The 97,439-nt window shown below is 55.1% G+C and carries 101 protein-coding genes, 2 tRNA genes and 3 pseudogenes; 54 read left to right on the top strand and 52 right to left on the bottom strand.

Translation table 11 applies throughout. From position 1 onward, the window contains the following. From ACYX34_RS08710 to ACYX34_RS08695, 4 genes are all read right to left on the bottom strand, one after another. Positions 1–1,696, bottom strand: a 1,696-nt coding sequence (locus tag ACYX34_RS08710) for a glutamine--tRNA ligase/YqeY domain fusion protein (RefSeq protein WP_462076160.1), incomplete at its 3' end; no start/stop codon positions are given. Positions 1,697–1,783: 87 nt separating this feature from the next. Then, positions 1,784–2,209, bottom strand: coding sequence for a DUF6941 family protein (locus ACYX34_RS08705; protein WP_462076159.1), 426 nt, complete (start codon positions 2,207–2,209; stop codon positions 1,784–1,786). A 145-nt stretch (positions 2,210–2,354) separates the two neighbouring features. Then, the gene (locus tag ACYX34_RS08700; protein ID WP_462076158.1) at positions 2,355–2,873 is read right to left on the bottom strand and encodes a hypothetical protein; all 519 of its coding nucleotides are present in this window, start codon (positions 2,871–2,873) and stop codon (positions 2,355–2,357) included. Between the two features lie 429 nt (positions 2,874–3,302). Further along, positions 3,303–3,509 (bottom strand): hypothetical protein, encoded by a 207-nt coding sequence (locus tag ACYX34_RS08695; RefSeq protein WP_462076157.1) that lies wholly within the window; start codon positions 3,507–3,509, stop codon positions 3,303–3,305. Positions 3,510–3,904: 395 nt separating this feature from the next. On the opposite strand from ACYX34_RS08695, the gene ACYX34_RS08690 reads away from it, so the two are divergent. Beyond that, positions 3,905–3,982, top strand: a tRNA-Glu gene (locus ACYX34_RS08690). A gap of 99 nt (positions 3,983–4,081) precedes the next feature. Further along, entirely contained in the window at positions 4,082–4,312 is a 231-nt protein-coding gene (locus ACYX34_RS08685; protein WP_462076156.1) for a hypothetical protein, read from the top strand. On the opposite strand, the pseudogene ACYX34_RS08680 reads toward ACYX34_RS08685, so the two are convergent. Beyond that, positions 4,253–4,603, bottom strand: a pseudogene (locus ACYX34_RS08680) (tyrosine-type recombinase/integrase); the annotation flags it as partial. The gene ACYX34_RS08685 and the pseudogene ACYX34_RS08680 overlap by 60 nt on opposite strands. Here ACYX34_RS08680 and ACYX34_RS08675 point away from each other — a divergent pair. Next, positions 4,589–4,885 (top strand): hypothetical protein, encoded by a 297-nt coding sequence (locus tag ACYX34_RS08675; protein ID WP_462076155.1) that lies wholly within the window; start codon positions 4,589–4,591, stop codon positions 4,883–4,885. The pseudogene ACYX34_RS08680 and the gene ACYX34_RS08675 sit on opposite strands and share 15 nt — an antisense overlap. A gap of 291 nt (positions 4,886–5,176) precedes the next feature. Here the strand turns inward: ACYX34_RS08675 and ACYX34_RS08670 are convergent, their stop codons facing one another. From ACYX34_RS08670 to ACYX34_RS08635, 8 genes are all read right to left on the bottom strand, one after another. After that, positions 5,177–5,464, bottom strand: coding sequence for a helix-turn-helix transcriptional regulator (locus tag ACYX34_RS08670; protein WP_462076154.1), 288 nt, complete (start codon positions 5,462–5,464; stop codon positions 5,177–5,179). 238 nt (positions 5,465–5,702) lie between these two features. Then, positions 5,703–6,911 (bottom strand): AAA family ATPase, encoded by a 1,209-nt coding sequence (locus tag ACYX34_RS08665; protein WP_462076153.1) that lies wholly within the window; start codon positions 6,909–6,911, stop codon positions 5,703–5,705. Then, positions 6,911–7,237 carry a hypothetical protein gene (locus tag ACYX34_RS08660; protein ID WP_462076152.1) on the bottom strand — a complete coding sequence of 109 codons (327 nt, stop codon included), beginning with the start codon at positions 7,235–7,237 and terminating at the stop codon, positions 6,911–6,913. Before ACYX34_RS08660 ends, ACYX34_RS08665 begins: the two co-directional genes overlap by 1 nt. Positions 7,238–7,293: 56 nt before the next feature. After that, positions 7,294–7,557 (bottom strand): helix-turn-helix transcriptional regulator, encoded by a 264-nt coding sequence (locus ACYX34_RS08655; RefSeq protein WP_462076151.1) that lies wholly within the window; start codon positions 7,555–7,557, stop codon positions 7,294–7,296. Positions 7,558–8,396: 839 nt separating this feature from the next. Beyond that, positions 8,397–9,104: a recombinase family protein gene (locus ACYX34_RS08650; protein ID WP_462076150.1), complete on the bottom strand. Its 708-nt coding sequence runs from the start codon at positions 9,102–9,104 to the stop codon at positions 8,397–8,399. A gap of 57 nt (positions 9,105–9,161) precedes the next feature. Then, positions 9,162–10,949: a tyrosine-type recombinase/integrase gene (locus tag ACYX34_RS08645; protein WP_462076149.1), complete on the bottom strand. Its 1,788-nt coding sequence runs from the start codon at positions 10,947–10,949 to the stop codon at positions 9,162–9,164. 9 nt (positions 10,950–10,958) lie between these two features. Further along, positions 10,959–11,378, bottom strand: a complete 420-nt coding sequence (locus ACYX34_RS08640) for a hypothetical protein (RefSeq protein WP_462076148.1) — start codon at positions 11,376–11,378, stop codon at positions 10,959–10,961. Positions 11,379–11,401: 23 nt separating this feature from the next. After that, a complete protein-coding gene (locus ACYX34_RS08635) occupies positions 11,402–11,539 on the bottom strand; it encodes a hypothetical protein (protein ID WP_462076147.1) in 138 nt (45 codons plus the stop codon). Between the two features lie 131 nt (positions 11,540–11,670). Between ACYX34_RS08635 and ACYX34_RS08630 the strand changes: the two genes are divergently transcribed. Next, on the top strand, positions 11,671–11,868 hold the full coding sequence (locus ACYX34_RS08630; RefSeq protein WP_462076146.1) for a hypothetical protein: 198 nt from the start codon (positions 11,671–11,673) through the stop codon (positions 11,866–11,868). A 470-nt stretch (positions 11,869–12,338) separates the two neighbouring features. On the opposite strand, the gene ACYX34_RS08625 is transcribed toward ACYX34_RS08630, so the two are convergent. The 5 genes from ACYX34_RS08625 to ACYX34_RS08605 are packed head-to-tail and all read right to left on the bottom strand — an operon-like array spanning position 12,339 to position 14,785. Beyond that, entirely contained in the window at positions 12,339–12,914 is a 576-nt protein-coding gene (locus tag ACYX34_RS08625) for a hypothetical protein (protein ID WP_462076145.1), read from the bottom strand. Continuing rightward, positions 12,895–13,320 carry a hypothetical protein gene (locus ACYX34_RS08620; RefSeq protein WP_462076144.1) on the bottom strand — a complete coding sequence of 142 codons (426 nt, stop codon included), beginning with the start codon at positions 13,318–13,320 and terminating at the stop codon, positions 12,895–12,897. Before ACYX34_RS08620 ends, ACYX34_RS08625 begins: the two co-directional genes overlap by 20 nt. Beyond that, a complete protein-coding gene (locus ACYX34_RS08615; RefSeq protein ID WP_462076143.1) occupies positions 13,290–13,604 on the bottom strand; it encodes a hypothetical protein in 315 nt (104 codons plus the stop codon). The genes ACYX34_RS08620 and ACYX34_RS08615 overlap by 31 nt, the downstream gene beginning before the upstream one ends. Positions 13,605–13,606: 2 nt before the next feature. Beyond that, entirely contained in the window at positions 13,607–14,311 is a 705-nt protein-coding gene (locus ACYX34_RS08610; protein ID WP_462076142.1) for a terminase small subunit, read from the bottom strand. A gap of 18 nt (positions 14,312–14,329) precedes the next feature. Beyond that, on the bottom strand, positions 14,330–14,785 hold the full coding sequence (locus ACYX34_RS08605) for a hypothetical protein (RefSeq protein WP_462076141.1): 456 nt from the start codon (positions 14,783–14,785) through the stop codon (positions 14,330–14,332). Between the two features lie 127 nt (positions 14,786–14,912). On the opposite strand from ACYX34_RS08605, the gene ACYX34_RS08600 reads away from it, so the two are divergent. From ACYX34_RS08600 to ACYX34_RS08555, 10 genes are all read left to right on the top strand, one after another. Then, positions 14,913–15,041: transfer RNA gene (locus tag ACYX34_RS08600), tRNA-Gln, on the top strand. Between the two features lie 148 nt (positions 15,042–15,189). After that, positions 15,190–15,750 (top strand): hypothetical protein, encoded by a 561-nt coding sequence (locus tag ACYX34_RS08595; RefSeq protein ID WP_462076140.1) that lies wholly within the window; start codon positions 15,190–15,192, stop codon positions 15,748–15,750. Between the two features lie 337 nt (positions 15,751–16,087). Then, on the top strand, positions 16,088–16,777 hold the full coding sequence (locus tag ACYX34_RS08590; protein ID WP_462076139.1) for a hypothetical protein: 690 nt from the start codon (positions 16,088–16,090) through the stop codon (positions 16,775–16,777). A 361-nt stretch (positions 16,778–17,138) separates the two neighbouring features. After that, the gene (locus tag ACYX34_RS08585; RefSeq protein WP_462076138.1) at positions 17,139–18,245 is read left to right on the top strand and encodes a deoxyhypusine synthase family protein; all 1,107 of its coding nucleotides are present in this window, start codon (positions 17,139–17,141) and stop codon (positions 18,243–18,245) included. After that, positions 18,242–18,883: a DsbA family protein gene (locus tag ACYX34_RS08580; protein WP_462076137.1), complete on the top strand. Its 642-nt coding sequence runs from the start codon at positions 18,242–18,244 to the stop codon at positions 18,881–18,883. Before ACYX34_RS08585 ends, ACYX34_RS08580 begins: the two co-directional genes overlap by 4 nt. A gap of 110 nt (positions 18,884–18,993) precedes the next feature. After that, on the top strand, positions 18,994–19,266 hold the full coding sequence (locus tag ACYX34_RS08575) for a hypothetical protein (RefSeq protein WP_462076136.1): 273 nt from the start codon (positions 18,994–18,996) through the stop codon (positions 19,264–19,266). Positions 19,267–19,305: 39 nt separating this feature from the next. Continuing rightward, positions 19,306–20,760 carry an aldehyde dehydrogenase family protein gene (locus tag ACYX34_RS08570; protein ID WP_462076135.1) on the top strand — a complete coding sequence of 485 codons (1,455 nt, stop codon included), beginning with the start codon at positions 19,306–19,308 and terminating at the stop codon, positions 20,758–20,760. 149 nt (positions 20,761–20,909) lie between these two features. Next, entirely contained in the window at positions 20,910–21,482 is a 573-nt protein-coding gene (locus ACYX34_RS08565) for a pyruvoyl-dependent arginine decarboxylase (protein ID WP_176697809.1), read from the top strand. A 65-nt stretch (positions 21,483–21,547) separates the two neighbouring features. Beyond that, positions 21,548–22,480 (top strand): agmatinase, encoded by a 933-nt coding sequence (speB, locus tag ACYX34_RS08560; protein WP_462076134.1) that lies wholly within the window; start codon positions 21,548–21,550, stop codon positions 22,478–22,480. 45 nt (positions 22,481–22,525) lie between these two features. Then, positions 22,526–23,221, top strand: coding sequence for a pseudouridine synthase (locus tag ACYX34_RS08555; RefSeq protein ID WP_462076164.1), 696 nt, complete (start codon positions 22,526–22,528; stop codon positions 23,219–23,221). A gap of 40 nt (positions 23,222–23,261) precedes the next feature. Here the strand turns inward: ACYX34_RS08555 and nhaR are convergent, their stop codons facing one another. Continuing rightward, the gene (gene nhaR, locus ACYX34_RS08550) at positions 23,262–24,161 is read right to left on the bottom strand and encodes a transcriptional activator NhaR (RefSeq protein WP_462076133.1); all 900 of its coding nucleotides are present in this window, start codon (positions 24,159–24,161) and stop codon (positions 23,262–23,264) included. A 151-nt stretch (positions 24,162–24,312) separates the two neighbouring features. Between nhaR and ACYX34_RS08545 the strand changes: the two genes are divergently transcribed. The 8 genes from ACYX34_RS08545 (at position 24,313) to ACYX34_RS08510 (ending at position 36,488) form a co-directional block, all read left to right on the top strand. Beyond that, the gene (locus tag ACYX34_RS08545; protein WP_462076132.1) at positions 24,313–25,866 is read left to right on the top strand and encodes a TolC family protein; all 1,554 of its coding nucleotides are present in this window, start codon (positions 24,313–24,315) and stop codon (positions 25,864–25,866) included. A gap of 23 nt (positions 25,867–25,889) precedes the next feature. Continuing rightward, positions 25,890–27,437 carry a TolC family protein gene (locus ACYX34_RS08540; RefSeq protein WP_462076131.1) on the top strand — a complete coding sequence of 516 codons (1,548 nt, stop codon included), beginning with the start codon at positions 25,890–25,892 and terminating at the stop codon, positions 27,435–27,437. Positions 27,438–27,462: 25 nt separating this feature from the next. Then, positions 27,463–29,049 carry a TolC family protein gene (locus tag ACYX34_RS08535; protein ID WP_462076130.1) on the top strand — a complete coding sequence of 529 codons (1,587 nt, stop codon included), beginning with the start codon at positions 27,463–27,465 and terminating at the stop codon, positions 29,047–29,049. A gap of 140 nt (positions 29,050–29,189) precedes the next feature. Beyond that, the gene (locus ACYX34_RS08530; RefSeq protein ID WP_462076129.1) at positions 29,190–30,866 is read left to right on the top strand and encodes an ATP-binding cassette domain-containing protein; all 1,677 of its coding nucleotides are present in this window, start codon (positions 29,190–29,192) and stop codon (positions 30,864–30,866) included. A 48-nt stretch (positions 30,867–30,914) separates the two neighbouring features. Continuing rightward, positions 30,915–32,360 carry an HlyD family secretion protein gene (locus ACYX34_RS08525; protein ID WP_462076128.1) on the top strand — a complete coding sequence of 482 codons (1,446 nt, stop codon included), beginning with the start codon at positions 30,915–30,917 and terminating at the stop codon, positions 32,358–32,360. Between the two features lie 317 nt (positions 32,361–32,677). After that, positions 32,678–33,268 carry a 5-(carboxyamino)imidazole ribonucleotide mutase gene (gene purE / locus ACYX34_RS08520; protein ID WP_462076127.1) on the top strand — a complete coding sequence of 197 codons (591 nt, stop codon included), beginning with the start codon at positions 32,678–32,680 and terminating at the stop codon, positions 33,266–33,268. Beyond that, a complete protein-coding gene (locus tag ACYX34_RS08515) occupies positions 33,268–34,452 on the top strand; it encodes a 5-(carboxyamino)imidazole ribonucleotide synthase (RefSeq protein ID WP_462076163.1) in 1,185 nt (394 codons plus the stop codon). The genes purE and ACYX34_RS08515 overlap by 1 nt, the downstream gene beginning before the upstream one ends. 188 nt (positions 34,453–34,640) lie before the next feature. Then, positions 34,641–36,488 carry an ATP-binding protein gene (locus ACYX34_RS08510; RefSeq protein ID WP_462076126.1) on the top strand — a complete coding sequence of 616 codons (1,848 nt, stop codon included), beginning with the start codon at positions 34,641–34,643 and terminating at the stop codon, positions 36,486–36,488. Between the two features lie 18 nt (positions 36,489–36,506). Here ACYX34_RS08510 and ACYX34_RS08505 read toward each other — a convergent pair whose 3' ends face one another. The 4 genes from ACYX34_RS08505 to ACYX34_RS08490 form a co-directional block, all read right to left on the bottom strand. After that, positions 36,507–37,166 carry a rhomboid family intramembrane serine protease gene (locus ACYX34_RS08505; protein WP_462076125.1) on the bottom strand — a complete coding sequence of 220 codons (660 nt, stop codon included), beginning with the start codon at positions 37,164–37,166 and terminating at the stop codon, positions 36,507–36,509. Between the two features lie 59 nt (positions 37,167–37,225). Then, a complete protein-coding gene (locus tag ACYX34_RS08500; protein WP_462076124.1) occupies positions 37,226–38,098 on the bottom strand; it encodes a phosphoesterase in 873 nt (290 codons plus the stop codon). A 68-nt stretch (positions 38,099–38,166) separates the two neighbouring features. Next, positions 38,167–39,222 (bottom strand): LOG family protein, encoded by a 1,056-nt coding sequence (locus ACYX34_RS08495; protein ID WP_462076123.1) that lies wholly within the window; start codon positions 39,220–39,222, stop codon positions 38,167–38,169. A gap of 80 nt (positions 39,223–39,302) precedes the next feature. Further along, positions 39,303–40,079 carry a CBS domain-containing protein gene (locus tag ACYX34_RS08490; RefSeq protein WP_462076122.1) on the bottom strand — a complete coding sequence of 259 codons (777 nt, stop codon included), beginning with the start codon at positions 40,077–40,079 and terminating at the stop codon, positions 39,303–39,305. 165 nt (positions 40,080–40,244) lie between these two features. On the opposite strand from ACYX34_RS08490, the gene ACYX34_RS08485 reads away from it, so the two are divergent. From ACYX34_RS08485 to ACYX34_RS08445, 9 genes are all read left to right on the top strand, one after another. Beyond that, on the top strand, positions 40,245–41,732 hold the full coding sequence (locus tag ACYX34_RS08485; protein WP_462076121.1) for a multinuclear nonheme iron-dependent oxidase: 1,488 nt from the start codon (positions 40,245–40,247) through the stop codon (positions 41,730–41,732). A 1-nt stretch (position 41,733) separates the two neighbouring features. Continuing rightward, on the top strand, positions 41,734–42,909 hold the full coding sequence (locus ACYX34_RS08480; protein WP_462076120.1) for a tRNA dihydrouridine synthase: 1,176 nt from the start codon (positions 41,734–41,736) through the stop codon (positions 42,907–42,909). Further along, positions 42,900–43,532: a Maf family protein gene (locus ACYX34_RS08475; protein ID WP_462076119.1), complete on the top strand. Its 633-nt coding sequence runs from the start codon at positions 42,900–42,902 to the stop codon at positions 43,530–43,532. The genes ACYX34_RS08480 and ACYX34_RS08475 overlap by 10 nt, the downstream gene beginning before the upstream one ends. Positions 43,533–43,626: 94 nt before the next feature. Next, positions 43,627–44,274, top strand: coding sequence for a hypothetical protein (locus ACYX34_RS08470; RefSeq protein WP_462076118.1), 648 nt, complete (start codon positions 43,627–43,629; stop codon positions 44,272–44,274). A gap of 312 nt (positions 44,275–44,586) precedes the next feature. Then, a complete protein-coding gene (locus ACYX34_RS08465) occupies positions 44,587–45,987 on the top strand; it encodes a DcaP family trimeric outer membrane transporter (protein WP_462076117.1) in 1,401 nt (466 codons plus the stop codon). 353 nt (positions 45,988–46,340) lie between these two features. Continuing rightward, positions 46,341–47,333: a zinc-binding alcohol dehydrogenase family protein gene (locus tag ACYX34_RS08460; RefSeq protein ID WP_462076116.1), complete on the top strand. Its 993-nt coding sequence runs from the start codon at positions 46,341–46,343 to the stop codon at positions 47,331–47,333. 207 nt (positions 47,334–47,540) lie between these two features. Beyond that, positions 47,541–48,800, top strand: a complete 1,260-nt coding sequence (soxC, locus tag ACYX34_RS08455; RefSeq protein WP_462076115.1) for a sulfite dehydrogenase — start codon at positions 47,541–47,543, stop codon at positions 48,798–48,800. Then, entirely contained in the window at positions 48,793–49,347 is a 555-nt protein-coding gene (locus tag ACYX34_RS08450; RefSeq protein WP_462076114.1) for a c-type cytochrome, read from the top strand. The genes soxC and ACYX34_RS08450 overlap by 8 nt, the downstream gene beginning before the upstream one ends. 35 nt (positions 49,348–49,382) lie before the next feature. Then, positions 49,383–50,102: an SDR family NAD(P)-dependent oxidoreductase gene (locus tag ACYX34_RS08445; RefSeq protein ID WP_462076113.1), complete on the top strand. Its 720-nt coding sequence runs from the start codon at positions 49,383–49,385 to the stop codon at positions 50,100–50,102. 128 nt (positions 50,103–50,230) lie between these two features. Here the strand turns inward: ACYX34_RS08445 and ACYX34_RS08440 are convergent, their stop codons facing one another. From ACYX34_RS08440 to ACYX34_RS08430, 3 genes are all read right to left on the bottom strand, one after another. Beyond that, positions 50,231–50,425, bottom strand: a complete 195-nt coding sequence (locus ACYX34_RS08440) for a hypothetical protein (protein ID WP_462076112.1) — start codon at positions 50,423–50,425, stop codon at positions 50,231–50,233. Between the two features lie 17 nt (positions 50,426–50,442). Next, positions 50,443–50,940 (bottom strand): phosphate-starvation-inducible PsiE family protein, encoded by a 498-nt coding sequence (locus ACYX34_RS08435; protein ID WP_462076111.1) that lies wholly within the window; start codon positions 50,938–50,940, stop codon positions 50,443–50,445. A gap of 205 nt (positions 50,941–51,145) precedes the next feature. Continuing rightward, a complete protein-coding gene (locus tag ACYX34_RS08430; RefSeq protein ID WP_462076110.1) occupies positions 51,146–51,508 on the bottom strand; it encodes a CBS domain-containing protein in 363 nt (120 codons plus the stop codon). A gap of 1,389 nt (positions 51,509–52,897) precedes the next feature. Between ACYX34_RS08430 and ppk1 the strand changes: the two genes are divergently transcribed. Beyond that, entirely contained in the window at positions 52,898–55,036 is a 2,139-nt protein-coding gene (ppk1, locus tag ACYX34_RS08425) for a polyphosphate kinase 1 (protein WP_462076109.1), read from the top strand. 22 nt (positions 55,037–55,058) lie between these two features. On the opposite strand, the gene ACYX34_RS08420 is transcribed toward ppk1, so the two are convergent. After that, positions 55,059–55,337: a response regulator gene (locus ACYX34_RS08420; protein ID WP_462076108.1), complete on the bottom strand. Its 279-nt coding sequence runs from the start codon at positions 55,335–55,337 to the stop codon at positions 55,059–55,061. Between the two features lie 136 nt (positions 55,338–55,473). Here ACYX34_RS08420 and ACYX34_RS08415 point away from each other — a divergent pair, with 136 nt between their 5' ends. Next, the gene (locus ACYX34_RS08415; protein ID WP_462076107.1) at positions 55,474–55,626 is read left to right on the top strand and encodes a hypothetical protein; all 153 of its coding nucleotides are present in this window, start codon (positions 55,474–55,476) and stop codon (positions 55,624–55,626) included. A gap of 95 nt (positions 55,627–55,721) precedes the next feature. On the opposite strand, the gene ACYX34_RS08410 is transcribed toward ACYX34_RS08415, so the two are convergent. The 4 genes and pseudogenes from ACYX34_RS08410 to ACYX34_RS08395 all read right to left on the bottom strand — a co-directional run. Continuing rightward, on the bottom strand, positions 55,722–56,360 hold the full coding sequence (locus ACYX34_RS08410) for a hypothetical protein (protein WP_462076106.1): 639 nt from the start codon (positions 56,358–56,360) through the stop codon (positions 55,722–55,724). An 80-nt stretch (positions 56,361–56,440) separates the two neighbouring features. Continuing rightward, on the bottom strand, positions 56,441–58,168 hold the full coding sequence (locus ACYX34_RS08405; protein WP_462076105.1) for an ABC transporter ATP-binding protein: 1,728 nt from the start codon (positions 58,166–58,168) through the stop codon (positions 56,441–56,443). 97 nt (positions 58,169–58,265) lie between these two features. Beyond that, positions 58,266–58,490: a DUF6812 domain-containing protein gene (locus ACYX34_RS08400; protein WP_462076104.1), complete on the bottom strand. Its 225-nt coding sequence runs from the start codon at positions 58,488–58,490 to the stop codon at positions 58,266–58,268. Positions 58,491–58,558: 68 nt separating this feature from the next. Continuing rightward, positions 58,559–58,616: pseudogene (locus tag ACYX34_RS08395) on the bottom strand (AURKAIP1/COX24 domain-containing protein); the annotation flags it as partial. A 288-nt stretch (positions 58,617–58,904) separates the two neighbouring features. Between ACYX34_RS08395 and ACYX34_RS08390 the strand changes: the two are divergent. Both ACYX34_RS08390 and nadB read left to right on the top strand, forming a co-directional pair. Next, complete coding sequence (locus tag ACYX34_RS08390) at positions 58,905–59,216, top strand: hypothetical protein (protein WP_462076103.1); 312 nt, start codon at positions 58,905–58,907, stop codon at positions 59,214–59,216. A 3-nt stretch (positions 59,217–59,219) separates the two neighbouring features. Next, complete coding sequence (gene nadB, locus ACYX34_RS08385) at positions 59,220–60,854, top strand: L-aspartate oxidase (RefSeq protein WP_462076102.1); 1,635 nt, start codon at positions 59,220–59,222, stop codon at positions 60,852–60,854. Here the strand turns inward: nadB and ACYX34_RS08380 are convergent. The 3 genes from ACYX34_RS08380 to ACYX34_RS08370 all read right to left on the bottom strand — a co-directional run bounded on the left by ACYX34_RS08380 (position 60,787) and on the right by ACYX34_RS08370 (position 63,930). Beyond that, positions 60,787–61,485, bottom strand: a complete 699-nt coding sequence (locus tag ACYX34_RS08380) for a lytic transglycosylase domain-containing protein (RefSeq protein ID WP_462076162.1) — start codon at positions 61,483–61,485, stop codon at positions 60,787–60,789. The two genes, nadB and ACYX34_RS08380, sit on opposite strands and share 68 nt — an antisense overlap. Before the next feature lie 86 nt (positions 61,486–61,571). Beyond that, the gene (locus tag ACYX34_RS08375; RefSeq protein ID WP_462076101.1) at positions 61,572–62,459 is read right to left on the bottom strand and encodes an aminotransferase class IV; all 888 of its coding nucleotides are present in this window, start codon (positions 62,457–62,459) and stop codon (positions 61,572–61,574) included. A 4-nt stretch (positions 62,460–62,463) separates the two neighbouring features. Further along, a complete protein-coding gene (locus ACYX34_RS08370) occupies positions 62,464–63,930 on the bottom strand; it encodes an anthranilate synthase component I family protein (RefSeq protein ID WP_462076100.1) in 1,467 nt (488 codons plus the stop codon). A gap of 170 nt (positions 63,931–64,100) precedes the next feature. Here ACYX34_RS08370 and ACYX34_RS08365 point away from each other — a divergent pair, with 170 nt between their 5' ends. The 4 genes from ACYX34_RS08365 to atpF all read left to right on the top strand — a co-directional run bounded on the left by ACYX34_RS08365 (position 64,101) and on the right by atpF (position 65,993). Beyond that, positions 64,101–64,322 (top strand): AtpZ/AtpI family protein, encoded by a 222-nt coding sequence (locus ACYX34_RS08365; protein WP_462076099.1) that lies wholly within the window; start codon positions 64,101–64,103, stop codon positions 64,320–64,322. 57 nt (positions 64,323–64,379) lie between these two features. Further along, positions 64,380–65,129 carry a F0F1 ATP synthase subunit A gene (locus ACYX34_RS08360; RefSeq protein ID WP_462076098.1) on the top strand — a complete coding sequence of 250 codons (750 nt, stop codon included), beginning with the start codon at positions 64,380–64,382 and terminating at the stop codon, positions 65,127–65,129. 36 nt (positions 65,130–65,165) lie between these two features. Further along, the gene (atpE, locus tag ACYX34_RS08355; protein WP_086424598.1) at positions 65,166–65,396 is read left to right on the top strand and encodes an ATP synthase F0 subunit C; all 231 of its coding nucleotides are present in this window, start codon (positions 65,166–65,168) and stop codon (positions 65,394–65,396) included. 90 nt (positions 65,397–65,486) lie between these two features. Then, entirely contained in the window at positions 65,487–65,993 is a 507-nt protein-coding gene (gene atpF, locus ACYX34_RS08350) for a F0F1 ATP synthase subunit B (protein ID WP_462076097.1), read from the top strand. Positions 65,994–66,023: 30 nt separating this feature from the next. On the opposite strand, the gene larE is transcribed toward atpF, so the two are convergent. The 4 genes from larE to rlmN form a co-directional block, all read right to left on the bottom strand. After that, on the bottom strand, positions 66,024–66,833 hold the full coding sequence (gene larE, locus ACYX34_RS08345) for an ATP-dependent sacrificial sulfur transferase LarE (protein ID WP_462076096.1): 810 nt from the start codon (positions 66,831–66,833) through the stop codon (positions 66,024–66,026). 21 nt (positions 66,834–66,854) lie between these two features. Further along, on the bottom strand, positions 66,855–68,144 hold the full coding sequence (locus tag ACYX34_RS08340; RefSeq protein ID WP_462076095.1) for a M16 family metallopeptidase: 1,290 nt from the start codon (positions 68,142–68,144) through the stop codon (positions 66,855–66,857). A gap of 105 nt (positions 68,145–68,249) precedes the next feature. After that, entirely contained in the window at positions 68,250–69,548 is a 1,299-nt protein-coding gene (locus ACYX34_RS08335; RefSeq protein ID WP_462076094.1) for a M16 family metallopeptidase, read from the bottom strand. A 103-nt stretch (positions 69,549–69,651) separates the two neighbouring features. Further along, a complete protein-coding gene (gene rlmN / locus ACYX34_RS08330) occupies positions 69,652–70,752 on the bottom strand; it encodes a dual-specificity RNA methyltransferase RlmN (protein WP_462076093.1) in 1,101 nt (366 codons plus the stop codon). Positions 70,753–70,891: 139 nt separating this feature from the next. On the opposite strand from rlmN, the gene ACYX34_RS08325 reads away from it, so the two are divergent. The 3 genes from ACYX34_RS08325 (at position 70,892) to ACYX34_RS08315 (ending at position 73,784) form a co-directional block, all read left to right on the top strand. Further along, positions 70,892–73,174 (top strand): transglycosylase SLT domain-containing protein, encoded by a 2,283-nt coding sequence (locus tag ACYX34_RS08325; protein WP_462076092.1) that lies wholly within the window; start codon positions 70,892–70,894, stop codon positions 73,172–73,174. Positions 73,175–73,240: 66 nt separating this feature from the next. After that, positions 73,241–73,495 carry a hypothetical protein gene (locus tag ACYX34_RS08320; protein WP_462076091.1) on the top strand — a complete coding sequence of 85 codons (255 nt, stop codon included), beginning with the start codon at positions 73,241–73,243 and terminating at the stop codon, positions 73,493–73,495. After that, on the top strand, positions 73,488–73,784 hold the full coding sequence (locus tag ACYX34_RS08315) for a cell division protein ZapA (protein ID WP_462076090.1): 297 nt from the start codon (positions 73,488–73,490) through the stop codon (positions 73,782–73,784). Before ACYX34_RS08320 ends, ACYX34_RS08315 begins: the two co-directional genes overlap by 8 nt. A gap of 233 nt (positions 73,785–74,017) precedes the next feature. On the opposite strand, the gene ACYX34_RS08310 is transcribed toward ACYX34_RS08315, so the two are convergent. Next, positions 74,018–74,224: a hypothetical protein gene (locus ACYX34_RS08310; protein ID WP_462076089.1), complete on the bottom strand. Its 207-nt coding sequence runs from the start codon at positions 74,222–74,224 to the stop codon at positions 74,018–74,020. Between the two features lie 103 nt (positions 74,225–74,327). Between ACYX34_RS08310 and rny the strand changes: the two genes are divergently transcribed. The 6 genes from rny to ACYX34_RS08280 all read left to right on the top strand — a co-directional run bounded on the left by rny (position 74,328) and on the right by ACYX34_RS08280 (position 80,442). Then, a complete protein-coding gene (gene rny, locus ACYX34_RS08305) occupies positions 74,328–75,899 on the top strand; it encodes a ribonuclease Y (RefSeq protein ID WP_462076161.1) in 1,572 nt (523 codons plus the stop codon). Next, positions 75,896–76,675 carry a TIGR00282 family metallophosphoesterase gene (locus tag ACYX34_RS08300; protein WP_462076088.1) on the top strand — a complete coding sequence of 260 codons (780 nt, stop codon included), beginning with the start codon at positions 75,896–75,898 and terminating at the stop codon, positions 76,673–76,675. Before rny ends, ACYX34_RS08300 begins: the two co-directional genes overlap by 4 nt. A gap of 139 nt (positions 76,676–76,814) precedes the next feature. After that, a complete protein-coding gene (gene xseA / locus ACYX34_RS08295) occupies positions 76,815–78,143 on the top strand; it encodes an exodeoxyribonuclease VII large subunit (protein ID WP_462076087.1) in 1,329 nt (442 codons plus the stop codon). A 49-nt stretch (positions 78,144–78,192) separates the two neighbouring features. After that, complete coding sequence (xseB, locus tag ACYX34_RS08290) at positions 78,193–78,450, top strand: exodeoxyribonuclease VII small subunit (protein ID WP_413935619.1); 258 nt, start codon at positions 78,193–78,195, stop codon at positions 78,448–78,450. Between the two features lie 258 nt (positions 78,451–78,708). Then, on the top strand, positions 78,709–79,479 hold the full coding sequence (locus tag ACYX34_RS08285; RefSeq protein WP_462076086.1) for a TlyA family RNA methyltransferase: 771 nt from the start codon (positions 78,709–78,711) through the stop codon (positions 79,477–79,479). Between the two features lie 39 nt (positions 79,480–79,518). Continuing rightward, positions 79,519–80,442 carry an SDR family oxidoreductase gene (locus tag ACYX34_RS08280; RefSeq protein ID WP_462076085.1) on the top strand — a complete coding sequence of 308 codons (924 nt, stop codon included), beginning with the start codon at positions 79,519–79,521 and terminating at the stop codon, positions 80,440–80,442. Positions 80,443–80,543: 101 nt separating this feature from the next. On the opposite strand, the gene ACYX34_RS08275 is transcribed toward ACYX34_RS08280, so the two are convergent. From ACYX34_RS08275 to ACYX34_RS08260, 4 genes are all read right to left on the bottom strand, one after another. Further along, the gene (locus ACYX34_RS08275) at positions 80,544–80,864 is read right to left on the bottom strand and encodes a rhodanese-like domain-containing protein (RefSeq protein WP_462076084.1); all 321 of its coding nucleotides are present in this window, start codon (positions 80,862–80,864) and stop codon (positions 80,544–80,546) included. A 53-nt stretch (positions 80,865–80,917) separates the two neighbouring features. Continuing rightward, positions 80,918–81,115 (bottom strand): hypothetical protein, encoded by a 198-nt coding sequence (locus ACYX34_RS08270; protein WP_462076083.1) that lies wholly within the window; start codon positions 81,113–81,115, stop codon positions 80,918–80,920. Between the two features lie 16 nt (positions 81,116–81,131). Beyond that, positions 81,132–81,851 carry a leucyl/phenylalanyl-tRNA--protein transferase gene (gene aat, locus ACYX34_RS08265; RefSeq protein ID WP_462076082.1) on the bottom strand — a complete coding sequence of 240 codons (720 nt, stop codon included), beginning with the start codon at positions 81,849–81,851 and terminating at the stop codon, positions 81,132–81,134. Between the two features lie 436 nt (positions 81,852–82,287). Continuing rightward, positions 82,288–82,416 (bottom strand): hypothetical protein, encoded by a 129-nt coding sequence (locus ACYX34_RS08260; protein WP_462076081.1) that lies wholly within the window; start codon positions 82,414–82,416, stop codon positions 82,288–82,290. Positions 82,417–83,836: 1,420 nt separating this feature from the next. On the opposite strand from ACYX34_RS08260, the pseudogene ACYX34_RS08255 reads away from it, so the two are divergent. Next, positions 83,837–84,116, top strand: a pseudogene (locus tag ACYX34_RS08255) (antibiotic biosynthesis monooxygenase). A 126-nt stretch (positions 84,117–84,242) separates the two neighbouring features. On the opposite strand, the gene ACYX34_RS08250 reads toward ACYX34_RS08255, so the two are convergent. The 4 genes from ACYX34_RS08250 to ACYX34_RS08235 form a co-directional block, all read right to left on the bottom strand. Beyond that, the gene (locus ACYX34_RS08250; protein ID WP_462076080.1) at positions 84,243–85,949 is read right to left on the bottom strand and encodes a hypothetical protein; all 1,707 of its coding nucleotides are present in this window, start codon (positions 85,947–85,949) and stop codon (positions 84,243–84,245) included. 29 nt (positions 85,950–85,978) lie between these two features. Then, a complete protein-coding gene (locus ACYX34_RS08245; RefSeq protein ID WP_462076079.1) occupies positions 85,979–86,284 on the bottom strand; it encodes an anti-sigma factor family protein in 306 nt (101 codons plus the stop codon). A 22-nt stretch (positions 86,285–86,306) separates the two neighbouring features. After that, positions 86,307–86,930 carry an RNA polymerase sigma factor gene (locus ACYX34_RS08240; RefSeq protein WP_462076078.1) on the bottom strand — a complete coding sequence of 208 codons (624 nt, stop codon included), beginning with the start codon at positions 86,928–86,930 and terminating at the stop codon, positions 86,307–86,309. 75 nt (positions 86,931–87,005) lie between these two features. Beyond that, positions 87,006–88,214 carry a hypothetical protein gene (locus tag ACYX34_RS08235; RefSeq protein WP_462076077.1) on the bottom strand — a complete coding sequence of 403 codons (1,209 nt, stop codon included), beginning with the start codon at positions 88,212–88,214 and terminating at the stop codon, positions 87,006–87,008. A 138-nt stretch (positions 88,215–88,352) separates the two neighbouring features. Here ACYX34_RS08235 and ACYX34_RS08230 point away from each other — a divergent pair, with 138 nt between their 5' ends. Next, positions 88,353–88,511, top strand: a complete 159-nt coding sequence (locus tag ACYX34_RS08230) for a hypothetical protein (RefSeq protein ID WP_462076076.1) — start codon at positions 88,353–88,355, stop codon at positions 88,509–88,511. A 123-nt stretch (positions 88,512–88,634) separates the two neighbouring features. Beyond that, positions 88,635–89,360 (top strand): FAD-binding oxidoreductase, encoded by a 726-nt coding sequence (locus ACYX34_RS08225; RefSeq protein ID WP_462076075.1) that lies wholly within the window; start codon positions 88,635–88,637, stop codon positions 89,358–89,360. A 113-nt stretch (positions 89,361–89,473) separates the two neighbouring features. Here the strand turns inward: ACYX34_RS08225 and ACYX34_RS08220 are convergent, their stop codons facing one another. From ACYX34_RS08220 to der, 4 genes are all read right to left on the bottom strand, one after another. Further along, the gene (locus ACYX34_RS08220) at positions 89,474–90,082 is read right to left on the bottom strand and encodes a hypothetical protein (RefSeq protein WP_462076074.1); all 609 of its coding nucleotides are present in this window, start codon (positions 90,080–90,082) and stop codon (positions 89,474–89,476) included. A gap of 255 nt (positions 90,083–90,337) precedes the next feature. Further along, positions 90,338–90,454 carry a hypothetical protein gene (locus ACYX34_RS08215; protein WP_462076073.1) on the bottom strand — a complete coding sequence of 39 codons (117 nt, stop codon included), beginning with the start codon at positions 90,452–90,454 and terminating at the stop codon, positions 90,338–90,340. Then, positions 90,441–90,635, bottom strand: a complete 195-nt coding sequence (locus ACYX34_RS08210) for a hypothetical protein (protein WP_462076072.1) — start codon at positions 90,633–90,635, stop codon at positions 90,441–90,443. The genes ACYX34_RS08215 and ACYX34_RS08210 overlap by 14 nt, the downstream gene beginning before the upstream one ends. Positions 90,636–90,837: 202 nt before the next feature. Continuing rightward, positions 90,838–92,220 carry a ribosome biogenesis GTPase Der gene (der, locus tag ACYX34_RS08205; protein WP_462076071.1) on the bottom strand — a complete coding sequence of 461 codons (1,383 nt, stop codon included), beginning with the start codon at positions 92,218–92,220 and terminating at the stop codon, positions 90,838–90,840. A gap of 282 nt (positions 92,221–92,502) precedes the next feature. Between der and ACYX34_RS08200 the strand changes: the two genes are divergently transcribed. Next, entirely contained in the window at positions 92,503–93,855 is a 1,353-nt protein-coding gene (locus ACYX34_RS08200; RefSeq protein WP_462076070.1) for a hypothetical protein, read from the top strand. A gap of 102 nt (positions 93,856–93,957) precedes the next feature. After that, positions 93,958–94,656 (top strand): HAD family hydrolase, encoded by a 699-nt coding sequence (locus ACYX34_RS08195; RefSeq protein WP_462076069.1) that lies wholly within the window; start codon positions 93,958–93,960, stop codon positions 94,654–94,656. Here the strand turns inward: ACYX34_RS08195 and ACYX34_RS08190 are convergent. Continuing rightward, a complete protein-coding gene (locus ACYX34_RS08190) occupies positions 94,653–95,276 on the bottom strand; it encodes a class I SAM-dependent methyltransferase (RefSeq protein ID WP_462076068.1) in 624 nt (207 codons plus the stop codon). The two genes, ACYX34_RS08195 and ACYX34_RS08190, sit on opposite strands and share 4 nt — an antisense overlap. 104 nt (positions 95,277–95,380) lie before the next feature. On the opposite strand from ACYX34_RS08190, the gene leuS reads away from it, so the two are divergent. After that, positions 95,381–97,439: leucine--tRNA ligase (gene leuS, locus ACYX34_RS08185; protein ID WP_462076067.1), on the top strand; the 2,059-nt coding region annotated here is incomplete at its 3' end.

Genomic DNA, 97,439 nt, shown 5'->3' with positions numbered 1-97,439 from the left:
GAGCTTGCTGAGCCTTTTCAACCTTGGCCCATGCATCTTTGAGCGACACGGTCCGATTGAAGATGAGGGTGCCGGATGATGAGTCCGGGTCAACACAGAAGTACCCTTGGCGCTCGAACTGGAATCGGGAGGCGGGTTCGGCGGAACGAAGGCTTGGCTCAACCCAGCAGTTGGTCAGCAGTTCAAGAGACTGTGGGTTCAAGGAATGTGTCCAGTCTTGATCGGTTGCAGGCTGTGTTTGGTTGGTGAGCAATAACGGCTGATAGAGACGGATGGTCGCTTGAACGGCATGCGACGCCGAGACCCAGTGAATGGTAGCCTTCACCTTACGCTGCTCCTGCGCGGATCCGCTTTTGGTGTCAGGATCGTAGGTGCAATGGAGTTCGGTGATCGCACCGGTTTGCGGGTCCTTCGTTACACCGACGCACTTGATTATGTACCCATAGCGTAGCCGGACCTCACGACCTGGAGCCAGGCGATAAAACTGTTTCGGCGGATCTTCCTTGAAATCATCCTGCTCGATGTACAGGATTTGTGAGAAGGGCACCTTCCTGGTTCCGGCGGATGCGTCTTCAGGATTGTTTACGGCCTCAAGCTCTTCGACGAGACCGTCCGGATAGTTATCGAGCACGACTTTCAACGGGCGGAGCACCCCCATCACACGCGGGGATCGTTTGTTGAGGTCCTCCCTGATGAAGTGTTCAAAGAGCTGCATCTCGACGATCGCGTCGCGCTTGGCGACGCCGATGTGTTCGCAAAAGGCCCGAATCGCCTCAGGAGTCACGCCTCGCCGACGCAGACCTTTCAAAGTTGGAAGACGAGGATCATCCCACCCGGTAACCAGTTTCTTCTCAACCAGTTCGAGCAGTTTTCGCTTGCTCATGACGGTCGAGGTGAGGTTCAGTCTGGCAAATTCGATCTGCTGTGGGAGATGGGGCGTATCGGCTTCAGCGACCACCCAATCGTACAGCGGGCGGTGATCTTCAAACTCCAGGGTACAGATGGAGTGCGTAATGCCTTCGATTGCATCGGACAGCGGGTGGGCAAAATCATACGAAGGGTAGATGCACCAGGTGGAGCCGGTCCGATAATGGGTCGCATGGCGGATTCGGTAGAGAATTGGGTCGCGGAGGTTGATGTTGGGAGAACCCATATCAATCTTGGCGCGTAATACCTGGGCTCCATCGGGAAACTCTCCGGCTCGCATGCGTGTAAACAGACTCAGATTCTCCTCGATGGATCGGGCTCGGTATGGACTGTCACGGCCCGGTTCGGTGAGCGTCCCACGGTGCTCTCGAATTTGATCGGGCGTTAGGCTGTCCACGTAGGCGTTGCCTTTCTGTATCAGGACAACCGCGAAGGCATAGAGTTGCTCGAAATAGTCGGAGGCATAAAACATCTTACCGTGCCAATCAAATCCCAACCATCGGACATCGTCCTGGATCGCCCGCACATACTCGGGATCCTCGGTCGTGGGGTTTGTATCGTCGAATCGGAGATGACAGATCCCACCGGATATCTCACTGGCCAACCCAAAATTCAGGGCCATGGATTTGGCATGACCGATGTGGAGATAGCCATTGGGCTCGGGAGGAAATCTGGTGACAACCCGGCCTCCGTGCTTGCCTGCCGCATGGTCAGCGACCACGAGATCGCGAATGAAATTCGAAGCGGATGAAGACTCTGGTGTCGTCATGGCGTCTTGTCGACCCCGGTTGTGTGGAGGCGGCGTTCAGGGAGGAGTTCTATCACAGACGGGGTGAAGAGAGGAATGGGGGAGCCGCTAGGCGGCAGGTTCAGTTGCAGTGGGATCCGGTGCCAACATGACGTTGAAATCCTTTTGAGCAAGGAGATGGCCCTCCATCAGGAGGCGGAATTCATAGCGACCGGGTGCCGGAAGGATGAGGAGCGGGATGTTAATACCGAAATCAGAGATTTGGAGACGGTCGCCGATTTCGATATTGGGAAGGGTGGCTCGACAGACTAGTTGTTCCGAGTTGAGATAGATCAGGTCGATATCAAAGTGATAGAGACCTTCAGCGTCGGTGAGGCAGAAGTAGAGCCCCATATGTTGATGGTGGAAAGGGAATGAGACAGTCTGAAGATGAGTGAAGATTCCGATCAGACTCTTCTTTTTGGTGAGGCTATCCTCAATGACTTGGTCGCAGACGAGAAATGCTTGCACGGACGGTTTGTGGATATCAGTCATGGGCCTATTGTAGAGAAGTACAGAGGCGAGGGCAAAACGGTTTTTGATTGTCTGCGACAATGAGCTGGCCAACAGGAAATTCTCAAGGAAGGGGAGAGAGAAGGACGCACCTGAGCAGGTGAGGGATTTGCGACGATCAATTCAATTAGCCGAGGATGGCCGGGCCGCCTCGCATTTCCAGGACCTCTCCAAATAGCGTCGTGTGAGCGCCGATTCGACAATAGTGCGGCGTGATTTCAACCGGTATGCCCTTATGCGAGAACAGTTTTCCGCTGACGAGGTCCACTCTGTACACGGACACCATGTGAGCCTCAAGCACCGGATGCCCGGACTGCAGATCTGACAACTGAACAGCCGGCAGGGTTTGACCGTGAGACGTCTCTACAGCAAATCGCCCGTGTTCATTGAATGTAAGACCGTTTCGGCGCAGGTGCCCAATACGAATACCCTGCTCGTTGTAGAGATCAAGAGTGATGAGGAGTTGACCGAGCTCCGGCTTGAGTTCAACGACGAGTTGCTCTTTTCCGTGAATCGTGACGACGCCGTTGGTGTTCCGGAAAATATTAGATCCGATCCGAAGTTCGAGCCGCGGCTTCGGCAACACTCCCATCGCCGGCGAACGAGAGAAGGGATCGGTCCCGTGAAACGGCACCGACTCACCCATTTAGCAACCTCGAACCGCAACGACCTCGGGTCGTGTGAAGCAGGTATAACGCATAGGAAGTGTCGTGAAAACACTTATCAGGCTAGGCGTTCTGCCTTCTTCTGTCAAGTTTGTCCGATGTAGAAATGCCAGGTATTATGGCCCCATGCAAAAGGCCCATGGCGAAGATCCCAAAGGGCTCCGTTCAAGAGGAGTGTCCGTCCGTGCCGGCCTCTTGCCATGTGCTGATTCTCCCATTCCCAACAGGGGATACTGAATCCAGAGTGTGCATGGCCGTCCACACTCCTAACCTGTCTCAGCGAGCAAGGCGCAGAACGGAGTTGCAGTCCGCCCTCCTGATGAAGGCTGTTGGAGCTGAACTTCCCTGTCATCTATATCTGATTTTCGTCAGAGCGACGTATTTCGGCAGAATAAAACGAATGGAGTGACTTAAGGAGTCGACGCGCTTTCATTTCCGTTGCTATCCGTCGCCGTCACGCAGATTTTCACGGATTGTTCCTTGCCAGCCTTTATTGGGACAGTAATGGTCTCGGAAATTTCTCCGCCGCCGGACGGGTGCGTCGCTGGCACGTCCTTCGCGAGGGATCGTCCGTTACCAAAATCGTAGTAAATGCTTGTCTTGGCTAGGGTTGTCAACGAGCCTTCTTTCGCGGTAAGGGATGGCTCTCTATAGGAGACATGAACTGTTGGTTTTGTCGCACTAACGTTCGCTTGGACTGTGTTAGGGCACGGGAAGGTGCTTGGGCGGATTGCTGCGCAGCCGCAGATACTTATTCCGAAGCAGAGAAGAAAAGCAAAGGCGAATCGAATGGGTGTCCGTTGACACTCGATCCTACTGGCGCGGGCTGGGGCGAACACAAAGATTCTCCTCACAACCGGATCCCTTTGTGATAGTCACCTTGTGACACGCGTGGGTGAAGACTGCAACTACTTGTAAGCTAAGTGTGGGGGATGTCGCAAGCTATGCCCAGGTGATTCGTTGCAAAGGGAAAACTGCTTGTGCTACGGTCCTCCTTTCAGAAGGTACGGCTGGTCCCATCGTCTAGCCTGGCCTAGGACGGAGCCCTCTCAAGGCTTAAACACGGGTTCGAATCCCGTTGGGACCACCACACATTCTCCTTCCGTTCCAATGAGTTAGCAACCTTTACCTGTTCCGGTGCTTCTTCAATCCGACCTCCATAGGACAAGCCATAGGACAAAAGGGCGTTGTGAAGCAGGGAAACGGCGGCTCGGAGCTGCTGATTCCAGCCGTATCCGCCATGCGAATAGGCGGCGGTCATGGATTCACCTCCAAGTTGATCGTGTCCCATTCCTCGGAGCCGATGCCCCAGCAAGGCGGCTCGGACCTCAAGCGGAACACCGAGATTCTGCAGCCAGGTGGCAAAGGTATGGCGGAGATCATGGAAGTGGAGGTCGGCCACCTTCGCTTCCACCACTAAACGCTTCCAGAAGATGCTAAAGGCGGCTGGAGTCCATCGCCTGAAGATTCTCCCGTCCACATGGGCGATCGCCCCGCGTAGGGCCGCGTAGGCGGCAGGATTGAGGGGGATTTCACGAGGTGTCTGCTTCAATCGGCTCCGAGCTGGTGGGAGGATCAACCACCAGCCGTCATCTCGCTTCCGCATCCAGGTTCGATCGATCTCTAAGATTTTGGCTTCTCGGAGTCCGGTATTGAGGGCAACCGTGACAATCCGCCAGAGTTCCGCCGGGTCGTATTGGTTCGCCTGCATCACCTTGGCTCGGCGTTCATCCGCTTTCAACTTGATCGCCTTGAGCTCTTCCGTTGTGGCCACTCGCTCACGGGTCGCCACATCGGGGAGTTCGACTCGCTTGAGCCGGTTCTTGTCCAGTTTGTCGAAGTTGACGGCCAGGTTGAGGATCCGCATCAGCACGTTCCACTCACGCCGAATCGTCCAGTGTGCCGCCTTCGCTGCAAGCCGGGCCGTGATGTAGGTGAGGCCGTCCTCAGCCCTCAGGGAGTCCAAGGGACGCTCACCGAAGCGTGGAAGTAAGTGGGTCTCGATGATCGATTCCGGTCGGGCTAGATCAAACCGCCTCTTCACACGCATCGTTTGCCAGTACAAGGGGAGGAAGTCTTTGAGGGTGGGGGAGACATGCCGGGGAGTCACCTGCTGCTCGTCCCGCTGAATTTTGCCGATCATCGCAATCGCCGCTTCCTCGGCCTGCTCCTTGGTCAAGTTGTACCCGAGCAGGGGGCGATAGCGTTGTCCCTTCCAGCGAACGTACAGATCGAATGCCACACCCTTCTGAGTTCGCCGTGTTTTGATGGTGTACGCCATGTGCTACCGATATCGGGCGTTGCGATGGTAAACACGTCCTACCTGAATGTCCATGACCTCAGGACGGCCTTCAGTGTGAGATTGAACCATCTGAGGCTCTGGGACTAGGGCACCTTCGTCTATGCTTCCTCCCATACGCCCTTGCTTCAGCCATGCTTCCAGCTCCTCCTGATCAAACAGCATCACGCGAGAGCCAGGCCTGCGGTACCGAGGAATGTCTTTCCGCTGATAGAGACTCGAGCGGGACATCCGGAGAAACTGGGCTGCCTCTGCAAGCGTAAGGGGTTTCATTCTCCGATTCCTTTTTACGGTACCGTCGTCTTTTCCCTATTCTCCGCCACACCGTAACAACGTCCCCCCTTATAAGGGGGGGACTGTTACGTTACGCTGCAAAATATAAGTGTTACGCATACTGTTACGCTTCGCTAAACCATTGAATCTAGAGAGAAGCCCGTTCATTTCGTCAGCTCTGTTACGGGCGTTACGATCTGTTACGCTACGAAGATTGTTACGCAAGACTGTTACGCTCCTATTTCGAGCTAATGACAGACCATTTGCCGTCAGACAACTTGGACCACTTCCGGCGATCGTGCCGGTTGAGAGTGACACGTACAGTTGTATGATCTTCACTTAATTCCGTCGCAATCTCTTTAGCGGTTCTCGGCATCCCGTCTTCTAATAAATTCCTGATCCGTGATGGTATCGGCAGAGATGCGTCCTCATGGCCCTCGGCCTCTGCTTGTGGATCGAACATGCTCACGCGGCAGGCATTGCCGCTGAAATCAAACGCCAAGCCTTTGGGCTGTTGAAGGGCCCCGAAGTTGATCTTTCGATGGATCAGCGTGATGCGCTTCTGCTCGTCGGTCTCATCCATCAACTCTACCTCGTATTGATTTCGGCAGAGATTCTGAAAGAATACGTTGCCATAGGCCGTCTTGGCGTCCGTGTTCTTTGCCACATGGGATAGCACGATCGACGAGCAACCCATTGTCCTTAAGGCCCGTTGCAGTTGCTTTGGGGCTTGGGTGCTGTTGAGGTCGTCGCCACAGGCCATGATCGCGCTGTCGATAATAACTAACTTGATCCCCTTCTCATGAATCTCGCCAGTGATGAATTCCACCTCCTCGTGGAGGGGTTGGTTGCAAGCACGATAGTAAGGTGCAAAGACGCTCAGCTCTGGATGCCCTTTATAGAGACGCGTAAGGCGTGTCCCAATCGTCTCAGCATCTAATTCCCAATCCAGGTATAGCACCGGGCAGGATACTGCTCGGAGGCCGTTCTGATTTGCCCCATGGCAGGCGAGGAGGGCGAGATAGAGCGCTAGATACGATTTACAGGACCCCCCCGGCGCGTAGATCAATGTTTGATGTTTCTGATAGACAACTGGATTCAAGAGGAACGGAACATTTGGCTGATCGTGGGGCTGCAGTACGATGACCGGCTCGCCTCTCCTGAGCTCGCTCAAGCCCAATACACACACGGTCTCAAGAACGGTCTCCCAGCTGAGAGCTACAAGCTGATGTTTCCGGTCGAGCTCTTTAGCGAGTTGTGACCGGCTTCGTCCGGACAGCAAATTGATTGATTGTTGAGTGAGAATGCCCTTGCCATTAACCGCGACAACTTCCGCTTTCGTCTCCCCGCTAGTCTCTCGGATACGGGAAAGGCTGAGCGTGATTGAGTGGCTCGGCCAATCGAAGGAAATGGTGTTGTTGTGCCGAGTCAGCGCAGGCTCTGTCATTACCGCATCACCACCGGTTCAAACGCCGCTGGATTGTGCTTCAGGCGTTGAGGCTCACGAGTAATGTTAGGCGCTGTTGTTCGAGAAATTCTGTGGAGTTGTTCGTTCTGCGACCGTAGTTCTGCATTCTCTCGCTCCAGTTCCTCGAGCCGTCGAACTAAAGGATCGGGAGGAAGGAATCTCGGCAGATATTGAGAAATCGCCCGTTCCACGAGAACAAAGCAGGCCTCACAAACACACCCAACATTGTGGCCAATGGATCGAAGTCGATGGTACGGCGGAAGGTCAGATTGTGTCAGGTGCTCGAAGGTGATATTGTTTCGCATCGCTGATTTCCTTTCCTGGTTCTGCCGTGCCTTGAGTTCGCACCTCGGGCACGGCGTTATTTTGTGAGCTCATGTCTCGCCGGTCGGGTGCCTGCGGCTATCATCTGGGTCACATCCCGCTTAAAGACCCTGACCGCCTTTGCTCCAAACTTCACGCTGGCCACTTTCTTCAAGTAAACCCATTGCCGCCAGGTAGAAGTCTTAAACCCCGTTAAGGCCGCTGCCTGTTTCAACGTTAAGAGCTGATCGTGATCATTTACCGATGTATCACGGCAAAGCGTTCGAGAACTGTCTTGATGGAAACTTGTGATCGATTGCATGGTTTCCTCCCGGCTGGTAGCTGTTCAACTATACAAATAGCATCATTTAATGAATGGAAAAGTGAGTCCATCGTGGCAGGGAGGACTCATAGAATTAGCTGAAATTGGAGAAGAGGGTTGCGGATGGAGCTTGGCTGTTAGGAGGTTAGGCTCTCGCGTAGCGCCTTGGCTTCAGGTCCATAGTACAGCTGCCGGAGGTAGCCCAGGGTAGTACCGTGATAGTGTGCAACAATGGCATCGGCTAGATCTGTGGCGCTTGAACAGAAAGTCAACTCTGCTAGTTCATCATCCCCAACTTGTACGCGTTTAGGACAAGACCCGTTACATCCGTTCAATGCGAGTTGACGAAGTATCTCCGGTAAGTGCTGACGCAGCCAAGTTTGCTTTATTGGCCTACTCGACATAAATGGATACTGAGCGCAAAGGTTGTGGGCGCTATCAGCCTGCTTAAGGACGCAGAGTAGTGAGTGTGTGTCTCGTAAACTCTTCAAGCAAGAATCCCAATATTTTCCGAAAAGCTTTTCGAGTAACTCGGTGGCCTCCTGCTGTTCCTCAAAAGACGAAGGATGAGGCGGTGAACCCGTTCCGAGGCTTCTTTCGATGAGAACAAGTAAAAGATCTGCGCGTCCCATTTTGTGTGTTGATCGTGTGCGGGACGCTAGTGCTCGAATCGCTGCGCGCACCATCCAAAATGGTACGGGTGGTTTATCTGCGGCAGGTACAAAGCCCGGTGTCTCCTGGGAGGGAAGAAACGGTTTTCTTTTTCGCCCCATAGTTCCCGCCTAGGTGGATAAAAATAGCGGCTTCAGTCACTTATGTCTGGTAAGGGTTCAATCATGTCATGCAGCAACATGGCAGGCAACGGCCTTCGATAACCCTGTCCGGCGGAGTATCCTCCCCACTGCTTGCGGACTCCAGGTGGCACCGGTCTTCGTTTGTATTCCCTCGGCAGTAAGGAGCGCGGCAATTCGCCGCCGACCGAGGCCACTCGCTCTCAGTCGTTCGATCAGCTTAAGGCCATCCTGTTCCTGCTGGTTCGGTATCAGCGAAGTCCCATCTTCAGCCAGATCGTAGCCGTATGGAATCCTGCCGATTCGCTTTCCTTGTTGGCGCATGTGCGCCAGGGCCCCTTTGGTCCTCTCAGCGATCTGATCCCGTTCAAACTCAGCCAGGACCGCCAACATGCGGAAGACCATCTTTCCGGCTGCTGTAGTGGTATCGATTCGTTCTGAGAGACTGACGAGATCTGCCCCACTCTTGGCGAGGCGCTCACTGATGGCGATGGCGTCTTTTGTGGAACGAGCAAGCCGACTGAGGCTGTAGACGACTAAGGCGGCTCTGTGCTTACAAGCTTCGGTAATCGATGCTTGAAGCGCTGGACGATTGTCGGCTCGACATCCAGACAAGCCCGCATCGACGTGGAGGCCTGCCAAGGTGTACCCGTTAGCTTCACACCACGCCCTAATTCTGGCTTGCTGTGCTTCGAGACTGACTCCATCCTCGGCTTGGCCTTCTGTACTGACCCGGGTATAACCAATAGCCTTCATGAGTCCTCCTTCTCATGGTCGGGCGTACAACAACCGCTCGGTTGTTGCCCATCAGCCCTATTCCAGTAGCACGAGCTCTCGTTCTGGGATACGGTCTCCCTCCCCAGGAGCCATCAGACTACAGAACCGGTCAGCTTGTGCTTGTAGCGCCCGATCGACCGCCTTGGTATTGAGTCGGGCATAGATGGCGGTCGGGGTGAGACTGCGATGATTCAAGACATTCTGAATGGTGGGGAGGTTCTCTCCCGAGATCGCGAGATAACTGGCGGCGGTCCGTCGTAAGTCATGGATGCGAACATCGCCGAGGTTCCACCGTTGCCGCTTGTGCAACCAGATCTTGCTGATACTGGCGCTCGACCAATGCTTCCCATTCGTTCCAGCAAACACCCATTCTGCCTGCCGAGGCAGGCATGACAGCGCCTCCATTACTTGATGAGGTAGCGGGATCACGTGACTACTGCCGTTTTTCGTCTTGCCTTTCCGCCAGAGTCGGCTGGTCGAATCAACATCTGCCCAGCGCATCCTGAGCGCTTCGCCCATCCGGCAGCCGGTGAGCAGTAAGAGCAGCAAGAAGGCCTGTGGTTTGGCCGGAAGCTGGGACAGCCCATCCATAAACCGCTGGACTTCCTGGGCATCCATAAACCGTTCTCGAGGAGGTTGCGGGTACCTCTTCAGTCTGAGCGCCGGATTGGCACAGGTGAGGAGCTCCATGTCAACGCCCCAGTTGAAGACGGCCCGCAGGCAGGCAGCTCCCTTATTAGCCCGGCTCGGGGCCTGCTCCATCGTGAAGTACCAGAGGCGAATTTCCTTCCTCGTGATCGTGGCTGGCAGACGATCGGCCCAGGCTAGCCAATGCTGGCGGTAGATGGATTCGAAGTCTCGTCGGGCAGGCCGGGCTTTCAGGTGATGAGAGGCATAGAGGTGACAGAGTTCACCGAAGGTCAGCGGCGCGGTGGTGGCATCTCGCCCTATGAGTTCATGCAGCTTTTCAACCGGCAGCTCATCAAATACGAGTGTGGCTGACTTGGCCCGTTCCTTCTTGATGTAGGCTTCTCCCGGCTGATGAGCGCGGTAATAATAGACTTGTCGAACTTCGCGCTGACGGAGAAAGGCCGCCACCTCTCGTACCGGAACGCCCGCCTTTGCCAGCCGGACCCCGCAGGTATGCCGAAGATCTTTCCAGGAGATCCGAGGAATTCCAGCCCGCCGAACGGCGCTTTCCCATCGGCCCACATAGAAGGCGTGGACGTTGGCCGGTCTATGCGGATTGTGAAGGTCGGGGAAAACCCACAGGGACGGCGGATGCAGATGATGAAGCTGCCGCAGAATCTCGACCGCATCTGGCGGTAAGCTCAGTGCCACTACGGCGCGGGTCTGCGGATGGGGCAGATGCAAGGTCGCTTTCGGCAAGTCCACGGCACGCCACAGCAGGCTGAATTGTTCCGACTGCTTCAGGCCGGTCAGAATCGCGAACTTCACCCATAGCGCATACGGCTGCCCCAGTTCGCGGCACAACTTCACCTCTTCTTCTTCCGTCAGTACACGGAGGGTGGGGGGCTTATCTTTGGGAAGGGGGATAGTCTTGCAAGGGTCGACCCGCAGGTAGGCCATGAGCTGCCCCCACCGGCAGACCCGGCGGAGAAAGCGGAAATAGTGGTTACTCGTCCAGACGCTCCGGCCACACTTGGCGGAGGCGAGGAGCTGCCGCTTGATGAGATCGCTCGACAACTCCTCCACTAAGAACCCGCCGATCCGGTCACTCCACCAGGCCGCATGGCGCTCATCCTCCTGTCGCGGGGAGCGCTCCGACTGGCGATGGGCGTTGATGAGGTCTCGGATCGTCATGATGCCTCCTTATGCCTCACAGGGGACAGGCGCTACTGATTGATCCGGCGTCTCGTGCTCTGCGCGGCTTTCTGCTGGCAAGGCTTCGGCCTGCTGAAAGAACTTTTCCATCGATTGGACGTACCAGCCGAGATCGCCCGTGTCGTTCAACTCATCCTCAATTTCGTCAAGGACACGCTGTACCAGGCTTACCGATATGTCCTCCCGTTCCTCAGCCGCGAGGGCGAGAAGCTGAAGCAATTCACGTGTCCGAAAGAGCCCTCTCACCGCCTTGTGCCCTCCATCTTGGAGATAGGCCAACCCGCGCGCCGTTCGGTGTGTCTCATGTGTTTCATCGCGTACGACACCGGTCTCATCTCGATGGAAGACGCGGACTTGAAGCAGGGTCCGTGGTTCGACATCCTCTTGAAACTGCGTACTGTTCTGCATGGGTCCTCCTGTGGTTGTGGTGGCTATTGGGTGGACTGTTGAAAGTGCTTCTCTAGCAGGTGCCGAATCAGCCCGGCTGCTGTGGTGCCGCGCTGGCGGAGCGCGTCAAGCTTTGTTTTAAGTGGTGCGGGAAGTTGGACGTTGAGCCTGATCATCTTCATGGGTAGCGCCTCCTACGATGAGATACAATTACATCATATGATGTAATGTAGTCAATAGCGTCGTTGAATGGAGGAAGGCCGTTTGCTACAGTGCGGGTAAGTTCAGTTGAACAATGTAAAACGGTGGCACCATGCCGAAACAGAAGGTCAGTGAGATGGAGGAGGCGGGAGTATGGAACTTTCGTGAAGTTCCGAGGGATGTGATCGTGAAAGCCAAGATCGAAGCGGCTCTTGAGAATAAGTCAGTTAAGGCTCTCTTGATGGGCTTGGTAGAAGCCCACTGGCAGGAACTCGATCGAAAGGGACTTCTGCCCAAGACAACGAGATGAGACGGTGGGTCTTGCCGTAACCACAATGGCTATCGGTAGCAGATAAATGGGTAAAGGATAGGACGGGGAAGAGGGGTTGCTATGCGCGGAAGGCTGCTACTCTCTATTGTCCTGTTTTTTTCGTGTGTGCCGACATCGCACACATTGGCCAGAGAATCAACCGTTGCCGATTGGCTCGACACAACCGACGACTTCAGGGCTGGCTTTGTTGTTGGTCTCATAATGGGACTTCACGTCTTCGCCGTCGATGACCCTGACACCGCAGCAAAGGCCATACAATTCTCGTACGACGTTGACAACTGCCTTCGAAGGAAGGGCTTAACTCCACAATCCGTCAAGTCGATTATCGAAGGACATTTTCGCAATAACTCCCAAGGAAAAAACGCTGAGCTGATACCAGCGCTTCTTTCATCACTGGCAAAGATTTGCAGACCATGATGACACGGTCTACGAATGACATCTCATCTTGTTCACCGAATCGGCAGAAATCCCAACTGCTTCGCAAGCTTCAAGTTGACCTCCATCTGGGCCTGCCGTTTCGCGGCGTGCGTCTGCACTTCCTTCATGACTTCCCGTTGCTGCGCAAATGGGGACGCGACCCGCTCCCCCAACTTCATCCCTAATTCAGGGTTGGCACCATAGAGCCACCCGAGCCATCCCGGCATTTCCGCCCCCTGCACGCCCTCATAGCCAGGAAGGTACTTCGCTTGCCCGAGGAGCTGCATGGTTTGCTGCTCCTCAATCGCTTTGCGCCGTGCGTATTCTGCGTCCTGCATGGCGGAGAACCTATTGGCTCCAGCGAGCATGGAATCCCACACATTGAAATCGGTCTTCCGTGAGTTGAGGTCTGGCCTAACCGGCTGCTGCGGCATGTGCTGCCCATATAGGTCTTGCTGCCGCAAGCCTTCCAGGTATTGACGACTCTCCATCGTGCGCTGCTTCGACTGCTCTAGATCCTGGTAGTGATTCTGGCGCAGCCATGCCCCGAGCGCGTTGTATGGGGAGGATTGGGACTCTGAGTCAGACTCATTCATTGGATAAGTCATGATCGCCTCGTTTCATGTTTGGTTCTTTTGACAATGCCTGGGTGCTGGTCTGACCGTCGTCCTGATCAGAATGAAGGGCTTCGTATTCTTCACGGCTGAGAGTGAAATAGCGAAAAGCCCAATAGTCATGCAGTGGGTCTTGCGTCTCGCTAGCAGGAGCCGGCGGCTCTCCCTCCACAGGATTACCCCAGACTTCTTCGAGGGTGCCGTGAGGCCGTTGCCCAGCGGGCCATTGGGTCCGGTCTATTGGCCAGAAGGTTCCGGAACCGTCCTTGTAGCCAACCAGTGTCCCACCGAAGGCGTGATCCAGATCGCAGAGTACAATCAGGAGTTCGCGCTCCGAGTCATTCCCTATCATGGCCGTCACCGTCTTTTCTAGCTGTCTGATGCGTTGTGCGACTCGCATAGGGGCCTCCTGAGTTCGGAGTTTGTCTTGAAGTTGGGACGATCAGAAGCCTCGTCGTCACTCCACACTTGTTGAATGACCAGTTTCTTTCCTTCAGGGACATGCGGCCATCGGCTCCGGTCCAGCGGCAAGAGCTCCCCTTCGCCAGCCCTGTAGCCGATCAACTTGGCATCAGGGGCAGGGGAAAGCTTCCGTAAGATGATCACGTTCCCTCGTCTGGAGGCATTGGCCGTCATCCTGGAGACATGCTTTTCGATCTTTCCCAGTCGTTGAGTAAGCCCCATGGTCACTTTCCTTTCTGCTGGGCCAGGAGTTGCTCTAACTTTGTCTCAAGGGCTGCCATCCGGTCTTTCATCTCGTCATATTCCTTGACCTTCAGCTGTAATTCCCTGGAGCGGATCAAGGCAGTAAGCTCGTCTGGGCTTATGCTTCCTTGAGCAAACGCGTGCTCCATCTGCTTCTGTGCGGTGGCGGGATCGTCAGCAAGCTCCAGCGGCTTTCCCCAGGCCGGACCCTTCACGGCCTTCAGTACCTTGCCCATGTACTCATGCCGGACCTTGAAGGAGGTCATCTTGTAGTCTTGGGTGTAGCCGGTCGGGACAGCCTCTTGTTCGCCACTCGCTTTCTTGACCTTCGTATACTCCTCGGTGAACTTGAACCCCTCAATCAGCGTGATCTCATCATCTCCGAGCTCGGTGATTGGAACGGGATTGCCGAACTGATCAAACAGCTTCCTCGGATCGGCCCGGTAGAGCTTCAGGCCGTCTTCAACCCATTGCGCAAGCGTCAGTTGGATCTTCTCCACGACGGGTTTCAGCAGCTCTTGGATTCTTCGGGTAATCTCAGGGTCTTTCATGAGCTTTGAGGCTTCTGTGTCAATTGCGGCCCGGCTCATGCGCTTGACGTTGAATGCAGCGCAATACGCCTTCATCTGCGTCGCCTTGGGCTTGATCATCTCCTGGCAAAACTTCTCGCGCTTCGCTGTCAGCATCCGACTACTCGCCCTTCCTTAGCTTGGCCGTCTTCCCACACACATGTGGTGCAGTTCCCATCCAGGGTGCTCCTGAGCATACGACTGAAGCGCCACCGAGAGACGAAAGACGGTGCGGCAAGAGACTCTCGCGTCCGCCGCCACGCGTTCTACATGGTCCCCGACTTCTTGAAGATACGGCAGCGAAGCCAGGGCGGCGTCCACCTCGCGTGAGGTACCTTGACCCTTCGCCCGGTCATCGCCGTTAAGGCTGTCGGAATAGGCCTCAGCTTGCTCCTCAGTCATCGATTCGGCCTTCTCCAGTGCTGCGGAGAAGAGGAGGCCTTCAGCTTGCGCGATGATACCCGCCTTGCGTACCTCGTAGATGGTCCGCAGGGGCCAGGGATACCCGGCCCGGTAGAGCTTCAGGGCCTGCTCTCGGGGCAGGCCCGTTGTTTTGAGGAGATGCTGCACCAGCGGTGTGGTTGGGCTCATGAGACTCCTTTCGTGTTTCTAAACTCGCAGTGAGTGGACTTGGCATAGGTAGCCGGATACCGGCCCGCAGGGGACGGAGCGAAGTACTGCGCAAAGAGAAAAACGAGGTTGTCCTATATAGGACACGGGTCTTGTAAATCGTTGTAAAACCATGCTATTCATTGGACGGTTCTGAAGCGTCATCTTGTTGATTTTCTTGAGTTTGCTCGGTCCTCTCAAGGCTTAAACACGGGTTCGAATCCCGTTGGGACCACCACTTGTTCCTTCCACTGGAGGCCTGGCAAGTTCAAGCTTCCGTCAAACGAAAGCTGAAAATATTGCGGAAGGGCGGTGTTGATTAGCCGCGACCGAGTACGTTCCTGAAGGTTTCAAGCAAAGCGACTCTTAGTGACGGGGTGTGAGTTATGAACCTCGTAACCTTTCGCTTCCGCCAGTCCCAGGCCGTGGACTTTTATTGGAACCTCGAATTGGCCAAGCGTGGATCCCTGCGCGAATTCAAGGTCCATCCCAACATCGCCATCTATGAGTCGGCTTTTGACCTCCTGAACCCGATTCAAGTAGGGCATGCCTTGTCCCTAGCCAAGGCCTTGGTGCTCGACAAGCGAGCCGAGGTCTTCTCGGGGAATACGTCCTTAAGCATGGTGACCGTCCGAGATGTGTTGCAGTGCTATCAGCACTCGATGCAGGTCGACGACCACCATGCCCATTGTTGGTTTAAGATCCGGCTTACCCTTGATCTGACCGTGACACGATTTGAGGTGGAGTCGGACGATTCGGCGAAGTCATTCGTGTTTCCGTGTCGACGTGCAGCTTCTCATGCGTACGGAATTCACTATGACCACCCGGGGACGGTCTACGACCAACTGGTCTCGGCTTTGTGGCGTGCCGGCACACGGTGGTGTCCGCGGCTCGCGGATCTCTCGGAAATAAAACTCGTCAACGTGGAGTTGCAGACTAAACGATGAAGGACTGAAGGCGATCGCCGGTCTGGCGTACCCGAAGCCTGGTGACCCTGTTATTGTTTTTTCGGATATAGTGGCCGGAGAGAAAATCTTCCCGTTCGTTCTTTTTCTAGATCGTACGTTGTGAGTGCCTAGTCTCTTCAATAACCTGGCTTCTTTATAGTTCCACTCCCGGCGCACATGTGCTATTCCCCCTCTGCTGAGGGACTAGGATAAGCACCCCCTGCTCTGACTCTTGCTCATCGACGGATGATCTCAACTAGAAAAGACTCTTGGCGACAGGATACACTTCCCCAGCATTGTGGGTTCAAAAATTACACGCCAGTATTGATGGGTCGACATGATGGCAAAATGGCGAATGAAGTGGGGTGTCGTTGGCTTCTTCCTTCTGCTGACTGGCCTACCGGTTGTGTGGGCGGGGTCGAACGAGAGCGTTGACCCGGAAGGGCCGTCGCTGGAAGAGACAATGGCGTTTATCAAAGATACGTGGGAAGCCTGCGCCACCATGCGCAGCGGATTGCAACGGATGGCTCCGAAGGATGGAGCGCCTTGGCAGATGGATCGAACGGCAAAAGTCGATGTGGTGGTTCGGCCTCCCTCCGGCCTTCAATTCACTACACGGCTCAATGAACGGATGCGATTCGGCGGTGCTCTTGATCTCCAAGCGCCGGTTGAAAAAATTCAGGAGTTTAACTTGAACGCCATGTCTCCCAATGTCAGCTCTGAACGGGAGGGAGAGGGAACGAACCTCTATGGGATTCGGCTGCGTTGCACGCGGGCGGCCTGTGTGACCGAATGGGTTGCGACGCTCTCGATGTCGGGGAAGCCCATCCATGATCTCAAAACGGGTCGCTTTGTCGTCACGAACTTGGAGGAGTTGGTGTACGAGGATCGTGCGCCAAAGGACAAACCGGGGGAGAAGAAGGGAGAACTCTCTCTTCCGGTCTGCGATGCAGCTGTTGCCGAGAGTCTTTCCAAAGCCCTCAATCACGCCATCAGCAAGGCCGGTGGGAAGAAGCCGTTATTTTAGAGCGAGGCTGAATTGCACTCGTGGGGTACAGCCACGTTCGGTGTGCCTGCCGGCACTCAGTGAGGTGTATCGTCGGCAGTGCGAGTGGAGTTCGTTCCCTTACCGGTTGCTTCCTTGTTATTCGGCCCGTGCGCGTTTGCGCCGAAGGTTGCCGGAGAAGATGCGTGCGCGGGATGCTTGCAGGGTGTAGATGTGGCGAGGTTTATTTAGAGGAAGGTATCTCTTCGCTTGCTGGATCGTTCTTTCCGAGCAGTCAATTGATGAACGACATCCTGCAACATTCATTGACGCCTCTATTCGGGGTTGTGTATAAACAAATCCACATCAGTGAACGGTTCAGAGGGTTGTAGAGGTTGTCTATATGTATGCACGCGAGTTTCGTGATGGAGCAAAAGACGGGTTAGAAGCGCTTGAGCCGCTGGATCCCGACAGGATTTCTTCGTTCGGCGAACTGCTGGAGGCGATGGGAAAGACAGCTTTCGGTGGGCGGCACGTGGGGAAAGCGTTCGAGGTGCTCTGGGAGATGATTGCAGACCCGGAGTGTAAGGTTGTGATGACGTTGTCCGGCGCGATGACCATTGCCAAGATGGGGAAGATCATCACGAAGATGATCGATGAGGGAATGGTGCAGTGCATCATCTCAACCGGCGCGCTCATGGCGCATGGCCTTAGTGAATCAGTCGGAAAGACACATTATCGACATGATCCTTCGATGAGCGACGAGGAACTGTTTAAGAAGGGATACAACCGTGTCTACGACACGCTCGAGATGGAAGCCAATTTGAATTATGTGGAGCACATCGTGACCCAGACGGTGAAACGTCTGAGTCAGGATCGACCACTCTGTTCCGAGATGTTGACGCGTGAGCTAGGCAAAACATTGGCGGAGGAAGTTCAGGGCGAAGGCATTTTGAAGAGCGCCTACCTGAAAAACGTACCGATCTATATCCCAGCCTTTACTGATTCTGAAGTGGGGCTTGATATGGGCACATGGGCAATGGCACGGGAGGTGACTCAAGCACGAGCGCAGGTCGGTCACAACGGAGACCTCTCGGTCCTCAAGAGCATTCTCCAGTCACAGCCCTCGTTCAATCCCTATCTCGATCTCAATAGTTATGCCGATCATGTGCTCTCGGCGAAGCGGCTGGGAATTTTCACGATCGGTGGCGGGGTGCCGAGGAATTGGGCACAGCAGGTAGGTCCCTACATCGAGATCAGTAACCTTCGCTTGGGCCTCAGTGTGAAGCCTCCACGTTTTCACTACGGTGTGAGGATTTGTCCGGAACCGGATTACTGGGGAGGACTCAGCGGCTGTACCTATCAAGAAGGACTCTCCTGGGGAAAGTTTGTGACGCCGAAAGATGGTGGACGGTTTGCCGAAGTACTGAGCGATGCCACTGTCGTGTGGCCACTGTTGATGATGGGATTGATGGAGAGAAAAAAAGCAGGAGTCGTACGCGGTTCATGAAGCGTATGACTGATCAATGGGCCTGTCGAGTCGTCATAGTTGGCGTTCTCTTGTGGTCTGCTCCGGTGTCCGCAGGAGATTCCAGCGAGACCGATATCCGGGTGAGGGGGCAAGCCAATGCCCCAGTCACGTTGATTGAGTACTCGGATTTTACCTGCGGGTTTTGCTTGAAGTTCTTCAAGCGGACATGGCCACGCATTCAGGAGCGCTACGTCGATACCGGGAAGGTACGATTCATGTACAGAGATTTCCCGAGGGGAGATCAAGGGGCGGGACTCGATGCGGCGACGGCGGCACGATGTGCTGGTGCGCAAGGCCAGTATTGGGGGATGCATGACCGATTGTTTTCCGAAGGGGGACAGCTGGACAAGCAAGTGTATCGGCGCCATGCGGCGACGTTGAGGCTAGATCAAGCAGCCTTTGAGCGGTGTATGAGCGATGGGCGGTATACAAAGGCGATTTTCGAGGATCGCCAGGAAGCCAATCAGTGGGGGTTTCATGGAACCCCCGGGTTCATCCTTGTTCGGACCGCGACGGAGCCGACGGAAAAGGAACCGGCCGTGGCCATTCCGGGCGCGTTTCCGTTTGAGATGTTCGCGGAAGAGATCGATCGGTTGTTAGCAAGCGGCACAAAGTAGAGGAAGTGAGTGGCTGAGCAATGTGGAACGAAGGTGAGTCTGTGCCGTAGGGTTGACATCGGCACTCAGGTGCGATAGTCCTCTGTATCATACAAGGGAGAGGTATCCCTATGGTTTCGATGCAATCGTTCTGGCCGGTCTCTCATCGCGATGACGACTTCTGGGTGTGCATGTCATGCCTCACGGAAGTCTTTTATCGAAAAGTTCCGATGCCGGATTGTCCGTCCTGTCATGGCGTCTCGACCTACGAGGGATTTACCTTGGAGGCGATTCGTGATTGGGGGACGGATGAGCTGATTGCCAAAGCCATGGCGGCACAGGAGGCTGCCGTGGTTGTCCAACCGGCAGCCGAATCGGCTGCGCCGGTGGAAGCGGCAGACTAATACCAACCTCAACTATAAAACACTCCAGCGAATCTTCCCGTGCAGGAATCCCGTCAATTTCTCGTTCATGGCCAGTGGAAGCAGAGTCCGGTTGCGACTCCGGTCGTCGATCCGTTCACCGGGAAATTCGTGGCTCAGGTCGCTCAAGCCACCGAGTCTGATGTCGAAGACGCCATCCTATCGACGTCGAGCTCAGCGACGGTAATGGGGCAGCTGCCTGGACATACTCGGTACAACATCCTCCAACAGATTGCGGCGTTGCTCTACCGACGGCGAGACGAGTGTGCGCAGACCATCACGGCCGAGGCGGGGAAGCCGATCACTGATGCCAAGCGGGAAGTCAGTCGAGCCATCCAAACCTTTACCGTGGCGGCCGAGGAGTCACGTCGGATTGCAGGTGAGGTGGTACCGCTCGATTGGACACCCGGCTTTGACACTCATCTCGGGGTCCTTCGCCGATTCCCGATCGGTCCGATTCTCGGCATCACCCCTTTCAACTTTCCGCTGAATCTGGTGGCTCACAAGGTGGCGCCGGCGCTTGCGGCGGGAAATCCGATTCTGATCAAGCCGGCCCCGCAAACGCCGTTGACGGCGCTGCTGCTCGGCGAGATTGCGCTCGAAGCGGGTGTCCCTCCAGGTGGTTTGAATGTCGTGCCTTGCGAGAATGCCCTTGCCGAACGGATGGTGGTCGATCCTCGATTTAAGCTGCTGAGTTTCACCGGCAGTGTGTCGGTGGGATGGATGTTGAAGGCCAAATGTGGAAAGAAAAAAGTCACGCTCGAGCTTGGTGGCAATGCGGGCGTGGTGATCGAGCCGGATGCCGATCTTGACCTGGCGGCGCAGCGCTGTGCCGCAGGCGGGTTCGGATATGCCGGCCAGACCTGTATTTCGGTACAGCGGGTCTTCGTGCACCAGACGGTCGTCGATGCATTTACGACAAAACTCCTCATGCATGTGGCTCGGCTCAAACTAGGCGATCCCGCCGATGAGTCGACGACCATCGGTCCTCTCATCGATCAAACGGCTGCTCAACGGGTGGAGAGCTGGATTGGCGAAGCGGTGGCGGACGGGGCACGCGTGCTTTTGGGTGGGAAACGGAAGGGGTCGTTGGTGGAAGCCACGGTGTTGGGGAATGTGAGGCCTGAGATGAAAGTCTCATGTCGAGAGGTATTTGGACCGGTCGTGACAGTGACACCCTATCGGCAGCTCAGCGAAGCTGTGGTGATGCTCAATCAGTCCGATTTTGGGTTACAGGCCGGTCTTTTTACTCAGGACATCAATAAGATCTTTTACGCCTTTCGGCATCTTGAAGTGGGAGCCGTCTTGGCGAATGAAATTCCGACGTTCCGGGCGGATCATATGCCGTACGGCGGCGTGAAGGATTCGGGGTTGGGGCGCGAAGGTGTCCGCGCTGCAATCGAAGACATGACCGAACCTCGGATGCTTGTCATGAACCTCAAGGAGCCATCCAATCCATCCGAAAAAAGTGTCTAGAAGATATTGCGAAGCCGGTTCAATCTTGCTACAACAAACGCCCAATACCGTTGGTACGGAGCAGTGTGTTTGCAGGCTGACCGCTTGAACGCACGTCACGCAACAATTTCCGAACAACCAGAAAGGCGGATAGCCGGACGAAAGGGGAGATGATGGTACCTACGCATATGTTTCTCACGAGAGGGGTGGGAGTCCACAAGGAAAAACTGGCCTCCTTCGAAGAGGCGTTGCGCAGCGCCGGTGTGGCGTACTGCAACCTAGTCAGCGTGTCCTCCATCCTTCCGCCGCACTGTAAGATCATCCCCCGGAAGCGCGGTGAACAGCTGCTGAAGCCCGGTGAAATCACGTTTTGCGTCATGGCCCGTTCCGAAACCAATGAACGGAACCAGCTCGTGTCGGCATCCGTGGGGCTTGCCAAGCCGACTGATCGAGGGACCTACGGGTATCTCTCCGAGCACCATGCCCATGGCGAGACGGATGAAGAGACGGGCGAGTACACGGAAGACTTGGCGGCGCAGATGCTGGCGACGACGTTAGGCGTTGAGTTCGACCCCAATGTTGCCTGGAAAGAGCGGGAACAGGTATTCAAGATGGGCGGAAAGATCGTGCAGACGCTGAATATCACTCAGTCAGCCGTTGGGAAGAAGGGCAAGTGGACGACCGTCATTGCGTTGGCAGTATTTATCCCACCGGAAAACGTACCCTCTCGTCCTCGCCGATAGGGACCAGTCATGCCGGTTGAGAGGAGCAAGTCTCAATCGCCCTGGTGGCGAGGGGAAGGATCAGCATGACACTTCCTGCTGGCTGGGAAGGTCCAGACCAGAATTTCCTGGGAATAGACGAACCCTGGTGCCATCCGGACCAGGCTGGCGTCTATGTTTTGCCGGCCCCCTATGAGCATACCTCGAGTTACATTCGTGGCTCGGATCGGGGCCCGTCAGCCATCCTTGAAGCCTCCGGGCAGGTGGAATTCTACGACGAGCAGCTGCGGTGCGAGCCCTATCGAGAATGGGGCGGGGTGGCCACAGCTTCCCCCTTGGAACTGAACGGGAAGGTTAACCTGGATGCCGTCGACGCCATTGAAGCGTTCGTGTCACGGCACGTCGGATCCGGACGGTTTTTAGTCACACTGACGGGGGAACACACCGGTGCGTTGGGTGCGATTCGTGCCCATGCCAAACGCTACTCGCAGCTGACGGTTGTTCAAATTGATGCCCATGGCGATTTGCGCGAGGCCTATCAAGGCAATCCGTTTAGCCATGCCAGCGTGATGGCACGGGTCGTGAGTGATGGATTACCGCTTGTGCAGGTGGGGATCCGATCGATCAGCCCTGAGGAGATTGTACGGATCGACACAACGGACAGCATCAAGACGTTCTTTGCCGCGACGCTTATCGATCCATCCGGTCCGTACGAAGGGAAGGCGGTGAAATGGATTCCTGACATCATCGCGGTCTGCCGAACGCCGGTGTATCTGACCTTCGATTGCGATGGGCTGGATGCGTCGATTATTCCGGCCTTGGGGACTCCAGAGCCTGGGGGGCTTGGCTGGTACGACACCCTCAATCTCATCACAGCCCTTGCCGACGGGCCAGGTATCGTGGGGATGGATATCAGCGAGATCGCCCCCATTGAAGGATTTGTCGCCCCGCAATTTTCCATTGCGCGGTTGATCTATCGCATACTCGGTCGCATCAGGGCCGGTCGCCGCGTCCATTAACCTCCGTGTCACCGAGAAGAGTTCTGTCCTCCCGTGGCTCAGACGATCCGCATCAATAAGTTTTTCACTGAACAGGGGATCTGCTCTCGGCGTGAAGCCGACCGATTGGTCGAGTCCGGAGTGATCACGATCAACGGCCGTGTGGCTACGCTTGGGGATCAGGTCGAGCCATCCGACGTCATCGCCCGTGAAGGCCACATCCTCCCCTGGAGGAACGCCCCCCTCTATATCAAGTATCATAAGCCGGTCGGTGTCACGACCACGAGCGAATCGCATGTCCCACGAAATATCATTGCTGAGATTGGACATCCTGAACGGATTTTTCCGATCGGGCGGCTCGATAAGGATTCGTCCGGACTCATCTTACTGACGAACGATGGCAATATTGTGAATGAGGTCCTCCGTACCGAATTTGGACACGAGCGGGAGTACCTCGTTCGAGTGGATCATCCGTTCGATCAGGCCTTTCTGGATCATATGGAGAAGGGCGTCGTCATTCTCGGCAGCCGAACGAAGCCTTGTCGAATGAGTCGAGTCGGGTGGGATCGGTTCCTTATTGTCTTGACCGAGGGGCGGAATCGACAGATCCGAAGGATGTGCCAAACGCTCGGCTATCGGGTGATCATGCTGCATCGAACCAGGATCATGCACATCACGGTCAACGGACTGGGCATCGGCGAGTGGGAAGAGCTTACGAGTCAGGAACGAGAGCACCTACTGAAAGCTGTCGGGCGCCGTTAGTCCTGATCGAGTATGCCTGGTGGCGAGGGGCTGTGCTTTGCTAACTGAGCAATTCGCGCCGGGCTGTGCGGACAAGCGCAAGAACGGCCGGATGCTTCAGCCGTCGTTCGACGGTGATTGCATAGAAGTGTTGGATGAGTCCAGCTAACCGTCCCACCACTTGCACCTGGTATTGGCGGCAGATCTCTTTCTCGATTACGGTGGCGCCAGGGAAGATTCCATGGCCGTCCTGACCGAAGGCTTTGAGGGTCGCACTGTCATCGAATTCGCCGACCACGTTGGGATGGATGCCATGGTTCACCATCCATTGATCCATCAATCGACGAAGCACGGCGGTGGACGTGGGTAGGAGGAGCGGCGCGTTACGGAGTGAGTGGGGAAAGTCCCGCCGATGCTGGGCCGCCAGCGTCGCTGTCGCAAACAGAGTGACCCCCGATTCACCCAAGGGGTGGTTGTACGTATGTTCTTTCACGCCCGGAGGGGCGGGAGTGTCGGCGATCACCAAGTCCGACCGATGGGCAGACAGATCAGTCAGCAGTTGACGCAGTTTATCCTCCTGGCAGATCAGGCGCGTCGGCCGATACATCTTTATGGCTGACGTGAGGAGCTGGGTTGCCAATGGTTTGGGCACGGCATCTGCAATTCCCACGACCAGACGTGTCGGCTGTCCGTCGGTTTTTCCTTTGACGGTATTGAGGAGTTCTTGCCCGGTCGCGAAGATGTCGTCGGCGTACTTGAACACGAGCTGGCCCATCTCCGTCAGCACAAGGCGCCGGCCTGTTCGAATGAATAGCTTTTCTCCAAAAGTATTTTCTAAGAGATGAATCTGGCCGCTGAGGGTGGGCTGCGCCAAGCGAAGTTCTTCGGAGGCTTTGGTCACGGTTCCATGTTTAGCGACGGACCAGAAATATAGGAGATGATGGTAGTTCAACCACTCCATACGGCCTCCTCGGTCACAATGGGGGCATTACTATACATCGGATTTCACGATAGATCCAATCTGTTTTATCTATTTTGAAAAATGAAGGGGAGATTGCTAGTGTGGGCGCCGTCCGCTACCTGACATGACGTGACTGGAAGGGAGTTCCTCGATGGTCGCTCTGTTGTTGGCTGTGTTGATTATGCTGCCGGTGACGACGATGGCCGAACCGGTGGTCGACTCGAGTGGCATGCAGGCGCAGTCGACGCGCACCGCGCCCCTGACCATCGGAGAAGTGTTGGCTCGTATCGAATTGACGCATCCGCTGCTTCAAGCCATGGGCGCTGAGCGGACGAAGGCCCGGGCGAAAATCCTGAAAGCGCTGGGGGCCTGGGAACCGCAGATCAAGAACTATACACAGACCGAACGGTATAATACGTGGAATCTCACGACGGCGTTCGATATTCCAAGTCAACATACGGCGGGGTATGCCGACAGCACGATCCAGGTCGGGCATCCCTGGGGTTTCACAGTCGAAGGCGGGCTCCGTAGCGGCTTCGGCGATGCCGGTAATAACAACCGTATCGCCTATCCTCCTGATCTACTGGCTACCTATCATACCCAGCATTTCTACTACGGTGGGTCGTTTCACTTGCTGCGTGGGCTCATGGTCAACGAAGAAAACGCCGAGTTCCAGAAGGCTGAGCTCGCGGGGCCGAAAGCGGAGATCAAGGTGGCGCAGAAGCGACAAGATCTCTACCTGGCTGGTGCCGTGCAGTACTGGGATTGGCAGGTCGCCGTGAAGCAAGCCGAGGTGGTGAAGCGAGCCTTGGCCGTTGCCGAAGAGCGCTTGGTTCAGGTTGAAGGATTGGCCAAGGGCGGGCGGGTCGCGCCGCTCGATGTTGTCGAGGCGAGTCAAGAGGTGCAGCGGCGGAAACAGGCGGCGATCGTTGCGCAGCGGAAGGTGGAGTATGAGCAATATAAGCTCTCTCTCTATCTCTGGGAGAACGGCGAGCCGGTGACGCCGAGACCGGAATGGGCGCCGGAATTCCAGGGCGAAACACCGCTTCCGACCAACGAGGAAGTTGCAGGCTACAAGGTAGAGGCGAAAGAATCACGTCCGGAGGTGCGCGATCTCTACATGGAAGCCAAGATCAACAATATCGATATCAAGCTGGCGAAGAACAAACTGCTTCCAACGTTGGATCTTGAGGGGGGGCCCACTAAGGGTGTCTCGGACTGGATTGTGGGAATCGGCTACCGGGTCGGTCTGCACTCCGAGATGCCGCTGTTTCAGCGAGAAGCTCGTGGAAAAGTCATGTCTGCGGAGGTGGCCCAGCAGCAATTGGCCTTGAAGCAGCTGTACACCGAGCAACAAGTCAGCTTCGACGTGGATAACTGGCTTTCGGCCCAGGTCCGTGCCAGAGACCGAGTGGCGGCGTCGACGGAGGCCCTGCGGTTGGCCAAGACGTTGGAAGAAGGTGAGCGCACGAGGTTTAACATGGGGGCGACCACCGTGCTCTTTGTGAACCTCCGTGAACGCCATGTGGTGGAATCAGCCTACCAGCTGTATCGGGCGCAAGCTGACTACGCTGTGTCGCGTGGTGGCATGCTGTACGCAAGGGGTGTTTTGGGCAAGCCGTGGGCGACAGAGTCCTTGGCGCAGTATGGGAATCCGCAGACAGCGGTGGGCCTGAACGGGTACAAACAACCGGGCCGCGATTAGTCCGGCACAAGGAGCATCCTTCGATGGCCGCTCTCCTATTCCTGATTCTGATCCTGATTCCCGTGGTGACACTCGCTGAGCCGGTGCACGATTCCAGCGCATTGAAAGCGCAGTCCGCCCGCACCGAGCCCCTGACCATCAGTGAAGTGCTCGCCCGGATTGAATTAACCCATCCACTGCTTCGGGCAACCGGGGTTGAGCGGATTGAGGCCCGGGCGAAGATCCTGAAGGCGCTCGGAGCCTGGGAGCCGAAATTCAAGAACAGGACCGAAGCCGATCGGTATCAGTCGTGGAATTTCCTCGCCTTCGTGAATACGACGACGGGGGGATATAACGACAGCACGATCGAGATGGGGCACCCATGGGGCTTCACGATTGAAGGTGGGATTCGCAACGGATTTGGAGATCGCATCAACCAAGGTGCCCACGCACTCCTCGCGAATGATGGACTGCTCTTCTGGCCTAACCAGCAACTGATCTTGGGTGGGTCGGCCCATCTGCTGCGCGGTCTCATGATGAACGAGGAGTACGCCGACTTTCAGAAGGCCGAACTCGCGGGGCCGCAAGCGGAAATTGCGGTGGCGCATGAACGGCAAGACCTCTACCTGGCTGGCGCTGTGCAGTACTGGGATTGGCAGGTTGCCGTGAAGCAGGCCGAGATTGTGAAGCGCACCCTGGCTGTGGCCGAAGAACGGTTCACGCAGATTGAGGGACGGGCGAAGCGTGGTCTGGCCTCACCACTCGATGTCATTGAGGCTAACAAAGAGGTTCAGGTTCGGCGAGAGGCCGCCATTGCCGCGCAGCGGAAGGTGGAGTATGAGCAATACAAATTATCCCTCTTTCTCTGGGAGAACGGCGAGCCGGTGACGCCACGATCGGAATGGGCGCCAGAATTCCAGGGCGAAACACCGTTGCCGACTGTGGAGCAAATTGCCGCTAATAAAGTAGAGGCGAAAGAAACGCGGCCGGAAGTGCGAGAGCTCTACATCGAAGCTCAGCTGAATAATATCGACATCAAGCTCGCCAAAAACTACCTGCTCCCAAAGTTCGATTTTAGAGGGGGGCAAATGGAAGCCGGTTCAGACTGGAATGTGGGAATCGGGTATCGAACGGAATCGTGGTTTGCGATGCCGGTGTTCCAGCGAGAAGGGCGTGGGAAGGTCCTGTACGCGGAAGCAGACCAGCAACAATTGGTCTTGAAACAGCTGTACACCGAGCAACAAGTGAGCATCGACGTGGACAACTGGCTCTCGGCCCAAGTGCGGGCCCGAGACCGGGTGACGGCGGCGACGGAAGCGTTACGGCTGGCGAAGACGCTGGAGGAGGGGGAACGGACCCGATTCAACATGGGCGCGAGCACCGTCCTCTTTGTGAACCTTCGTGAGCGCAATGTGGTGGAGCAGGCGTATCAACTGTATCGGGCGCAGGCCGACTACGCCGTGTCGCGAGGGGGAATGTTGTATGCCACGGGTGCTTTGTCGAAGCCGTGGCCTGAAAGTGAGCTAGCCAAGTACGGGAATCCACTGACGGCAGCGGGCCTGAACGGCTTCAAACGACCGGGACGCGATTAATTCAGCAACAAAGGAGCATCCTTCCTTGATCCTTCTCTTGCTGTTCTCGTTGATGATGTCAGCGACCGCACTGGCCGAACCGGTGCTCGACTCAAGTGTCATGCAGGCTCAGTCGACTCGCACTGCTCCTTTGACCATTGAAGAGGTGCTGGCCAGGATTGAGTTGACCCATCCGCTGCTTCGAGCGACCGGACTGGAGCGGACGCAGGCGCGCGCGAAAGTCCTGAAGGCCTTGGGTGCGTGGGAGCCGAAGTTTCGAAACGAACTCGAATTCGACCGGTATCAAACGTACAACCTGACGAACGCCAGTGGCGCGCCGAATCACTTAAGTTCTGGCTATGTCGATACCTTTCTCAAGGTAGGGCACCCCTGGGGGTGGGAGGTCTTCGGCGGTATCCGCAATGTCTTTGGGGATCATGCGACGCTCCAAGGGCAGGTTGTAGGTACACGTAATGTACAGAGCCCCGCAATAGCGGTCCCTCAAGACTTTCAACTGTTCTACCCGCAGCAAATGGGCATCGTGGGCGGTAGGCTGAATCTCCTGCGGGGATTCATGGTGAACGAAGAGTTTGCCCAATTTCAACAGGCGGAACTCGCGGGGCCGCAAGCGGAGATCAAGGTGGCCCAGAAGCGGCAAGATCTTTATCTCGCCGGGGCGGTTCAATACTGGGATTGGCAGGTTGCCGCCAGACAAGCCGATGTCGTCAAGCGGGCACTGGCCGTCGCGGAAGAGCGGTATCGCATGGTTGAGGGCAGAGCCAAGGCTGGGGCAGTTGCTCCGATCGACGCGGTCGAAGCCCGAGAAGAAGTTCAGCGGCGTCGAGAGGCCGCGATTGCTGCACAGCGCAAGGTGGAATATGAACAATATAAGCTGGCACTCTTTCTCTGGGAAAACGGCGAGCCAGTGACGCCGAGACCGGAATGGGCGCCGGAATTTCAGGGTGAAACGCCGTTGCCGAGTGAAGAGGATGTGGCGGCCTTCAAAGTGGAAGCGACGGAGGATCGGCCGGAAGTGCGCGATCTCTACATCGAAGCCAAATTGAACAATATCGAACTCAAACTGGCGAAGAATGCGTTGCTTCCAAAGCTTACGATTGAGGGGGGGCCGGCGATCGGGTCGATCTATTGGGTCGGAGGGATCGGCTACCGGATGGCGACTTTCTTCAGTATGCCGTTGTTCAATCGGGCCGCCCGCGGGAAGGTGCTTCACGCAGAGGCAGAGCAGGAACGACTGGGCTATAAACAGGCCTACACCGAGCGTCAAGTTCAGATTGATGTGGATAACTGGCTCTCGGCCCAGGTACGTGCGCGAGACCGTGTGAAGGCCTCCACAGAGGCTCTGCGCCTGGCCAAGACCTTGGAAGAAGGCGAGCGAGCTCGCTTTAATATGGGAGCAACGAGCGTACTCTTCGTCAACCTCCGAGAGCGTGCAGTGGTTGAGGCGGCTTACGAACTCTACCGTGCACAAGCTGACTATGCCGTGTCTCGTGGGGGGATGTTATGGGCGAGAGGGGCCTTGTCGAAGCCCCTGGCCGACAGCGTGCTTGCCAAATATGGTGACCAACTACATTCTGCGGGGTTATCTGGAATAAAACTCCCAGGACGCGACTAAGCATTCAGGGTGGGTTTAGTGGTATCGAGTAGTTCCTTCGGTGGGCTTGGATGTTGATCTGAGAATAGACTAAGTTCCATTGTATACAATGTTGGCGAGGGGCCGATGATTCACATTCTGACATATTACTGGGGGTGCTCATGAAAGAACCTCAGGGCGAACGTTCTCAGGGCTTGTTTGAAGCATTGTTGAAGCAACTGTCCGTAGCCATGCGGGCTGAGAAAAAGATAATGAGTCTACTTTTTTCTTACGCCCTTGCTGTCGGGTTCTTTTCCCTTATCGTTCCATTGACCGTACAAGAATTGGTCAGCACCTTTTCCTATGCCATTCAGCCGGTCATGATCTGGACCTTGACGGCAGTGATGTTCTCGGTATTGCTGTTCGTCGGGCTCTTCAAGACCTTCCATTTTTACGCGGTGGATGTCGTCCAGCGGAGAGTCTTTGCGCGTGTCGCCGTGGCGATGGCTGAACAGATACCGCGTACCCGGTTTCAGGGAGCGAGGCCGGAGCTGGCGAACTACTTCATTGAAACGGTCTTTATGCAACGGGCGCTATCAACGTTGCTTATTGATCTGTTGAATGTCGTGGTGGGTGGGACCGTCGGGATGATTATGTTGGTCGTCTACCATCCGTATTTTCTTGTGTACAACATCTTGCTCATGGCAGGTTTCGCGACCACGTTTTTTGTGCTCTCCCGTGGTGCGTTAAAGACGACGCTTGCGATGTCCCATGCCAAGTACGATGTCTTCAACTGGATTCAAGAGATTTCACGTAATTCATTGCAATTGAAGGCGACCGACAGCCGGCCCTTCATCATGCAGAAGACCAATGATCTGGTCACACACTATGTTGAATCACGGAAGGCACGCTTTGCCGTCCTCGTCCGTCAATATATTGGTTCGGTTGGAGGACAGGCCGTTGCCATGTCCGGTGCTCTGGGTATGGCGGCTTGGCTGATGTCAGTCGGACAATTGACGTTGGGGCAGTTGGTGGCCGTTCAGGCAGTGGTGAGCGCCTTGGTTATCAACTTTGACTCACTGATTAAGAACATGGGGTATGTCTACTATTTCTTTACCTCATTGACCCACCTTGATGAGGTTTTTCGGCAGGAACAGGATTATGTCTCTGCTGAGTCTGCGGTGGCATTGCCGAAGCATCTGGGTCAGGGAGTTCGCGTGACCTGCAAAGGTGTCAGCCTTATCCATAGTGGCGTTGCCGTGTTTGATGGATTCAACTTGGATGTGGCTCCCGGTGAAAAGCTCGGGATTTATGCCAGGACAACGGCTGCGAAAACTGCCTTGGCGAGAGTGCTTGGTGGTCTCGAAGTACCGACCGGTGGAGTCGTGCAGTATAACGGGGTTGATCTTCGCTACATTGATGCGGCGGCTATCAACCAGTGTCGCAGTGTCATGATTGACTCACAGTTATCTTTGGTCAAAGGCACCATCGAAGAGAATATCGTGATGGGACGCTCCTATGTAACCTATGATGACTTGAACTGGGCACTTCGCTTCACGGAGCTTGAAGAGGATATCGAAGGTCTTTCGCGCGGGGTAAAGTCTGATGTCGCCTCACTTGGAGAATCCTTGTCGCCGACTCACGTGGTGCAGATTCTGTTGGCCCGTGCCATTCTCGGTCGTCCACAAGTGCTTGTATTTGACGGGCTGATTCACTCCTTGGAACCGTCGTTGCGTGAGCGGATTTTGCGACGGCTTTGCTCAAAGGATGAGGCCTGGTCGGTGATCTTTGTGTCCACCGATCCGAATCTTACGGACCATGCAGATCGTCGTATTATGTTGCATCATACTCATGCATAAGTCGTTGAAACGGCCAATTCAAAGCGGTACTTTTATTATGGAGGCTCCATGGCTAGCCTAGGTCGCGGTCATGATAATAGCGGTGAGCGTGCGCTGGTTCAACGAGGGGTCGGCTTAGAAGCGATCACTATTGAACAAGGCCCGGCATTGGCAAAGTTGCCCTGTTGGCAGGCTGTACAAATACCGAGGGGGATGTTTACGGCGTCCCGCGCGATTCTCACAATTCTACTCTTATTTCTCATTGTCCTTGAGTTCGTTCCATGGACGCAGACGATTAGTGCAACGGGTAAGGTTTCTGCCTATACCCCCTATGATCGGCCTCAGAATATCGAGTCGCGAATCACAGGGAGAGTGAAGGCCTGGCATATCTATGAAGGTGTCAAGGTCAAGAAGGGAGAGTTGGTTGGAGAGCTGGAGGACTATGATCCAACCTATATGGCACCCGAGATCCTTCCTCTGTTCGAACAACGAAAAGATGCATTGGAAAAGACTCGCCAGGCTGCGTTAGCTAGAGCAGAGCAGTTGAACAAGCGAATAAGCGAAATGAAGAAGTTGGTCCAAGCCGCGGTCCCTTCGGCTGAGGCACGAGTCGTTGAGGCTGATAATAAGGTGCGTGAAGCCCAGCAGAAAGTGGAAGCGGCCAAGATTGATGTCCATACCGCACAACTGAACGTCGATCGGCACCGACAACTCGTCAAAGAGGGGTTGGTCTCTCAACGAGAGCTTGAGTTGACGATCCAAACTGAGATCGGCACCAAGGCTGGCCTACAGGCAGCCCAGGCCAGTCTCCAGGCGGCGGAACAAGCCAGATCTTCGTTGAGCTTTGGTCGTGATCAAGTCTCTGCTGATGTGAATCAGCGGTTGATGGATGCGATTGCATCCCGTGATTCTGCTGTTGCTGAGGCTGCGAAGGCCACGGAATCCCTGGCCGATATCGCCTACCGCCAGCAGGGGGTGCAGCAACGTATTGAAGCTGCAAAACTCTATGCTCCGATGGACGGCACGGTCGTCAAGATGGCTAAAGTCGGTATCAACGAAACAGTGAAACAGGGAGATAATTTGGTCACCATTTCTCCTTTGGCTGCTGATCCGGCTATTGAAATGAAGGCTGAAGGGTTGGATTCTCCACTCTTGAAGCCTGGGCGCAAGGTTCGGATCCTCTTCTTCGGAGTTCCGGCTATCCCCTTACCAGCGTGGCCTGGTCTCATGGCCGGTACCCGTGGGGGTGTCATCAAGGTGGTTGACCAGATCGACGACGGAAAGGGTAATTACCGATTCTGGGTTGTGCCGGATCCTGAGGATTCTCAACCATGGCCTGAACAGGCTCAGGTGAGACAAGGGACTAAGGTTATGGGTTGGGTCATTATGAATCGTGTTCCGCTCTGGTACGAATTGTGGCGGAGGTTCAATTTCTTCCCGCCAGACTATATGGAGCGTGAACCCAGCGTGTTTGAAATGTTTGCGCCCAAGGTGGCAGCACCTGGCGGCAAGTAAGTGAAGGGTGCCGCAGCACTCTTTTTGCTGCGGCAGTCAGATCCCATTGAGAAACTGGCCCAGGGACTAGTCCCTGGGCCTTTTTTTCAGTCTCCAACCCAATTAACCAAACCAATCTTCCTGCTCGGGTTGTGCCACGACGATATCACGTGCCTGTAAACCCATGGCTGCTCTGTCGAACGAGAGTTTTCCATACGGAGCAGAAGCTGATAGCAGTTATGGGAGGTGTCTTGACCCTCTCCGGCAGACTCGCTATGGTGCCGTCATCAAGTGGTACAAATTGTGTCGGTCTTGGTCAATCAAGGGAGGCGGAGGGTATGGGGAGAATTAAGCTGCCAATAAAACAGCCTCAAGGCAGCACCAGAGCGAAAAGGTTGACGAGTCGGCCAATCGTAGGAGTATTGGGAGGTAGTAAGTCCGACTTCCCTGTTCTTGAAAAGACCGGGGCGATTCTGGGTCACCTGGGTATTCCCTATGAACTCCTTGTCGTTTCAGCACATCGCACACCAGACCGACTCTTTGAATATGCAACTACAGCTTCAAGTCGAGGTATCCAAGTGATTATCGGCGGTGCGGGCGGTGCAGCTCATCTTCCGGGCATGTTGGCTGCGAAGACTCATCTCCCTGTGATAGGGGTACCCATTCCGACAGAAAACCTGCGTGGGTTGGACTCCTTACTATCCATCGTTCAGATGCCAAAGGGAATTCCCGTGGCAACGGTAGCGATTGGTGGCGCGGAAAATGCCGGTCTGCTTGCCGCACAGATCCTCGCGGGAAGCCGTCCTGAAATAGCAGAACGTCTCATCGCCTACCGACGTATTCAGACCGAGACGGTTCTCAATTCTCCTGAAGCGAAGGGAATCGGTCGTGCTGTAGCCAAGGTGTCATCCATCAAGCGGCAACCGTGATGGAGCCGATATTTGAACCAGGGTCTATCGTGGGTGTCCTTGGCGGTGGACAACTTGGAGCGATGTTTGCCGGAACAGCTCGCCGTCTGGGCTATCGGGTCGTTGTTTGGGATCCCGACCCCAATGCTCCGGCCCATCGAATTGCGGATCAGTCATTTCCCATATCCTTCGGAGACCATGAGACCCGGGAACGGTTCGTCGACACAGCCCAAGCGATTACGCTGGAGTGGGAAAATATCCCAGCCGAGCTCTGCGAATGGCTTGAGCAACGTCGCCCACTACGTCCCTCTAGCGCGGTTCTGAAAACCCTGCAAGACCGTCTTATACAGAAGCAATTCTTGTCATCCAGTTTGCTTCCCGTTCCCGAGTTTGCTGAGGTGCAATCGGGCCATCAATTTCATCAAGCAGTCGGTCGTCTTGGTCTTCCCCTGATCTGTAAAACGGCGCGAAGTGGCTACGACGGGAAAGGTCAGTTGTTTGTCAGAGAGCCGACTGATATCGCGCAGTTCGAACGGATCCTGGCTGAGTCATCGTCCGGGACTCGGTGGATTGCTGAACAGGTTATCTCTTTTGTGCGAGAGCTCTCGGTCTTGGTCGTCAGAAGTGCGAGTGGCGATACTCGTGTCTATCCCGTCGTTGAAAATCGACATGAGCAAGGGATTTTGCGAGACAGTCGAGTCCCTGCCGCTATCTCTTTGAGTGACGCCGAGGCAGCGCGTGAGCTCTCCGTTCGGGCGGTGACTGCACTGCAAGGAATAGGAGTCTTCTGTGTCGAACTTTTTCAGTCCCAGGAGGGACACCTTCTGATCAATGAAATTGCGCCACGCCCCCATAACTCGGGTCACTACACGTTGGAGGTCTGTACGGTCTCCCAATTTGAGCAGCAAGTTCGCGTAGCGTGTGGTCTTCCATTGGGAGAAGTCAGGCTATTGTCTTCTGCCGTCATGGTGAATCTTCTTGGAGACGAGGTGACCGCCGTGACGTCTGGCGAGGGGTGCCGGGAGATCTTTTCGACCACAGGTGCCTCGGTGCATCTGTATGGCAAACGCGTGATTCGTGCTGGAAGAAAGATGGGGCATGTGACCTTTACAGCCTCAGATGGGAAAACCGCAGTTGCATCGGCTCAGCAATTCATGTCGCGAATCAAAAAGTTGCCCTCCGCTATTTCGTCCCCTCTCAGATAGAGAGCGATGTCCACTTCTTCCCCGGGTTTGTATCTGAGTGTCGGCATCCGTTCGATTTTGTCCCTTGGTGGTTCGGAGGCGGTCCTAACGCAGACAATACAGGCGGAAAATCGAAGGATTGGTCATGGGCTGAGAGGCATGTAACTTGCTGTTCTACCGCTGTTCCCACCTCTGGAGGTCTGTCTAGCATGGAACACTATTCGGCCAAGTCTCGATCCCACGAAGCCCCTGACAGATTCTATCGGATGCTGAGCGACTCAGGGTCGCGCTACTTGGTTCTTCAGGGGCTCGTCACCATTATCTTGTCCTACGAACTCCTATTCGGGGCCGACCCCATTCTGAGTCGCGTGGTCACCAATAGTTTGGTGATGGGGCTGTGGCTTGGGGTCATCGCTTTGGTGATGTTGCCTCGAACCATTTTTGAGGCGGCATGGTTTGGGTCCATGCTGGTGACCCTGGATACGATTCTGGTGACCGCCGCTATTTATCTGTCGGGGAATGCCCGTTCTGACCTCTATATCACCTATTTTGTGCTCATGCTGCTGGCGGCATCCGTTCGACGACTCAGCCATCTATTCGGTCTCTCATTGCTGTTGAGCGCAGGATATTCTGTGGTCTTGTATGAAGGCATTCTGAACACGGGGGCACCGGTGACCGGACAGTTATTGGGTATCCCGGTGTTGGTCGTGATGGCGGTCTTCTACGGAGTGGCTCTAGAAAATACGGCGGTCGTCCAAAAAGAAAAAGACTCCTTACAGAAGAACGTCGAAGGGTTGAAGAAGACCGAAGAAGACTTGGTGGTTGCTAAGACGGAATTGGAAGCTCGGATTGCTGCCTTAAAGTCCGATCTGACTAAGGCAAAAACGGATCTTCGAGAGGGACAACTCACACGTCAGGGGCTTGAACGGCAGCTTCAAGAAGTGCAGAAGCTGGAGGCCGTGGGCCGAGTTGCGGCGAGAATTGCAGGAGAATTCGGAGCCTTGTTTTCAGCAGTTGGGAAGCAAACGGGTATCATGTTGACGCATCTTCAACAACATGACCCGATTCGGGCTACCGTTGATGAGCTGTTTAAGGTCGGAGAACAAGCTGCCACGCTCACGGCACAACTCATTGCGCTCAACCTCGAGAAGGGGTCAGATCGAGGCAGAGTATCGGTCCATGCTGTGTTGGCAGAGGTTCGCAGTATGATAGATGGTCTTCTCCCTGAACATATTGAGTTACGGGTACAGCAGGATCCCAAGGCGGCATATGTCGAAGTTGATCGAGAAGGGCTAGAAACCGTGCTCTTTCAGCTGGTGGTGAATGCACGGGATGCCATGCCGAATGGAGGTCGGCTCACGATCGAGGTCAAGACGATCGCATCATCTGTGAAATCCTCCCCAATAACCAAGGTCGGTGCGACGGCGTCTCAGGTCGAGATCACCATCAGCGATACCGGAACCGGTATGAACCTGGATACCCAAGCTCACATGTTCGAGCCTCTGTTTTCAACCAAGGAAATGAATGTCGGACTTGGGCTCACCGCTGTTTTTCGGATCGTCAAGCAACATGGAGGCCAACTGAATGTGGAGAGTCGGCCGGGGCAGGGGACGATCGTTCGCGTGTACTTTCCTGCCGCTTCCGTACCAGACGGACAAGAGGAATCACTTCTCAAGGCGATGTTGGCCAGAGGGGGAGAGACCATCCTCCTGGTAGAAGAAGATGAAATCGAACGGACGTTAGCGAAGTCGGTTTTGCAGCGGCACCGCTACCATGTCTTGGAAGCTGCCTCGCCGGTTGAGGCGCTGATGCTGACGCAACAGTATCAGGGGATTGTGCATCTTGCGGTGAGTCCATTGGTCATGCCGGAGATCGGAGGGCGGGAATTGGCTAGACGGCTGTTGGATCTCCAGCCTACGATGAAGGCATTGTTTCTATCCAGTTATGATGATGAAACGATTCGGCAGCACCGAATCAATCAGCAGTTTGTCCTGCAGCAGCCGTACCGCCAAACTGGGCTGATCGGGAAAGTTAGAGAAATGTTAGATGCAGCCTAATACGGCTGGATTGCCTGGCTATCGATCCCAGGTCGACCGGCCAGGTGCGAAGAACGGTACGTCCTTCCTCTTGAACAGCCCGATGAACGCCATGCCCGCAAGAAATCCACCGATGTGAGCAAAGAATGCGACCCCACCGCCAGTCGATCCGACACTCATGCCTCCGCTGACGAGTTGGGTAGCGAACCACATCCCTAGGACGATGCCTGCCGGCACCCGGGTCATCCCTATTGCCGGGAGCATCACCAATACGCGCGCCCGCGGATAAAGCAGGAGGTATGCGCCCAGTACTGCAGAGATGGCTCCGCTTGCTCCGACCATCGGAATCTCAGAGGAAGGATCAGTGAGCGCATGGCTGAGGGCCGCCAGAACACCAGACAGCACATAAAAGACGACGAATTTGGCATGACCCATGGCATCTTCAACGTTGTTTCCGAAAATCCACAAGTAGAGCATGTTTCCCAGCAGATGCATCCAGCCTCCATGCAGAAACATGCTGGTGACGAGCGTGAGCACGGCGGGAAATGCGACGGCAGCTTCTTCTGGAAGGGAAGCGGAGCCGAAGATCACGGATGGAATGGCACCGTACTGAATGGCAAAGAGTTGAGCCGGTTCATCAAAGAGGGTGGCTTGATAGAGAAACACGATGAAACACACGGCGATGAACGCTATGGTCACGAGAGGAGTTAGGCTGGTCGGATTATCGTCATGAAGTGGAATCACAACTGCTCGAGAGGTTATACGTGTTGGCGTCGATCAGTCACCAAGAGAGGTAATTGCGGATCGTTTGGAGGAGATCCACCGCGGTTCAATGGGACTGAGAACCCTGCAGCGTGGGTATGGCCTCCACCGCCGAATGACGCGGCAATTGCGCCCACATCCGTCCCATCTGCTCCGGAACGCATGCTGAAATAACGACGACCATCCCGATCGTGCCAAATCACACAAAACGGATGTTGTGGCGAGAGCCGCTCGCCGATCTGGCTTGTGAGGATGGCGCTCTGGACGGACGGAACGACTTCTCCCTGGAAGCTGACCATTACCGCATGTGCTGCAAGTTTTCCCACCAATTCTTGTTCATAGCGAAGAATGGCTCGACCGTCCTGCTCGAGTGTCGATTGTGAAAATCCATCCCACAAGCTGAAGTCGAATGGATAGGATGCCAATGCTGCGCTGATTTCACGACTGCCGGGTAATGCCCACGTCCATAAATCCTTGTCTTGCACGTACTGAAGCAACCACGGTGCTGGCGTCCGATGAGCCCATTCCCAACTCAGGACGGCTCCGGACTTTGTCTGATCAAAATAGGCATGGGGAAAACCGGCCAAGGTTCGTTCGGCGGTGATATGGTGGTCCAAGATCAGGAGTTCTTTAGTTTCGGCTGCCATTGTCTCCAGAATCGGTCGTGCATAGCTGAAATCAACAATCAACACCCGGCGATCGTTCAGGTCGGAAGGCGGAGGCTGGCCGTGTTTCACGGGGAAAAAGTTGGCGTTCGGAAACTTTTTCCAGAGCGCCCAGGCAGCTCCAAACCCATCGAAGCAGTCCGCATGGTACAGGACGATGTCAGGAGGGCCGTGGAATGGTGGAGCAGTCGATATGGGAGCCATAGACTTGCGAGAGGGTCCCTATGCCTGGTATAGAGTCAAAAGTTGACTGTACATGGAATCGGAATGCCTTACAAGTCGTTGAGATGGTGGATGAGTTGGCGGAGCCTCCCGGCGCTGCGTCGATTGAAGTTGAAGACGAGCCGGGGGAGCTCACGTATGGCCGGTTCATCAAGCTCTTCCTGCAGAGGACCACTCTGGTCGAAAGTGCCGTCGGAAAGGAGATCAGAAAAGCGATCCCGAATCTGTTCGAGTTGTTCCTCAGAGATGGGTTGTTTGAGTCGCATTGCCAGTTGCCGCCCCACAAATCGTAGGGAATGATAGCGCCGGTAGAAACGCAGGATGTGGTCCACGGCCATTTCGGCGGAGGTCGCAATCGTGAAGAGAGCCAAGTCCTCTTCGTTGATCAGTTTACGACGCAAGAGCTGTTTGGTAATGAATGCCGCCCAATCGTCCCAATAGTCACAGCCGGGGGCCTGAAGACAGACGATTGGCTGAGGATCGCTCTTTCCAGTCTGAGCGAGTGTCAGGATTTCAAACCCCTCGTCATGGGTGCCGAACCCCCCGGGGAACAGCGCGATGGCGTTGGCTTCCTTTTGAAACATCAATTTGCGGGTGAAAAAGTATTTAAAGGTGATCAGCTTCGGGTCATCAGCGATGGTGGAGTTTGGCCCTTGTTCGAATGGTAACATGATGTTGACCCCGAAGCTGTTCTCGCGTCCAGCACCCTCCTGCGCGGCACGCATAATGCCATCAGCTCCTCCCGTAATGACCATGAATCCCTCTCGCACGATGGCCTGGGAGAATTGGTGGGCCAGCTGATAGTTGGGATCGTCGGCGGGGGTTCGTGCTGAGCCAAAAATGCTCACTTTGTTTCGATCGCGATAGCTGTGGAATACCCCAAACGCATGCCGGAGCTCTTTGATCGCGCGGTTGACAATCTTGATATCCAACAGATCCAACTGTGCCTCGTGCAGCTTCAACAATCCCGCCAAGAGCTCGCGCATGAGTGCGGCGTGGAGGTCGTCTTCCGGGCTGTCGAGTAGCGCGCTGATCTGATGGAGAATGTCCTCTCGCGATAGGGTGGGGCGGGGTCGAAGCGATGCAGACTTGCTAGCCATTGTCATGGTTGTCCTTGCTAAGTGAATAATAGACAGCTTATCAACGGATCAGGTCCTGGTCAAAGAGTGATGCAAACAGGTGCAGGCTAGGATGTACTGAGCGACGGGGGAAGCTGACCGAGAACCCAGGCTTTGATTCGAGACTGATCGGCAGGAGAAAGGTCGAGAAACTGGACTTCGACGAGGGGCGGCGTGGACAAGACGGACCTGGCCGCACCGGAAACGTCCTCAAGGATGGTGTTATTCAACACGGTTCCTCTGATGGTGAAGGGACTCATCGTTTCTGACAGAGAGAACCCCAAAATCACCCTGGATCCAGGTAGTAAGAGCGCAGGAGAGACCAGCGACGCACCGGCGTGACTCAGCTGGGCAATGGTGATCTGGTGGGCGATCCCTGTGCCCTCTGCTTCCAACACACTGATGGTTGCCGAAATATTGGCTGTACATCGCTTGGGTGAAAGTACAAGGTCTCGCGCGGTTAACACGCCGACCGGTTGATTTTCCTTGGTGACAATGAGAATTGGGGTTCCTGTGGACATCATGAGCGTAGAGGCTTCCTCAATTGCTCGATCGTACTCAATGAATTGGACCGGACGTGTCATGATAGTTCGCACTTCGACGTCGTCTGGTTCGAGTCCCTGAGCCACGACTTTCTTGACGATATCGGTCGGGGTCATGAGGCCGAAACGCCATTCGGTATCCTTGACCAAAAGGCAGGGCATCCGCTCGCGTTCTAGCAGTGAGGCCGCTTCAGTCACCGATACATCTCCGGGAATCTGGACTACACCGGGTGTCATCATATGTCCAACCAGGATAGTCTGCGGATCCTCCCCCCTCACCCGTTGAATATCTTTTTCCAGCATCGCTCAACCAGGCCCTCTCTCCTCACGAATCTGCCTGCCTGGCCGCAATGTATGGCAAGTATAGCAGAAGGTTCTCTGAGCCCACGATGGGCCGAAAGCCTTGTCATTCAACGGTTTCTCATCATACACTAAGCACGAATTATCGTCCTGTTGGAAGGACCGAAGATGGATTGCGGAGTGTCGGTTCATCGAGAATTTCTTCGTCGGGTTGAGGCGATTCCGTTGCATGGGCTGGGGTTGTCCGTCGATATCCACTCCCCGGATTTACCTAGCTTGCGGCGAAGTCTACTTGAACGTCAAGTGCCGCCGGCATACTTCGAAATCTTTCGGAATACGACACGGGCGTTGGCGTCGGCAAGGAACGAAATCGCCGATGCACGATTGACCTATCATGGCGAGGGCTTGTGGATTACGCAACCTGGGGTGACGGAGTCCCGACTGTTTCGACAGGCCGTACAGGAAGCGGGCGAACACCTCCACATTCTGGAGAGTGCATGGCTCAATCACGAATGCGCGGCCAAGTTCTTCGCCGGCTACTGTTATGGAACCTATCTGCCGCCTCTCTATACACGACGAAGTGCGGAGGTCGTGGCCCAAAATACCACTGCGGTTCAACGCCAGCTCGATCAACATGGTTGTTTGCAGAATGGAAGTAGTCCGTTGGTCCTGCTTGAAATGCCGCCGCTCACCTACTTTGTCGCGGGAACATTGCCCATCCCGACGTTTTTTCGGATGATTTGTGACCAGTCTCCATGTGGGCTTGTCCTTGACATCGGACACCTCTGGACGGTGTATCGCTATACGGGGGCGCACCAGACAATGTCGTTGCCTCGATTCGTCGAGACATTTCTTGATGAATTTCCGATGAACCGTGTTGTCGAGATTCATGTGGCTGGGCTCGATATCCATGAATCAATTCGGGCACATGCCTCTTTGGTGGTAGCAAAGGCCAATGGCACCGCTTTGCCGGCTTGGACAGATGCCCATGGGGCTCCCATCCCCCCGGTGTTGTTCGAGATGCTCGATCAGGTTTTATGCCACCCACAGCTGACCAGTCTTAAAGGGCTGGCTTTGGAAGTGGATACAAAGCTAACAGAAATGATCGTGGACGAATTTGTTGAGTTCTCGCGACGCTATACAGCGGTGATTCGAGAGAGAGGTGACGGCGAGAAAATTGCGTTGATCTGTGAAACGAAGGCGACGATGGAACTGGAGAAGTCGGCATCGACCAAGGAAACGCTTGAAACTGCCTATGAGCGCTATGTTCAAGTCTTGTTAGGCAAGGCCGAGCCAAGAGGGTCGGAATGGAATCAAGATCCGGTAGGTATCCACGAGTTGGAACTCTATCAATCCCTGTATCTTCCCTATGAAATCTTGCACTGGAGCGGAGAGGTCGAGGACATGTTTGTGGAATCGTGCCGTCGGCTTCATGAACGAGGAATTGCGTTGGAGGGGTTCGTGGCATTCTGGTTTCGCGACCCTCAGCCGCTCACGGACCTGTATGATTTCTTCTTATTGAAAGTGGATCGGTTTGTCGCCTTCATCCATGAGGTTGCCCCAGACGTGGAGACGTTGGCTGCGGCAGAAGCTGAGGGGCTGCGTCAGGCCTATCGCCTTGCGAATGAACCCAGTCAAACTTTGCAATTGAGCTGACATGAATTTCTGGCAACATCTCCCTCGACCAATTATTGGCCTGTCCCCTATGGATGGTGTGACCGATGCCTGCTTCCGGTCCATTATTGCTCGTCACGGAAGGCCGGATGTGACGTTTACCGAGTTTACGCATGTTCATGACGTCTGCCGTGGTCCGGAGATCCATTTGGAGGCGCTACTGTATAGCGAGCTTGAACGGCCGATTGTGGCGCAACTCTATGGAAAGGAGCCGGAATTGTTCTATATGGCCGCGCAAGCGGTCTGTGAATTGGGATTTGATGGGTTGGATATCAACATGGGGTGTCCCTCGAAGAGTGTTGCAGCGTCGGGATCCGGTGCCGGTCTCATCCGCACACCCGACTTGGCACGTTCGCTCATCCAGGCGGCCAAGCGCGGCATCGATGATTGGGTGGGCGGGCAGACGCTCGAACAAGGTGGCTTCAAGCCTGCACGTGTCCAGATCTTTGAACGGATGAACCGACAGCGCGGTGTGCAACCGGTAAGCCGACGAGAGCCTGTGCCGGTTTCCGTCAAAACCCGACTGGGATATGAATCGGTGACCGTGGAGGCCTGGATCGAGCAGTTGTTGATGGAACAGCCCACGGTCATTTCTCTCCATGGACGGACGCTGAAACAGATGTACCGGGGGGCGGCAGATTGGTCGGCGATTGCGCGAGCAGCTTCATTGGTACAGGGAACCGGAACCTTGCTCTTGGGAAACGGTGACATTCAGAGTCTCGCTGACGTAGCACGACGGGTTCGTGAAACCGGCGTTGATGGTGTGCTCGTGGGACGGGGAGTGCTTGGCGCTCCCTGGTTCTTTCGTCCCAAAGAGTTGGCTCGGGGACAAGCGAGTGGCGGGATGGGACCAGAGTCTGGCGTGCATCCGAACGATGTTTCGCTGGATGGGCGCTTTGCGGCCCTGCTTGAGCATGCCCAACAGTTTGTGGGAATCTTCGGGCATAAGCAGTTCTATCGCATGCGTAAACATTTAGGGTGGTATTGTAAAGGCTTCCCTCATGCTGCCGCGCTTCGTGCCCAGATGGTGCGTATATCATCCGTTGAAGAGCTTCAGGCTGTACTCGACGCCTTTCACAAGCGACCACAGGCCATCGCGGACCTGCCTCACGATGAATCAGCCGATGAGGCGAGCATGCTCGCATCACGATGCAGCTAGTGCTCGCATCCACTTCGCCTCGGCGCAAGGAACTCCTTGCCCTGCTCGGTCTTTCGTTTGAGGTGTGCACATCCGAGTTCCCCGAGCATCCAATAGTAGGATGGGTACCTCTCGAACAGCCCAAGCACTTTGCGCGAGAAAAAGCCCGCCGTGTCGCCCAGGTGCGTCCGCAAGATTTCGTTCTCGGCAGTGATACCGTCATCGAGATCGATGGACAACTGTTGGGAAAACCGCTCGATCTAGTGGACGCCCGCACCATGCTGAGTCGGCTCGCTGGCCGTTGTCATCAGGTCCATACGGCTGTCGCATTCTGCTGTTATGATCAGGGCATTGACCGAGTCGAGGTGGACACAACGTGCGTGATCATGAAAGCGGATGTTGATGGTACCTATAGCCGATATCTTGCCTCGCAGGAGTCGTTGGGAAAAGCCGGCGCCTATGCGATCCAAGGACTTGGCGGAGATCTGGTGGAGCGGATCGAGGGCGACTACACCACCGTCGTGGGGCTACCGCTGAAGCTTGTCGCACGTCTGCTACAGTCAGTCGGGTATCCCATTTCGGTCGATATCGAGGAGCTGTATCACCGCAAGCCCTATGCGAACTGGAGACGCTTTGCGGTGTGATTGCAAAGGCAGGGTGGTTTCCCTACAATGCACTTCAGTCAATAGGTATAGAGCTATTCAACTCGCGCGTTTACACCAGAGAGAAAGAGAACCTATGACGTTTCGTGGTCGAGTCGGATTGGTAGTTGGATTGATCGGAACCCTGGCAATGGGGGCTCATTCTGCCTGGGCCATTGATGTGAGTCTGTCCTCAGAAGAAGCCCACAAGGCGCTTGAAACCGGGCGCATCCCAATGGAAAAGGCAAATTCCCAAGACGAGGTGAAGAAAGTCCTTCAGCAAGCGTCGCTGGCGACTCGGGTCGGGGCCGATCCAGAAACGGATCCCTGCGGGGCCAGCGCCGTCCTCCGTACGAAGCGCTACCGGCTTGAAGCATTCGGCCGTCAGGAAGCAGCGGAATCGAAGAAACGAAAAACGGACATTCGTATGCCGGAAGAGTTCATCAAGAAAGTGATGGACATGCCGAACATGGAGATCGAGGTGCAGCTCTGCGGCGATGACGAGTATTTCGCCGAGGGCGCGCTGATCGAGTTACAGCAAGGCTCGAAGCGGATCAAGGCCATCGATATCGGCAAAGCCGAGCGTGGGAGAAAAAATGAAACGAATGGACCGGCGTATCGGTCCAGATTTACGGCGTTTTTCGCTTATGAGCAGTTCGATCCGAATGCAACCTCCGCATTCGTCGTCAATCTCCAAGACGGCAAAGAGATCAGAATCCCCGCCGAGTTATCCAAGGTGAAGTAGACACCGGTTCAAGCCAAGCTGATACAGAGAGGGGGCAGTGCTGGGGGAGTCTCCCAGCGGTCCGAAGAGGGTTCTCGTTGAAAGAACCTCTTTGTTTTTGTAGTTTTCTCACGATGAAACAGTCACAAAAGTTCATTCCTGCTCGCTACAGACGTATCATTTACCCGTGAGATCCCACCGTTGGTAAAGCGACTTCATTTAACGGGAATCAGCAGAAGAGCAAAAGAAAAGTCGGCTGAGGGCCGCTGCTCTCGCATGAGTGGAAGGGGCCGGTGCCGAGGGAGGTTGGTAATTGCACATGCGCTTGTGATCATGAGTGTGACATATGCGCCATCTTGGGCATTTGCGCAAGGTCCCAGCATCGATGCCAAAAGCTCTGAAGCACCGACTCAACAAGCAGAGATAGAGGCTTTGAAGGATAGGGTCAAACAGCTGGAACAATCCGTTGAAGACATGAAGAAAGAAAAACCACCGCCTGATGAGCCACTTCCATCGGGAATTCAAACGGAGGTTCCTGCTATAGATCGCGAACGAGAGCTTGTCACAGAAGATGCGTATGCCGATGCTCGACCGGACAATGCACCGTTTGACCCAGCCCTGCGTGGGTTTTTCCGCTTTCCTGGTTCTCATACCCTGATGCGGGTAGGAGGGTACATCAGGACTGATGCAATATACGATTTCAGTCAGCTTGGCAATATCAACCAGTTCAGACCCGAGTCCATTCCAACCCCGAACTTTGACACCTCCAATTACAATATGACCGCGAGAACCTCACGGGTCAGTCTTGAAACAAGGACGGAGACCCAGTGGGATGTCTTGCGAACCTATATCGAGTTTGACTTTGTTGGCCCAGGGAATAGCACGAATTTTCGCTTGCGCCACTTCTACGGGCAGTTCAAGAATCTGCTCATCGGGCAGGCCTGGTCAACGTTTCACGATTCGGATGTCATTCCCGAAACAGTAGACTTCAACGGGCCAAACTCCTGGATCTTTCAATTCAATCCTCAGGTTCGATACACACACCGATGGGCCAAGGGGCATACAATCTCGATTGCGGCCGAACAGCCATCGTCCGGGATCCCGTCGATCAATCCAGTGACGGCACAACCCATGTCGTCAACCAGTCCATTTCCAGACTTTGTGGTCCGCTATCGATATGAAACCGATGATTACCACTTCAACACCGCAGGACTCTTTCGCTCAGTCGGTGGAGTGACGAGTTCCGGGCAATCAGACCATGTGTTCGGGTATGGGGTGATGGTATCAGGGCTCATACGACTATGGGGGCGGGATAACTTTGTATTTCAAGGTGTGTATGGGGAGGGGATCTCTCGGTACTTCACCGATACGAAAAATCTCAATCTGGACGCAGGGTATGAGTCATCCGGAGCCGTCCAAGCACAGCCGGCCTATGGAGGCTATGCGGCCATTCAACACTTCTGGAATGAATATTGGCGGTCAACCGTGACCTATGGTTTTCTCCAAGTGAATAGCACAGATCGCTCTCCAGCTGAGACGTACAAGAGAACGCAGTATCTCGATTGCAATCTCATGTATAGCCCTGCGCAAGGAGTGACGATCGGTGGGGGCTTTATGTGGGGACAACGCGTCAACAAAGACGATGTGTCGGGAGAAGGCTTCAGGATCAATTTTCTTCTGAAGTACGACCTCGTCAGGTTGCAGCAGGACGTGAAAAAAGTATTACCGTTTTAGGAGTCCATTCTTTCTGTGCTCCCTAGCCCTTTCTCCCTCCGTGGCAACAACGCTTTGGACTGTAGCCCTACTTTCTTGCGGACATCTTGCTGTGGTTTTCGTAGGCGATGCACTTGGCTGTGCAGAGATCAGCACACGTCGGTCCCGCATTGCTCGGAAGCGCATCCCAGAAAGTACGCGACGTCCTCCTACTTGATCCTGGATTCACTGGGCCTGGTTAAGAATTCCCGTCGTAGCCTGTGTGAGCTCGGTCCAAATCATTTTCCCGTAACCCTCTTGGATTGGACGATCATCTCTGTGCTTGTCTTCCATGCCCACGCATCTTTATGGTAGATGCACCATGGGAGGCAAGGATGAAGGCACTTGGCTACACACAGGCACATGCGCTGAATGCGTTCAATCTTCAGTTGATGGAATTGCCGGATCCCACTCCAACCGGCCGCGATCTCTTGGTTGAGGTCAAGGCGATTGGGTTGAATCCCATCGACTACAAGATTCGCTCACGCCGATCCGGGACGGATGGTCAACCGGTCATTCTTGGTTGGGATGCCTCCGGGATTGTGCGAGCGTGCGGCAGCAATGCGACTTGCTTCAAGGTCGGTGACGAAGTGTTCTACAGCGGAGATCTCAATCGAGCCGGGTCATACGCAACCAGGCAACTAGTGGATGAACGGCTCGTGGCCTTGAAGCCAAAGAATCTTTCATTTGCTGATGCGGCAGCTCTTCCACTGACGAGCCTGACGGCCTATGAGATGCTCTTTGAAAAGATGCGCCTGATCGGTTCTGATCGACGGATCGTCCTGATTATCGGCGGCGCTGGAGGAGTCGGGTCGCAGGCGATCCAGTTGCTCAAGTTGAAAACCTCGATGACCGTCATCGCCACGGCGTCTCGACCGGAGAGCAAACAGTGGGTGGCCGGCCTTGGCGCCGACCATGTGGTGTCGCATCAGGATTTCGTCTTGGAGATCCGAGCACTGAGGATCCGGTTCGTCGATTTCATTTTCAGTACGACCCATTCTGGCCAGCACTGGAGCAACATGGCTGAGATCATCGCACCGTTCGGCGAAATCGGGATTATCGACGATGCCGATGGGCTGGACATCTCGATCTTTAAGCGCAAAGCCGTGAGTCTGCATTGGGAACTGATGTTTACGAAGTCAATGTTTGACTATCGCATGGAGTCGCAGGGAAAGATTTTGAATGAGGTCAAGGATTTGACCGAGTCCGGCAGGATGCGGACTACGGCGAATCGGCGGTTGAATGGCCTGACCGTCGAGAATCTTCGAGCGGGCCACACGATGCTGGAACAGCATATCAACATCGGCAAGGTGGTCGTGCAGCTGTGAGGAGGGTTCGCAGGTAGGTACACAGTATAGCGCGCCCGTTGCTCATGAAGCACCCAAACATCAAGATGTGGTTGTGCCAGGTACCAACTTGGCGACTCCTTGCAAAGGGGTAAAACGTGTGGCCCGCAATTGCCTGTTGGCTCAGCTCACGAACGGGCGTAAAATCGTCCTGTTCATCTCGATCAACATCGCATGGAGGCCTATCCGATGAGCGAAGCCACCCGGGATGACCAGGAATATTCAAATCGAGCGCAGGGTGCGCCATCACTCAATCGGCGGCAATTCCTTGCCGGCGGTGTGTCACTGTTGGCGATGGGTGCATCGTCGGCGCTGTTCGACGCGCAAGCCGAAGAACCAACTGACGTACGTGATCCGATGCGCGTACCTGGTGCTCTGCCGCGTCCCTATGGCGAGCGGGCATCGTTTGAAAAACAGACGCGACTGATCTCGACGACCTCTTCCACCACTCCGCTTCAAGATCTCCAGGGGATTATCACCCCTTCAGGGCTCCACTTCGAGCGACACCATAACGGGGTGCCGGCAATCAATCCAACCCGCCATCGCTTGCTCATCCACGGGTTGGTCGGTCATCCCTTGTTCTTCACGATAGAGGAGTTGATGCGGTTGCCGTCGGCATCTCGTATCGCCTTTGTGGAATGTTCCGGGAACAGCCGAGACGGATGGGGCGAGGCACGAGATGCTACAGTGCAGGGTCTTCATGGCCTAATGAGCACAAGTGAGTGGACCGGTGTCAAACTATCTACCTTGCTGGATGCGGTTCATGCACAGCGGGAAGCCACCTGGATGTTGGCGGAAGGAAGCGATGCCGCTGCCTTGGCTCGCAGTGTGCCGCTCACCGATGAGGTACTGAACGAAGCGATGGTGTGCTACGGCCAAAATGGTGAAGCCATTCGGCCTGAACAGGGGTATCCGCTGCGGCTGCTCTTGCCTGGGTTCGAGGGCAACATCAACGTAAAATGGCTGAGACGATTGAAACTGGGATCGGCGCCGTTCATGACCAGGTGGGAGACGGCGAAATATACGGATCTGCTTCCTGACGGGAAAGCCTATCAGTTCAGTCTCGTCATGGAGGCGAAGTCGGTCATCACAAAACCATCTGGGCAACAGCAGCTCCGGCAAGGTTTTCATGAAATTCAAGGGCTGGCGTGGAGCGGGAGGGGTCGCATCACAGCCGTTGATGTATCGGTGGATGCAGGTCGGATCTGGCAACCGGCACAGCTACAAGAACCGGTGTTGCCCCAATGCCATACACGCTTTCGGTTCCCCTGGAAATGGGATGGTCAGGAGACCATCATCCAGAGTCGCTGTCTCGATGAGACCGGATACCAGCAGCCGACCCGTGATGCCCTCATCAAAGTCCGTGGCACTCAATCAAGCTACCATTACAACGGGATTCAGAGCTGGAAGATCGGGCGAGACGGCCTCGTGAGGAACGTTTATGCCTAACGGTCATTGGATTGTTTCTGTCGGCGTGGTGATGCTTGCGTTGTGCATTCCACCGGCTGGATCATCTGCAGAAGTGGGTGCTTCAGCCTTTGGATTGGGCTCTCCTGCGTCGGAGAGCGATATGGCAGCGTGGAACATCGACGTCTCGCCGGATGGACAAGGATTGCCACCAGGGCAGGGCACGGTGAAACAGGGCGCACAGCTCTATGCCATGAAATGTGCTGCCTGCCATGGGCCCACCGGGAAAGAGGGACCGAATGAGGTATTGGTCGGTGGGCAGGGCAGTTTGCAGACGACCAAGCCGCTCAAAACAATCGGGAGCTATTGGCCCTATGCCACGACGCTGTACGACTATCTCCGTCGTGCGATGCCGTTTACTGCGCCGCAGTCGCTGAAACCAGACGAAATCTACGCGCTGGTTGCCTGGCTGCTGTATCAAAACCAGATTCTTGCTGAGGATGCTATTCTTGATGCCTATAGTCTTCCCAAAATTGAGATGCCCAATCGGAACGGGTTCATTCTCGATCCACGGCCCGATGTGCGCTGAATGAGAGCCAACCACGGCGACCCTGTAAGTGGAACATGCTTCGATTAAGAGACAAGATAGCGATTATCACAGGGAGCAGCAGCGGAATCGGCAAGGCCATTGCCCTTCGGTTTGCCTTGGAGGGAGCCATGGTGATTGTTGCAGCAAGGCGAACGATACTCTGTCAGGAGACGGTGCAACAGATACGGGAAAATGGCGGAGAGGCCATAGCCATCCAGACCGACGTGGCTGATGAGCGGCAGGTGGAACGACTGATAGGCGAATCAGTGTCTCGTTATGGCCGGATCGATATTCTCGTCAACAATGCCGGCATCGGCGGCGGTGGACGAATCGCTGAAATGAGCACCAAGACATTTGACGAGGTGATGAACATCAACTTACGCGGCACCTTCTTGTGCTGTCGAGCTGGCTTCCGACAAATGAAGCGGCAGGGCGGCGGGGTGATTCTCAATATGTCGAGTGTGGCTGGGCTGCAAGCCTGGGGAGGCACGGGAATCTATAGCGCGTCGAAGCACGGCATTATGGCTTTGACCAAGTCCCTGGCTGATGAAGGTAGGCCTTACGGTATCAAGGTCAGTGCTATCTGCCCGGGAGCTGTGGCAGACGAATTGGTGGATGCCCCTCACTCGGAAATTGAACGCAGTGAAAAGATCGATCCATTTGATGTCGCTGAGGCCGCTGTGTACCTCTCAACCTTGGGGAAGCACACTGTGGTCCATCATATCGTCATCGATCGGCTTGGCGCGGACTGGTAACACTCTACGGGTCACGTTCACCTAGCGCTAGCCAGTGTCCAACAATCGGGATCCGTTCAGACTTCGCGTTTCAACAGTCTCCGAGAAGTCCGAGCTCGCCTGGAACAAAGCACTAGCCGCTTGGCGAATTACGAGAGCGCTCGTAATTCGTAGTCGACGCCGCGCCGATGCAAGCCAATCAACGCGTGACGGCTGAGGTCATCCATGAGCGAGAAGACCTGATTCCATGTGAGCTCAGGGCAGCAGGTCACAAACTCTTCAAGAGGAATCCGTTGCCGCTCGCGAAGGATGGTGAGTAGTTTTATCGCAGGTGATTGAACCATTGAATACCTCCCATGAGTTAAAGATCAACCAGCCCAGTATCTTGAGTCCCGGTTCGTAGCGTTGGACTCCAGCGGACAGCCAAGACGCGAACGACGCTGAGGACCACTAAACTTCCCAAGAGGGCCGTCAGCGGCTGCCAGTCTCCTCCTTTGAACCATTGCGAGATCACTTCAGTCAGCATGACGACCAAGATCGTATCGACGATGAAGGTCACCTTGACGCGTCCCTCTCGGAAGTAGGTCACGGTGGTTTTGAAGACCTCGACAAGTGCCAGTAACATGAGTGTGTTGACGATGACTTGGCGCATGACAACTTCGCCTGAGTGCTCAAAGAGAAGCCGAATCTCCCACAACGTTTTCAACGCGCCGCCGGTGAGAGCGATCAGGAGTGTCAATATCACCAAACTAAGTACCCCTTTCATGCCCTTGCTCCACATCTCCTCGAGATCGAGCTGGGAGAGCCGTTGCCGGAGAAGTTCACTGTCAAAGAGCCGAACGGTGTCGAATGTTGCCATGGCTTCTTTCCTTTCCAGTGCTGTTCAAGGTGAAGTGTAGTGGATGCTCATTCCGAGAAGGTCACGAACACGTAAAACATGTGTTAACTGTGAGGCTTGCCAAATAGGGAGGGATGGAGAAGAACAAACGAAGGGGGAGTTGTTTGGAAGAAAGGGGAAGAGCTATCTTCGCGAATTGACGGAGAGGTCATGAACCGTGAGGTTCTTAGAACTCGTCGATGGAGACCGGTCTGAGAAAATCTCGGACCGACACCAGACCGATGAGCGCCCCTCCTTTGGTGACACCGAGGTGGAGGGTCCGATGCTTATCCATCATGTCGGCTGCTTCCGTCAACGGGCGCCGCTCTTCAATGCCGGGTACTGGGCTGCTCATGATCTCTTCGACTGGTACGAAATACGGCGTTTTCTCTACCCCCACGAACTTCTTGACCACGTCTGATTCTGTCACGATTCCGATGATCTGAGCTTGGTAGGTTACCAGGACACTTTCGACGTTACAGGCTCGCATGAGTTTGGCGGCCTCCACGACCGAGGTTCCTACTTCCACTGTCACTGGCTCTGTCTGCATTAAGTTTCCTACTGTGACCATCTGATCCTCCATGTGTAATTGTTGTATTGGACCCAGAGTACCAACCAGCTATTGCGTGGGCGTTAAGCAGACATTACAGATCCGTAAACTTTTCGAATAGATGGAGGGTAGAAATGTCACACGATATTAACCATTGGGTAATACAACGGTGACGTGCAAGCGATAGCCTTATTTCTAGGGCGATGAAGCGGGAACGAGTCGGCGTCTCTCAATGTAAAATAGGGAGGAAAGCATATGGGGATTCGTCTGCGAATAGGGCTCTCACTGGTAAAGTCTCTCATGACCTGCTTGGCCATCGTTGTGCTCAGTGTTTGTGGAATATTTATTCGACTAAGGCCAGCTCGGTGAGCTGATTCATTGATCGACAATGGGCTAGTGGTTGGGACGGGGCTGCTGTGCGAGATAACATAGTAGTAATGTAGAGCCTCGTTCTGAGCCTGTCCCATTGTTTGCGATCAGGATAGGTGATTGTCATTTTCACACGCCTCTTGCGCTTTCAGGCGACAACGTCGCGGTAGCAGCAAGATCCGATTCTTATCATGGTCATGCCCTCTCACCGCTGGATGCGGGAAGAGTCGATTTGTGTGCTTCGATGGGTTCAGCACGAACGGAAGACAACAGAATATTCAGTGGCCTTTTCGTTCACCCTGAGGCTCTCGAAGTTTGAGGTGAGTGCACCGAATCGGATGAACGGATGGTCTTTCCGCCCATGAAGTTAAGGGCAGGGGGTGTGGCGATGGAGCCGACTCTATTTCCTGACGAGAGCCGGTGGGGCAAGGATGCCCATTCCGACTCCCGTCTGACTAGTTCGCGTCACTGTCGAGTCTCCTCTTTCGAATCAAACACGTGATCTACTCGCGACCTACAGATAACAGGGTATAGGTGAGTCCCAAGATGGCGCTCAACAGAAACGCTTCGATGATCCATCCGGTCATTGCGCTTCACCTCCTTTCAGGTTCAGTGTGATAGTTTGAAGAGCGTGTGTTCCTGCTTCCTCTCCGCTTGGCATAATGCGAGTCTACCGGGGAGTTGTTTCCTTTTCGTTACGAACATGCCAATTCTGTGTGAAAAACTAAAATGATTGTTGGAGTGAGTGAAAGGGTGGGTGGTCGCCGGGTGCATCGCTGTGTTCCGAGGTCGTCTCCCGCGTATTGAAGCTGACCTGCTGAAAAGGCGAAGCTGAAGATCGCAATATTACAGGCTTGTAACGTTCTCGTAACGGCGCTGTGATCCACTACAGAGTATACTTATCAGATTTGCTTGTCGGCGCAGGTCGCTGGCAGTTCTGGAATATGCGCCGACTGCGATCACTTCTTCCATTTTCATGCAAGCAAACCGTTTCGAAACACTGCTTGTGAAGGAGTTGTCATGATCAATCAATCTGCTGGGCCAGGAGAACCGGCTGCCGAGCGTTCGGAGGGCATCGAAAAAACCAGTCTGTTTTTGAATCGAGAGATCAGTTGGTTGCGATTCAATTTGCGCGTCTTGGAAGAAGCGGAGAACAAGCGACATCCGCTCTTGGAGCGCGTCAAGTTTCTGACCATTTTCGCCACGAATCTGGATGAGTTCTTCATGATCCGGGTATCCGGTTTGCGTCGCCAAGTGGTGGCTGCGACGGGCGGAGCCACGCCGGACGGCATGACACCATCGGAGCAGATCGTGGTGATCAACCGAGAACTAGACGCTCACTTCAGGCGCTATAGCACGTGCTGGAGGGAAGACATACTCCCGGCCTTACGGGACGCAGGTATCCGTGTCCTGCATTACACGGAATTGACATCGGAGGAGAGCGAAGCGATCCAACAGTACTTTCAACGTGAGATCTCTCCCGTGCTCACGCCTCTGGCGTTTGATCCAACTCATCCGTTCCCGCATATCTCAAACCTGAGTTTCAACCTTGCGGTATTGGTCAAGCATCCTGAGCGTGGTGATTGCTTCGCTCGTGTGAAAGTGCCGGATACCTTTCCCCGACTCGTGCCTATTCCTACTCATGAAGACGTTGCTCTGCAACAGATGGGGTTGGGCAAGACGGGGAAGACGCAGCGATTTGTGTGGCTGGATGAGGTCATCGCCAACAATCTGGACGAGCTGTTTCCCGGTCTGGAAGTGATTGCTTCTTACCCGTTCCGTGTGACGAGAGATGCGGAAGTCGCCATTGAGGAAGATGAGGCCTCGGACCTCATCGAAGCCATGGAGGAGCAGCTCGATCAACGGGATTTCACCTCGGCCGTTCGATTGGAATTGGATGCATCGACGCCGGATCATATCCGCGACATCTTGACCCGCAACCTTCAACTCCCACCGTATCTGGTCTATTCCAATAATAGTCCGATCGGCATGGCCGGGATTCGAGAACTGTACGCACTTGAGCGGCCAGACTTGAAGGATCCTCCATTTGTGCCGTCTGTCCCGTCCTGCCTCAGCAAGTCAAGCAGCCTGCTCGCCGCGATTCGAGAGCAAGATATCCTCCTGTATCATCCCTATGACAGCTTTATGCCGGTCGTGGAGTTTCTGCGGGAAGCGGCACAGGATCCTGATGTTCTGGCCATCAAACAGACGCTCTATCGCGTCAACCCGAAGTCACCCATCATCGATGCGTTGCTGGAAGCCCGCGTCAACGGCAAGCAAGTGGCGGTGCTGGTCGAGCTCAAAGCTCGATTCGACGAGGAAAATAACATTGAATGGGCCCGGAAACTTGAAGATGAAGGGGTCCACGTCGTGTATGGCGTACGAGGGCTCAAGACGCATGCAAAGGTGTGTCTCATCGTGCGTCGCGAACCGGAAGGAATCCGACGCTACGTCCATCTCGGCACAGGAAACTATAATGTGATCACCAGTCGCATCTATACCGATGCGAGTTACTTCACGTGCGATGCCGCGATCTGCAGCGATGTGTCCGATCTCTTCAATTCCTTGACCGGATACTCCCGCAAGCATTCCTACTCCAAACTGCTCGTGGCGCCGACGATGTTACGGCAACAGATACTGGCTCGGATCGAGCGTGAGACCTGCCGTCATCGTCAACATGGTGATGGATATATCGCGTTCAAGATGAATGCATTGGTCGATACACAATGTATTCAGGCGCTCTATGACGCCTCGCAAGCCGGTGTCAGAGTTGACCTTCAGGTGCGCGGCATTTGTTGCCTGAGGCCGGGTCTCCCAGGGGTGAGTGAGAATATCACCGTGACGTCGGTGGTTGGACGGTTTCTGGAACATGCACGGATCTATTATTTTCACCACGGTGGTCACAAGGAAGTATTGATGGGTAGTGCCGATCTGATGCCTCGCAACCTGGATCACCGGGTGGAAGTCATTTTTCCTGTTGAGAATCTTCAGTGGCGTGAAGTCATCATCAATGAGATTCTCGGTGTCGGGCTACGGGATAATGTGCAGGCAAGGCGGTTACTTCCCGATGGGACGTATGAGCGTAAGGAACCGGCAGACGGTGAAACGGTTGTGAATTCTCAGGACTGGCTATTGGCTCACTGGAAGTCTCGGCCATGAAAGGGGGCCCGCCATGCTCTATTCAGGTAAGTTGGTGGGATCTTTCTGGCGATTCTGACCAATTCGCAGCCGCAGCGATCTCCATAGCAGCCTTGCACACCTCAAAGCCCTCCATCTGTGGCAGCATGAGATCAAGAATCACGAGATCGGGCCACAGAGATCTTGTAAACGCGAGTCCTTCAAGACCCGTCTTTGCGATGCTCGGGTGAAACCCTTCCTTCTCCAGATAGTGTCGGCCCAGCTCTGCGATATCTGGTTCGTCCTCGACGACGAAGATTTTTTGGGGACGTTGTGAGGTCATGTGGATTCCTCAAAACTGTTCATCCCTATTTGCTAATAGGCGTACGATACGGCTCCTCCGTTACAGAGAGATGAACAGCGATCAGGGAATACTCTGGCCCACGAAGGAAGCCTCAGGTTTATCGGATTACTACTGTATGGCCAGCTGGTTGAAGGCTTTGTCTGATGGCTTGTTTGATCAAGCCGTCAGACGGTCGGCGCTCAGTATGTTCACCCTTGCGCCGGTGGTACCGTCGAATCAGACGCATGTTGACCCGCTCCGTGTGCAAGAAGAACGTCGACGCAGTTAGGCACGAGCCAGGGAACGACTAAACGGGATTCTTCTCTTTCACGAGGGGAATGCCTAGTAGACAGATTTAAGGAGGATGCTGGTGGCAAAGATGGTTCATTCAAACTCCTCCCATCCGCTTAACCGGCTTCCCAAGACCAGTGTGCGCCTAGTTGTGGACACAAAAATGAGCCCGTTCTCGTTTGCGATGTCCACGATGTGCTCGTGCACATCGAGGGGCTTCGAAGAGAAGCTGCCGAGCAACGGGGTAAATCCTATGACCCGTTCATTCGTGACGAACACGGCTCCATAGTCATTGCTGTGCAATCGATTGACCTGCTCCCGCACTCCCAATCCTTCCTCAAACCAAAGACCGTTGGCGCCACGGAAGGCGTACAGGTTTCGGTCGGTTCGAATCAGGCCGAAGGCTGCCAGGATCCTTTGTTCCAACACCTTTTCACTCAGGTCCAGATCTGTTTTGCTCCATGTCAAGCTGCGGCTTGAAAAACCCAACAGTCGTCGCGAGGTCACCACAATCCCATTGATCCCGTTAGCTCTCGAGCTGATGACTCGCTCTTGAGCCTCCAAGCGAAATTCTCTTCGGCCACTTAACGGGCTGGTGGCCACAGCCTGGCCGGACTCCAGCCACAGAGTGACCTCTGCGCCCGGCTCCAGTGCTTGAGCGATCCCAAGCCATGGAGAGTATGTGTGAAAGCAGACGACGACCATGAGTAGCACTCGATGGGACATAGTCATGCCTGATTCTACCGTAAATTCCAGAGCGGTGATGTGTTGACCGGGGAGTCGAAAAGATGAGGAAAAGAGAACACTCTATCTTATGCGGGCTCGTTGAGCCGGATGGTGTAGAGGTAGTGGTACAGTCCGTTGCGTTCCATCAATTGTGCATGGGTGCCTTCTTCCACCAACTGGCCCTTGTCCAAGACCAGAATTCGGTCGGCACGTTGGACGGTCGACAATCGGTGGGCGACGACGAAGGTGGTCCGGCCTTCCATGAGGTGTTGGAGCGCTTCCTGCACCAGCCGTTCCGATTCCGTATCGAGCGATGAGGTGGCCTCATCGAGTAAGAGAATGCGAGGATTTTTCAGAATGGCCCGAGCGATCGCGATACGTTGGCGTTGGCCACCGGACAGGTTGACTCCCTTCTCGCCGACCAGGGTTTGATATCCATCCGGCAAACCGATAATGAAGTCGTGTGCGTGTGCCGCTTGGCTTGCCTTGATCACGGCGGCTTCGTCCGCCTCTCTGTTCCCATAGCGAATGTTGTCGAGAATGGTTCCCCCGAACAAGACGGTCTCTTGTGGGACCAGCGCAATCTGTCGATACCAACTGTCCAGGGTCACGTCCCGCAGATCTCGGCCGTCGATGGTCAGGCGTCCTTCTATGGGATCGTAGAACCGATGAAGTAGATTGATCACGGTGGTCTTCCCGGCCCCGGTTGGTCCAACGAAGGCAACCAATTCGCCTGGCTTGGCTTCGAACGACAGGCGAGTCAGCACCGGGTGACGGCTGTCATAGCTGAAGGTAACGTCTTCCATCCGGACATGGCCTTCGATTGTTTCGAGCGGCTGCGCGTTTGGTCGATCGTCAATATCCGGCTTAGCATCCAGGATCTCGAAGACTCGCTGTGTCGCTCCCTGTGCTTCCTTGATCTGGGTAAAGATCTTGGCCGCTGAGCTGAAGGGGCCGATCAGGATACCGGCAAACAACACGAAGGCGAAGAGATCACCAGGCGTCACCACGCCGTCGATGACCTGGCGGCCTCCGTACCAGAGCACGGCGGTGGCCGATGTGAATGTCAGCAGGCTGATCACCGGAATGAAGACGGCCATGATGCCGGCGCGACGGAGCGTCAGCTGCAGGGTCTGCTCAACCTGATCAGCAAAACGAGTGGCCTCCCGTTGTGTCTGAACAAAGGATTTGACGATACGAATACCGGAAATGACCTCCTCCGTCAGGGTGCTGAGTGCGGCCGTGTGGTCTTGAATCAAGGTGGATAGGGATTTCAGCCGACGGCCGAACAGTTTTGAAACGACCACCAACAGCGGGAGCAGGACGAGAATCAGCAGGCAGAGCTGCCAGTTCATCACGAGTAGGAACGTAATGCCGCCGGCGAAGGTCACGAGCTGTTTGACTCCGTCGATGGGAGCTTCTGTCACGAGGGACTGAATGACGGTGACATCGGACATTAACCGGGAGAGTAATTCTCCCGTGCGTCGGCGAGCGAAAAAGCTGACTGTTAGCTTTTGGAGGTGACCGAAAAGATGTTTGCGAAAATCAGCCACGACGGTCTGGGAGACCCAGGCGGTGAGATAACTATGGCCCATCGAGCAGAGCCCCTGGAGAATCACCAGGCCGAGGAACAGCCCGATGGAGCGCGTCATCTTGCTGGCGTCATGCTGAACGGTGATGATATCCCAGAGTGTGCCAGCCAGCCGTACCAAGGTGAGGTTGATCAGTGCAACTCCGGCCACAAGGAGCCCGGCCAGCAACAGGCGCGGCATGTGGGGACGAACGAAGGGGAGGAATCGCTTGAAGATCACCATGGTGAGTCAGGTGGTTCGATCAACTGTGGTATTGAGCGGTTAGTTCACGTCCAGTCACGCGATACCGGAGTGACAGAAGGTGGGTGGATAGACGAGGCTAGATCTGAACGATTGACTCGATCAGGTTCTTGTTGACCGCGACGAACTCCGACTGGTCTTTCTCGTTGATGACTACGTCGGTGAGGCTAATGAACAGACGCGCTTCTTCGTTAATCGCGTCGGACACACGATGTCGCATCGGGGGTACCAGGAAGTCTCCCACGTAGGTGCAACCGACCGTCCGTACGCGGATGCGAACTTTCTTGCCCTTGCCATCAGACACGGCCTTCTCCTCCCGCTATGCAGGCTGAGCCTAGCTTTTTCGGCGAAGGAATTTTTGACGTTGGCGCAGCTTCTTGTATTTGTGCTTGCGCATTTTCTTCCGGCGTTTCTTCAAGACGCTTGACATGCTTCGTATCTCCAAAGAGGAACGAGTCTAAAAGCTTTTTCTGAAAAATGCAAGCTCACGGCGTGCTTTTCCCCTATGGTATACTGCCTTTCTATGGTTGTCCGGAGGTCTTTACGCTCACTGGCTCTGTGTAGGGGCTGGCTTCTGCTGCTGACGTTGCTTGTCGCAGGTTGTCCATCGAAAACAATTCAGTATCCCGTCGAACACGAGCGGCTCCTTCGTCTTGATCAGGCCCTGGAATCCCTCCGAAGCGCATATGAGCAAAAGGATCGGGCAGGATTTCGGTCGATGCTATCCTCGCTCGATCAGACGGAAGAGCTGCAACGTCAAGCGGAGATGGATTTTGATGCGTTCTACATGATTACGCTCGAGTTCAGGATCGAACGGGTCCTGCTAGCTAAGGATGACCTCGATGTGCTGGTCAATTGGCAGGGGGTTTGGAAAAAAGACGCCAATGATACGGGCACGCGGCAGCGTGGCCATGCCCGATTGCAATGGGTCGGGACCCAATCGATTCTCCTGCGCAGCGCACAGGGCGATTTGCCCTTCGGCATGAAAACGAAACTGATGCTGGCGGAACCTTCCTCTCCGCTACGATAAATCATGTCGCGATCAGTGCCGGAAGCAGATTTCCTCGTCATCGGGAGCGGAGTGGCCGGGCTTCGTGCCGCGTTGGAACTCTGCCGGGTCGGGCGAGTGATCATGCTCACCAAAGGGCATCCTCTCCAGAGCAATTCGATCTTCGCACAAGGCGGTGTTGCGGTCGCGCTGAGCGAAGAGGACGATGTCTCCATCCATTTGACGGATACGGTGAAGGCGGGCCATGGGCTGTGCCGCCGAGAGGCAGTACGTGTTCTTGTGGAGGAAGGGCCGGATCGCATTCAGGAGCTCATCCACTGGGGAGCGAAGTTCGACAAGACCGGGGGGAAATTCGCATTTGCGCGGGAAGCCGCGCATAGCCGTAGCCGTATTCTTCGCGCGCGAGGTGACGCGACGGGAAATGAGATGGTTCGAGCGCTCATGGCGCAGGCGGTTCGACAGCAGCGGATCGCCCGCTTGGATTACCACTTTACGGTGGATCTCGTCGTCGAGGGAGGGCGCTGTTGTGGGGCGGTAGTCCTCGACGAAAACTCCGGTGAGCAATTCGTTATTTCCGCGAAAGCGGTCGTACTGTCGACTGGGGGCGCCGGCCAAATTTTTGCCCGGACAACGAATCCTCCCAATGCCACGGGTGATGGGATGGCCATGGCCTTTCGTGCAGGGGCGGAACTGCAAGACATGGAATTCGTTCAGTTCCACCCAACGTCACTCTATCTACCGTCCAGCCCGCCGTTCTTGTTGTCGGAGGCTATGCGCGGGGAAGGGGGGCAGCTCCGCAATAACAAGGGCGAGTCATTTATGACGCGATACCACCCTCTCGGCGTATTGGCACCGAGAGATATCGTTGCACGGGCCATTTGGGCGGAAATGGCGGCGACGCGTGCTCGGCATGTCTACCTCGATGTCACGCATTTGGGATCGGACTTTGTAAAGCGTCGTTTTCCCACGATCTATGCGACCTGCCTGCGCCACGATATCGATATTACGGAGGAGTGGATCCCGGTGTCTCCAAGTGCCCATTACATGATGGGAGGGGTCACGACCGACCTCAACGGGGCGACCACGTTGCCCGGCTTGTTTGCAGCCGGAGAGGTCGCGTGTAGTGGTGTGCATGGAGCGAACCGCCTGGCGAGCAACTCATTATTGGAAGGGTTGGTATTCGGGAGACGGGCTGGCGTGGCAGCCATCGCGTCGGCCGATGGCTGCCCGACGCCGAGTGGGAATGAGTTCCATAAGCGGGTACCACGCGGCTATGGCGATCGATTAGACGATGTGGAAAAGGTACGAAACTCCCTGCGCCGGATCATGTGGGGCCAAGTTGGATTAATCCGATCTCGGGAGTCATTGGTCCGGGCTACGGCTCAACTTGCTCGATGGGAACGAATGGTCTCCCGATCCTTTTCCACTCGAGCAGACCTTGAGGTGAAGAACATGGTGCAAGTGGCGCGCTGTGTGGCGGAAGCGGCTTTGTGGAGAGAGAACAGCGTCGGTGCCCACTACCGATCTGATTTTCCAGGGACGCGACGTCCGGGATGGAAGGCGCATAGCCGACTGCGCCTCACAGATCGGACTACTGGGCGGGTGGGATTGAGCCCTCAGGGGAAGCTGGTGCCATTGCGTACTCGGAAGACGGGATAACATGACCGGTCGAATCCAGGTCGCGTGCAAGAAATGTTCGGTAGTACCGGAGGACTTTTCGGACATATTGGCGTGTTTCGTCGATCGGCGGAAGGGTACGATACCGGTCAACGACGCGTTCTCCGGCATTGTAGGCCGCGAGCGCGAGAGGGAGATTCCCTCGGAATCGATCCAGTAATTGACGGAGATATTTGGTCCCCCCGCCGATATTGTCTTCCGGATCGTAGAGATCTCGAACATCCAACTGAAGCGCGGTCTGTGGCATTAACTGCATCAACCCGATCGCACCGGATCGTGAAACGGCACGGGGATCAAAATTAGACTCGGCTTTGATCACGGCACGGATGAGAGCCGGGTGGAGTTGATGTTGCCTTGAGAACCGCTTGATCATCGGTTCCAATTCCTGCTCTGAGATAGCCGGGTGTAGCCGATTCGGGCGGATGTCGACTCGGCGATATCGGATATCAGAGGGAACATTGGTCAGCGAAATGGTCCCTTTGGCGTCAATATACTGATAGATCTCGGCGTGGAGGGGCGGAACCGGACTCAGTACAGAACTGCCAAGCAAGAGCGCAGCTGCCAGGCCGGAGCGTGTGCATGGGGAGGCGGACGGGAGTGTGTGATTCAGCATCGTCACACGATAGCAGCCCCTAGCGGACTGTCAAGAAATTGTAGATCTTTTGTGAAAACCTGATGAAACACGAGGGAATCGGAGGCTTAGCCTGCTGTGGACGGTTCTGATAATCGGTCTCGGGCCTCAATAAACCGCGCTCGTAGCTTGCGAGTCAGCGGGCCTGGTACTCCCGCTCCGATTCGCTGGTCGCCGATCTCAACGATCGGCATGATTTCCATGCTGGTGTTGGTCAAAAAACACTCATCGGCCTGATGGAGTTGGTCGACGGTAAAATGCCCCTCTCCAATGGGCAGGTGAAGCTCTTCAGCCAATTGAATCACGACTCGTCGGGTGATGCCGTCGAGGAGACCGCAATCCAAGGCCGGCGTATTCAGCCGGCCATCCCGGATGAAGAAGAGATTGCTGGTCGTGCCTTCGGTCAGGTGTCCTTCCCAATTGAGCAGAAGGCTGTCGAACGCGTTCGCAGCGATGGCTTCGCGCTTGGCCAAGATGTTGTTGAGGAAATTGGTGGACTTGATTTGCGGTGGGAGCGCACTTGGCAAGTTTCGCCTGGTCGACGCGAGAACCACGGAGACGCCTTGTTCATAGAGATGGGAGGCCGGAGGGACCAACCACTTGGTCATCACGACGACGGTTGGTGAGGGGCACAGGGCTGGATCCAGTCCAATGTCTCCAGCTCCGCGTGAAACGGTGATTCGCACATAGGCGTCTCGTTGATCGGTTCCCAACTCGTTGCGCACCAGGGTTTCATGGAGTATGTCGACCCATTGGGTGAGAGGGATCGGAATTCTCAAGCCGATGGCGTCGGCGGACTGAAACAGCCGTGCGAGGTGGTGGTCTCGCATGAAGAGGCGAGGGCCATACGAACGCATTGTTTCAAAGACTCCGTCGCCGTACAGAAACCCATGGTCGAAGACCGAGATCCGGGCTTCGTGGTCTTGCACAAATCGATCGTTCAGGTAAATCCACATCCTGCTATCCAAAGGCGCTGAAAAAGGCCTGGGCTTTATGAAGGGTTTCCTCGTACTCGCGTCCCGGGTCGGAATCGGCCACAATCCCGGCGCCGACTTGGAGGTAGCCTGTGCCGTTTATCATCGTAAGCGTACGGATCAGGATATTGAAGTCGAGATCACCGCTCCAACTGAGGTATCCCATGGAACCGGTATAGAGGCCGCGACGGACCGGTTCCAATTCCTCGATGATCTCCATGCAGCGAACCTTCGGGACACCGGTGATGGTGCCTCCGGGAAACATGGCTCTCAGGAGGTCGAACCCGGTCGCCTGGTCCGTGAGCGTACCGGTGATATGCGATACCAAGTGGCTGACATGTGAATACTGCTCCAACGTCATGATTTCGTCTGCCCGGATACTCCCAAATCGGCAGACTCGACCGAGATCGTTCCGCTCGAGATCGACGAGCATAATGTGTTCTGCGCGCTCCTTCTCATTCACTCGGAGTTCCCCGACGAGTCCTTGATCTTCGAACAGTGTTTTCCCACGGGGCCTGGTTCCTGCGATCGGCCTGGTATCGGCTCGACGACCATCGAGGCGGACAAGGCGCTCAGGCGATGAGCTGATGAGGCGGACCGAATCGAACCGGAGTAATCCAGAGAAGGGTGAAGGGTTCAGGGTTCGGAGCCGGCGGTAGGCGGAGAGATCAGCTTGGAGGTGTCCTTGACGAAGGGCTACGCAATCAACGGTGAAACGGTGTGAGAGGTTTGCTTGGTAGATGTCACCGGCTGCAATGTAGTTCTGGCAGCGACGGACACTCTCTCTATATGCGGCTTGTTCCTGTTCCGGTGTAAAGGTCAGAAGACCCAGATTGTCTGGATGGGTGTCGCCCGTATTGGGCCGCGTCAAAAGGGCTTCGAGTGCGGCAAGCCGGTCTCTTCCTTCGCGGAATAATTGTTCTCGTGACTCAGCCAAAAAACGTGTCGGCGGCGGACAGAACATCAGTATCAACTGGTTCCGCTCATGGTCGACTGCCGCAACGAGATCAAAAAATGCGAATTCCAAATCAGGAACGGAAGGATGGGGTGAGGCAATCGAGGGCAATCTCTCGAATTGGCGGACGAGATCATAGCTGAGGTATCCCACGGCCCCTCCAAAAAACGGGGGAGTGTCGGGAGGGCGAGCGATGGGCTGGTCGGCAAACAGTTGCCCCAACTTCTGAAAGGGAGCCAATCCTGACGTGCTGTGGTTTCTAGTCGGGCGTTCTATCAGGTGGTGGCCCATTCCGGACAGCCGGTAATAGGGATCGGTGGAAAAGTACGAATATCGTCCCATCGATCGCCCTCCGCCGCTTTCCAATAGAAAGGACGGATGCTCGGTTGAGGCGACGGTTGCATACAGTTCCAAGAGGTTCGTCGATGGGCAGGGCAAAGTGACGATAAGCGGTGAAGGGGGGCCATGCAAAAAACTCGAGGCGGTATCTTGTCGCATGGTTGGGCTGTCTCGATCAAACCACAAAACAATGTGGCTCACTATACCGCAGAGATTTCTGGGGAGATAGATGCCTAACGGCTTGACATTACAAGCAGACCTTTGCTTAAATTGCTCGCCCATCAATGGCAGGGTTGTGACTGCGTGCTCCGCCTCCCATGGGTTTCAGGATGGCCCCTCCACAAGATCCCTTATATGCGGGGCTCGGCCAAGCGATCAGGATCGCAACTGATCTGCTTGCGGCTTTGATCGTAGGGGGAGCATTGGGGTGGGTCTGTGATACGTATGTTTTTGACTCGACTCCATGGGGCATGATCATCGGGCTTCTGATGGGGATCGTGGCAGGTATGAGAAATGCCTATCGGTCGATACAACGGTGGCCGAAGACGTAGCGTGTCGGACTGAAGATTCCATAACTCAAACCCTCTAGAAGGACTGACGAGAATATCGTGGAAGAAAGCCCCCTTCATCAATTCGAACTTCAGAATTGGATTCCAATTTCGCTCGGCGGGTTGGATATTTCCATCAATAAGGCCGTTGTCTTTATGTGGATCGTCGTGTTGGCAGCGGCGGTGCTCATGGTGATGGCAGGGTCTGCAAGGAAGTTGGTTCCGGGAAAGTTGCAGAGTCTCGCAGAGCTGATGGTGGACTTCATTCGCAGCATGATCTTGGACACGATGGGGAAGGAGGGAATGCGATTTTTCCCGCTGGTCGCCACCCTCTTTGTGTTTATCCTCTTCAGCAATCTGATTGGGTTGATTCCCGGTAGCTACACGGTGACGAGCCAGATTATCGTGACGGCCGTCTTCTCATGTGTGGTCTACGGGTTGAGCCTGGTCATTGGTTTCATGTTGCATGGCGCAAAGTTTCTCGGCATCCTGGTTCCTCCTGGAACGCCTGGCTGGTTAGTTCCCCTGATGATTCCGATTGAGATCATTAGCCAAGTGGCGCGGCCAGTTTCGCTGGCGGTGCGGTTATTTGCCAACATGACAGCCGGCCATGTGATGCTCGCGGTCTTGTTCAGCCTTACGATCGGCGGCGGGTTGCTGATCGGATGGTTGCCCTTTGCGTTTACAGTTGCCATTTATGGGCTGGAATTTGGTATCGCATTTATTCAAGCTTACATTTTCAGTATCTTAACCTGCGTCTACCTGGGCGACGCATTTCATTTACATGGCCATGATGAGCACGCGCATTAGCGCATGCCAGTTTAGACAAGAGAGGAGTAAGACATAATGGATTCAGCAGCAGCAGGGTTGATCGGTATGGGATGTGCCGCCGCAGGGTTTGCCGGAGCGGGTGTCGGCATCGGGTTTATCTTTGGAAAGATGATTGAGGTCGTGGCACGTCAGCCCGAGGCGGAAGCGCGTGTTACGAAGTACATGTGGATCGGTTTCGCATTAGTGGAAGCCATTGCGCTGTACGGCCTGGTCATTGCCTTCATCATCATGGGATTCCGTAAATAACTAGGGAGCGTTAACCGTTATTTGTGAACCGCTCCTCGAGAGGTTCATTTTCGTGTAACGTTTCACGAGTAACGTTTTACGAAGGCGCGCATGCCACAGTTTGAATCGCACTTTTTCTCGTCCCTGATTTTCTGGGAAGTTGTGTCTTTCGGCATATTGTTGTTCATCCTCTATAAGTATGCATTCCCCGGCATTCTCAGTATCCTTGAGGAACGAGAAAAGAAAATTAAGGACAGCCTTGATCAGGCCGAACGTCACCGGTCGGATGCTGAGAGTCGGCTGAAGGAATATGAGGCCAAGCTCAGTGCAGCCGGTAAGGAGGCAGAAGCCATCCTTGCAGCGGCAAAGGAACGAGCTCAACGCCTGCTCGATGAAAACGAGCAACGGTTGACTGCCGACGCAGAGCGGATAAAAGGCGATGCCACAAGGGAAATCGAGCAAGAACGGCGCAAGGCCCTTCAGGACATCCGTACCCAGACCACGGAATTGGCACTCATGGTTGCGGAAAAGGTTGTACAGCGGAGTTTGACCGAAGCTGACCAACGGAAGTTCGCCGACGAAGCGCTTGAGGCCCTCTCTCGATCACAACAGCGATAGGCGATCCCTATCGGACTGTACCAGGGGGAGTCAGCTCAGGCTGACTCCCCCTGGGCGATACCCATCCAGATCTACCGTCACAAACCGAAACCCGAGTTCTTTCAGCTGCGTACTGATTCGGGTGCATCGGGCGGGTTCAATTAGCCAGGAGAGGTTGTCTGGAGCCACTTCAATTCTGGCAATGTCGCCATGGTTTCGGACTCGAAAATGGCGTAGCCCTTCTCGCTGAAGTACGGCTTCGGCTTCTTCAACCCGGCTCAGCTTTTCCAGAGTGATGGGCATGCCACGTGGGATTCGTGACGACAGGCAGGCTGCGGCAGGCTTATCCCAATTCGAGAGACCCAGTTCCTTGGCCAGGATGCGGATATCAGCCTTTGATAGCTGGACCTCAACCAATGGACTGCGCACACCCCATTCCCGTGCTGCCTTCATACCAGGGCGGTCATCACCAAGGTCGTCCAGATTGGTCCCATCTACAACATATGCGGCCGTCTTTGATTGTCGAACGCTCCCAAGCAGCTGATACAAGTCGGTTTTGCAGTGGTAGCAACGGCTGGCGTCATTCTTGACGAAATCATCAATGGCTAATTGGTCTGTTTGCACCGTTTCATGACGAGCGCCAATTTCCTGCGCGACGCGCTGGGCCGCTTCTAGTTCAAGCGACGGGAATGTTGGCGAGACGGCGGTGATGCCGACCGCCTTGTCTCCGAGTTGTTCATGTGCAACTTTCAATACGAAGGTGCTATCGATTCCACCGGAATACGCGACGACCACAGAACCCAGCTCTGTGAGAAGGGTTCTGAGTCGAAGAAGTTTCTCTTGGACCGAAACGGCTTGCATGGACAATTCTCAAACGTTGAGCTAATGACGGACTTTCGCCTTGGTAATATTCCCCACCACCACAAGAGCATAAGACTGCGGGTTTAGGTACTGCTTGGCCACGCGCTGCACGTCGTCTTTCGTCACTCGGTCGATCCATTTAGGATACTGGCTGAAGTAATCGAACCCGAGTCCAAAAAATTCTACCTGACCCAAGACTTGCGCCAGCTTGGCCGTGGAGTCCAGTCGTAAGGGGAAGCTCCCCATCAAGAATGACTTGGCCTCGGCTAGTTCCTGGTCGCTCACCGGCGCCTCACGGATCGCCTTCATTTCGGCTAAGGCACTGGTGATGGCCTGGTTGGTGGTCTCAGTTCTGGTCTGGAGGTTGATCCAGAACGATCCCGGCATGGCTCTCGCGTCATAGTGGCTTGTAATTCCATAGGCAAGACCCTGCTTATCGCGAATCGAATCCATCAGCCGCGACGAAAATCCACCGGCTCCGAGAACATGGTTCATGACGGTGACCGCATAGAAATCCGGGTTTGTTCGGCTGATTCCGGAGTGGCCCAACACAATAGTGGACTGGGTTAAGTCTTTCTCGATGAATTGGACGGCCTTTTTCTCGACAGTGGGCGGTTTTCTAGACGGTCGCGGCGGTGCAGCACCTTTCTTCCAGGATCCAAAATGAATCTGAACGAGGGAGGTCGCTTGTTCGACAGTCATGTCGCCCACGATCGTAAGAATGATTTGGTTGGGGAGGTATTCCTTGGCGTAGAAGCTTTGGATGTCGGACAAGGTGATCTTGTTGAGGGTCTCCTCGGTTCCATGGACAGGCCAGCGATAGGGGTGGTTCTGGTAGACTAGCTGGTTGAAGGCTTTCATGGCCACATGGCCGGGATCATCGTTGTCACTCGCGATTTCCCCAAGAATCTGTGATCGAACCCGTTCGAATTCCTGTTTGGGGAATGCCGGGCGTTGAAGGATATCAGCAAGAAGCGTAAATCCCAGGTCGATATCCTTTTTAAGGATGCGGGTGGACGCGGTCGTAAAATCTTCACCGGCTTGGGCACTGAGGGATCCACCGACGAAGTCGATCTGCTCGGCCAGCTGTTTGGACGATCGTGACGTGGTGCCTTCATCCAGCAGGCTGGCAACGAGGTTGGCAACACCGGCCTTCTCCGGATGGTCTTGGGATGAGCCAGCCTTGATGAGCGCATGGAGTTCGACGATGGGAAGAAAGTGTTGTTCCAACACGACGACCGTCATCCCATTGGGTGTCGTGAACTTGACAGGGATAATGTCGGCTGCAGTCGCTCCTAGAGGAACACTCATCGACATCGCCACACACAGGACCCAGCACATCCGATTGGCAAGCGAACTGGATCGAGGACCAGAATCAGAGTAGCCTGTGGAGTTGGGTTCGTGATTCATGGCGTCCTAAGACTTTCCATCGTGCGGTGCTGAGTGGGACGATTCGACGGGTTTTGGCGGCAAGGGGATGAGAATCCCGGTGGTCCGATTGTCTGGGGTTAAGTACAGCTTCGCGACACGTTGAATGTCCTGGGCGGTGACCGCACGGATACGCTCAACGAACTGATTGATTCGTCTCCACCCTGCTCCGACGGTCTCTGCTTGTCCCATGAGCATGGCGTGGCGAAAATTCGAATCTTGTTCGAACACGCGCGATGCTTCGATTTGGTTCTTCGCTCGTTGCAGCTCCAACTCCGATGGAGGGTCATTCTGCAGACGCGTGACTTCACGCTGGAGCGCTTCTTCCACTGCTTCCACCTTCGCTCCAGGATTGACCAGTGCGTAAAAGTAGAATAGGCCGGGATCGGTTTGCAGCAAGCTGTATTCCGCACCGACTGCCAGCGCCAGCTTCTGCTCATAGACCACGTTTTGGTAGAGACGGGAACTCTTCCCCTGCGAGAGGATCGACTCGAGGAGATCGAGAGCATAGCTGTCGTCACTCGAATAGTTCGGGATGCGGAAGCCCATCATGACGAACGGGACCTGCGCTTCCCGCTTGAGGAGAAAACGACGTTCGCCGCGTTGTTCTGGCTCGGGCGGAAGAATCTGCTTCGGCGATGGGCCTCTGGGAATCGGCTCAAATAGTCGCTTGATCATGGGGAGCAATGAGTCAGCCTTGATGTCACCTACTACGATCAAGGTGGCGTTGTTGGGCGAGTAGAAGGTGTCATAGTGGCGCTGTAAATCTTCGATTGCCATTGCATCCAGGTCTGCGAACCAGCCGATCACCGGCCAGTGATAAGGATGGCTCATGAAAACCTGGGAGAACAAGGCTTCGACTAACGCGCCTTGAGGATCATCTTCAGACCTCAGGCGGCGTTCCTCTTTGACAACGTCGCGCTCGGTCTGGAACTCACTGTGATCGAGAAGCAGCCCCTGCATTCGGTCAGCTTCTAGTTCTAACGCGAGCCCGACACGGTCAGCCGACACGTTTTCAAAGTAGGCGGTAAAATCCTGTCCGGTAAAGGCGTTGTCGATACCACCATTCTTTCGGATGATGCGGGAAAAGGAGCCTTTGGGATACCTGGCTGTGCCTTTGAACATCATGTGCTCGAGCATGTGTGAGAGTCCCGCACGACCCATGACTTCATTTCGGGAACCCACCTTGTACCAGACTTGGACTGTGGCCACCGGGGCTTTTGGCACTTCGATCAGCAGCACCTTCATCCCGTTTGAAAGCATGTATTCGTTGGGGTCAGCTCCCATGGAGGGGGACCGGTCGCCCAGGACCAGGAGCATCCCTACGAGGCAGGCAAACCAAGTGCGTGTGAGTATCGGCCTGATCATAATGAACGTTGAATAGGGCATGCTAACAACGAGTTTCAATTGCTGTCAAGGTAACGGGAGATCGGTTGCCGGAGATGTCACCGAGCTGTCCGCAGGCACCGTACACGTCGCGCCCACGACTCTGACGGACATAGACATCGAGTCCCGCCTTACGAAGATCGGATTGAAACCGAAGTACGTCGTTGTCCGGCGGACGGCGAAACCGACTGCCCGGAAACTCATTGAACGGAATCAGATTCACTTTGCAGCGCAAGGATTTCAGCAGTCGTACTAGGCGATGTGCATCGGCTGGAAGGTCATTTACACCGGCCAACAGGACGTACTCGAACGTCAACCGTCGGTGAGGCGCAAGCGGGTATCGCCGACAAGCATCCAAGAGCGAATTCAAGGATGCGATGTTACTGGCGGCGGGCATCAGATCTCGGCGTTGTGCTTCTGTGGTGGCATTCAGAGAAATGGCGAGATTCACACCCATTGTTGCGACGTCTGAGAGGCGGGATGCCAGACCGGCTGTCGAGACGGTAATGCGTCTTCGTGACCATCCCAGGCCCCAGGGTTTGTTCGTCAAAGCGGCTACGGCGGCCTTGAGTGTCTCCACATTGGCGAGGGGTTCACCCATTCCCATGAAGACAAGGTTCGTGATGTGTTCCTCAGCGCTCAGGAGGTCTTGCGAGGTTAGGACCTGATCGATGATTTCATGGAGCTTGAGATTACGTTTCAGCCCCATCTGTCCGGTGAGACAAAACCCACAGTCCAACATACAGCCTACTTGCGTCGACACGCAGAGGGTCAGCCGCGTGTCATCCGGGATCAGTACAGATTCGACGGTCATGCCGTCTTCGAGCGTCAAGAGTACTTTACGTGTTCCATCTTGGGACCGGAGAACGCTCACCTGTGCCGAACGACCGATAGCAGCTGATCGAGACAGTGTCACTCGATCATGCATCGGGAGATCAGTCATGTCCGTGATCGTTCGGAGTCGTCGTTGGTATATCCAACGCAGAATTTGAGCGGTTCGATACTCGGGCCAGCCCTGCGTGCGGACAAGCCGGGCCATCTGATGTTCGGTGAGAGCTAAGAGCTGAACCGTTGAGTTGAGATGCGAGACCGATGGATCGGCCATATGATTCCTCGCTGGATGGGCAGCCTATCACAGCGCAGGTTGCCTCGCATACGAGCCGGCCACTCACCGACCTGCAATTCTTTTTCCATTGTGAGTGGCTCTGTATATAATGGTGCTAAGTGCATTGCGATGGGTAACCATGAGGAACCATAACGTGTCGCTGATTCTCGGTCTCTATTTGACGTTGCTCAGCGTGGGGGTGTCTGTGCATGACGCGCACGCCGCACAAGTCGCCGCGCTGGAACAAACGAACCACGAGAACTGTGCGTCTTCCGAAGACTGTTTTCTGGCAGCGGTCTGGCCGAGGGAACGACTGGGAAATGTCCTCACGAAGGATCAAGTCGTTGCACTGAAACTCGAACGTCTCCGCAAGGTGATGGAGGGGGCTCCGGCGTCGATCTGGGCGAAGCGGGCCGGCTTACTCTCCGGCGTGATTCTGATGGATCGCAATCCTGCTGCCGCGCTGCCGTATCTCCGAGCCGCACAACAAGACGTTCCTGTCCTCGACGATTACATCCGATTCTGGATCGGGGAGGCCCATTTACGACTGGGGGAGGTCAAGGAGGCTGCAGCGATGTTCGAGGGAGTGTCGCAAGCGGTTCCCGATTCCAACCTTCTCAATCTGGTCGCGCTCCGTGCCGGGGAAGCCTGGTACCGAGCCTCCAGTTGCCCCGAGGCCATCTCGTGGCTTGCGAAAGCGGTGAGTGGAAACGACAAAGACCCTCAAATCGCACAAGCCTGGCTGCGGATGGCCTCGTGTTATCTCCGCGAAAGTCAGCTAGCCGAAGCTCGAGAGACGTTAAAGCAGCTCTGGGTGAAGTTCCCACAAACGAAGGAGGCGAAGGAGGCCGAGGGGTTGCTGGCGGGCAACAACGGAGGTGCATCCTGGAGTGCCTCTCCTGACCTCTATTATGAGCGTGCCCAGGTGTTTCTGGCACAGTCACTCCATGCGGAAGCGATCGATGAGCTCAAAAAGTTCATGGCTCTGGATCCTTCCTCTCCACAACGCGCGGATGCCAAGCTCAAATTGGGAATCGCACAGGTTCGGCTCAAGAATTATGACCAGGCGCGCGAGACCTTCTCTGTGCTGACCGAGGACCAAGGGCCTCGGACGGATGAAGCGACGGTCTGGTTGGCGAGAGTCTATCTCCGCCAGGGGTTGGGAGAGAAGCTGTTGGATTTGTGTCGCACGCTGTCAAGGCGGACTTTGACTCCGGAGCAGAAGGGCCAGGTCAACTTGTTCGCTGGAATCTGGCTCGAGGATCAATCACGTTTCGACGAGGCGGCCGAACGGTATCGGCATGTTGCCAAGATGGGTGAACCCGCTTCTCAACGAACCGAGGCACAATGGCGGGAGGGGTGGTTGCTCTATCGAACAGATCGTCAGCGGGAGGCGATCCGGGTGTGGCAGCAGATTGTCGACCAAAAGGATAGCGATGTGGAGCCACAAGCGCTCTACTGGATTGCGCGTGCCCATGGGCAGCTTGGAGATGCCAAGGCGAAGGACCTGTTTGCACAGCTCTGCCAACGGTTCCCGTACACCTACTATTGCCAGCTGGCACGCGAGCAGGGAGGAGGCCAGCTTCCCGCACGGATGGAACAGGATCCGGCGGTGGCACCAGTGTTGGCCGTCCAACCCATTTCTGAGGCCGGTCACGGGCTGGCTCAGGAGAATCAGGTCGTCAATCGGAGTCAGATCGAACAACAACCAGCCTTCAAGCGAGCGGTTGAGCTGCGGTTGCTGGGCCGGGAGCAGGATGCCGCAAGAGAGCTGAGCGTCTTGACGGATCGGTATAGTCGGGATCCTGAGGTATTGGCGGCCTTATCCATCATGCTGAATGAGGTCGGCGCGTATCACCATGCCTTACGCCTTGTGCGATCGCGATTTCGCGAGAAGTTGGAAAGGACCGGCGGGACCATTGCCGAGGGTTTGTGGAACGTGGCCTATCCGACCGGATTGATTCCGACGATTAAGATGTCGGCGACCAACGGCGTAGACCCCTTTTTAGTCGCCGCGATCATCCGAGAGGAAAGCCAGTATGATTGGAAAGCCGTGTCACGCGTCGGCGCCATTGGTTTGATGCAAGTGATGCCGACCACGGCCAATACGGTGGCTCAGCAACATCACCTGCCAAGCGTATCTCGCGAGGATCTGTTCGATCAGGAAGTCAACATTCGGATCGGTGTGCGGTATGTGGAACAGCTCTTGGCGCAGTTTTCAGGCAATGTGGCTCAAGCGATCGCCGCGTATAACGCCGGCCCGGTCGTCGTGGGGGCCTGGGCAACGACATATCGCGGTCGAAGCGAGGATGAGTTCGTAGAGTTGATTCAGTACCAAGAGACCCGGCAATACGTGAAGCGGGTGCTCCGCAGTTACAAGGAATATCTGCGTTTATCCGGGGCGCCCAAAACCGTTTCTTGACAGGATCTTGTGAAATTTTTATAGTGCGCCACAATCTGTGGTGGTCATAACCAAGAGGGGATGATTATGTCATTGGATCGACTGGATGCGCTCGAAACGCGAATTCGTGACCTGGTCAAGCTCGTTCAAGAGCTCAAGCGAAAGAACGGACTCTTGGAGGAGGAGCTCAAAACGGCTCGCCAGCAGTTGGCCCAGCAAGATGATATGAATCGCAGATGGGAAATGGAGCGAGTGGATATCAAAACGCGAATCGAAAAAGTCATGAGCGAGATCGAGCTGATTGAGTGTATCGAGGAGCCGAAGGAGGTGGCCATTGACTAAGACCATTGATGTGGAAATTTATGGTCAACGGTATGCCATCACCGGAGACAGTGATGATGTCTATGTTCGGCGGCTGGCTCATTTTGTCGACGACCATATGAAACACCTCGCGGAGGGGATGAAGACGACGACGCCCTCGAAGTTGGCCGTGCTCACCGCGATTAATCTTGCCCATCAACTCTTTGAATCCGAAAAGAAACGGGTCCAGGGGGAGGCCGATGTCGAACGGCGGATGGTGACCTTAATGGAATCGATCGAGGAGCAGATGCCGTCGTCGCTCTTTCGATAGCGTGGTGATTCGCCTTGCTTTCAAAGAGTCCCTTTGTTATCGTATAGATAAGTCAGTGCTGGTGGATCAGGTTAGGGCCACAAGGTTGAATCGTTGAATGACTTGGAAATAGCGTCGAGAAAGCCACAGGCAGTATTGTTCTGAAGGGATACGAAGTGTTTGTTCATCAGGGGGCTCAGTGTACGGATCATGCGTGGTCAACCAGTTCCATCCGTCTAAGGACGGATAGGTTTTCACGGCGCATGGTCTTGGTAGAGGACGGACGGACAGAGTGATGATTCAGAGTCCGTTGCTGCGTTCTTCACCGCCGCGCATTGATGCCCCTGATGTGTGAGATGCACAGCGAAATCCGGCGGAGTCGTGAGTTGTATCCTGATGAACCCCTGTGCTTCCAAGTCAAAGAACCGATAGTCTCCTAAGGCCCCTCCTTCATCATCCACCGCACGTGTCCGAATCGTACCTGTTGTCCGTGACGTGTCTTGGTGTGCCTAGCTCGGGCCAAACGGAGTTGGCCGGGCGAAATCTAAGAAGGGGGTGACTCCCATTTCTACTGCAACGATTGTGTCCATCGTACTGTCTCTGATTGTCGGTGCCGTGGTTGGAGCAGGGGTCTTTGAGCTGCTGCGGCGCCGTGTGATGGGGGCGAAACAGGCGGAGGCCGAAGAACTTGCGAAACAGGTTGTGCAGAATGCACAACGAGAAGCCGAAAACCTGATCAAGGAAGCCAGGTTTGAGGCGAAGGACCTTGCGTTTAAGGCAAAGTCTGAGTTCGAGCAGGAACAAAAGGCGAAGTTGGGTGAATTGTCAGGGGTGGAAAAACGGCTCATCCAGCGAGAAGGTGTCCTCGATGGAAAGTTGACGGCCATAGAAAAACGCGAGAATGAAGCACGGAAACGCGAGCAGGATTTCTCGAAACGGGAGGAAGGGTTGACGGTGAAAGAGGCGGCCTGCGCCAAGGCGGAGCGGGAGCACCGTGAGGCCTTAGAGCGTGTGGCGGGCATGACGGCTGAAGAAGCGAAGAAACAGTTGATCGTCGAAATGGAATCGCAGGCGAGACTGGATGCCGTTGGGATCGCCAAGCGGACCATTGAAGAGGCTCGCGAAAACGCCGAGCGGGAGGCGCGGGAAATCATTACCTCATCGATTCAACGTGTGGTTCGTGACTACGTGTCGGAGTCGACGATTTCAGTCGTCCCCATACCGAACGATGCCATGAAGGGGCGGATCATTGGTCGTGAAGGACGCAATATCCGTGCACTGGAAGCGGCGACCGGTATTGATCTCATCATCGATGAAACACCTGAGGCGGTGATTATCTCTGGGTTCGATCCCTTGCGGCGCGAGATTGCAAAAGTATCTCTGGAGCGTCTGATGCACGACGGACGCATCCATCCCACGCGTATCGAGGAGATCGTCGAAAAGGTCAAGGTCGACATCGACAAGTTGATGTACGAAGAGGCCGAGAAGATTATCTTTGAACTGGGCCTCTCAGATTTTAATCCGGAGCTGATTAAGGTCTTGGGCCGTCTGAAATATCGAACGAGTTACGGCCAGAACAATCTCTATCATGCCCGCGAAGCGTCCTACATCTGCGGCATCATGGCGTCGGAGTTGGGTCTCGATGTGAAGTTGGCTCGGCGAGGTGCCCTTCTTCATGATATCGGCAAGGCTGTCAGTCATGAAGAGGAGGGTCCGCATGCCATGCTGGGGGCTGAGATCGCCAAGAAGTATGGCGAGTCGGCAAAGATCGTCAACGCTATCGAGGCGCATCATGAGCAGGTGGAGCCGATTTGTCCGGAGAGCGTATTAGTGGCCGCGGCTGAGGCCTTATCGGCCGCACGCCCTGGAGCCAGGCGCGAAGCACTTGAGTCGTACGTGAAGCGATTGGAAAAATTGGAATCGCTCGCAACCGGGCACAAAGGGGTTCAGAAGGCATACGCCATCCAAGCGGGCCGTGAAATTCGGGTCATTGTTCGACAGGAAGACATCACGGATGCGGAATCGTTCCAGCTCTCACGCGAGCTGGCAAAAAAGATCGAACAGGAGTTGACCTATCCGGGCCAAATCAAGGTGACGGTGATTCGGGAAAGCCGGTACGTGGAATACGCCAAATGAAGGTGTTGTGTATCGGCGACGTCATGGGGGAGCCAGGCCGTCGAGCGCTTGCCCGAGCGGTACCTCGTCTGGTGGCTCAGCGCCAAGTCGATGCGGTCATCGCCAATGGAGAAAATGTGGCAGGCGGATTCGGCATCACGCCGGAGTTGGCCGAAGAACTCTTCGACACCGGCGTCTCAGTTGTCACGACGGGCAATCATGCGTGGGATAAAAAGGAAGCCGTTGACTATTTTTCGCGTGAACCGCGATTGCTGCGTCCGGCAAACTATCCTTCGGGAGTACCTGGAAGCGGGAGCGTGGTGATTGAGACCGCAGGGGGTGAGCGATTGGCCGTTCTCCAAGTGATGGGTCGCGTGTACATGCCGACGATCGATTGTCCATTCCAGACGGCCAAACGTGAGGTGTCGAGGCTGAAACGGGAAACCTCAGCCATCATCGTCGACATGCATGCGGAAGCGTCGTCTGAAAAAATGGCGATGGGGCATTTTTTAGACGGGGAGGTGACGGCCGTCGTCGGGACCCATACCCATGTGCAAACGGCCGATGAGCAGATCCTTCCGAAGGGCACCGCCTATATCACGGATATCGGCATGACGGGACCGCTCCATTCCGTCATCGGTGTGAAAAAGGAACTCGCCATCGAGAAGTTCTTGACCGGCATGCCGAGGCGATTTGAAGTTGCCTCAGGGCCGTCGGTGTTTTGTGCCGTTCTGCTCGAGCTGGATACGCGCTTGGGCAAGGCCGTGGCGTTCGAACGGATTCGCCAGTTCGATTAAGCGAAGCATCACTTATTGTCGCACGTATCCAGAGCTGTCTCAGTACGCTGCTGAGTGCCTCACGGGTTTCATGAGAAGAGGACTCACACAGACCCAGCCGCCTTCGTCTCTCTTCGCTCTCGATTCGTCTTCGAGACAGGTGCTCACTGTCTCAGCATTGACCGCCATGGTGCGGGCCTCGCTCGAGACGTCCTTTTCGGAGGTATGGCTCGAGGGAGAGATTTCGAACCTGCGCGCGCCAGGGTCCGGGCATCTGTATTGTACCCTCAAGGATCAGACGAGTCAGGTTCGTGCCGTAATCTTTCGATCAACCGCCCTTCGATTGCGATTCGGCCTAGAAGACGGTCTCCATGTCATCGTGCGGGGGCGACTCTCCGTCTATGAGCCTCGAGGGGAATATCAGCTCATCCTAGATCATGTGGAGCCCCAGGGGCTGGGCGCGCTGCAATTAGCGTTTGAGCAACTGAAGCGCCGCCTGGAAGATGAGGGACTCTTCGATGTTACACGTAAACGTTCACTTCCAGAGTTTCCACGGACCGTCGGCCTTGTGACCTCAGCGACTGGGGCAGCGGTTCGAGACATGATGGCGGTCTTGCACCGTCGATGTCCCATCGTGCGCATTATTCTTGTGCCGGTCTCAGTGCAAGGGGGTGGGGCGGCGGAGCAGATCGTGGAAGCCATTGAGACCCTGAATAAGCTGGGGTTCGTCGACGTCATGATTGTTGGACGGGGCGGTGGATCATTGGAAGATCTGTGGAGTTTCAACGAAGAAATCGTGGTCCGAGCGGTGGCCGCCTCAACGGTGCCTATCGTATCAGCCGTAGGACATGAGACGGACGTGACGCTGACCGACTTTGCCGCAGATGTCAGAGCCCCAACACCCTCTGCTGCCGCCGAACTGGTTGTTCCCGTCTTAGCGGAACTTGTTGAACGGCTGGATATGTTCGTCGCTCGTTGTCGGCAAGCGATTACCGCACAGTGCTTGGATCAGCATCAGCGACTTGATCTCGTGCTGGCCCATATGAGTCATATTCGGCTGAGAATTCTCAAAGAGGCGCAGCGGGTGGATGACGCTATGACAGGCATGCGAGAAGCGGCACAGGCCACGCTGAGGTGTGCCATCGCAGATGCGCAGGCCTGGACACAAGCGCTGATGTCGCAAAACCCGGTCTTTCACGTGCGTCGAGAGCTGGGGGTTATCCCGCAGCTGCAGTTGCGTTTGGCCGCTGCGATGGATCATACCCTGACCCATCAGATGCAACTGGCACGCAGCACCCTCAGGAGATTGAATGGGTTGAGTCCGCTTGCGGTTCTGGAGCGCGGATACGCAATTCTCGAAACGGTGCCGAGGCATCAGATCATTCGAGATGTCGGGCAAGTGGCCGTCGGAGACGAGGTCGTTGCCCGTCTTGCCAACGGCCAGGTTCGTTGTACGGTGAAGGAAGTGAAGTCGAATCTATCCGTTTAAAATCGTACTGGAGCTTCGCTATAATAATCGACTTTGAAGGGAGAAGATTGTGGCTGGGGTGAAATTTGAACAGGCGATGGCTCGCTTGGAAGTCATCGTGGGGGAGCTGGAAAAAGGGGATCTGCCCCTTGATGAGTCGTTGAAGATTTTCGAAGAGGGCATTCGACTGTCCAAGAGTTGCCTCAAAGTCTTGGAAGAGGCCGAGCGCAAAGTCGAAGTGCTCGTTCAAGATAAGAATGGGAAGAAGCAGCTGCGAGCGTTCACCTCGGATGACATTGATGTCGTCGGTTCCGCCGAAGACGCTTAGCAGGCTGTTGAGAATGGCCGCCGGCAGCGTTCTCGCGTCGCTCAGAGGCTCAACGTACGGGATAGAGTACGAGTTGCCCCTTCGCTCGCTGCGGCCTTGCTGGACGACCTTTCTGAACAGCCTGCAGGGCATCCAGATCCGGTCGGCGGCTATATGCGGCGATCATTTCTTAAGGCGGTGCTAGGTTTTTCAACACACAGCTAGTCGGTTGTTCCGCTGATCCTCGGTTCTTTTTTGTCCTCCCCTTTATTGAAGCGCATGACGACACGAGTGCGACCCGAGAAACATCGCTGTGACCAGGTGTTGACGGCTCAGGGTCTGGTTCAGAGTCGTGATGCCGCCGTACGGATGATTCTTGCTGGAAAGGTCAGGAGTGACGGGGTGCTTGTCGACAAACCGTCCAGGTTGATTCCTGCCAATGCCACGATCGAGATTGTCGGAGAGGATCAGCCGTTTGTCGGCCGAGGTGGGGAGAAACTCGACGCGGCCCTAGACGCCGGGATGATCGATCCACGGGGATGGATGTGTCTCGATGTTGGGTGTTCAACGGGCGGCTTCACTGACTGTTTGCTTCAGCGGGGAGCGATGAAGGTCTATGCCGTTGATGTGGGCTACGGGCAATTCGATTGGCGGCTTCGTCATGACCCCCGTGTCGTGCTGCTTGAGCGGACCAATATTCGCTATATGGAGCGGTCTGCCGTTCTAGACCCGATTCATCTGGTCGTGATCGATGTCTCGTTTATCTCGTTGACGAAAGTCCTTCCGGCCGTCACGCAGTTTCTCCGGCCGCAGGCGAGGGTCGTGGCATTGATCAAGCCGCAATTTGAAGTCGGTAAGGGGCAGGTTGGTCGGGGGGGAATCGTACGGGATGAGGGCCAGCGAACGGAGGTGGCTCAACGAGTGACACGATTTGCCGAGGAATTGGGGCTCCGGACGCTGAAAACCGTTCCGTCCCCCATCAAAGGGAAAAAAGGGAATCAGGAGATATTCGCAATCTTTGAGTACAACGCGCCGATTCATGGTATGTAGGAAGCATCGGAATAGTGAAGTGTTCATTCAGGAGGGCCAATGAAAGTACTCGTCACGGGTGGGGCAGGGTTTATCGGATCGCATGTAGTGGATCGACTGATTGAGGAGGGGCATCAAGTTGTCATCGTCGACAATCTGGTGACCGGGAAGCGCAAGAATGTCAATCGCGCGGCAAGCCTCTATAAAACCGACATTACCAGCTGGCGTCTCGAACGGATTTTTCGCAATGAACGTCCGAACATCGTGCTGCATCTTGCGGCACAGGTGAGCGTGCGCAATTCCGTGGCGGATCCGGTCTTTGATGCCCAGGTCAATGTGTTGGGTACCATGAACGTGTTGCAACAAGCGGTTCGGTACGGGTGCCGAAAAGTGGTGTTCTCCTCGTCCGGTGGGGCGATTTACGGGGAACAAGAGGCCTTTCCGGCTCCGGAATCGCATGTCACCAATCCCTTGTCGCCCTATGGCATCAGTAAGCTGTGCGGCGAGCACTACTTATCGTACTTCCAGCGAGTCGGCGGGATTCCCGTGGTCAGCCTCCGCTACGCCAACGTCTACGGACCGAGACAGGATCCGGAAGGCGAGGCGGGTGTGGTGGCGATCTTCATTCAAAAGATGTTGAACGGGGAGCAGCCCATCATTAATGGCAATGGCCGCCAAACCAGAGATTTTGTGTTTGTCGAAGATGTGGCGGAGGCCAACCTTGCCGCCATGGGGCAGGATGCGCATGGAGTCTATAACGTCGGAACCGGGGCGGAAACATCCGTGAACGAGCTGTTCCGCATGTTGGCGACATTAACCGGTTCAAGCGCCAAGGAAGTTCATGGCCCTGCCAAAGCCGGTGAGCAGATTCGAAGCGTGGTTGACGCGGCGAGGATCAAACAAGAGCTTGGGTGGGAGGCTAAGATGGACCTCGCAGAGGGGCTCAAGCAGACAGTGGAGTTCTTCCAAGGGAAGACTCGATAACTGTCCGTCCGCTACTCATTAAGCGTAAGCTGAACTCGGTTCAGTTGTTTGCGAGTTTGCCGAGAGCAGCAGATGCGAAAGAGCTGGCGTTCTGCGTTGGATCAATACCGGGGCACAGTCCCGTCCACTTGAACCGACCAGGCATCGATCCCGCCGATCAAATTCTTCACGTTCGAAAATCCCTGTTGAAGCAGGAATCCCGTTGCATCGCCGCTGCGCATGCCGTGGTGGCAGTACGCAATAATCTCGGTGTCTCTATCCAATTTGGACAGTGACTGAGGTAACGTACCGAGTGGAATCAGCATGGAGTTATCCAGCCTGGCCAACTGGTTTTCCCAGGGCTCACGGACGTCCAAAAGTACCAACAGATCCCCTTTATCGATCCGAGCCTTCAGCTCTTTCGGTGTAATCGTAAAACTCATGTGACCGCCTCCTTTTTATTGAAACAAATCATAAGCGAGTGAAGAAAAGGCTGTCAAATGGGGGTTCGCTGCCAGCCTGTATTATTCATGATCACTTCTGCTGCAATCGCCGATCCGCTGTTCCGACAAGCCTGCGGTCGGCGGACTCGCCCCTCGGCCCCTCGACGTACTGCACGAGTACGCCTCAGGTCCTCCCGGCTCCGTGCGCCGATCTCACAACGCGGCTGGGCGATTTCGCGATGAACTGTCATGAATAATACAGGCTAGTTAACCAGACTCCCTCGATCGTTCCGTATCCCATCCCTTATCGAACTCCCATTGACCCCGTCGATCGGGAAGCATGAGCGCCGCGATGAGCTGATGCATGAAGTCCGAGCGTGGAATTTCTTTGGCCCCGAACCGCATGACATGGGGAGAGGATTGTTGGCAATCGATGAGACGAAAGTTCAAGAGCTGGAGTTGCCGGACAAGCCTCACGAACGCAACTTTTGATGCGTCATCGACCCTGGTGAACATGGATTCGGCAAAGAAGGCGCCACCGATTGCTACACCATAGACTCCCCCGACCAACCGACCCTCTTGCCAACTCTCGACCGAGTGGGCGTAGCCGAGTTCATGCAAGCCGGTATAGGCGTCCAACATATCCCCAGTAATCCAAGTCCCACCATCCGGATATTGCGGACGCGGGCCCGCACATTGTTCCATAACCTGGCGAAAGCAGGTGTCGAGCGTGACGGTAAAGACATTCGAGCGAAGTCTTTTCTTCAGACTACGCGGAATGTGGAGCTTTGAGGGGAACAGCACGGCACGCGGGTCCGGTGACCACCAGAGAATGGGATCGCCCTCGTTGTACCAGGGGAAGATGCCGTGCCGGTACGCTTCGAGTAATCGCTCGGGACGAAGGTCCCCGCCGACAGCAAGCAGGCCTTCAGGAGTGGCCTGCTCAACGGGTGGGAAGCGAAGATCGTGAGGTCTCACGCGAAACATCACACGTACGATACGTGAAGCGGGGTCAAAAGGCCATGCTGGCCGGAGGCAACGGTTTCTCACATGCTCAAGAAAGCGCTCAGCTGCTTCAATCGTATAATTTTATATCGGAGGTCTCGCGATGGGAACGATACGCAAGGCGACCACTGTCACAGAGTAGCAGGGGCAATGGATCAAGGCTCAGATCGAACGTGGGAAATTCACGAATGGCAGTGAATATATCCACGATCAAACTCGGCGCGATCAGGACAGCGCCACATCTCAGATATTGAAGAATGCCATTCAGGAAGGGCTGGAAACCCGTGGAACTTGCTGAGTTGACAAGTACCTCCCTCGTGCCAGAGCCGTTTGAACACGGCTCCGGCCCCTTCTCCCGTTCTGGATAGTAGGCACTCGCTTCTTCGCACTCCAGTTGCGGCAATCAGCTACACACGACTCACCTCATGAAACCGCCGAAATAGAGCGCAAATCCAACGACCCCGATAAGAAGTGCGCCATACAGATATACCCATCCTGGCTCGTGTGTGAGGTCGTCCTTGACGTCTTTTAGGTGAAGATCACTCATAGAGCACCTCCTTGTTTGAAACCTCCTATGTTCCGTAGAAGAGTGTTTGGCCCATCCTCTATGCTTGATGCATGGTAATAAGCGGACCGTTCCTTCGCTATCGCTCAGAAGATTGAATTTGCGACTACACCGAATGGGTGAAGGGGATCGGTAAGCACAGGACGGATCAATGGGACTTGAGGTATGTCAGAGTAGGTTCCACGCGATCTAAACTGATCGATCATCGGCTTGAAAAGCGGTGGGCTAGGGATGTGAACCTTCTCAAAGAGGGGGCTTATGCCGATCCCCATAAGAACCTGTACTCAATGGTCGTCCAGTCGTAACTCATTGAAACGATGACAGGTATGGCATATGGTTCGTGAACGTTAGCGGCGTATCAGGTGGACAGGAACTGGCATATCTGATTTTTTGCGCGGATCCGCCTAAACATAGTTCGGTAGCCTGCTGAAGGCGCTGCCAACTTTGGTTCCGGCAGATCTCGCTGTTCCGCGAAATTCCAGGTAGTTACGAAAACGCAATGTGCGAGCCATCAGACTCTGACTCATCCTATTTATTTCTATGCAGTATCCCTGGACTTCGTGAACCAGAAAGCTCCCTACTCGCGCAAGCGAACTGTCGAATTCGTGGGGAGTCAGTAGAGTTTAACCTTGACCGCACTCCTGATGAGGCGAGTGATCACTTCCGAAACCGTGGTGCTCAATGGATTGCGCGCGAGCTTTTCCGGGTAAATGCGTTGACGGGCAGGCTTCTCAGAGCCACATCCTTACGCGCCGAACCTTCACCCGGCTCAATCGCAGTTCGGGTTATCGCGGCATGGGATCATCAAGTTCAGATGCCACCGAGACACTGCGGGTGGGAGAGCGAAGGTGTTCAGTTCAGACTCGACGCTTGGGAAATCGCACGCCATACGGAGGATGTAACTCTACGTTTCGTGATGCTCGATGCTATCTGTGAATCCGCATCCGTCAATCAAGATTGGACGGATCTCTCAAGACTGCCACCTCGATTTGCGGAAGTACGACTAATCCGTAATCTCCTTGTACACGGAAGGCCTAATCCGAAAAACCAAGTGCAGCAGTACCTCGGGCTCTTGCGTGAGCCAGTCCCCGTAAGCAGATTTGATGGCCGATCCGAACACCTCGAATTAGCGAGGTTCCGCTCGCCTCATCTTCTCTCTGCAGTCTGGAAAATCGTGATCAACGATTGCGTCGACATTGAGGTCGACTTCCAGTCCGCTGAACCAGCAAGTACTTCCGGAATCCTTCTGCTAGACCGAGGGCCATACCCGATTAGGAGTGACTAATCAGAGTTAAGACTGTGTCCCTCGCGATGAAACATCGGGACGGCCAATTGAAAGACAGTTCTGGCGTCCAACGACTTATTGCACCGCATGGCGATCCGCAGCATTATAGGCACTTGCATGCAAGATGTTCTAATCATTCATGAGGTCGATGCGTATCCGGCATGGAAGACAATTTTTGACCAAGCCGCTGGCATGAGAAAACGGGCTGGAGAAATCAGCTACCAATTGCTGCGCTATGACAACGATGCCAATAAGATCGTTCACTTCTCGGAGTGGTCCTCGCTGGACAAGGCTCGACGTTTCTTCGAGTCTCCTGAACTGGTAAATCCGAAGAAAAGCCGGTGTCAAAGCGCCCGACTTCATGTACCTGCAGGAGATAGAGCGTGGTGTGCTGTAAGTCCAGCTTATTGTTCGAAAGAAAAGCCCGCAAGAGTGCGGTGTCGTTAGGCATCAGATGCGCAGGACTAATGACGGCTTTATGATGGTTGCCTGATGAAGCAAGGCTTAGAAAAAAACGAGGCGACTATTCTTTAGGTTTTTCTGCTGAGGCTAGGATTGGCTGAAACATTGGGTCCGCATCGAGCACGGCCTTCAGCAGTGAGCTATGCAAGAAATAACGCCAGACCTCGTCGTCTTTGCCGGGGATGCCATCGAACCAGTGTTTGGCCTCGGTGAGGTGGTGTAACATCTGCCCTTTGTCTCCATAGTTGGGCATGAAGATCATGCTGTAGGCCATGGCGTATTCGGCGAGAAACTTATCGAGTGGCCGTTCCGCGAGCTCCAGCGAAGCCTTCGCGTCGTCATACGCGCGGACACTGTCCTGATCGTGCAGGATTCGATTCCACGCGACCTTGTTGATGCGAGACCAGGCCAGTTGTAACAGGGCTTCAGCCTTGAGGCTCTTTCGATCAGCGGGAATGTCGTTGACCAAGGCTTCGAACGTCTGGATCATCGGCACCTGGTCATTGTTCCATCGATAGGCCCTCCCAAGCCGGAATCGGTTCTCCAACTGCTCAGGATGGGTTCGTACGAGGGTTTGGAGTGCCGGCAAGAGTCGGTACAGTAGATCCGCAGAAGTCGGTTCTGAAAACCCACCGACTTCCATCCCCAACGACAGATCGAGGCGGTCCGACGCGGCGGCGATCGTCCAATAAAACTCGTTGACCGTCTGGGCGAGGGCAGGATCCTTGATGAGGAGCTTGTGGTTCCGGGCCGCGTCCTGCAGCAGCACGGTATAGAGATTCTTGGTTAAGACGGTGAGTGCCTCCGTCTGTTGTGGATCAATGAGGAGGATGCGATTGAGGAGTGCCACGCGATCGCGGAGCTCGGGAAATGAGGCAGCTCGAGCCGCAGCCGCTGTCAGTGTACCTGGTTGGTCGGTGGGACCCCACCAGACGATGGAGTCAGGAAGGGCGCGGCTCTTCTCGGTTGTGAACGGGATACGTTCCTGGACCATACCTGGAGCTTCAGTCTTGGTGTCCACAGGGAGATGAACGACGGCGGTGTCGCGCGGAAACCCATGGGGCCGTAGTCCGCTGAGCACGATCCATTGCGTGGTCATGGATTTGATGGCGCGGCGTTCACGTTTGATGGTGCTGGTCCAGTGAGCCGTGCCAGGCCCGTATGCGACCGGGGAGGTGAGCGGGTCATGGTAGCGAACGGTGAGGTCGACCAACGTCGCGGGCACTCCGATCACCGTCCCATTCGGTTTCAATCGGAAGGATCCGTTCGAGATGGTGCGGCTCCCGGTGACCACAAGATCAAGCCCTGTTCCCGGAGGGGAGGCCCCGAGCACATCCATTACAAAGGCCGAGGCTTGTGCACTGGCCAGCGTATCCCCATAAAATACGAGAGGGCCGGTGCTGGGCCAAAGAATATCCATCGCGACATCCGACCGATTCAGGAATGGACTATGTCCTCCCGTGAGCGCCTTCCAACACTCATCGTAGGAAGGAGCCTGTGCGGCGGAAGATGTGGCCTTATCAGAAGAAGGTGTCACTGATTTGTACTGGCATGCAAAGTCGAGTTGCCAGGTCGTGAGCTTGTCCCCGTTGGCCAGGGCCGTGGCATAGCGAAGGGCGGTATCGATGGCAGCGGGATGGGCGGCCTTATGTTCGGCTGCGGGGCGTGACGGTTTCGGCCCTGCGATCGCCACATCGGACAGGTTCATCACGCCAGCTGTCAAAAGTCCAGAGAGAAGGAGGATTCCACGAAAATGTGTCATGGTCATGATAAGAAGTTGGTCAGGCTATTGTACGGTTAGCGAGTGCGAGAGGTTTCCAAGATCTTTTTCCGCATCAACGTCCGGCTTGCGGCTGATAACGTTGGCATCGGGCTATGGCGACAGAGCGACACCGTCTGGCGCAGTGACGTCACGAAGGTTTCACAATTCGGGCAGGCGCCCAGGTGTCGACGAATTTCCTGGCAAATATCTCCAGAGAGCTCGTCGTCGATGTAGGCGGACAACTGGCGTAGGATACGCAAGCAGTGGGCTTTCCCATGCGCCTGTTTCCGCCGAGTCGATGTCGATGATCGTGGGTGTGTGGACGTGCGACGTCGTGTCATATGGAACCGTTCCTCTGTTACCTCATCCGCGGTGATTATGGCGACTGTGTGGTTCCCCGAGCCCTCGTGCACTGAGGTGACGCCGAACGAACAATCGAGCCCTGTGTAGTCGTGATTTCACGGCCCGTTCATTCAACCCCATGATGGTTCCAACCTCCTTGGCGCTCAATCCTTCCATATCGCGGAGCACCAAGACCATCTTATACTTCTTCGGCAGTTGATTGATTGCCGTGTCGAGTGCTTCCCGCAGCTGCTTATTGTGCAGTGCCGCTTCGGGGCTCAGGCCATCGACCGGAATCTGTAACCGAAATTCACCGTCGGAGGTGGGGATAAATTCCTCGAGCGATAACTCTCGCTCCGGAGCCCCTTTCCGCTTCCGTCGCATGCGGAGGCAGGCCCGCGAAGCGATCGTGTACAACCACGTCGAAATCTGGGCATCGCCACGGAATTGGTCGAGGCCTCGATAGGCATTCAAAAAAGTCTCCTGAACCAGATCTTTCGCCGCTTCCGCTTCCCCACATAAGCGGTGAGCAAAGCGATACATGAGATCGACATGGTCTCGGTACAGTGTATCAAAGTTTTTTGCCGATTGTGCCTGAGCCGAGACTTTCTCTGGCTGGCGGCCTGTCCTGGGTGATGCATTCATACGTCGCGCAGTCTACGGGGGGAGAGAAAAGAGAGTCAAGACGAAGGAGGAAGACGGAAAGTGGAAGGGCTCAACCTACTTCACGCGATGCAGCTCAATGACCTCGCTGCTCCCGTCGAGCTCTAGGGTAATGGGGGTTCCCTCTCGTGCTCCGTTCAACGCGGCTCTGCCAGCTCCGACGGAGTAGGTCTGTTCTCCCTCCGGAGTCCAGAGTCGAACCGTGGCATGATCAGGAGCGGTGAAGTCCAAGGGGCCTGTGACGAAACGGCGGATCAGAGCCGAATCGCTGGATGCCGCAAGATCTGCGACGACGGAGTCGTTATGCATGTGCAAAGTCATAGTCTGCCCGATCTTGGCATTCTTGATGCCGATCTTTGTGTTGACGTTGACGATGCCGATGGGTGTCTTGAGGAAGAGAAAATTCGACTTCATTTTGGAGATCGTGCCGGTGAGCAAGAGATGGACCTTGTTCCCTGGGGGGGCGATCTGGCCGATCTGCAGATCGAATTGGATGTCATGTACCCCGATGATGCTCCCTGTGCCATCCACTTCCACCGTCACAAACTCGCCGGTCTTGGGGGCGGTGAGTGCAGATTCATAGGTTCCCATTCGGAACCCTCTTAATCCCCCGTTTGGCGTCCACAGCAGTAGTTTTGTACTGTCTCCGGTGTCTCGCTTGAACGGTCCGGTGAGGTAGCGGTGGACGAAGGTCCCATCAGTTCGCCGCACGATGTCAATGACGATATAGTCGTCGTGGACCATGAAGGACACTTCTTGCGAGGCAGGGAGAGACTTTAGCGTGGTTTTTGAGCTGAGCGACATGAGCCCGATCGGTGTTTTGAGAAAGACGATCCCTGGCTTGGCTCGCCAGACCCGGCCCGTCAGTTCGATGGATGGGTTAACATCCAGGCGTGCAGGAGTGGGTTCCACAATTGCTGGTTGAGCAGGCGACGGGCTGTCCGCTGGCGGCTGAATAGCCGGAGTGGTGTCCGTGGCCTGAGCAGGAGGGACCTCAAGGTCTTGCGGCTGCTCGGTTGGTGGTAGCTCGGTTTGTGGTTGTGCCGGAACGACTTCCTCCGCCTCCGGTTGTTTGGGTGCAAGCTCGTCGGTTTGGGCTTGGAGAACAGTCGAAGAATCAAGCTGAACTTCCAAGGGGAGCGGGTCGGAGAGTTGCTCCTGGGGCTTGGCACTGTCTGCGAGGCTGGCCGTGGCACAGCCGGCATTGACGAATCCCATCAGAAATACGGCAAGAAGCAATTGTCGAGCCTGCCAAAATTGATCCATGGCGAACTGGCTAGGTCTGGATAGAGGTGAACGTTGACGTCTATCTAAATAGACACTCCCTCTCGCGCGAAGCGGGTACTGAGATGATCAGCGCCCTAACGACCCGGAGCCAGTCTATGCGAATAACATGAGGTCAGAATGGGAGTCAACTTGAAATCAGATTTGATCTTGGATGGAGAAAGCGAAGGGCGAATCGGCTCCAAACAAATTAAGATGCAATGGGGCGACGGCTGCGATTCGTTTGAAATCACTATCGACGGTCCACAATGGGACCCAATTCTGTGGGTCGATTCCTGAGTACTTCATGACCTTTGCGGTCTGACCGAATCTAGACACTGGTATCGATGAGACGGGGCACGCTCAGATAAGATATTAAGAGCCCGCAGCGGATTATGACCGAATGAAGAGGAGGACTCAAGGATGCAGACGAATGCCGCCGAGGTCGTCCGAGTGCATGATCTCACACACGATGTCCGTGAGCTTGACTTGCGATTGATCTCGCCTGCGACACTGGACTTCCAGCCGGGGCAATTCATTTCTTTTGAGATTCCCATCGAAGGGAGGCCGCATCCGATGACACGTGCCTATTCGATTGCCTCGCCGCCCAGTCAGCGGAGCATTCTTACATTGGTCTTCAACCGCGTGGATCACGGACCAGGGTCGACATTTCTCTTTGGTCTCAAACTCGGCGATCAGGTCCAGTTCAAAGGGCCGGCGGGAAGTTTTCGTCTGCGCGACGATGCGCCACGCAATCTGTTGTTTATCGCGACCGGCACGGGGATTGCCCCGATCCGGTCTATGCTCCATACCCTGTTACCAAAAGCCATGCCGCAGGTCGTGACCTTGCTATGGGGGCTCCGAGCCCAGCGAGATCTGTACTATCAGGAAGAGCTGCGCGAACTGGCGACCCGGCATCCCATGTTTCACAGTATCATTACATTGTCTCGTCCCGATCCGGGATGGACCGGTCCGACTGGTCGCGTGACCGCGCTGGTGCAGGAGCGTATCAAGACGGTGGACAACCTCGCCGTGTATCTCTGCGGAAACGGCGGCATGATCAAGGACGTGACCGACTTTCTCCGCTCGAAAGGCCTCTGCCCGATCTATCGTGAGAAGTGGTACGACGAAGAGAAGGAAGCGTCATGACATTTCTGTTGATGAGCTGGCCTGGATTTCGTGAACGCTGGGTTTCAAAGGAGCGAAATCTGGCCTAGGCTAGCCCCTTGAACTATAGAGAAGACGAAAGAGGTTTCAGTGTCTTAGATTTTTAGCTCATTGGCACAGTGTTCCACTCTCTCGGCAAGCTCTAAGAACCCGACAGGTTCTATACCGAGGTTAAGAAGCGACTCGAGCGTAATCGATTCTTGGCTGCGTCGATAACCATCAAGAAAATCTTTAGACACAACGAAAAATTTCCATTGGGCTAGATCCATTGGATCAAGGGTTAACTTGTCTTTGTGCGAGAGAAGGGCAAAAACCCATACTTGACCGACCCGTACTGGCGTTTCGCTCAAGCTATTGGTTGTAGAATCAAAGACCCGACGTGGCTTTATACTAAAAATAATGCGTGAAAATTCTTTCTGATACCACGCTTGAAGAAATGCTGCTGACTTTACTTGGATCGTGATTCCAGTGGGCGAAACTAGGTCCACTGGTCCCCAACTGTCGCGAATTCCATCATCTTTGATTCCGAGAGCTTTGGCCACAAGATATTCTGCAAGGACACCTCTCCACGTATTGTCTACAAGATCCGATGCTGCCCACTTCCAAAAGCTCAGAAGGTTAAAATCGAGCGGGTGGTCAGCAAGAACGAATCGTTCACATCCACTCTTGCACTCGCATTTCTTCTTGGGAAGGTCACTATTCATTGGGCGGATCGCTCATGAACACATGGAGAGTAGCTCTTCATATTCCTTCATATGTTCTTTGAGAAGAGAAGTGAATGCAGATCTTCATCACAATTACCACGATAGGGATCATTGGGCCCACCAAATACCGGGTTCCAGTAGAAATGGATCTGATGTGGACGTAAAAAAGTTCCAGATGTATTTGGAAGAATCGACGGAGCAAGCGCTGGGCGGTTTTGCCTGCTACATCATCCGAACCTTTGAAGAGGGTGGCGCTTACTTTTTCCTGACCAGCAGCCGGAGCGGTGTGCCGGTGAACTGATACGTCTCGCGAAGTTGATTCTCCAGATATTTCAGGTACGCGGAGGTGATGAGCGCTTCAAAGTCTGTCATGTGTGGTCGATCGAGACGCTCGCTTCAGCTCGGCGGCAAATTGTTGCAGTGCGTGCAGCTGCCGAAATCGTTGTTCGACGGAGAGCTTCAAGTTTTCCCGCAACAGTGTGCGATCGACATCGCGCTTATAGCGTTCGATGGCGGGATCAGGGGAGAGTGCTGCTGGTTGATTCTGCACCATGGATGCAGTCTAGCACTGCGATGTTCGTGGCGCAATGAAGGTGGGATCTGCGTACAACAGAGGTATCCTTTATCGAAGGATAGTTCGTGAATTGACCATCCCGCCTCTTAGCCGAGCACACCCTGCATGTGAGAATGTGACCGCATGCCAAGTGAACGGTGCACGCAGATGCGGTGTTGAATCTAGGTTCGCGATGGGATGTCTACTTCTTCCTGACCATGATGCGGAGCGGGGTGCCGGTGAAGAGGTAGGTCTCGCGGAGTTGGTTCTCCAGATATTTCAGGTATGCGGGGGTGATGTCTTCCGGATGGCCGACGAACAGTACAAAGACCGGTGGTTTGGTGGCCACCTGGGTGATAAAAGCAGACTTTGTGCCAGCCGTTGGCTTGTGTTTGCGAGCCGGTAAGGGATGAGTGACGAGAATCTTCTGCAACCACGTATTCAGCGCGCCGGTGGGGACCCGCTTAGTAAACATCGTGTGCACGTCGTTCAGCAACGGAAACAGGCGGCGGACCGAATCCGGCTTGAGGGCTGAACCATAGAGGACGGGCGCCCAGGCCAGAAACGGAAAGCGGCGGCGGAACTCGAGTTCGTAGGCTTGTCGCGCGCTCTGGTCTCCGGCCCGTAGATCCCACTTGTTGACCAGGAGAATACAGGCTCGCCCCTGTTTCAGAATCGCTCCTGCGATTTTGGTGTCTTGTTCTGTGACGCCTTCTTCTCCGTCCAAGAGCAGCGCGGCAATGTCGGATCGGCCGATGGCGCGGAGCGATCGGAGGACGCTGTAGCCTTCTACTCCCCGGTCAATCTTGCCCCGCCGCCTGATCCCTGCGGTGTCAGTGAAGACGTAGGATTGATCCTGGTGGGTGACCAGTGAATCGACTGGATCGCGCGTCGTTCCCGGTACATTGCTGACCACGACTCGCTCCTCTCCGAGCAGGGCGTTCACAAGCGTGGATTTGCCGACATTCGGGCGGCCCACGATCGCTACACGGGGGAGTTGTTGCAGCTCGTCCGACTCCTCGGTTGAGGGAAGCAGTGGGTAGAGGGCATCCAAGAGTTCAGCTACGCCGAGACCGTGTTCGGCGGAAATGGGATAGAGCTCGTCGGCGCCCAATTTGTAAAAGTCGGCGAGTAACGGCTCGGACTTCGGCGTGTCGATCTTATTGATCGCATAGAACAGGGGTTTCGTCACGCCGCGTAGCAGCTTCACGACTTCATGATCCGGCGGGGTCAATCCTGACCGACCGTCCAGCAGCATGATGAGGATATCTGCTTCCGCAATGGCGAGTTCCGACTGCCGTCGGATCAAGGTCAACATGCTGTCCGACGACGAGAGATCCAACCCTCCGGTGTCGACCAGCCGGAACTTTCTGGTGCGGTAGGTGGCATCGGCATAGTTCCGGTCTCGAGTGACACCAGGCACGTCATCCACAATGGCGATCTTTGCACCAAGAATCTTGTTGAACAACGTGGACTTCCCTACGTTTGGCCTGCCAATGATGGCAACGAGCGGCGGTGGACCATCTTCGGTTGGGAGGAGTGGCAGGGGTTGGTCCTGTCGGGGAGTGGATTTTGGGCGAGCCATGATGGGTTGGACCGTAGCACAGGGTTTTTCTCAAAGACAACATGAGGATGCTGCAAAACTCCTCCAGCAGTGTTCTCGCTTCGCTGAAGGTCTTAACGTACCAACCGCCTACGACTCGATCGTTCGCTGTGGTCTTGCTGGAAACAACTTGTTCGCATCCACACCAGAGTTACCTCCTCTGTATCTGGTGAGGAGCTCTTAGGTGCAATCGAGCACATTGCGACTTGCAGTCATGGCAAGGTATGGTCATGGGCGATCGGATCTGTGTCGGTTTGTTCCGCGATGGCGACGATGAATCCCAACCAAATAGGCTGCCCGTCTCCGCCGACGCGCGTCATTGCTGTCGATGTCCTGCGCGGCCTGGTGATATTCATGTTGATCCCCGATTTAAGCGGGGGGTTTTCTTTCCACAAGATGGCAGCGCTCTACCCCGACAATGCGGTATGGGGGTGGCTTGGACAACAATTTCATCACGTTCCCTGGAGTGGAGCTGTTCTCTGGGATTTTGTCATGCCTGTGTTTATCTTTTTGGTTGGTGTTGCCATTCCATATTCCTACCAAAATCGGCGTGCACATGGAGATTCGCATGGTCAGTTGCTGGTCCACGCGATTATCCGAGCGGTTGCCTTGTGTCTGCTGGGACTGCTGATCCAGTATGTTCGGTTTTCCCCACATAGCCAGATTGAAGAACTGCTGCCGTTTGTGATTCTATTTCTAGGATTGCCACTTACTGAGTGGGCTCGACGGTACTTCGGGATCGATGACGAGGCCCGGGCATATAGGTACTACAACCTTTTGTCAGTGCTCATTTTGAGTATCGTTGGTGTGTGGACATTGCGACACTGTGCGCAGTCAACGTACACCTTTAGTCTGATCCTGACGCAGATCGGACTTGCCTATCTGCCGGCTTTTCTATTGGTTCGCCAACGCCCTGTTGTGCAATTCGCAGTAGCGATGCTGAATTTGCTGGCGTACGGCGCCGCCTTCGCAGTATTTGTGCCGCCGTCGGAGCTCCATGCCACGGGGGAGGCGTTCACCGGCTATTTTTCACATTGGAACAACGGCGACAATCTAGCGGCGGCGTTCGACCTGTGGTTCCTGAACCTGTTGCCACGCGCGGAGCCGTATGTTATTGGCCCCAGGGGTGATCATACGCTCAGTATCATTCCGCTGATTTCGACCATGCTTTTTGGCGTGCTGATCGCACGTCGCATCATGTCGATGCACGACAAAAGAAAGTTGGTGTACCAGCTACTCGCAGTTGCCCTGCTGGCGATCGTGTCCGGCTGGGTGCTGTCCACTAGCATATGGCCTCTGGTCAAACCACTAAATACTCCGTCGTGGATCATCTTTAGTGCCGGTATTGCGTTGCTTACGCTGACACTGCTTTATTGGATTTGCGACGTCTCCGGTAAAACGCGCTGGGCGATGCCATTGGTTGTTCTCGGTACTAACTCGGTGCTGTTGTACTGTCTGGCGAGCATCGAACGTTGGCGTATAACGGGGCTTTTAGAAAAGCTGGCGGGGGCAGATTTTCTCGCACATGAACCGATTATTGAATCACTCTTCGTGTTGGTGACGCTCTGGTTGGTTGCGTTTGTTCTCTATCGGGTACGTGTATTTATACGTCTGTGAAGATGTAAGGGCGGCGGGATTATTTCGGTATTTGATCATTAGGAGTTGTCTCAAACACAACCAGCCTCGTCTTCTCTTCCAGCTTTTCGGTATACTGCTGCTGTGACTCAGCACTCGGCACTCAACCCTCAGCCCTTCCCGAACTGGTCCCACATCGACGATGTCCTCCTTGATATGGACGGCACGTTGCTGGATCGTCATTTCGACAACTTTTTCTTTGAGGAAGAATTGCCGCGTCGGTATGCCGTGCTGCACAGGCTCTCCTTTGAGGAGTCGCGGGATCGCCTTATGGCCATGTATCGATCAGTCGAAGGGGAGTTGGCATGGACGGACTTGAATTATTGGACCAGGCGGGTGGGGATCGATGTGGTGGCGATGCATAAGGAGCTGGATCATATGATCGGCTTTTTGCCAGGCGCGGAGGCATTCTTGCGCCATCTGCGGCAACTCGGGAAGCGGGTGACGATCGTGACGAATGCCCATTCAACGGGAGTCTCCGTCAAAGTGGCCAAGACGGGATTAGATCGCTACGTGGACCGGATTGTCGATGCGTTCGAAGTGGGCTATCTCAAGATGCGGTCGGAATATTGGCCGAACTGTCAGCGTCTGCTTGGGTTCAACCCGTCACGATCCCTGTTCATGGATGACGACGAAGGGTGCCTGATCGCCGCGAGAATCTTCGGGGTGGCGCACCTAGTGCATAGTGCTCAGTCCAGTTCGCAACTTCCACCGGCTCCGCTCCCACAATTTTTCTCGGTCACGGGGTTCGCATCGCTTCTCAACGACAGACCGACGGGTTAGCCCTGTCCGACCGCCGTACCTCGGTACATTTCGCCGCCTAATCGTGGTACGCCCTGCATGGCGAATCGATCGAGCTGAGTGATGGCCAGTCCGGCTTGGGTGATCAGGTCATCAATCCGGCGATTCAGATTGCATCCGCAGCCGATCACATTCTGAATCGGGTTCAGCCGGTCCTGCCAGGCAGCGATCTTCCGGTCATCGCTCCGGCCATGTTCCAGGAAGAGGAATATGCCTTCAGGCTTGAGGACCCGTCTCACTTCTTGTAGGGCGCGCACCGGATCGGGGATCGTACAGAGCGTCCAGGTGCTGACCACGCAGTCGAATGTCCGGTCTTCGTAGGGAAGCCGTTCCGCGCTCTGAAGTGTAATCTCAACTGGAAAGGGTACGGCTGCACGCCGTTCCGCCATCCGGGTGGGAAGCATGGGGATGGGATCGACGGCCTGCACCCGCGACACGGCGGGGCCGTAGTGAGCCAGGTTGAGCCCGGTCCCAATCCCAATTTCCAGTACCTCGCCGGCCACCGATTGGAGGATCTTCGCCCGTAGCTGCGAGAACTCTGTCCCACGCATGACGTGGTCCATCAGACGAGGGAAGATATGTTTGCAATACAGTCTCATCATGTGGCTCCCTGTAGCAAATCCTGACCTAGCAGAAATCTTGTGACCCCTGAGGGTCTATGTTAGAGTCCTTCGTCTTTTTTGACGGAGGGAGTGGGGAGCGACCAATGAGCAAAGGATACGATCATCGCGCGATCGAGGTAAAGTGGCAGCAGTATTGGGATCAGCACGGAACGTTCCGTGTGACGAACGATCTCAGTAAGCCAAAGTTCTACTGCCTCGATATGTTCCCCTATCCTTCCGGGTCCGGGCTCCATGTTGGTCACCTTGAAGGGTATACCGCCACGGACATTGTTTCTCGGTATAAACGGATGAAGGGGTTTAATGTCCTTCATCCTATGGGCTGGGACGCCTTCGGCTTGCCGGCAGAGCAGTATGCGGTGAAAACTGGCATCCATCCGGCCAAGACAACGGCGGACAACATTGCCACATTCAAACGCCAGATGAAGCGCGTGGGGCTCTCATACGACTGGGAATGTGAGTTTAGTACGACGGATCCCGAATACTATCGCTGGACACAGTGGATTTTCTTGAAGCTCTTCGAGCGGGGATTGGCCTACGTGGCGGAAGTGCCGGTGAACTGGTGTCCCCAGCTTGGAACGGTGTTGGCGAACGAAGAAATCATCGATGGTAAGAGCGAGGTTGGTGGGTTCGACGTCATTCGCAAACCGATGCGGCAATGGGTGCTGAAGATCACGGCCTACGCGGATCGGTTATTGGAGGACTTGAAGTTGGTCGACTGGCCGACCAGCACGTTGGAGATGCAAAAGAATTGGATTGGCCGCTCGATTGGTGCGGAAGTGGATTTCGCCCTTGCCGATCGGACGGGTGCAATCCGAGTATTCACGACCAGGCCGGATACGCTGTTTGGGGCGACCTATATGGTGCTTGCGCCAGAACACCCCCTCGTCGATGTCATCACGAGTGAGGCGCAAAAAGCTGCGGTTCAGGTGTATCGTGAGGCAGCGTCCAGAAAGAGTGATCTGCAACGGCAAGAGCTCGACAAGGAGAAGACCGGGGTCTTTACCGGTGGTTATGCCGTGAATCCTGTGAACCAGGAACGGTTGCCGATTTGGATTGCCGATTATGTGCTCATGAGTTATGGGACCGGCGCCATCATGGCTGTTCCGGCACACGACGAACGTGACTGGGCCTTCGCGCGTCAATACCAGCTCCCGATTCGTGAAGTGATTGCCGGCGGGAATGTGCAGGAAGCGGCCTTCACCGACACGAGCCGTGGGACAGTGGCAAATTCAGCGGTCGCCGATGGGAGTTTCTCGATCAACGGGCTCACCCCGTCTGAGGCGATCCCGAAAACGACGGACTGGCTTGCGAAGCAGGGGAAAGGAACCAAAGCGGTCAACTACAAGCTGCGGGATTGGCTCTTTGCTCGTCAGCGGTATTGGGGGGAGCCATTTCCGATTGTGTGGGTCGACGGAGAGGCCCGTGCGCTTCCCGAAGAACATCTCCCACTGATGTTACCGGAAACGAGCAACTTCAAGCCATCAGGGACCGGTGAAAGTCCGCTGGCAAACTTAGAGGCATGGTTGGTGACAACCGATTCTTCTACCGGTAAGCCGGCTCGGCGCGAAACAAATACCATGCCGCAATGGGCCGGTTCTTGCTGGTACTATCTGCGGTTCATTGATTCGAAGAATTCAACCCAGCTGGTTGACCAGGCAAAAGAACGCTATTGGATGCCGGTGGATCTGTACATCGGTGGCAGCGAGCATGCTGTGCTGCATCTCCTCTACTCGCGGTTTTGGCACAAGGTGTTGTTCGATATCGGTGTGGTGAGCACGCCTGAGCCGTTTATGAAATTGGTGCACCAGGGCATTGTGTTGGGCGAAGACAATCAGAAGATGTCCAAATCACGCGGCAACGTGGTCAATCCGGATGAGATGATCGACCAATTCGGTGCAGATGCAGTACGGCTCTATGAAATGTTCATGGGACCACTCGAAGCGATGAAGCCCTGGAGTACAAGAGGTGTCGAAGGGGTGACACGGTTCTTGGAACGAGTCTGGCGTCTTATCGTCGATGACCAGGGCCACTTATCCAGCGCTGTGGTTTCGACTGCCGCGAGCCTCGATCATCAGCGACTCCTCCATCAGACGATCAAGAAGGTGACGGAGGACATCGAAGCCCTCCGATTCAATACGGCAA

Source organism: Nitrospira sp. CMX1, assembly GCF_054902215.1.
Note: the sequence above shows the minus strand (reverse complement) of the source record. Positions and strands in the feature narration are given on the sequence as shown.

Bases quoted from the DNA above. Each gene is read 5' to 3' on its own strand.
- ACYX34_RS08705 (WP_462076159.1), bottom strand. From the start codon at position 2,209: ATGACTGATATCCACAAACCGTCCGTGCAAGCATTTCTCGTCTGCGAC.
- ACYX34_RS08700 (WP_462076158.1), bottom strand. From the start codon at position 2,873: ATGGGTGAGTCGGTGCCGTTTCACGGGACCGATCCCTTCTCTCGTTCG.
- ACYX34_RS08670 (WP_462076154.1), bottom strand. From the start codon at position 5,464: ATGAAACCCCTTACGCTTGCAGAGGCAGCCCAGTTTCTCCGGATGTCC.
- ACYX34_RS08665 (WP_462076153.1), bottom strand. From the start codon at position 6,911: ATGACAGAGCCTGCGCTGACTCGGCACAACAACACCATTTCCTTCGAT.
- ACYX34_RS08660 (WP_462076152.1), bottom strand. From the start codon at position 7,237: ATGCGAAACAATATCACCTTCGAGCACCTGACACAATCTGACCTTCCG.
- ACYX34_RS08655 (WP_462076151.1), bottom strand. From the start codon at position 7,557: ATGCAATCGATCACAAGTTTCCATCAAGACAGTTCTCGAACGCTTTGC.
- ACYX34_RS08650 (WP_462076150.1), bottom strand. From the start codon at position 9,104: ATGAAGGCTATTGGTTATACCCGGGTCAGTACAGAAGGCCAAGCCGAG.
- ACYX34_RS08645 (WP_462076149.1), bottom strand. From the start codon at position 10,949: ATGACGATCCGAGACCTCATCAACGCCCATCGCCAGTCGGAGCGCTCC.
- ACYX34_RS08640 (WP_462076148.1), bottom strand. From the start codon at position 11,378: ATGCAGAACAGTACGCAGTTTCAAGAGGATGTCGAACCACGGACCCTG.
- ACYX34_RS08635 (WP_462076147.1), bottom strand. From the start codon at position 11,539: ATGAAGATGATCAGGCTCAACGTCCAACTTCCCGCACCACTTAAAACA.
- ACYX34_RS08630 (WP_462076146.1), top strand. From the start codon at position 11,671: ATGCCGAAACAGAAGGTCAGTGAGATGGAGGAGGCGGGAGTATGGAAC.
- ACYX34_RS08625 (WP_462076145.1), bottom strand. From the start codon at position 12,914: ATGACTTATCCAATGAATGAGTCTGACTCAGAGTCCCAATCCTCCCCA.
- ACYX34_RS08620 (WP_462076144.1), bottom strand. From the start codon at position 13,320: ATGCGAGTCGCACAACGCATCAGACAGCTAGAAAAGACGGTGACGGCC.
- ACYX34_RS08615 (WP_462076143.1), bottom strand. From the start codon at position 13,604: ATGGGGCTTACTCAACGACTGGGAAAGATCGAAAAGCATGTCTCCAGG.
- ACYX34_RS08610 (WP_462076142.1), bottom strand. From the start codon at position 14,311: ATGCTGACAGCGAAGCGCGAGAAGTTTTGCCAGGAGATGATCAAGCCC.
- ACYX34_RS08605 (WP_462076141.1), bottom strand. From the start codon at position 14,785: ATGAGCCCAACCACACCGCTGGTGCAGCATCTCCTCAAAACAACGGGC.
- ACYX34_RS08595 (WP_462076140.1), top strand. From the start codon at position 15,190: ATGAACCTCGTAACCTTTCGCTTCCGCCAGTCCCAGGCCGTGGACTTT.
- ACYX34_RS08590 (WP_462076139.1), top strand. From the start codon at position 16,088: ATGATGGCAAAATGGCGAATGAAGTGGGGTGTCGTTGGCTTCTTCCTT.
- ACYX34_RS08585 (WP_462076138.1), top strand. From the start codon at position 17,139: ATGTATGCACGCGAGTTTCGTGATGGAGCAAAAGACGGGTTAGAAGCG.
- ACYX34_RS08580 (WP_462076137.1), top strand. From the start codon at position 18,242: ATGAAGCGTATGACTGATCAATGGGCCTGTCGAGTCGTCATAGTTGGC.
- ACYX34_RS08575 (WP_462076136.1), top strand. From the start codon at position 18,994: ATGGTTTCGATGCAATCGTTCTGGCCGGTCTCTCATCGCGATGACGAC.
- ACYX34_RS08565 (WP_176697809.1), top strand. From the start codon at position 20,910: ATGATGGTACCTACGCATATGTTTCTCACGAGAGGGGTGGGAGTCCAC.
- speB (WP_462076134.1), top strand. From the start codon at position 21,548: ATGACACTTCCTGCTGGCTGGGAAGGTCCAGACCAGAATTTCCTGGGA.
- nhaR (WP_462076133.1), bottom strand. From the start codon at position 24,161: ATGGAGTGGTTGAACTACCATCATCTCCTATATTTCTGGTCCGTCGCT.
- ACYX34_RS08545 (WP_462076132.1), top strand. From the start codon at position 24,313: ATGGTCGCTCTGTTGTTGGCTGTGTTGATTATGCTGCCGGTGACGACG.
- ACYX34_RS08540 (WP_462076131.1), top strand. From the start codon at position 25,890: ATGGCCGCTCTCCTATTCCTGATTCTGATCCTGATTCCCGTGGTGACA.
- ACYX34_RS08530 (WP_462076129.1), top strand. From the start codon at position 29,190: ATGAAAGAACCTCAGGGCGAACGTTCTCAGGGCTTGTTTGAAGCATTG.
- ACYX34_RS08525 (WP_462076128.1), top strand. From the start codon at position 30,915: ATGGCTAGCCTAGGTCGCGGTCATGATAATAGCGGTGAGCGTGCGCTG.
- purE (WP_462076127.1), top strand. From the start codon at position 32,678: ATGGGGAGAATTAAGCTGCCAATAAAACAGCCTCAAGGCAGCACCAGA.
- ACYX34_RS08515 (WP_462076163.1), top strand. From the start codon at position 33,268: ATGGAGCCGATATTTGAACCAGGGTCTATCGTGGGTGTCCTTGGCGGT.
- ACYX34_RS08510 (WP_462076126.1), top strand. From the start codon at position 34,641: ATGGAACACTATTCGGCCAAGTCTCGATCCCACGAAGCCCCTGACAGA.
- ACYX34_RS08500 (WP_462076124.1), bottom strand. From the start codon at position 38,098: ATGGCTCCCATATCGACTGCTCCACCATTCCACGGCCCTCCTGACATC.
- ACYX34_RS08495 (WP_462076123.1), bottom strand. From the start codon at position 39,222: ATGACAATGGCTAGCAAGTCTGCATCGCTTCGACCCCGCCCCACCCTA.
- ACYX34_RS08490 (WP_462076122.1), bottom strand. From the start codon at position 40,079: ATGCTGGAAAAAGATATTCAACGGGTGAGGGGGGAGGATCCGCAGACT.
- ACYX34_RS08485 (WP_462076121.1), top strand. From the start codon at position 40,245: ATGGATTGCGGAGTGTCGGTTCATCGAGAATTTCTTCGTCGGGTTGAG.
- ACYX34_RS08480 (WP_462076120.1), top strand. From the start codon at position 41,734: ATGAATTTCTGGCAACATCTCCCTCGACCAATTATTGGCCTGTCCCCT.
- ACYX34_RS08475 (WP_462076119.1), top strand. From the start codon at position 42,900: ATGCAGCTAGTGCTCGCATCCACTTCGCCTCGGCGCAAGGAACTCCTT.
- ACYX34_RS08470 (WP_462076118.1), top strand. From the start codon at position 43,627: ATGACGTTTCGTGGTCGAGTCGGATTGGTAGTTGGATTGATCGGAACC.
- ACYX34_RS08465 (WP_462076117.1), top strand. From the start codon at position 44,587: ATGAGTGTGACATATGCGCCATCTTGGGCATTTGCGCAAGGTCCCAGC.
- ACYX34_RS08460 (WP_462076116.1), top strand. From the start codon at position 46,341: ATGAAGGCACTTGGCTACACACAGGCACATGCGCTGAATGCGTTCAAT.
- soxC (WP_462076115.1), top strand. From the start codon at position 47,541: ATGAGCGAAGCCACCCGGGATGACCAGGAATATTCAAATCGAGCGCAG.
- ACYX34_RS08450 (WP_462076114.1), top strand. From the start codon at position 48,793: ATGCCTAACGGTCATTGGATTGTTTCTGTCGGCGTGGTGATGCTTGCG.
- ACYX34_RS08445 (WP_462076113.1), top strand. From the start codon at position 49,383: ATGCTTCGATTAAGAGACAAGATAGCGATTATCACAGGGAGCAGCAGC.
- ACYX34_RS08440 (WP_462076112.1), bottom strand. From the start codon at position 50,425: ATGGTTCAATCACCTGCGATAAAACTACTCACCATCCTTCGCGAGCGG.
- ACYX34_RS08435 (WP_462076111.1), bottom strand. From the start codon at position 50,940: ATGGCAACATTCGACACCGTTCGGCTCTTTGACAGTGAACTTCTCCGG.
- ACYX34_RS08430 (WP_462076110.1), bottom strand. From the start codon at position 51,508: ATGCAGACAGAGCCAGTGACAGTGGAAGTAGGAACCTCGGTCGTGGAG.
- ppk1 (WP_462076109.1), top strand. From the start codon at position 52,898: ATGATCAATCAATCTGCTGGGCCAGGAGAACCGGCTGCCGAGCGTTCG.
- ACYX34_RS08420 (WP_462076108.1), bottom strand. From the start codon at position 55,337: ATGACCTCACAACGTCCCCAAAAAATCTTCGTCGTCGAGGACGAACCA.
- ACYX34_RS08415 (WP_462076107.1), top strand. From the start codon at position 55,474: ATGGCCAGCTGGTTGAAGGCTTTGTCTGATGGCTTGTTTGATCAAGCC.
- ACYX34_RS08410 (WP_462076106.1), bottom strand. From the start codon at position 56,360: ATGACTATGTCCCATCGAGTGCTACTCATGGTCGTCGTCTGCTTTCAC.
- ACYX34_RS08405 (WP_462076105.1), bottom strand. From the start codon at position 58,168: ATGGTGATCTTCAAGCGATTCCTCCCCTTCGTTCGTCCCCACATGCCG.
- ACYX34_RS08390 (WP_462076103.1), top strand. From the start codon at position 58,905: ATGCTATCCTCGCTCGATCAGACGGAAGAGCTGCAACGTCAAGCGGAG.
- nadB (WP_462076102.1), top strand. From the start codon at position 59,220: ATGTCGCGATCAGTGCCGGAAGCAGATTTCCTCGTCATCGGGAGCGGA.
- ACYX34_RS08380 (WP_462076162.1), bottom strand. From the start codon at position 61,485: ATGCTGAATCACACACTCCCGTCCGCCTCCCCATGCACACGCTCCGGC.
- ACYX34_RS08375 (WP_462076101.1), bottom strand. From the start codon at position 62,459: ATGTGGATTTACCTGAACGATCGATTTGTGCAAGACCACGAAGCCCGG.
- ACYX34_RS08370 (WP_462076100.1), bottom strand. From the start codon at position 63,930: ATGCGACAAGATACCGCCTCGAGTTTTTTGCATGGCCCCCCTTCACCG.
- ACYX34_RS08365 (WP_462076099.1), top strand. From the start codon at position 64,101: ATGGCCCCTCCACAAGATCCCTTATATGCGGGGCTCGGCCAAGCGATC.
- atpE (WP_086424598.1), top strand. From the start codon at position 65,166: ATGGATTCAGCAGCAGCAGGGTTGATCGGTATGGGATGTGCCGCCGCA.
- atpF (WP_462076097.1), top strand. From the start codon at position 65,487: ATGCCACAGTTTGAATCGCACTTTTTCTCGTCCCTGATTTTCTGGGAA.
- larE (WP_462076096.1), bottom strand. From the start codon at position 66,833: ATGCAAGCCGTTTCGGTCCAAGAGAAACTTCTTCGACTCAGAACCCTT.
- ACYX34_RS08340 (WP_462076095.1), bottom strand. From the start codon at position 68,144: ATGAGTGTTCCTCTAGGAGCGACTGCAGCCGACATTATCCCTGTCAAG.
- ACYX34_RS08335 (WP_462076094.1), bottom strand. From the start codon at position 69,548: ATGGGAGCTGACCCCAACGAATACATGCTTTCAAACGGGATGAAGGTG.
- rlmN (WP_462076093.1), bottom strand. From the start codon at position 70,752: ATGGCCGATCCATCGGTCTCGCATCTCAACTCAACGGTTCAGCTCTTA.
- ACYX34_RS08325 (WP_462076092.1), top strand. From the start codon at position 70,892: ATGAGGAACCATAACGTGTCGCTGATTCTCGGTCTCTATTTGACGTTG.
- ACYX34_RS08320 (WP_462076091.1), top strand. From the start codon at position 73,241: ATGTCATTGGATCGACTGGATGCGCTCGAAACGCGAATTCGTGACCTG.
- ACYX34_RS08300 (WP_462076088.1), top strand. From the start codon at position 75,896: ATGAAGGTGTTGTGTATCGGCGACGTCATGGGGGAGCCAGGCCGTCGA.
- ACYX34_RS08285 (WP_462076086.1), top strand. From the start codon at position 78,709: ATGACGACACGAGTGCGACCCGAGAAACATCGCTGTGACCAGGTGTTG.
- ACYX34_RS08280 (WP_462076085.1), top strand. From the start codon at position 79,519: ATGAAAGTACTCGTCACGGGTGGGGCAGGGTTTATCGGATCGCATGTA.
- ACYX34_RS08275 (WP_462076084.1), bottom strand. From the start codon at position 80,864: ATGAGTTTTACGATTACACCGAAAGAGCTGAAGGCTCGGATCGATAAA.
- ACYX34_RS08270 (WP_462076083.1), bottom strand. From the start codon at position 81,115: ATGACAGTTCATCGCGAAATCGCCCAGCCGCGTTGTGAGATCGGCGCA.
- aat (WP_462076082.1), bottom strand. From the start codon at position 81,851: ATGTTTCGCGTGAGACCTCACGATCTTCGCTTCCCACCCGTTGAGCAG.
- ACYX34_RS08260 (WP_462076081.1), bottom strand. From the start codon at position 82,416: ATGAGTGATCTTCACCTAAAAGACGTCAAGGACGACCTCACACACGAG.
- ACYX34_RS08250 (WP_462076080.1), bottom strand. From the start codon at position 85,949: ATGACCATGACACATTTTCGTGGAATCCTCCTTCTCTCTGGACTTTTG.
- ACYX34_RS08245 (WP_462076079.1), bottom strand. From the start codon at position 86,284: ATGACACGACGTCGCACGTCCACACACCCACGATCATCGACATCGACT.
- ACYX34_RS08240 (WP_462076078.1), bottom strand. From the start codon at position 86,930: ATGAATGCATCACCCAGGACAGGCCGCCAGCCAGAGAAAGTCTCGGCT.
- ACYX34_RS08235 (WP_462076077.1), bottom strand. From the start codon at position 88,214: ATGGATCAATTTTGGCAGGCTCGACAATTGCTTCTTGCCGTATTTCTG.
- ACYX34_RS08230 (WP_462076076.1), top strand. From the start codon at position 88,353: ATGGGAGTCAACTTGAAATCAGATTTGATCTTGGATGGAGAAAGCGAA.
- ACYX34_RS08225 (WP_462076075.1), top strand. From the start codon at position 88,635: ATGCAGACGAATGCCGCCGAGGTCGTCCGAGTGCATGATCTCACACAC.
- ACYX34_RS08220 (WP_462076074.1), bottom strand. From the start codon at position 90,082: ATGAATAGTGACCTTCCCAAGAAGAAATGCGAGTGCAAGAGTGGATGT.
- ACYX34_RS08215 (WP_462076073.1), bottom strand. From the start codon at position 90,454: ATGACAGACTTTGAAGCGCTCATCACCTCCGCGTACCTGAAATATCTG.
- ACYX34_RS08210 (WP_462076072.1), bottom strand. From the start codon at position 90,635: ATGGTGCAGAATCAACCAGCAGCACTCTCCCCTGATCCCGCCATCGAA.
- der (WP_462076071.1), bottom strand. From the start codon at position 92,220: ATGGCTCGCCCAAAATCCACTCCCCGACAGGACCAACCCCTGCCACTC.
- ACYX34_RS08200 (WP_462076070.1), top strand. From the start codon at position 92,503: ATGGCGACGATGAATCCCAACCAAATAGGCTGCCCGTCTCCGCCGACG.
- ACYX34_RS08190 (WP_462076068.1), bottom strand. From the start codon at position 95,276: ATGATGAGACTGTATTGCAAACATATCTTCCCTCGTCTGATGGACCAC.